This window comes from Nostoc sp. (genome assembly GCF_036917275.1).
Taxonomy (GTDB): Bacteria; Cyanobacteriota; Cyanobacteriia; order Cyanobacteriales; family Nostocaceae; genus Nostoc.
Map to the genome: position 1 here is coordinate 115,344 of NZ_JBALDF010000009.1, position 110,233 is coordinate 225,576.

Here is a 110,233-nt window from a genome sequence, read left to right on the forward strand (position 1 = left end):
TGGCGTGACACCAAAGCGTCCTGATGCGACTTGCTTAATAGCACTAGAGGCGGTGTCGCCATTGTGCAATCCTTTCAAATGCGGTAGGGTTGGCGAGTGACCATCGTTTACATCATCTAGAACTGTATAGCGCACTGGGTCTTCGCCGCCTTCCCCAGAGTTTGATTTACCACCAATGCGGTTCATGGCGATCGCTAAAGTTTCATGGGCTTCTCTTGACAAAGCACCTAAAGACATGCCACCGGTGCAGAAGCGCTTGACAATTTCAGATACCGACTCCACTTCTTCTATTGGAATCGGCGTGCGATCGCCTTGGAAGTCCAGCAAGTCCCGCAAGGCTGTTACTGGTCTGCCTTGAAGATGCTTTTTATAAACTTCGTAGTGGTCGTAGTTTTTGCCATCTACAGCCTTATGCAGCGCCTTAACCATTTCTGGACTATTCATGTGATACTCGCCGCCAGGACGGTATTGCACAAAGCCCAGGTTTTCTAACTTCTTGGTCGTCAGTTCCGGGAAAGCCTTGCTGTGGAAGGAAAGTACTTCATCAGCGAGTTCGCTAACACTCAAACCACCGATGCGGGAAGTTGTACCACGAAATCCTAGTTCTATTAAATCCCCGCCGATGCCAATAGCTTCAAAGATTTGGGCTGCTTGATAGCTGGACAGTAGAGAAATTCCCATTTTGGAGAGAATTTTTAGCAAGCCTGACTCTACCGCTTTGCGATAGTTTCCTAAAGCTTGCTCTACTGTCAGGGTAGGAATTTTCTTCACAGCCATTAACTTTTGGGTTTTGGGATCAATGCACCAATCACGCACTGTATCCAAAGCCATATACGGGCAAACTGCACCTGCACCGTAGCCAATCAAACAAGCAAAGTGATGAGTACTCCAGCATTGGGCAGTATTGACAATCAGGGATGTTTTCATTCGCAACCCTTCCCGAATCAGGTGGTGATGTACAGCACCCACTGCTAACAGGGGAGGAATGTAGGTATATTCTGTAGTGATCCCTTCATTGTCTCCCTTATTATGAGTTGCTGGGATCTGGTCGCTTAATATTAAAATCTTTGCACCTGCCCGGACTGATTCAGCTGCTTGTGCTTGTAAAGACTCGACTGCGGCTTGCAATCCTTCGGGGCCAGGGGCGATCGCAAATAGGGTTGACAACTCGGCTGTGGCAAATCCTGACAGCTTAATCGCCTCTAATTCAGCATCCGTTAACACTGGTGATTCCAGCTTCAATCTTCGAGCATATTCTGGCTTGGGTTCTAATAAGTTACCCCGTTCACCCAGTTCCACTTTCAAAGACATCACTAGCTTTTCCCGTAGGGGATCGATCGCCGGGTTCGTCACCTGAGCAAAACGCTGTTTGAAATAGTCGTAAAGTAGGTGGGGCTTTTGTGACAGCACTGCTAAAGGAATATCATCCCCCATACAGAAAGTCGGCTCGGAACCTGCGATCGCCATTGGATGAATCACCATTTCTACATCTTCTGTGGTGTACCCAAAGGCAGTTTGAAGCTGAAGCAAGGTTTGTTTGTCAATTTTGTCAGTTGTACTATGTCCGTTACCATTTTCAGCAGCCAGATGTCCATTCCCATTTCCATTTGGTGATTGACTACTGACAATTTTTTTGAGTTCTTGACGGTGCTGTTGCAGCCATTCACCATATGGGTGCTGTTTGGCGATGCGCTGCTTAATCTCCCAATTCTTCAGCACTTCATGGTTTTCTAAATCTACGGCAATCATTTGCCCTGGCCCAAGTCTACCTTTCTCGACAATATTGGCTTCTGGAAAGTCAACTACACCAGCTTCCGAAGCTACAACAATATAGTCATCTTTGGTAATCAGGTAGCGAGCTGGTCTTAAGCCATTACGATCTAGTGTTGCACCAACTTTTTTGCCATCGCTGAATACTAAAAGTGCTGGCCCGTCCCACGCTTCTTGCAGACCACTATAATATTCGTAGAAATCGACAATTTCTGGAGAGTCACGTAAAGAAGGCTGATTTTGGTAAGCCTCTGGAACCATAATCATTAAAGCTTCCAAGGGGCTGCGTCCAGAACACACCAGCAATTCCAGTACGTTGTCTAGGGTAGCTGAGTCGCTGTTATCAATATGAACTAATGGCTTGAGTTCATTGATGCGAGTCTCCTGCGGAGAGGCTGCGCCAACGCCCCATACAGGATGATTCAGGCTAGCTTCTCGTGCCATCATCCAGTTGATGTTACCCAACAAAGTATTGATTTCGCCATTGTGACCCAAAAGCCGCATTGGTTGAGCTAGGGGCCACTTGGGCATAGTGTTGGTACTAAAGCGGCGATGATAGACAGCAAAGGCGCTTTTGTAAACCGGATTTTGTAAATCTTGATAAAATTCTCCCAATACAGCAGAACGCACCATGCCTTTGTAGACAATTGTGCGATTTGACAAGGAGCAGATATAAAATTCTTCTGAGATGTTGTTTGCTGCTTTACTAATTCGGCGGCGGCTAATATACAACTGTCGTTCCAATTCATCGCCACTTTTATCAACAGAAGCTAGCAAAACTTGTTCAATCTGGGGTTGATTTTCTCTTGCTTGTACACCGAGTAAATCAGGTTGTACTGGGACTACTCGCCAACCCAGTACAATCAATTTTTCTTCAACAGCTACTTGTTCAACTATCGTCTTCGCTTTTTGTGCTGCTTCTTGGTCTTGTGGTAGAAAGATCATCCCCACAGCTATATTATTAGTGGATGAAAATTCCTTCCCTATTTGGGCAAAGTCTTGTTGCAACAATTCCCAAGGGATAGCTGTCAATACTCCTGCACCATCACCAGAGTCTCGATCAGCGCTACAACCTCCCCGGTGTTCTAAGCAGGTTAAAGCAGCTAAGGCTTTTTCTACAATTTCATGGCTGGTATGATTCTGACGATGAGCAATAAAACCGACACCACAGGCATCTCGTTCCTCTACTAACCACTTTTGCCCCTGATAGGTATCTCTTGAGATTATATCCGCTGTGATTTTCTGGTCTTGATTCATCGGTTTATTATTCATACCCTGTTCCTGAAGTATTGAGTTACCAATTTTGCCACTACTTATCGGAAAAATTTCTAAATTCAGCGATGCAGAAATATATAAGCACCGAAATTTAGGGAAAAAAAATTTTAACTTCGGTTTTACTTTAGTTAGTTCATCCGTGTTAAAATTGTTACTTTTTTTATGTATTTATGCGGTGTTAGACAATTTAATTCCGCCAAGACATTATTTTTGCCCTGACAGTTTCTTTTTTATATTGTGAAGCTAAGTATTTTTTCAATCCCCTTTTTCCAGATGCACGCTACCTACTGATAGAGCCTATTTCGGCTCACCTGAAACAAAATTAAAACTGAACGCTGTCCTATGTTTTAAAGCCAAACTCATCCTGATCCGGCAATAAAATCAGCGTATTACAATATATACCCATTTGACAATTCCCAAATATTTCTGTTGTTGTCTGGAGTTTTGCTGCTTACCAGTTGCCTCATGTCTTATTATTTACTTGGTCTTACTTAAAAATCAACACTAGCAACGTTCAGCGAGGATTGAATATCTTAATCCAGTTTTGATAACCAAGACTACCGTGTATAGTGCGATTATAATCAGTGCTAGTTAAAACACTTGATTGCAATGGCTTTGGCGTCTAAATTGTTTTTTGTCTAAAAGAGATAGCTAGCCAATATATAAAATATCATGTTTTTTAAAAAAGAAAGTCATGTTTTTTTAGAGTTCCAAATAATTAGTTAGTTTATACCTTGGCTGATAGTTTTCAAAAGTACCTAGTAAATTATGGTAAAAATGCCGAATTGTTGGCAATCAGGGATTAGCGATCGCAGATTTTTCCGGGCTACTGTGTCACCAATACTTTTGACAGCACTGTGCTTAACTACTACCTGTGCTACCAACGCCCAGGAGTCCCCAAAAAGCACCAAATCAACACCCAGGTTAATCTCACAGTCACCTGCACCCCCTTTAACAGGTGTAGCATCCTCTGGTAATCAAATTTCCCTCAATGGTCGTACTTTACCAGGAAGTTGGTTGCAGCGACCTGGAAAATCTGGTCAGATCACAACTCATCTCAGTGACGGGGCATTCAGGCAATTAATTGGAGTTAATTTCTTAAACAGTAGTAATTCAGGTAGGCAACCAGTACAGTGGTTTTCGTCAGTGACAACGCCACTGGTTTTAGTTACCAGGCTACTAGGAGCATATCGCTATCTGGATATTACTAATTTTGCTCAAACATCTGGATGGCAAATCCAAGCCAATGGTAACATTTTGGTGATTGCTACTCCAAAGGCGCAAGTGACAAATATTGTTCCGAGTCAGCAATCTTTAGACACGAGTGTAAATCCTTTGCCACAAGTTCGCATTCTTATCGATTTAGATCGTCCAACTCCCTGGCAAGTTACACAAGGGTCAACTATTAAAAAAATTCAACCTCCATCTTCTGATCCAGACACATTAATCCCCAAATCCACTGCACCGCCAAATCGAGAGTGGACAGTTACCCTGGATGGAATAGCCGATCCTGTTTTGATAGAACGCTATACCCCCCAGCCACCAGTACCAACAGCAGCACCACCAACATTGCTGCCAAACCTGCTCAAACAATTATCACCAGCTATACCAACACAACCAATACTACCAGCACCAGCACCAGCCCCTGAACCACTGATTCAACAAGTGAAGGTGGTGAAAAACCAAACCATTATTTCTTTGAGTGTTCCCTTTGGTTTATCGCCTCAACTTAATACTGTCGGTAGCCCCAATCGCCTGATTATCGATATTCGACCCGATCCTTTAGAAGAACGAGATATTACTTGGGCCCCAGGATTGCGCTGGCGACAGCATTATGTCAACTTAGGCACAGAACGCTTTCCGGTGGTCTGGTTAGAAGTTAATCCTCGTAAATTTGGGCTAACGTTGAAACCCATGTGGGCTAGCCCTGATGGGCTTGCGGGTACTGCTCCCTTAATTCAAACAGCACAACGTTACTTAGCAGTAGCTGGAATTAACGGTGGTTATTTTAACCGCAATAACAGATTGCCATTGGGTGCAATTCGTCGGGATGGTCAGTGGTTATCAGGCCCCATTCTTAATCGGGGTGCGATCGCTTGGAATGATTCTGGCCAATTTTACTTCGGTCGTCTCACCTTAGAAGAAACTTTAATCACGGCAAATGACCAGCGTCTACCAATTCTGTTTCTTAACAGCGGCTACGTCCAGAGTGGCATTGCTCGTTACACCCCAGCTTGGGGATCAACTTACACACCCTTGACGGATAACGAAATTATCCTCGTGGTACAAAAAGACCAAATTACTCAACAGCTACCAGGTGGCAAAGTTGGTGAGACGGCGGTTCCGATTCCTCAGGATGGCTACCTACTAATCTTACGCGCCAACGCTGCTACTGCTGCCTCACAGTTACCTATTGGAACCGGAGTAACTATTTCCAGCGCCACTACTCCCACTGATTTTAATCGTTATCCCCACATTATCGGAGCCGGGCCGCTATTAATCCAAAATCGTCAAATCGTCCTCGATGCCAAAGCCGAAAAATTCAGCAATGCCTTTATTGCCGAAAAAGCTATTCGTAGCGGTATTTGCACAACGGCAACAGGCACACTGATGATTACTGCCGTGCATAATCGTGTCGGCGGTTATGGCCCTAATTTGGCAGAACATGCCCAACTGATGCAACTGATGGGCTGTGTCGATGCCCTAAATTTAGACGGTGGTAGTTCAACCAGCCTTTACTTAGGAGGGCAACTACTCGACCGATCGCCTAGTACCGCTGCTCGTGTTCATAATGGAATTGGTATTTTCCTGAAACCACGATAATCAGGGAGTAAAAAATAGGGAAGTGAAGTCTCTTAATCACCAATGTCCCATCTTTTTTTAAAGTTTAGAACAAGCTATCATTTTGCTTGATGAAGACTTGGTGTAGATACAAGAGTTTTAGTAGTGATGATTTACACCATTACGTCTGACTTTGCTATGTTTATCAAGGTGCGACAAAATTGCTGATTTCTAATGTTGCAAGATAGCGCCAGATTTTTTATCAATAGTTAAGAGTACCGACGGTTTGTTATGTCTTCAAATGAGGTAACTATGGCTCGATATCAAGAAACTACACAGACTGACACTCTACACCTACCTTCAACTATCACTTCCAGAGGCGTTGCTGCAACTGAGTTACGTCCTTGGGGTGCTTTTACAGTTTTAGAAGAAGGGCGCGGATACAAAATCAAGCGCATCGAAGTTAAACCCGGACACCGCCTCAGTTTACAAATGCACCACCACCGCAGCGAACACTGGATTGTCGTATCTGGTACAGCTAGGGTAACTTGTGGTGAGTTAGAAGTACTACTGAGCAATAATGAGTCAACTTATGTACCCCAATGTACATCTCATCGTTTAGAGAATCCTGGCGTGATCCCCTTGGTGTTGATTGAAGTGCAAAATGGCGAATATTTGGGAGAGGATGATATTATTCGCTACCAAGATGACTATGCCCGTACTAAGGATTAAAACCAAAAGAATGTTATTAAAGCTCTAATTCAAAAACTGAATAGATTTTTAGGCAAACCGTCTTTGGTAGCTACTACACCCCAGATGTCCCTACCTAGTTAAGGTGGGGACTGAAGCATCTTGTGCTATAAATGTAGTAATAGCGATCGCGCTCATGCCTTCAATGATTTGGAATTTTCGAGAAGTGAGCGATAGTTAACCCATCTGTCTATAAAATGAAGATGGGATATTCTATTGCAAAAAACGAGTTCCATGATTCATCTGAGTCAAGCAGCCGTGAGTGAGATTGGGCGAATCAAGTCCAAGCAGCAGCCAAATGTCTTGTTTCGATTGGCAGTAAAACCAGGTGGTTGTTCCGGGTTTTTTTATGATATGTCCTTCGATGAAGCAATAAAAGTTGGCGACCAGGTTTTCGACTTGGATGAGATTCAAGTAGTTATAGATAAAGCAAGCTTAAATTACCTCAACGGTTTGAGGGTGGATTATTCAGAAGACTTAATGGGTGGTGGTTTTCGCTTCCATAATCCCCAGGCGATCGCTACCTGTGGCTGTGGGAATTCCTTCTCCATAACTAGTTAACAAATAATTACTAATTCGTAATTTGTAATGACGCTCTCTAAGAAACCTCTTGCATTCGCGGACTCTAACGTAATTAAAAAACGGGCCAGAGTCTGAGACTTGGATTCAAGGTTGACAAAGTTATGGTTGGCGTCTAAATCCCCATCCATAACGTAATCACGAATTGTTCATAGTCGTTAATTAGTGATCATTTGCCAATAACAAAAGAAAAATCACAATTGACATAAAACCCTAAAAAACGATATAATTAGGATTTGTTAAAACTTAGACATATAAGCAGCTTTACGCGCTGTAACTCATGCCAACAATACAGCAGCTAATACGTAATGAGCGCGAACAAGCGCGTCAGAAAACCAAGTCCCCGGCTTTGAAGCAATGTCCCCAACGTCGGGGAGTTTGTACCAGAGTATACACGACTACACCAAAAAAGCCTAACTCAGCTCTACGCAAAGTAGCAAGAGTAAGACTTACCTCTGGATTTGAAGTTACAGCTTACATTCCAGGCATTGGTCACAACTTACAAGAACACTCAGTTGTGATGATTCGTGGCGGTCGGGTTAAGGACTTACCAGGCGTGAGATACCACATTATCCGTGGCACCTTAGATACAGCCGGAGTCAAAGACCGCAAGCAAGGCCGTTCCAAGTATGGAACCAAGCGTCCCAAAGAAGCGAAAAAATAAAGATTAGGCGATTAATCGTATCCAACACGATTAATCGTCTAGCTCAGAAGCGCTGAAGGACAAAAAAACTATCAGGGTCTGTGTTCTAACAGCAGTTATGAAAGCTGGTAAAGTCTGTTTCAAAAAATCAAGCAAGCTACACCTACACTAAGCGAGCAAGTGTAGAAGTTCTGAGGAGAAGGCTGTAACTGACAGCAGAATTCTCATCTGGACATTAAGGTTTACAATCTTGTCGCCTTGAGTATTTAGTTGCAGGTAGCAGGTCAAAAAATTTTAGATTTGCGATTTGCGATTTTGGATTGGTCGAACCCACAAGGGGATAAGGCTTACAGACTCTTGATTTTTGATTTGTTCCGACCCTTGTGATCGGAACAAATCAAAAACTTTTAATCCAAAATCATAAATCAAAAATCAAAAATTGGCAGTAGAGAGGTCAACCTCGCTGCAACTGTCGAAAAAAATGAGGAAGTCTGAGGGTTGGGTTGCACCGCTTTTAGTTTCCGGTGTCTGATAGCATATAATTTCGTTGCCAATTCCGAATTAAAGGTGAAGTATGTCACGTCGTGGTGTTATTCAAAGGCGCCCAGTTCCGTCTGACTCCGTATATAACAGTCGCCTTGTGAGCATGATTATCAGGCGGATCATGCGTCATGGCAAGAAATCACTTGCTGCACGGATTGTTTATGAAGCATTGAAAACTATTGAGGAACGCACTGGTAGCGCTGCCTTGGAAACCTTTGAAAGAGCAGTGCGAAATGCCACGCCTTTAGTAGAAGTAAAAGCTCGGCGAGTTGGCGGAGCAACCTACCAAGTACCAATGGAAGTGCGTTCAGAACGGGGCACTACCCTAGCGCTGCGTTGGTTAGTGCAATATTCCCGGTCTAGACCAGGTCGGACAATGGCAAGCAAACTGGCAAATGAGTTAATGGATGCTGCCAACGAAACTGGAAATGCGATTCGGAAACGGGAAGAAACGCACCGGATGGCAGAAGCTAACAAGGCATTTGCACATTATCGTTACTAAGTAGAAAAACGATATATCGCCTTACCGAAGCGTTATATCGTAGATTTACAAAAAAAAGACGGTTTTCCCTAAAAGTATAGAATCTTAACAAAGAGTAATATACAAGATATCATGAGGCAAAAACTATAGGAGGTAGCTGTGGCACGCACGATCCCGCTAGAGAAAGTACGCAACATTGGTATTGCGGCGCATATAGATGCGGGCAAAACAACAACAACAGAGAGAATATTATTTTACTCTGGGATAATTCATAAAATTGGCGAAGTTCATGAAGGAACTGCCGTCACAGACTGGATGGAGCAGGAGCGGGAGCGGGGAATTACCATTACTGCTGCTGCGATCAGTACCAGTTGGAAAGATCATCAAATTAACATTATCGATACTCCGGGTCACGTAGACTTCACAATTGAAGTTGAGCGTTCCATGCGCGTGTTGGATGGTGTAATCGCAGTATTTTGTTCTGTGGGCGGCGTGCAACCGCAGTCCGAGACAGTGTGGCGTCAAGCAGAACGCTACAAAGTTCCTCGGATAGCCTTTATCAACAAGATGGATCGGACTGGAGCGAACTTTTATAAAGTTCACGATCAAATCCGCGATCGCCTGCGGGCGAATGCGATCGCCATTCAATTACCAATTGGTAGTGAAAACGACTTCCAAGGTATCGTTGACCTAGTACGGCAACGTGCGTATATTTACGCCAATGACCAAGGAACTGATATCCAGGAAACAGATATCCCGGAAGAATTGCAAGCGCAGGTAGACGAATTCCGCACCAAGCTCATAGAAGCCGCAGCAGAAACCGATGATGCTCTGATGGCTAAGTACTTCGATGGTGAAGAACTTACAGAACAGGAAGTTCGGACTGCCCTGCGTAAAGGAACAATTGCGGGGACAATTGTGCCAGTACTTTGTGGCTCGGCATTCAAAAACAAAGGCGTGCAATTGATGCTGGATGCCGTTGTCGATTACTTGCCAGCGCCAAGTGAAGTACCGCCAATTCAAGGCTTGCTGCCAAATGGCGATACTATTGAGCGGCGGGCTGATGACAGCGAACCCCTAGCGGCTCTGGCATTCAAGATTATGGCTGATCCTTATGGTCGCCTGACATTTGTTCGTGTTTATTCTGGTGTCCTGAAAAAGGGCAGCTACGTCCTCAACGCTAGTAAGAATAAAAAAGAACGGATTTCCCGCTTAGTTCTCATGAAGGCAGATGACCGACAAGATGTCGATGAACTACGAGCGGGTGATTTGGGAGCAGCTTTAGGATTGAAAGACACCTTGACAGGTGACACGCTCTGTGATGATGGATCGCCAGTAATTCTGGAATCCCTATTCATTCCTGAACCTGTAATCTCGGTAGCGGTTGAACCCAAAACCAAGAACGACATGGATAAACTATCCAAGGCTCTGCAATCTCTCTCAGAAGAAGACCCCACCTTCCGTGTCCGCGTCGATCCGGAAACAAACCAAACCGTGATCGCGGGGATGGGAGAGCTACACCTAGAAATTTTAGTAGACCGGATGTTACGAGAATTCAAGGTGGAAGCGAATGTAGGTGCGCCGCAAGTAGCTTACCGGGAAACAATTCGCAAAGCTGTAAGCAAAATTGAAGGCAAATTCATCCGCCAAAGTGGTGGTAAAGGTCAATATGGTCACGTTGTGATCAATTTGGAGCCTGGAGAACCCGGTACTGGCTTTGAATTCGTCTCCAAAATTGCCGGTGGTACAGTGCCTAAAGAGTATGTTGGTCCCGCAGAACAAGGAATGAAAGAAAGCTGCGAATCCGGTGTTCTAGCTGGATATCCGTTGATTGACGTCAAAGCGACGCTAATTGATGGGTCATACCACGATGTAGACTCATCGGAAATGGCTTTTAAAATCGCTGGCTCAATGGCGATGAAAGAGGCTGTGTTGAAAGCTTCACCTGTCCTTTTAGAGCCTATGATGAAAGTTGAAGTTGAAGTTCCTGAAGACTATATCGGGAACGTCATTGGCGACCTCATCTCCCGGCGAGGGCAGATTGAAAGCCAAAGCACTGAACAGGGACTCGCTAAGGTCGCATCCAAAGTTCCACTGGCGACCATGTTTGGCTACGCCACTGATATCCGGTCGAAGACGCAAGGTCGGGGTATCTTCACGATGGAGTTCAGCCACTACGAAGAGGTGCCTCGCAGCGTAGCTGAAACTATCATTGCTAAAAGCAAAGGGAACGCTTAGTTAAAATAAGGAAATGAGTATTCATGGCACGCGCAAAGTTTGAAAGGAATAAACCCCACATCAATATCGGTACCATTGGCCACGTTGACCACGGTAAAACCACGTTAACAGCAGCCATCACCCTGACCTTGGCAGCTCTTGGTCAGGCTATAGCTAAAGGCTACGACCAAATCGATAACGCGCCAGAAGAAAAGGCACGGGGTATTACTATCAATACCGCTCACGTTGAGTATGAAACCGAAAATCGGCACTATGCTCACGTAGACTGTCCAGGACACGCTGACTATGTGAAGAATATGATCACCGGCGCTGCTCAGATGGATGGTGGCATCCTGGTAGTAGCTGCTACCGATGGTCCAATGCCCCAAACCCGCGAACATATCCTACTAGCAAAACAGGTAGGTGTTCCCAGTCTGGTTGTTTTCTTGAACAAAGAAGACTTAATGGATGACCCAGAACTCTTGGAACTAGTAGAACTAGAACTTCGAGAACTGTTAAGCAGCTATGATTTCCCTGGCGATGATATCCCCATTATCAAAGGCTCTGGTCTGCAAGCTCTCGAAGCAATGACCAAGAATCCTAAGACCAAAAAAGGTGAAAATCCTTGGGTAGATAAAATCTACGAATTAATGGATGCTGTAGATTCTTTCATCCCCACCCCTGAGCGGGATGTTGATAAGCCCTTCTTGATGGCTGTAGAAGACGTATTCTCCATCACAGGTCGTGGTACTGTCGCCACCGGTCGGATTGAGCGGGGTATAGTCAAAGTTGGCGATAACGTTGAACTAGTGGGTATTAGAGATACTCGCGCCACTACCGTAACTGGTATTGAAATGTTCAAGAAGAGTCTTGACCAAGGTATGGCTGGAGATAACGCAGGCGTACTACTCCGGGGTATCCAAAAGGCTGATATTGAACGAGGTATGGTCATCGCCAAACCAGGTTCAATTAAACCTCACCTTCAATTTGAAGGTGAAGTGTACGTCCTAACTGAAAAAGAAGGTGGTCGCAAGACTCCATTTTTTGCTGGCTACCGTCCCCAGTTCTACGTGCGGACAACGGATGTAACGGGCACGATTAAAGCCTTCACTGCTGATGATGGCACTGAGGTGGAAATGGTGATGCCAGGCGATCGCATCAAAGTGACAGTAGAATTGATCAACGCGATCGCTATTGAACAAGGAATGCGCTTCGCTATCCGCGAAGGTGGGCGCACCATCGGTGCTGGTGTCGTCTCCAAAATTCTAAAATAGCACCTTTTCGCTCATAACAAAGGAGCAGAGATGGTATAATTCCTCTCTGCTCCTTTCTCTTCCCTCTATAAATTTAAAGGTAATAGGTTACAGAGGACAGGTGATAGTTTTCTGTAACCTTTACCCTGCAACTACATCCCCTAATTACGCAGAACCTGGACAATTAAAGATGGCAACTCTACAGCAGCAGAAGATTAGAATTCGCTTACAGGCTTTTGACCGACGCTTATTAGACACATCTTGCGAGAAGATTGTAGACACAGCTAACCGCACCAATGCTACAGCCATAGGTCCAATTCCTTTACCAACAAAACGCCGGATCTACTGTGTGCTGCGATCGCCTCACGTAGATAAAGATTCACGAGAACACTTTGAAACCCGTACTCATCGCCGAATTATTGACATTTACCAGCCCTCTTCTAAGACTATTGATGCCCTGATGAAATTGGATCTACCATCGGGTGTGGATATCGAAGTGAAACTTTAATTAGTCATTAGTCATTAGTCATTAGTCATTAGTACTCAGACAAATGATATTAGTATGAATATTTACATAGCCCTGAAGAAATATATCTCAGGGCTTTTATTTAGCTAGGAAACAAATGATAGAATGTAGACAAAGTACGGGAAAAGCAGAGAAAAATAAATTTTAAAGATTAAGTTTATACCAAGGTAACAATGACATCATCTTCTAAAATTGCAGTTCGTGAACTACCTCTGTTCCCGTTACCTGAAGTAGTTCTGTTTCCTACCAGACCATTGCCTCTGCACATCTTTGAATTTCGCTACCGAATCATGATGAACACGATTTTGGAAAGCGATCGCAGGTTCGGTGTTTTAATGGTTGATCCGGTAAAAGGTACAATTGCAAACACTGGTTGCTGTGCGGAAATCGTTCATCATCAACGGCTGCCAGATGACCGAATCAAGATGTTGACTTTAGGGCAGCAAAGATTTCGTGTATTAGAGTATGTTCGTGAAAAGCCATACCGCGTTGGCTTAGTTGAGTGGATTGAAGACGAACCACCAATTAAAGATTTGCGTCCTTTGTCAACTGAAGTAGAACAACTACTGCGAGATGTTGTGCGTCTATCAGCCAAATTAACCGAACAAAATATCGAACTGCCAGAAGATTTGCCTGACCTACCAACAGAGTTATCTTATTGGGTAGCCGGCAACCTTTATGGTGTCGCCGCAGAGCAGCAGTTATTGCTAGAAATGCAAGATACTGCAACTCGTTTAGAGCGGGAAGCAGAAATTTTAACCTCTACTCGGAATCACTTGGCAGCTCGCGCTGTTCTCAAAGACACATTTAATGAAAAGTGATGAGTAGTCCTCAGTCAAAACTTGTGGCAAATGATAAATGATTAAAGAGCGCTGATCGGCAAAACATTGTAAGCGCCAAGAATTTTTAAAATCTCTGTGTGGATAGTTAATTCTGCTAAGGCAGATTGCATTTGTGCTTCTTTGGCATCCGCTTCTAGATCCATGAAAAACAAGTATTCGCCTAGCGATCGCTTCGTCGGACGAGATTCAATCCGGCTGAGGTTAATCCCTAACTGAGCAAAAATTTGCAAAGGTTTGACCAATGCTCCGGGTGTGTTGGCAGGCATACTAAAAGCCAGCGATGTATGACTGGCAGGTGTTGTTGATGCCTGATATATAGCGTCCGCTTCACCCTGACTTACTACCCAAAAACGAGTAAAGTTTTCTGGATAGTCGTTGATGTTACTAGCAAGTATGGGCAGGTTGTAGAGTTGAGCTGCTCTACTAGAAGCGATCGCTGCCGTTGTTATCTCTTGCTCCAATCCCTGTAGCGCTTCGCTTGTGGAATTGCTGGGAATAATTTGTACAGTCGGAAGAAACCGCTCTAACCATCCCTGGCATTGTGCTAAAGCTTGTGGATGAGAGTAAACAGTTTTAATCCTATCTAAGCTAGACGCGCAAGAAATTAACATATGGGCAATGGGTAATACCAAAGCCAACTGAATTTGCAAACTGTCCAAGTGCCATAGTGTATCCAGTGTTGTGGTAACACTCCCTTCAATAGAATTTTCCACTGGCACAACAGCCAACTGGGCTTGACCATCAGCAACGGCGTGCAGTGACTGCGAGATGGTGGGATAGGGACATAACATAGCTTCAATTCCCGTACTTTTACTCAACCAGTTGACATAAAGAACAGATGCTTGTTCTGCGTAAGTGCCGGGAGGCCCTAAATGTGCGATCAATAAAGTCATGCCTTTAGCCTTGAGTTGTGAGTTTAATGTGTAAACAGAGATTATGATATTTTAGGTTTGGCAAATATATCCAACATTTACTCTTAGTGAACACTGTTATCTCTAAAATTTACGCACTGAACGAATAGACCTAAATATGTATCCTGGAAAACAAGTTATGGAAATCAGCCTTCTAGCAGATAGATTTATTGGGAGTTTTTTGCTAGATTCCTCTGAAGATTTTAAGAGCAATTATATTGGTTTCTGACCAAATAGCAGTGCATGTTATTGATTTTGTGTCAATCATTAAATCCTAATATTAGCCCTTTCAAGCTGAGTAAAAATTTGGGTTAAAAAAATTCCTCTTTAATCTCTTAACTCTGTGTTCTCTGCGTATTAAGGGTTAAATAAATTACTTTTAACCCGCTATTGACACAGAGATATCAGAGAGAAAAAATAGATTTTAGGAGTTAGCTTGAAAAGGCTAATCCTAATCTATATTTCATGAACTAAAGATAGTAATGAGCGTAGCAACTTTTTGCTAATAATGTATAGCTGATAAGCAACAATCATTTTTATGCTCAATAAATTTTGTATTTTTATAATAATCAGAACTAATTTATTAAAAAATATTAAAATTAAGAAACAGATATTTTTATCCGCTCATGGCTACCCGGTTTACTGCCTCTCAATCGGTTGAAATCGCTGTTCCAGAGCAGCCTATTCCCATTCAGCACTACTTGCGTCAGCCTCAACGTTTAGTTAAGGCTTTGGCTGACAACACCCGCATTGAGCAGGTTTCTGAGGAAGTATTTCGCTTGAAAATGCGTCCGCTAACTTTTATGTCATTAAGTATTCAACCTACTGTAGACATGAGAGTCTGGGCAGAATCAAATGGAATAATTTATTTGCGATCACTCGGCTGTGAAATTCTGGGTTTCGAGTATATTAACCAGCGCTTTACTCTTAATTTAAAAGGGTATTTATCTCCCAAAGAGTTTAGCACTGGTACTCGCCTGCAAGGAAGGGCTGATTTAGAAGTGCTGGTGGATTTGCCACCGCCATTTTCTTTCACTCCTAAGCCTATTTTAGAAGCTACAGGCAATGGTTTGCTCAAAAGCGTGCTGTTGTCGGTCAAGCAACGGTTATTAAATCAACTTTTGGCGGATTATCGCTACTGGGTGATATTACAAATTAAAGATAGAGGACTTGACAATGACACTACTGAATTGCCAATCCTGAATGCTGAGTAATGATTTAATCACTCAACACTCGGTACTTTGATTTGGCAAGGACGAAAAGACTGACGATGTAGGGGCGAGGGCCCGTATTGTTCCAAAGCCAGCAAATGCCGCTGGCTACCATAACCCTTGTTACGCTCCAGGTTGTACATAGGGTATTTTAATGCTAGACGTATTACCAGTTCGTCACGCCAAACCTTGGCAACAATACTAGCAGAGGCAATAACGAGCGATCGCTCGTCTCCTTTAACTATTGTTTGTTGCGGCAGTAGCAAGTCTTTGATTGACTGATTGCCATCAACTAGGCAGAGTGCAGGCTGTACCTTTAACTTCAGCACAGCCCGCTTCATTGCTAACAGTGTCGCTTGCAAAATATTTATCTTGTCAATTTCAGCAGTAGAAGCAAACCCAATTTTCCAGTCTATAGCCAGCCCACAAATTTGCTGTGCTAGCTGAGTTCTCCGAGAACTAGACAACTTTTTACTGTCTTTAATTTTAGCTGCCATCAGTATTGGCAAAGCATGAACTGGTAGGATCACTGCTGCCGCCACCACAGGGCCAAATAGAGCACCTCGCCCGACTTCATCCACACCTGCAACCAACCCTGGAATCCCTGACAAAGTAGAAAACTCTAGCCAACTGGATTGTTCCAAGGGCGTTGGCGACGTTTCTACCATAAAGCAAATTAATTATCCTCGATCGCTGAGGAACGACGGCGGCGGCGACGGCTGGCAGTGGCGGCGCTGTTCGCATCACTTTCATCTGCGATCTCGTTGGCGGCGGAGGCTTTCGCAGACAAGCGTTCCGTTGGGTTCGCAGTCAACTCCGATGGTTCAGTTGTCTCTTCTATCAAAGATTTTTGTTCTGGCTCAATAACTTTTGGTGTCGGTATCTTGCTTGTGGTTACTTCAGGTGTCGCTTTTTGGGCAATAGTTGATTCTGAGGTTGATTCAGTTGGAGTCGTTGGCAGTTGACCAGGCTGAATCACATTAATAATCACAGACTTGGTATTTTTAACTTCTTGCTCTAACTTCACCAAAGGAGAGATTCCCATCAAGGCAAACATATCTTGTTCTTGGAGGCTCATTTCTACAGTTCTAATCTCCGGTGGTTCTACCACTGGTTTAACTGGTTCTGCCTTGATAATTTTAGTGCGCTCTACTCTTTCACTCCAACCTGGTTTACCAAGGGTGGGTAAGGGGATCTCTGGTGCAATTCCTAGTTCTGGTTCCACATCAAGGTCTAAGTCTGGCTCGTTGACAAAAGCCAGTGGATTGGCAATAACCCGAGCTTCATCTTTCCCGTTTAACCCATTGATACCAATTCGACTGCGGCGAGTGCGGGTACGCCGCTTATTATCATTAAGTTCTTGATAACTAGGATGATTGATCAGATTTAGGTTACTTAATTCCGAGTCACCCTCAAATGCTTCCCCAAATCCATCATAGGTTTCTCGTGGTTCTGGGATGCGGGCAGATGGCTGACGTGGTTCTCTGTGAGGCAGGGATACAAAACGCTCACGCTCTGGTGTTTCTACTGGTATTGGCAATCGGTTTTCAATTTCTCCAGGCAGACGCACAGTATGTCCTAAACCGCCGCAGGTGGGGCAAGTTTCACCAAACAATTCGTAAATATTTTGACCCTGACGCTTGCGGGTCAGTTCTACCAAACCCAGTTCGGTGAGTTGGGCAATCTGGGGACGAGCTTTGTCTGCTTTGAGTGCTTTATTAAAGTGTTCAAGAACTTGCAGTTGATCACGTCGCGATTCCATATCGATAAAATCAACAACGATTACCCCAGCGATATTCCGCAGACGCAACTGGCGAGCAATTTCTGTTGCAGCTTCGCAGTTTGTCCACAAAACTGTTTCTCTAGCTGTTGCCGATCGCGTAAAGGAACCTGAGTTAACATCGATTACGGTTAATGCCTCCGTCGGCTCAATGACGACGTAACCTCCAGAAGGTAGGTCTACTCTTGGTTTGAGGGCTTCTCTAATCGCAGCACTGATGCGGAAGTACTCTAAAATTGGGGAGCGATCGCGATGATGGTCAATTAACAATCCTTGCGGTGTTTGACCTCCACTCCAGTTCTGCAAGTACTGCTTCACACGCTTTAAACCAGTACTAGAATCTACAACAATCCGATTTACATCCGCGCCGTACATATCCCGCAATACGCGCTGGATAAAGTCATCGTCCCGATTGAGCAGTGCTGGAGGCCGGGTGGAATGCGCTTCCTGCTGGATAGCCTCCCATTGCTTTTGCAGCACCTCCAAATCTTCCATAATTGCTTCTTCTGGTTTGCCTTCGGCTTCTGTACGCACGAGCAAACCCATTCCCGCCGGTTTGACCAAAATTGCCAGTGCCCGCAAGCGGTTGCGTTCACTTTCACTTTTTATCCGTCGGGATAAATTTACGCCCCTACCATAGGGCATTAGTACTACATAGCGTCCAGGTAAGGTGATATTACCCGTCAGCCTGGGCCCTTTTGTCCCTGTTGGCTCTTTCATTACTTGCACCAAAACTTTCTGCTGTGGTGTAAGTAGTTCTGTAATTGCCGCAGCGGTACGCTTTAGCTTCAATGGCCCTAAGTCGGTGACGTGAATAAAACCGTTGCGCTCTGGGTCACCAATATTGACAAACGCCGCATCTATCCCAGGCAATACATTTTCTACTACTCCTAAGTAGATATCACCTATTTGGTGATGACCGGTAGCAACAACGAGTTCCTGTATTTGATCTTCAGAAAAGACAGCAGCAATTTGGTGCTGCTCCGCGATGATAATTTGTTTTGGCATTCAATTTCCTCAAAAATTGGCAGCACCAATAGGTCTGGAGGTTTGTTATACCTTTGTTGCCCCTGCAACCCTCAAAAGGCGCTACTGGTAATAAAAATCGTAAACCTGATGTTCTAAGTTAAATAGCTATTGGCGCTCTTAAGAGCGTTTTCACGGCGGATTATTTCAGAACGGATGCATGTTTAAGCAATTAAATCAACTGTCCGTGGTTGATTTATGATGCAATACCCTCAATAAAAAGAGTTCTGAGTTGAAAGTTCTGAATCCTGAGTGAGTTTTTAACTCAGGAAGCTTCATTTGAGAGTAACCTACTGAAGTCGTTAAGAAAAAGAAACTATTTCTATATTCCATTCCCCGGATTTATCCTTAGGGTTATACTTAGCAACGTCAGCTTACCCTACCTTAAGCCGTGCTTTGCGCGTCTGTGATAAATCTGCAAATTCGCATAACCGACGGCAGTTGCTTACCCTACGGGAACGCCAAGGGCGAACAACTCTAGAAGAGTAACCACTGGCTCTTAGGCACTACTGTAGATTAGACATTCAGTAGTTGTTTAAAAAGCATGGATTTAGAGAAGCTAACCGAGCCTGCTGTTAGTTACTGATTCACAAGGTAGCTGTAGAAAGAGTGTGTATTCTTTAATCTGCCTCAGTTTGTCTGGGATAAAATCCTAGAAGTTGCACTCTAATATCTTTGCTTTCGCCCCCTGAACACCAGGGTAATGAACCAGCTAATTCAATGCAGCGCCAGAAAATTTCTCTTCACCCCATTCTAACGCAACCTTACTAAAAATCAATTCCAACGATGTGCCATGTTAGGACAACTACTAGCAAGCTGCCCTACAGGGATTATACCCTTAAAACTAGCCGATTGCGGTGGATGTGCAGGAGTTGAAATTCTCCACTAGCCACTATCCCTAGCATAAACAGGATTTGTTCAGGACGCAATAGAAAACCATCTTGGCGATAGCTACCTAGATAACGGATAACAGATATAGATTCTGCAATGCAATTGTAGTTTTCTACTAATTCCAGTTCAAATAAGCGATCGCGCAGATTTATTAACTGGCTTTTGCCTGACTTAGTTGTATGCTCGAACCAGAGCGCGTCTTTTGCTTTGATGGTATTAATCCATTCTTGCCATTGTATAGGTGTTGTTTTTTCAAGTGCTGCTACGGTAATTAAATATTCTGCGGTCTCTAGCAGTTGGGTAGCTGCTGGAGTTTTTAAATCTATCTGCGCCACATTATATATAGGTATGTCTGTGGGCATTTCCCGAACTAACTGTTCTCGAAAACTATCAACTGCTATTGGCACAGTTAACTCAAAATCCGCAATTTCACCACCACTAGTAGCCCCTAGAGCCAAAGCAGTTGCTAGAGAAATTCGCGGCATTGGATGAAATCCACCAGTGAAAGCGATTGGTAAACCTGCTCGCCGCACAACTCGGTCAAACAAACGGATTAAATCCAGGTGGCTTACCAAAGCCATATTACCCTGTTTCCCAAACCAAACTCGCAGTCGTTGTGCTTTAGTTGTGTTGGGGACAAACTCGCCAGCAAATTTCGGGATAGCAGGTGGTTTAATCACGACGTTATGCCCAAAGTCGGTGCCACAGACGCCACAGTGAGAACAACCTTCAAAAGAGCAGTCGGGTACAATTGCAGCTTCTAAGGCGCGTTGCAAGTCTTCTTTGAGCCACTTTTTGTCAATCCCGGTATCAATATGATCCCAAGGCAGGGGAGTATCGAGGGAGTGGGGAGTGAGGAATTGGGTATTTTCCGCATCTTTTGATCTCGTCTGATCTTGTGCGTGAAACAAATTCCATTCGCCATTTTCTACTTGGCGATATTTCCAGTCTAGACCTGCTTGAGCGATCGCAGACCCCCAAGCACTAAAAGCCTGATCTAAATTTTCATACCAGGAATCCATCCCTGCACCCAATTCCCAGGCACGGCGCACTACTTTGCCCAAACTGCGATCGCCTCGTCCCACAAAATCTTCCATTGCGGAAATGCGGACGTCGGTAAAATTTACCTTTACTCCCTTTATCCGTCGAAATTCTTGCCGCAACAGGTTTTGTTTACGCTTAAATTCAGTGGTAGAAACTGAGTGCCACTGGAATGGTGTATGAGGCTTGGGCGTAAAGTTAGAAATCGTCAGGTTAAAGTTTAGGGGTTTTCTGCCCAAGCCCCGACATTCTCGCTGTAGCCAGCTTACTGTTTCCGCAATGCCCAGAACATCAGCATCCGTCTCACCCGGTAAGCCAATCATAAAATACAACTTGATTTTATCCCAGCCTTGCTCCCAAGCCGTTTTCACCCCCCGCAACAGTTCTTCATTTGTCAAACCCTTATTCACTATGTCTCGCATCCGCTGAGTTCCAGCTTCTGGAGCAAAAGTCAGTCCACCTTGGCGCGTACCTCCAAGGATGTTGGCAATATTTTCATCAAATCTGTCTACCCGTTGGCTTGGTAAAGTCAGAGAAATGTTTTCATTTTTTAAGCGATTTTTGATTTCCATCCCCACTGCTGGTAGGGACAAATAATCGGAACAACTCAAAGATAGTAGGGAAAACTCATTGTAACCAGTTGCCCGCATCCCCTGTTCAATCGCTTCTACAACCTTATCAGGTTCTACATCCCGTGCTGGTCGAGTCAGCATTCCTGGTTGACAGAAGCGACAGCCACGAGTGCAACCACGCCGAATCTCAATGGTCAAGCGGTCATGCACCGTTTCTACGTAGGGAACTAACCCAATGGAATATGCTGGTATGGGAGTTGCAACCCGTCGCAAAATTCGTTTTGGCACGTCCGGGCGACGAGGATGAACCGAGCCATCCTCTGCCATGTCATAAAACTGAGGGACATATACGCCTGGTATCTGTGCCAAATCCAGTAACAGATGTTCCCGACTTAATCCTGCTTGTTTGCCTTCTTCTAACACCAAACCAATTTCTGGCAGCAGTTCTTCTCCATCTCCAAGGGCGAAAAAGTCGAAGAAGTCAGCGTAAGGCTCAGGATTTGATGTCGCTGTTTGCCCACCAGCAAAAATCAACGGAAATGGAGGCTGGAGATTAGTAAATTCTCCTCTGTTCCCCTGCCTCTCTCGCCATGTCAAGGGAATTCCAGCCAAATCCAACATTTCTAAGATATTAGTTGCACCCAGTTCGTAACTGAGGCTAAAGCCTAGAATGTCGAATTCTGTGAGCGATCGCTTTGACTCTACCGCAAATAATGGCGTATTAGTTTCGCGTAGTTTGGCTGCCAGGTCTTGTCCTGGGAGATAAGCGCGATCGCACAATTGACGCGGTTGGGCATTCAAGATGTTATATAAGATAATGTGCCCTAAATTCGATGCACCGACTTCATATACTTCTGGGTACGTTAAAACCCAGCGTATTGCTGTCGTATCCCAAGCTTTGTGTACTGCTAAACGCTCATTACCCAGGTAACGCCCAGGTTTTAAAATATCCGATGTTATTAATTTTTCAACTGCAACAGCCACTGTGCTATCTTCTAGCTACCTTAATTACAGCTACTCAAACCCAACCTTAGCATTGAATTAGGTTTTATAACATAGTTTATCGTTGCAACTTATAACTCCTTCACATAAAGTCCAGACCTAACGCAAACTTTTCTGCTTTTAGATAAAGTTATCTTGCAGCCAACTCGGCTTCACCGTCCAATATTTCAAACACCCTATCGAGTTGCGTCAGTTCAAAAATAATTTTAATTGACGGAGCAACAGTGCAAAGTCGGAAACTCCGTCCTAAACTAAGAGCCAGCTTGTGTGTAGATAACAATGCCATCAACCCCGCACTGTCTAACGATTCTACTGCTGCTAGGTCTACCACCAAGATGGAAATACCATTTTGTGCCAACGCTGTGCTCATATCTCGTTCAAATTCCAAGGCGTTTGCAGCATTCAAACAGCCTTGGGGACTAATAACTGCGACCTTGGGATAGTGAAGCACTGCCTGCATAGTTACATCCTATTGAGAGTTATTAAAGCGTCAAGCTGAGAATTATTTGAACATAAACTTTTTTTTGTTGCATCGACCATACGTCTTAGGTCTCTTTGCTGAATCTTTATTGCTTTAGTATCTCTGTTTAAAGATTGTCATAATTCCAGTTGGAAATGTGTTTATATATACTTTTTTTTTAACCCAGTTCAAAAACAATCAACATAGACAGCCTTAGAACAGAGAAATCATCCGTAACTATGCTGAGAAAACTTACTTAGTCTATAAGACTCATATTTGATTTTGAAATTTACGTAGGGGAGCCAGCGCTCAGAGGGGTTTCTCCAAGTGAAGTAACTGACGTTGCGTTAGCAAAGCGTAACCCACTTCCCGAAGGTTTTAGTGCCGTACTCAAGGGCGATAACACAACGCCAGTCCACTCAAGTTGCGAAAGCCGCCCAGACGGCTGGCTCCCCTACGTCTACTTAAATTTTTTCAGAAATCAAATCCTATTGATATATAACTCAAGCTAATTTAGTCAAGTTTTAACGCTAAGTTAAATCTTTCGCTTTAGCGTTGCTGATGGTATATAGCATAGTCATAGCGAATTATCATCTATCTAACTAATTAAATTGTGATCTAAATCAATAATAAAGTAGTATTTGGATCACTCTTTATACTGAGATGTCTTTGGGATAATTTAGGATCATATACAGTTGGATTATTACTTATGAGGACTAAATACGCTATTCGTAAATTGGTAGAAAAAGCTCTTGACATTAAAAAACTAACTCCTGAGATAGAAAATGAAATCAACTCAGAATTGACGGAACTGGGTTATATTTCTGATGTTGATTACGAAGCTCTAGAATTATTAATGGCAGAGATGGATGCTGGGAGAATTCAGTTAGTTTCTAGCTTCGGATATTCCTAATTGCTTAGGCATAGAGGTTTTTTACTTTTATCAAGTGAATTTGATTAAGACTGAAGCAATAAAACTTTAAAATAGATGAAACAAGTTTTGCCAGGCTGGCAAGTTGGTTGTGTTGTTGGTATTAAAGGCTTGGCACAGCTAAAAACTAACGTTGATTCTGGGGTATTTAAGGTAATTCAAGCATGTGCGATCGCAGCTTATTCTCCTACCACTAAAGCAGAATTCTAAGCCATAATCTCGGTTTACCAAAATCGCCGTGATATTATTGTTAATGGACTGCAATCTCTAGGTTGGCCGATTCAGCCTCCGAAAACTACCCTTTACGTCTGACACCTGTTCCCCCAGGATATTCCTTAGCAGAATTTGCAACGTTGCTACTTGACAAATGTGGTATTATTGTGCATTTAGAGAAGGCTTTTCCGAATTGCTTTAACTATTAGCGATGAGCGGTTGCAAGAAGGAATTCAACGGATGAAAGATGCTGGCATCCGTTATGCCTGATGGAGACAAGGGGGGACAAGGAAGGATAATTAGGGACGTGGATTAAATAAAATGCAAAACTTCATCCTGTATCTAGCTTCCCTCTTCAATATATCGGAGAGGGATTGAGGGTGAGGTAAGCTAGGGACATAAATTGTATGTTATTTAATTCTTGTTCCTTAATACCTAATTTCCTGTTTGACCAATGCTTATTAGACCTCTTGCAAAAATCCTTGAATCACCCCTCCCCAACCCTCCCCGATATATTGGGGAGGGGGCAAGATTTCAAGTTTCCCCCCAATATATCGGGGAGCCACTGCGTTGCGGTGAGGCAGTCCGATCTTGGGGGTTTCCCCCATGAGGAACTGCTGAACCCGAAGGGAGGTTCCCTCCGTTGTAGCAAGTGGCGTGGGATTAAGGGGGGTCTATTCGACTTATGCAAGAGGTCTATTGATATGCTTGCCAAAGTTGGTGAATAAACTGATTGAGTTGTTGCTTGGCACCTAAATCAGGTTCAGTTTTTGGTTCTTTTGCTAAAACTTGGCTCAAGAAGGTAATTACTTCTGTGTCTAGTGCTGGCCGAAATAAATTGGCAGGCCAAAGCAAGTCAGACGCATCTCGCAAATCGGTAATTAGCGGTGATTCTTGAATCAAAGTAACCATTAATAAAGGACGCACCCAGCACAACTGGCGGGTAACTATAAATTGAATGACTTCTGCATACAGATTCCTGTCGCCATGCTCTAAAGACACAATTTGTCCTGGTTGAAGAAAATCTAGGCTAATGTCCATCATTACGCAGTTTGGGCAGGGGCAAGGATTATTTTGCAACTTCCTTAATTTTAAAAGTGAAAATGCGTTACGTTTAAGGAAGCTTATGTAACATTAGGTTAGCACTGTCACGGCAACGATGTCTAAGACATCTGCTTCACTTGTGACTATGCAAAGCTAATACGACCAATCCTTAGCAGTAAAGGGTTTTCCTAGCATAGTATCTGAACAGAAATACTATAGAATAGGTAAATAACTGTTAAGCGATCGCTACACAGACACTTCGTAGTGGTGAATCAACAAGAAAAGAGCAAAGAGCCGTGTCAGTTGAAACTATTGAAAAACCTTCCACAATTCGTAAGCTAGCCCCTCGGTATCGCGTTTTGCTCCATAACGATAACGACAACTCTATGGAGCATGTTGTGCAGTCACTAATAGCCACTGTGCCAAGCCTTACCCAACCCCAGGCTGTTAGCATCATGATGGAAGCCCACACCAACGGGCTAGCTTTAGTCATTACTTGCGCTTTGGAACACGCTGAGTTCTATAGCGAAACATTGAAAAGTCACGGTTTAAGTAGCACGATTGAACCTGACGAATAGTCATTGGTGAATAATCAAAAGTCATAATCTGGAGTATTAACTCCTGATTATTGACCTATTTAGTATGAAAAAAAACCTTGTCCGTCTAGCTGAACGCCCTGCCCCTATTAGGCTGGGTTGTTTTATTTTGACTTTATTGCTGCTATGGTTGCCATTGGCTGCACCAATATATTTACTAGTGCATGATTCAAACTTAGAAAGTATATTGACATTGGTATTGTTATATGCAACATTTATTTTTTTAGTGAGATCATGGGGTAAGTATGTCTACCAGCAGCCTAAAATTATACGGCATTATGGCTTAGAATTCACGCGACAAAACGGTGTGGATTTACTGCGTGGCTTGGCTATGGGCATAATTAATATTCTGATACTTTTTGGGGTAGAAAGTTTATTGGGTTGGTTGGTGTGGCAACAACCGAAAGTTTTCTTGCTGAAAGTTATTTTAGAGGGTTTACTTGTTGGCTTGGGCATCGGATTTGCTGAAGAATTGTTATTCCGAGGCTGGTTACTAGACGAATTACAACGAGATTACAGTCCACGTGTGGCACTGTGGACAGATGCAACTGCGTTTGCTACATTGCACTTTATTAAACCATTGGAGGCAATTATTCATACACTGCCGCAATTTCCAGCTTTAGTATTGCTGGGGTTAACGCAAGTATGGGGAAAGCGTTGGCGGAGGGGACGCTTGGGTTTTCCAATTGGTTTGCATGGTGGTTTAGTTTGGGGTTACTACATTATTAATGTAGGTAAATTAGTGGAATATTCTGGTGAAGTTCCTGATTGGGTAACTGGTGTGAATAATAATCCCCTACAAGGAGTGATGGGGGTGTTGTTGATGAGTGTACTAGCTTTGTGGATACGAGGGCGAACAATAAAAAATTAAAGATGGTAAAGCCTAAGTAGCGTTTTGAATGAATACTAAAACTATTGTTACGCCGACTGACTCGTGAGTATGCAACAACACTAACAATGGCAGAAGTTTAGCTGTTATTGTTGTGAGTACAGGCTTACTAAATTGTTTTTATAATGGGTTATTTTAAGCCCACTATGCTATGAGCTTTAGTTTAGATAGATTTCAGCTCGGCGATATCATCACTGGAAAAATCATTAAGCTGGAGCCTACAGATGTTTTAGTTGATTTTTATACCGATCAACTAGCTTATGTTCCACTCTTAGAGCTATCACTCAATGAGATTCAGTCCCCAGAAGAAGCTGCGGCGAAATAATTATGATTTTAAGGAGATTGCTTGATGCCAAACTCATGCCACGTTTACCTATTACGGGATGGGCAACATCAAGTCCTAACCATTCCTGATGAATTTGCTCTATCCAGCACAGAAGTTTTGTTACGCAAAGAAGGTAATCGATTAATCATCGAACCCATTTCTTCCGGTTCTCTACTTTCACTGCTTGCCACTTTAGAAGATATTACAGAAAATTTTCCTGATATAGATGAAGGGTTATTGCCACTCGATGATATTGTGCTTTAATCCTGCCCAATGACCTATCAATACCTACTAGACACCAACATCATTTCAGATTTGGTAAGACATCCTCAAGGTTTGGTGTTTCAGCGACTCGCAGCCGTAGAGGAAAACTGCATTTGTACCAGCATTATTGTGGTGTGTGAACTGCGATTTGGTGCAGCTAAAAGTGGCTCTCTCCGTCTTCTTCAGCAACTAGAAAGCATCCTCGAAGTCTTACCTATTTTGTCGCTATCACCTCCTGTGGATCAGCACTATGCGGTAATTCGTACACACCTGGAGCAAACAGGAAGACCGATCGGCCCTAACGACTTACTGATTGCTGCCCATGCCCTTGCCCTTAACCTGACGCTTGTTACAGCAAATGTTCGTGAATTTGGCCGCGTACCTGGTTTAAGTGTAGAAAATTGGCTACTTTGAGGGCATACATTAGGATGGTCTAGTATATTCTTATTTAAGATTTGTATAAACTAATACTTATTCAAAACTCGCCTCCACAACTGTCCCCACCACACACGCTTTATTCAAATTAACGCCGCTCAAATTCGCACCTTCTAACTCCGCACACAGCAAATTCGCCCCTGTCAAATTCGCCCCCGCCAAATTTGTCCCCCGCAAGTCAGCTTCTTCCAGGTTTGCTTCACTCAACAATGTCCCTTGCAAATCAGCACGACTCAAATCTGCACCCTTGAGATTTGCCCCTGTCAGGTTTGCACCGCGCAAATCAGCACCGCGCAAATCAACGCCTTGTAAGTTCACATTCATCAAATTGGCACCACTCAAGAAAGCACCCGCCAATGAAACATCACTGAGTCTGGCTCCCATCAAATTAGCGCCACGCAAATTACTACCCCGCAAGTCAGCACCTGTTAAATCTGCTTGCATCAGGTTTGCTCCCATCAAACTCGCTCGCAAGTCAGTTTCTTGAAGGTTGGCTCCCATCAAATTCGCCCCCTCCAAATGCCCACCTTCGAGTTTAGAACCAGCAAAATTAGTGCCGACAAGGGTAGCGCCAGCAAGATTAATCCGGCTTAAATCCAGTCGGGAGAGTTCCTCGTCTTCTAAATTTGCCCCTGGAAGTTGTTTGAGTTTTCCTAATTTAATGGCTTCAATATTCATGTAAAGTAACTACCAATCTCTTCACTTATCTTGCTGTGGCTATCCCATTGGGAATCAAGTATCCAGATGCCGGCGCTGACTTTAGGTGTGATTACAGGTAAGTCTAGTCCCTGTTGTAAACCCATAACTAATAAAGTTAGGGTATCTACAAGTTTAGGGTCAAAGCGGGTAGATTGTTGCTGTCTGCACTCATCTAAAGCTTGAGTAAATATCTGTTCCTGGCTTTGATTTGACAATTTTTGCTGATTGACTCGCCACTGAAAGTCTGCCAATAATGCCAAGATTCTCGACTCTAGCGGTATTTCATCTCCAGCTAAACCTGCTGGTTCCCCTGTACCATTCCACCACTCGGTTTGGTGAGTGATAATTTGGGCAACTGCTCGTAGTCGTGGCATGGTTCGCAATACTTGTGCCCCCGGTACTAAAGGACAAGTTAAGGGAGAACTGGGGGCATCTTCTTGGTAACGTGTAGATATACCGCCAGTGAGAACACTTTCTGCTTTCTGTAATGGATCTATGCGATGCAACAAAGCCGCCAGCCGTAACCTTTTAATTTGCCATGCAGGAAGATCCAAAAGCTGGGCGATCGCTTCAGCAAGTGCCACTACTTCGGCAGCTGCCATTGGATTGTTGACATCTGCCATATCCATCAGTTGCGCCATTCGCAAAAAGGCTTGGATTTCGTTAGAAACCAAGTTACGATCTAGGGTTTGTTTCTGAAGCGCTGTGGGGATGGATAAATTATCTTGCCCAGTCTGGAGATAATCTACTACACGGGAGACAACTGCACCTAAATTTTCTGATCTGGCCATTGACGGTACAATTTGTTGTTTATCGGCTGTGAGTTTATCCGCCAGTTCAGGGTTGTATTTTCTGATATGAGCGATCGCTATTTCTGCTGTCTCTTGCACTAACTCTGGCTCGAATGTCCACAAGCCATAGAATTTACGCTCTAAATCTGATGTCGGTACTCCACTGCTGCCATAATCAGCCTCTGATAATTCTTGACAAATTACCATTGCTGTGTATTTTGGCGATAAAATAATTAAGTGCCACTCCTGTGCTACTGGATCAATTCGATCTAATGCCACTAAGTCTACATTGGGTAAGAGGCTAGTAGGATGTTCAGCAAAGCCGGATTCAGCAGCAGCCATGATGGCAATTTGGCGGCTGCGCTGGGCGATGTCTGCATATCGCCCGGCTTCTTGTAGATACCATTTACCCTGTTGGAAGGCTGTGATAACTAAGGGTGTACCGTCGTCGGTTAAGATATGGTCTTCTAAAGCGTGGCACAAGGCAACAAGGGTATTTTTGTAGTAAACACCGAATCGAATTGGCCTGGTGGTGTGGCGATGAGCTGTTTCTAGCTGTTGTAGGATTGAACCTTCTAACATGGGATTTGGTAAAAATAACCGCAGAGGCGCAGAGGACACAGAAGGGGATAAATTCAGAATTCGTATTTTCTAGGATACACCCGCTAACTGTTTTTCTTTCGTTTCTATTGGTGCAGAAAGTGCTGCTTCTAAGTCGGCACAACCCAGTTTTTCTTCTAAGATTTTCATGACTTCACGTCCGAAATCGTTGGGGTTTTGTTGCCAAGCTTGCAAGCAGACTTCTCCGAAGAATGAACCCAGAGGTTCAGGATTCCAGAGGAGTTTTTTGGCTGTCCACGGCATCAAACTCATTGGATCATACCCTGGTTTGAGGATGCCCTCTTTAAAAGCATATTCTTCTAAATGGGTATGGGGTTGCAGTCCAATAAAGAAAATGGCAGGTTCGACTTTATCAGCACCAAAAATCCGTTCTAGTTCGCGGTGATAGGCGATGGTTTGGCGGATGGTTTCGGGACGTTCATCAATGACGTTAAAGGAGTAGTTGACGGAAACTAAGTCGTTGAAACCAGCTGCTTTTAAATCACGACAGTTTTGCAAGACGTTTCGCAGGTTATACCCCATCCGCATTTTTCGCACGAGTTCTTGAGAACCACTGGTAATCCCTATTTCAAAGTAGTTCATCCCGGTTTTCGCCATCAAGTCGCACAACTGGGGTGTCAAATTGTCAGCTCTAATATATGCTGCCCAGTGGATGTCTGTCATACCAGAATCGACGATTTTTTGCAAGAGTTCTATGGCATCGTCGATAAATTTTTTTGCTGGGATGAATTGGGCATCGGTAAACCAAAAGTTGCGAATGCCGCGATCGTATAATTGGCGCATTTCCGCAACTACTTCATCTGCTGGGTTGATGCGTACTTGTTTGCCTTCGACAACAGTGTAGACGCAATAACAACAGTTGTGAGGACAACCACGCTTAGTTTGTACACCTATATAAAAATCCTGCTCTTGCAGATAATAGTTAAATTCCGGCCAGATACTTTCGATATAGTCGTAGTTACAGGCTGTTTTTTCTAATGGGGTGGGTTGTTCATGAATTAGTCGTTTGCGTGGTTGAGTTTCTCCTGCAATGTAACAGCGTTCATCTCGAAAATCTCTACCACTTAAAAGTTTTTCCAACAGGGTTTCCCCTTCACCCACAGAAATAATTGTCCCTTGGGGTAAGCTTTTACCTAGCTGTTGATAAAATACACTGACTGCACCACCACCTACAACTACACGAGCATTAGAATTATATTTTTGGGCACGCTTTAAACCGCGTTTAATTAAACCCTGATTACGCCATAACTCTAGATAATAAGCGATGAATATTCGTAAACCGCCCAATCCGCCGCGTAGTTTCAAAAGAGGATTTTTAGCATAGTAAAATTCAAAAGCGTTTTGCAGTGGGTTGCCACCACGTCCACCAACTGGAGCATAAATTTGAATATCCCGCCAAGAAAATACTAGCAGTGTCGGTTTAAATTCATCAATACAACGATCCAAGGCAAAAGTGTAATCTAAAGGTGGCACTGTTCCCAAATCAAAAATGCGCTGTTCGATATTAGGAAACTGTTTGTGGACGTGATCGCTCAGGTAGACAACCCCAATGGGAAAGATAGGGTTACAAGGAAGGCGAACGTAAAGAATTCGATTTTCCATCATCAGTGTTTTGACTTCCATCTTGCCAATCTTTGGGGAAAGTGAAATAAATTCCAGTTTTAAGGCGTGTTTTTGTTTTGGCTACTCTCAATCTCTTAAATATTGCTTGACATTGAAGGCAATTACTGATATACAAAACTTTTGTTCACAGATTCAGGAATCAATAAAATTGCTTTGTATACTAAATGCAGGGGATCAAGAGAGGCTTTATGAAGACATTTTTCATATAGCTTTACGATAACATCGAGTTCATTCATTAAGCGATGATCCCAGGATCGAAAGCCTGGGATATATGAAACACAAAAATACACTCTTTAATTAGGCTCAAGCTAAAGGGATCTTTGCCATATCTACCCTGTAATTATCTGCCCTAAAGAAGTTAAAACTTGTTTAGGGCAGATATTAAAAACTTAAAAATGTTCACATAGTGTAAAATTGTAGACAAAGCGTAAATATTTACAAGATTTTAGAACCTACGATATATCTTTAGGTAGAAATTGTCTACAAAAAGTTAAGTTGGTAGTCGGAGCTACAACAACTGGGGATCAGGCAATGCTAGGCTTGGCAAGTGTAATGTAAAATTGTGGCGTAAAGCTCCTCAGCAGTTATGGCTCAAATATTAGATCCTCTACCACCTGAGCAATCGGGAAAAATTCTCTGCTGCTACATTAATGCCACGAGCAAAATACAGGTAGCTCGCATCTCCAATATTCCCAACTGGTACTTTGAAAGGGTTGTTTTCCCTGGACAACGTTTAGTGTTTGAAGCTCCGCGAAAAGGTCAAGTGGAGATTCATACAGGGATGATGGCAAGTGCAATTTTATCCGATAAGATTCCGTGCGATCGCCTGATGCTCGAAGAACCTAATGCTTATGAGTTTCGTACAGACTCATCAGATGGAAAAGACCCTATTAATACCAAACTAATGGTGCAGCAAATTAATACAAAAATTGAAGCTACGACAAAACCCTTGCAAATCCTTGGTTTAGCATCGGTTGATTAAAAAAAAGAATTTTACTTAATTTGAGGGTTGCTAATTCAGCAACCCTTTTTGTTTATTATTTATTATTTATTGTTTATTGGGCATTGGGGCAGAGAAAAAATACTTACTACAACTTCCCCTCTGCTCCCCAACTCTCAACTACAATCAATCTTATGAATCTGCCTTCATTTCTTTGGTTGTGGAAAATAGCCGCCTGGTCGATGGGGTTGTCCCTGCTGGCATATCTGATGTTAACAGTCACCGGCGTTTGGATGTTTCAGACGAGAACTTCGCAGCAATTCCCCTTTATTACCCCATTTATGGGTGGAAATAGAGAGGTGCGATCGCTCCACTATACAATGGGCATCAGCATGGTAAGTTTAGTGCTGCTATTGCTGGTGATTGGTATTGTTGGCACTTGGGGACACTTTGGTTCTTTAGGGCACTCGTCACACTTGGTCGCTGGATTGATAGTGGTAGCATTAGTTTTATTGTCTGCTTTCAGTGCCACGCAAATTAGTACCAGACGGCCTTGGGCTAGACCCTTACACATCGGTGTAAATATTATCCTGTTTGTCGGATTTACTTGGGTGTCCCTGACTGGTTGGATTGTAGTACAAAAGTATTTACCCTAAATCGATTTTAAATTTTAGATTAGGAAGTGGCTTGCATGACAATCTATTGAACCATCAGGACAATTTAAAGAAAGTGTTTCTCTAGAAGCTCTACTGGCATGGAGAAAATACAAGCATCAACAAGTATTCGTGTTTGTCTTACCTGAATGCTTGCCAGGTTCCCAGTTAGTATGAATTTAAAGCCAATAATCGTGATTGAGCCGTGACAGCAAACTCAGCCAATACCTCAGCTTCTGTTTTTCGTCTGTCTCCTTTGATTCGGATAACGCTGCTGAGTTTATATATAGCACTGACAGTCCCATTACCCTTCTTATCACAGGTAACAGATGCACCCGTACCCCCAGGATTATTGTGGATAGGGATTAGCATCGGCTTAGTTGCCTTGTATGCTGTATTGACTGAACAAGTAATAGTAGATGACCAGGGAATTCAGGTTACTTACCCCGCTTGGGTGCCTCGCTTTTTTCGTAAAGGCTGGTTATTACCTTGGTCAGAGGTGAAAGAGTTAAAACCCCGCACCACTGGTCAAGGAGGGCTAGTTTATTACTTCCTCAGCCAGGATGGGAAAGCTTATTTATTACCAATGCGTGTAGCCGGATTTGCCCGTTTCGTCCAAATTGTCCAAGCAAAGACAGGCATTGACACCACAGATGTTCGCCCTTTAGCACAGCTGTGGATGTACTTGATTTTACTGGGATTCACGCTTCTGCTACTATTGGTTGATGGCTGGGCGATCGCTACAGCCTTAACTACTGCACAATTAACTTAAAATTGGGCATGGGGCATTGGTTATTTCTCCCTACTCCCCAATCCCTACTCCCCTTGAATACAGCAAAAGCGACACTCAGTCTAGAGCAAGTTAATCTGTTTACAAAGCTGAAAACCCAACTTGCAGGGAATCAGCAGGGATACCCCATATTACAGGATATTTCATTGGAGGTATTCCAGGGCGATCGCATTGCCATTGTAGGCCCAGTTGGCGCTGGTAAAACTTCGTTACTGCACCTCCTCAACCGCCTAATTGAACCCACGAATGGTAAACTGTATCTAGAAAATCAAGAATATCGCCAAATTCCTGTCATTCAGCTACGCCAAATACTTGTACTTGTATTGCAAGAATCCAAGCTGTTGGGGATGACAGTTCAGGAAGCTTTGGCTTATCCTTTAGTTTTGCGTGGTTTGCCCAAACAGACAATTCAGCAACGAGTCAATCACTGGATAGAACAACTGCACATTCCCAGTGAATGGTTAGGGCGAACAGAGGTACAACTTTCTGCTGGACAACGACAACTAATAGCGATCGCTCGTGCCTTAGTCATCCAGCCTAAAATATTATTATTAGACGAGCCAACCTCTGCCCTAGATGCTGGTACAGCTTCTCATCTAATGCAAGTTTTAACCCAGTTTAGTCAAACTCATCAAACCACGATTCTGATGGTAAATCACCAACTGGAACTAACCCAAATGTTTTGTACTCGGTTATTACACCTGCAACAAGGTTATTTATTCGCAAATCAAAGAGTCTCTGAGATAAACTGGGTTGAATTACGAGAAAGCTTAATTAAAGCAAAAGCTCAAGACGATTTTGGATTTTAAATTTTGGATCAGTCAGGAAACAGGAATCAGGAGTCTTTTCTTGCTCCCCTTCACTCCAATGCCCTGTTTGGCCGATTCACACTTGACTACTAGTAAGTGTTGAACGTTGATTACTAAATCTCTCTCTAACTAACTTTGTTGTTTGTGACTGTGAAATATTGATATTCAAAATTTCCATGTTAAAACGGTATCCTACATTGCGGATAGTTTGAATCAAGTTGGGTTGCCGGGGGTCAAGTTCAACCTTTTTCCGTAGTGACAAAACGTGAGTATCAATGGTACGAGGGTTATCGATAGCGTCAGGCCAAGCACGACGCAGCAATTCTGACCTACTCAGAGGCACTCCCCCAGCTTGTGCCAAAACGTACAGCAAACTGAATTCTTGGGGCGTTAAGTCGATGAACTCCCCCTGGAAGCGGACGCGGCGCTGAACTAAATCGATTTGCAAAGTGCCATAATCCAAATAAGCTGGTGCAGTAGGTGTACGTTTCCGGCGAATCAGTGCCTCTACCCGTGCCAAAAACTCTTGCATCCCAAAAGGTTTGCTCAGATAATCATCCGCACCCGCCTTTAAACCTGCGACGATATCACCTTCACTATTACGGGCAGATAACATTAAAAGAAGAGGTTGCTGCTGACGATGCAACCAACGACAAAACTCAATGCCGTCACCATCAGGCAGGTCTGCATCTAAGACTACCAGTGTTGGTTGATGGCTTAAAAATACTTCCCTTGCTTGATAAATACTGGCAGCTTGATGCACACGGTATTCCAGTTGTTGCAAGTGCCAACCCAACAACGATCTCAGATGGGGATTCCCCTCAATGATTTCTATACAAACCGAACCCACGGTGGCAAGATCCCTTAGCGTCGATGCCTTTCAAAGTAACAAGCCCATCTCTAAGGTTTTGTAGCCTTTGCTACTTCAATTGCTATTAGCTTTACATTTCCTCATAAAAAGCGTGGCAATATCTTTAATTTATGCCTTCTCAAAAGGCAATTAGAAATATTATTAAATTTTTATTAAGTTTATCAAAAGTGTTATTAAATTTATTAAAAGTTCTTTTAGCTTAATATTCTGCTTTCAGGTGGGTGGAATGTGGCAAATATCTAAAACTCAACCAGCTAGCCGTTACTACAACAGCTTTTTAATCTGATGGTGAAAGAAGATTTTTTCGCAAAAATTTAATGCCCATATCCACGAACATAACACCAATATAATTGGGCTGTTAAGTATGAAAATCAGAAAAATAACTTAGCAGATAACCAGAATCGATGTTTTCTGGAATAGGATTAAAGTAGCTTGTAGCTGCTATGAGGGTACTGCCCAAAGTAGATGTGTTGACTTTGAGTTAATGCCAAAGTGAAATTACAGTTCACATTTGAGCGTGAATCATTTACAATTCTCATTCCAAAGAGATTAATACAGCAGTTATGCTCCAAGACACACAAACCATCCGCTATTACCAAAGACTCACCGACGCCTTCGTCGAGTTATGGAATCGCGGTTATCGCACGGATGATATGCGGATGTATTTGGATGGATATCTAGCCGCACTGCGACATGGCAACATCATTGAACCTTTTCTGATTCATCGCTTAGAAGAGGAAGCCAGCCGCTACTTGTACGATGGATCAAATTTTGTAGTGCCGCAACCACAGCCACTACCCGATTACTACTAAGTACCATTTACCTGGCCATTGATAGTAGCGGTTAATTACCGCAGATGATTATAGCATATTATCTGTATTCGTCAATGGATTGCCGTGGTGTGAGATTTTGGAGATATTGTATTGAAAAAAGGCATCCCCTCAGCCCTAAACTTGGTCTTGCCAATTCGACTGAGGGGATTTTTGACCAGAAAGAAAAAGTTACAAGCCCACTTCAGCTACGCTCAGTGCATCGCCTAAATTGATTTTGGTGGTTCTTAATCTTAATTTTGACTTTTGACTTCCCCAAAGGGGCTGACTAGCCCTGAAATAAATTCCAAGATAGATCAAGTATTTTTATGAAAAACCTATTAAAAAACCCTTGAAAGGGGAGATACTATTTATCTCCCCTTTCAAGGACATTAAAAACGGCACATTGCCTTGATTGAGAAGCGCAAATTCAGTAGCATACCCTCTGGTTTGCGTAAAGAGATATTACGAGGCTAGTGCTACTTCTACCTTTTCCTGCAATTCACCTTTTTGGTACAGTTCAATCAAGATGTCAGAACCGCCAAGGAATTCACCATTGATATACACTTGGGGAATTGTCGGCCAGTTAGAGTATTCTTTAATTCCTTGACGGATTTCAGAGTCTGATAGAACATCAACTGTCTCGAAGGGAACTCCCAAGGTATTGAGAATCTGCACAACGTTGTTGGAGAAACCACATTGGGGCATTAACTTGTTTCCCTTCATGAAAACTAAAATCTTGTTCTGTTGTAGCAAGTTATCAATTTTCTCTTTGAGTTCTGGCGTCATGGTATTTGTGTTTCCTATGTTGCATTCAACGATGACGAGTGAGAAGTTAAAAATTTATAACTCCTAACTCCTAATTCCTAACTCTATGTTTACGAAGCTGGTGTTGCTTGCCAAGCTTCAGGAGTAAATGTTTTTACTGCCAAGGCATGAATTGCTTCAGTTGACATAGCTTGCCCCAAAGCACCATAAACTAACTGGTGCTGCTGCACGAGTCCCTTACCTGCAAAGTGCGATGAAACTACTGTTACCTGATAGTGGTCACCGCCACCAGTCAAGTCTTGCACCTGAACCTGGGCGTCTGGCAGTTCCGCCTTGATCATTGCCTCAACCTGCTGCGGACTAATCATCGCTATTCCTGAAAAAACTTACTTTTCTATTATTAACAGATATAGAGCAAATGCCTGTGCCAAGTTCAGGTTTTGGCAAGGCTGGGGATAAACTGCCTCTAAGGTCGATTTTTGAGAACGTTGGGTCGAAGCTAGGGCAGATAATCCTATCCTAGCACTGGGGCGTTCCAAGGTGCTGCTCAGGGAGAGAAGGATATGAAAGATGAGGGAGATGAGGAAAAACAGTCAACGCCAATTTAATTTATTTTTTTGGGGGTGGGGAAGATGAATTACTACCTTCTCTGGGATAGGGAGAATCTACAAAACCTAATTCAAACAACTGTTTATAGGCTTTCTTGCCTAAATCTCGCGTCGGATTTTGACTTTTAATTATTTGAATCAACAACGGTACAGCTAATTCTGGCTGATTTTGTGCCCGATGTACCAATGCTAGCTGAAAGGTCGCTTCATCTCGCTTTTGGGCTGTTACTAGAGCTTTTTGACGCTGAGAATCAGAAACTCTATTGTCAATTCCCGAAAAGCTAGCGTTTAACTCTTGATAAAAATTAGATAGCTGATTATAAACCTGACGTGCTTCTAGCAGTTTCTTAGCAGCTAAGGGGTAGTTTTGAGCAGAAACAGCTTTTTCTGCCTCTTTCACGAGGCGATCGCCCCCTTCAATACTCAAAAGGCTGCTACTTTGGGTTATGGGGCGAAGGTTATTGGGATCATTGGGGTCAATGGGTTGTGGTTGGCTGGTAGTGCCTGGTGACTGTGATACCTGAGCATTCACAGGTGATAGCAGGCTGAGGACTGCTATGACTGATAAAACAGTACGGTGCATCAAGGTAACAGCGGCAGCAGTGTTCATGGGATCAATTAGTGCGACAACTATATAAAAAAGTTATGGAAACTTCGGGTATCTTAACTCTGTTTTGGTCTTGGACAAAGCAAAGATACATCCTAAGTATCTCTGATTTAGGACTGAAAATCGGTTTAATAGAGTTCCCATTAACCTTGTATAGTAATTAACTTAAATCGTCGTAATCAGTGATACCAACAGTGAACTGCGTTAATGTGTTAATTCCTTTGATTTTCCAATTATCGGTTTACTCGCAAGCAGCTTGGGAGTAGTTTCACAAGGCGGTGACGAAGAGTTGATTTGAGAAAAGAATTTAGACTGCTTCAGCATCTGTCTGACTACCGACTTTCCTCGCCAATAATTATCTTAAGTTAACTGGGATATTTGGCAGGAGAATCTTCCTAAAGCACTGCCTGAACTAATTCGCGTAGGCGTAGCCCGGCGTAGGCATCGCACCAAACCACTTAAACATGGCGATGTCCCTAGTACCGCAAGGCGGAAGTCAAAAGTCAAAAGTCACTCATGTTTTAATTTGGGGCTTTCTAGCTTTAATGAAATGGTAGGTTTATTTCCGCCAACCTGTACTAGTCCGGGCTTCCCAAAATTTGTTTTTACCAGTCATGTTTACAAAATCAAGTAAAATCTAAAGACTTTCATTTAACTGTCTGACAAAATAGTAAGAATATTTCTCATCAACTACAGTATGCAGACAATTATTAGCTGTTTGCTCAAAAAAATGCCAATTTGGCTGAATATCCCGTCAAGAAAAGGTAATCTATATATGTATACATCCTCAAAGGTTGCAAAATACCACTAATCTTTTGTGATTTCTTCAGGATGCATATAACAGTTAGCAATTAGTGCCAAATTTTGAAAACGTACAGTTTCTAACTTATGTACGATTAATCTCAATGGTTAAGAGCCAGTCTTGGGACTTTTGACTAGATTAAGAATTAGTAATTTCTGCAAATGCGTGATTAGTAATTTTTGTTTCTTGATGGCTTAATTGTTGCAGTGCCTTTGCTAAATCAGCCGTCATGTTTTTGGCATCTTGTTTTATACAGCCATGCATGTAATCCGTTACTCTGATTGGGGAGCCAATGTGAATACTCACATCTGTACCCCAATTTGGATAAGGTTGGCTGTAATTAATGCCTATAGGTATGATTTTCACTCCCAGCCCGGAATCACTAGATTCAGCACTTAAAGCAAGACGAGCAATTCCCGGCTTCAACTGGTGAACTTGACCATCACGAAAAATGTTACCTTCTGGAAAGATTACCAGGGTTTTTTGCTGCTGAAGTAGTTCTACTCCATGTCGCAGCGTGCGGATTGACGGATGCTTAGAATTTACAGGAAACCCCCCCAAACGTCGGACAAACCAGCCTTGCAAACCTTGGCATTCGTCAATAGTCACCATGAATCGCAAGTCTTGTTTTTTCAGACAATCAGCCGTAGCGTAGGGTACAAGCAACGCATCCCAACGCGCCCGATGGGTAGGCGCGAGGATCACAGGCCCAGTTGTGGGGATATTTTTTTGTCCGGTTATTCTAATTTGCCCAAAGAATAATGGTAATAAACAGTGACGCCCTAATAAATGTGCCAGAGGACTTAACCAAGGAGAAACCCTTGAGGTAGTACCAGCCACCTCAGAATTTGCTGGTGGGCGCTGACAAGTATCAGATGAAGAGTAAGATTCCATGATGACGGATGCAGCTGATTGACGGGTAAAAATTTAACGAAAAATCTGGTTAGTTACACCGTAGATTCTCTTGCGTGAGTTGTGTCCTACTAGATGGACAGTTTTACCTCTGTCCGTAGTTTACCCTACGCCGCCTAGTGGCAAACCAAGCCTGTAATTGCTGACGACAAGCTGACTCTAGAACGCCTCCGATTATTTGAAGACGGTGATTAGAAGCAGCGCTATCGGGTATGTTAATAACTGTACGAATTGCGCCAGTTTTTGTATCGTCTACTCCATATACAAGCAATCCTAGACGTGCTTGCAGAATAGCACCTGCACACATCGGGCAAGGTTCGAGAGTTACGTAGAGGGTGCATTCATTAAGATGCCAATTTTTTAAAGTTATTGCAGCTGTCTTGAGAGCGAGAATTTCCGCATGAGCGGTAGGATCTTTGTCGCGCTCTTTTCTGTTTTCTCCTTCTGCCAGCAATTTGCCAGTTGGATCAATGATAACAGCACCGACAGGGATTTCACCTGCATTTCCTGCTGCTTTTGCTAATTCTAGAGCATAACTCATCCATTGTTGATGTATAAGATATTCCGTATACTTAGTTAGCATATTCTTATTAATCCGCGATGTGCAACTTAATATTCTGACCTCACTTCCATTCCTCTCTCCGTTGGCGTCAGCCTGCCGTTAGGCAAGTAAAGAGAGGCTTTGAATTTTACCCTTCCGTGGTCTCCCCTGTGGGCTATGCCTAATGGTAGGCTAACGCCAGGGTCGAGGGGTTGGGGAAGAGGTTCTTTCGAGATTATTGAATTGGTGTTCTAGAAGTCTGGAGCTAAACAATTCAAAATCCAAAATTGCCCAACATAGGATCACTAAGCCAACCGTTGGAAATTAATTTTATTTCTAAATAGCAGACTGGGCTAAAAGGGGATCGAGTTTGCTTTGTGTGTTTAATTGATAGAGGTCATCGCAGCCGCCAATGTGCTGGTTATTGATAAAAATTTGCGGTACACTACGGCGTCCGTTAGCGCGTTCTGCCATTTTAGCTCTGGCTGCTTCGTCGCCGTCAATTTTATATTCAGTAAAATTTACACCTTTCCACCACAGCAGCATTTTGGCACGAATGCAGTAAGGACAAGTTTGCCATGTGTAAAGTTCGACGTTGGCTTTGACTCGCTCTGGATGGCGATTTAAGAGAGGATTAAGAAAGTCCAGCATATTTTCTTAAGCAAGATTTTAACTATATCTCTAGCCTAGATCATTGCTGGCATTGCCTACTGCCTTGGGGCTGGAACCCACTTTTGAAAACTCTCTAAATGATTCCAGTAAGCCAAATATCCAGTCAATGCCCAAATTAGAGCGGCTACTATCAGCACAGCTACGCCAATTAACCGCCAAGTTCGGTTGGTTTTCCAATAGAGAGTTGGCGCAGCAAAAATACCACCTAATCCAGTTAAAATGAAGCCGATTCCTGACAAAAGCGGTTGCTTTGTCAAATTCAAGTTGAGGATGCGGATACCCACTACGATCGCAACTACACCCGCAAAGAAGCCGTAGATTGCTATTGTCAATAAATCCCAACCTTGAGCAAGAGCGATCGCCGCCGCTACAAACAAGATTCCAAATAAGACACTTGTTTCACCGAAGGCAATGTTAAAGCTACCGATTACTGGCCAGGTGAAGCTCATGTGTAAACCAGTTGTTAGGGCGATCGCACCCGTAATTCCAAACCCAGGAATCCACTGTCTTTGATTAGAACTATCTATACCACGATACACATAGTCAGCCAGTAGAAATAACCCAGCTACCATATTGATCAACATTAGTGTGATGTAGTCGATAAACACGATTCACCTCTTAATTTGACAATTTATTGACTCTGCGCCTCGTTTTTCGCTGATTTTTGAGTTTTTAGTGAATTCACTAGCTTTTTTATTTATTATTTTATACCTAAAGATAAATACTGAAGAAAAGTAATGTTCCAGATATTCACTGCTACAAATTTGTGCTAGTTCTTATTTTAGTTACTTTTGAACCCGCTTTATACTGGAGTAAGATGAGTGAAAAAGCATGATATCTTAAGTGGCACTTTTGTAACCAGTTAGCAGTAAAACTTAACTTTCTTCCACGTGTATCCGCCCTTTGGTAGACTTGAAAACTGAAATAGCTACATAAAACGACGTAAATTCAGGCAGCTGAGAGGGTAAACTTTGTGGAAAATTCACTTGGGTTAGAGATTATTGAAGTAGTGGAGCAAGCCGCGATCGCATCTGCAAAGTGGATGGGTAAAGGCGAAAAAAACATCGCTGACCAAGTAGCTGTGGAAGCTATGCGGGAACGGATGAATAAAATCTATATGCGTGGTCGCATTGTAATTGGGGAAGGTGAACGCGACGACGCGCCCATGCTATACATCGGGGAAGAAGTTGGTATCTGTACCCAACCAAATGCCTCAGCTCTCTGTAATCCTGATGAATTAATCGAAATTGATATCGCCGTTGACCCCTGTGAAGGTACAAACTTGGTAGCTTATGGACAACCTGGCTCGATGGCTGTGTTGGCAATTTCTGAAAAGGGTGGATTGTTTGCTGCTCCTGACTTTTACATGAAGAAGTTAGCAGCACCTGCCGCAGCTAAGGGCAAGGTAGACATCAACAAGTCAGCAACAGAAAACCTCAAGATTCTCGCTGAGTGTCTAGATCGCTCGATTGAAGAACTTGTGATCGTGGTGATGAAGCGCGAACGCCACAACGATTTAATCAAAGAAATCCGTGAGGCTGGAGCGAGAGTCGCCCTAATTTCAGATGGTGATGTGGGTGCAGCCATATCTTGTGGTTTTGCTGGAACTAATATCCACGCGCTGATGGGTATCGGTGCGGCTCCTGAAGGTGTAATCTCGGCAGCAGCAATGCGTGCTTTGGGTGGACACTTCCAAGGTCAACTGATTTACGATCCAGCAGTTGTAAAAACAGGTCTGATTGGAGAAAGCAGAGAAGCCAATATTGATCGCTTAAAGTCTATGAATATCAATGACCCTGATAAGGTCTATGATGCTCATGAACTGGCATCCGGTAAAACTGTTCTGTTCGCTGCTAGCGGCATTACCAGTGGTAATCTCATGGAAGGTGTACGTTTCTTCAACGGTGGAGCCAGAACTCAAAGCTTGGTAATTTCTAACCAATCAAAAACTGCTCGATTTGTTGATACGATTCACATGTTTGGTGAACCCAAGACTCTCCAACTGAATTAATTTTTAGGGAATGGGGAATGGTAAAAGTAGGGGGAAAGCATTTGGAAAGAAATCTTTCTATAAAACGGAAAAATAGTCACCCAAATGCTTTCCCCTTACAGTAGTTAGTAGTTAGTAGTTAGTGATTATTTGTTCGTTGGAAAACTACCAACCAATAAACAAAAATTCCCCATTCCCGATTCTCACTCAATACCTTATTCCCAACTACCAATTAGTAACTACGATTTAGCAAATGAATATAGCAGTGGTGGGGTTAAGCCATAAAACAGCCCCAGTAGAAGTCCGGGAAAAACTGAGCATTCCAGAACCACAAATTGAAAGTGCGATCGCTCATCTGGTCAGCTATCCCCATATTGATGAAGTTGCAATTCTTAGCACTTGTAACCGTTTAGAAATCTACATTGTTACCAGTGAAGCAGACCAAGGTATTCGAGAAATAACTCAGTTTCTTGCAGAATACAGCAAATTGCCCGCGCTTTCTCTGCGACGACACCTGTTTATGCTCCTGCATGGTGATGCAGTAATGCATGTCATGCGAGTAGCGGGTGGTTTAGATAGTCTGGTACTTGGAGAAGGTCAAATTCTGGCTCAGGTGAAAACTACTCACAAACTGGGGCAGCAATATAACGGTATAAAAACCATTTTAAATCGATTATTTAAACAAGCGCTGACAGCTGGTAAGCGGGTTCGCACTGAAACTAGTATTGGTACTGGCGCTGTCTCTATCAGTTCGGCAGCTGTGGAATTAGCGCAGATAAAAGTGGCAAATTTTGCTGCTTGTCGAGTGGTAATTCTGGGTGCTGGTAAAATGTCGCGGCTGCTTGTGCAACACCTACTTTCTAAAGGTGCTGTGCAAATTAGTATTGTAAATCGCTCTCGTGAACGTGCCCAAGAATTAGCGAAGCAGTTCCCTCAACAATCTATCCAAATTCATCCGCTATCGGAAATGATGGCAGTAATTGCCGATAGCGATTTAGTGTTTACAAGTACTTCGGCAACAGAACCGATACTTGACCGGGCCAAATTGGAAATGGTTTTAGAAGTTCAGCGCTCTTTAATGTTATTTGATATTTCTGTGCCGCGTAATGTTCATGTGGATGTGAATGAACTGCCAAATGTGCAGGCGTTTAATGTGGATGATTTGAAGGCAGTAGTAGCACAAAACTACGAAAGCCGTCGGAAGATTGTACAGGAAGCAGAGCGACTTTTAGAAGAAGAAGTGGAAACCTTTGATATTTGGTGGCGTTCTCTTGAAACTGTTACCACTATTAGCTGTCTGCGGAATAAAGTCGAAACCATCCGTGAACAAGAATTAGAAAAAGCTTTGTCGAGATTAGGTTCAGAATTCGCTGAAAAACATCAAGAGGTAATTGAAGCATTAACACGGGGAATTGTCAATAAAATTTTACATGACCCAATGGTGCAATTGCGATCGCAGCAAGATGTTGAAGCTAGACGGCACTGTATGCAAACTCTGCAAATGCTGTTCAACTTGGATGCAGGGGAGCAGTTTAGTTAAACTTAACAACAAGATCCCCGACAACTTTTACGAAGTTGGGGATCTGAGCTTTTTAATTAGCAAATATATTTTTTACCTGGCAAATTATTTTCTAAAATAGGCTTCTAAAACTTTAGGATTGCTCTGAATTTCTGCTGGCGTACCGTCAGCCAAATTCTGCTTTTCGGCAAGTATAGCAAGGGACTGGGGACTAGGGACTGGGGACTGGGTGAAAAGCCTTTTTGTGTCTAAGTTTTATCATCTGTTAATGTCCTAACCACCTTGGCTGTTGCTATAGTCAAATGCGATCGCACTAATTATTTACTCCAATCTCAACACTATTTGTAGTGTTCCCTTTGACTTTGGATTAGTAACAGTATTTATATACAGCATTTTGCATCTAAATGAAGTACATCCTTACCCCCCTTAATCCCACGCCACTTGCTACAACGGAGGGAACCTCCCTTCGGGTTCAGCAGTTCCTCATGGGGGAAACCCCCAAGACTGGACTGCCTCACCGCAACGCAGTGGCTCCCCGATGTATTGGGGGGAAATTCCCAATCTAGTTCCCTCACGCCACATGCTTCAAGTCGGGCATTGCCCGCCCAACGCAGTGGCTCCCCAATCTATCGGGGAGGGGTATTTTTGTACTTCATTAACTTGCAATCTGCTGTACTGTATTTTTATTTGTCCAAAGTCAAATCACTAAATACATTGCATAAACAGAAAACCAAGCGCATTCTATTGTCCCAAATAAGCTTCTAGAACTTTTGGATTAGTTTGAATTTCTGCGGGTGTACCATCAGCCAAATTCTGCCCTTCGGCAAGTACCCAAACGCGATCGCACAATGACATAATCACATCCATATTGTGTTCAATAATCAAAAACGTCATTCCATCTTGACGGTTCCAAGTGAGAATGCGATCGCAAATATCATCAATCAGTTTCGGATTCACCCCAGCAGCTGGTTCATCCAACAAAATTAATTTGGGATTAGTCATCAGCGCCCGTCCCATTTCCAACAACTTGCGTTGTCCACCAGACAAGCTACCAGCATAATCGTGTGCTTTTTTTGCCAAGCCCACTGATTCTAACAAAAACATTGCCCGCTCTTGGAGTTGCTTTTCTTCCTTCGCGACGATGTGTGGCTGCAACTGCACTAGCCAAAAATTTTCACCCGTTTGTTTTTGCGCCGCCAGCAGCATATTTTCTAACACCGACAACCGCGAGAGAGTCCGTGCTACCTGAAAAGTGCGGATTACTCCCTGCTGGGCAATTTGATATGGTTGCAAATTGTGAATAGGTTCACCATCAAAAATCACTCGTCCCTTATCAGGGCGGATGAAGTTTGAGAGGAGGTTAAATAAGGTGGTTTTACCAGCACCATTGGGGCCAATCAAGCCTGTGATGCTGCCTTTGGCAACTTCGATTTTCGCCTCATTAACTGCTTTAATACCACCAAAGCTTTTAGAAAGTCCAGTGGCTACCAAAAGGGGAAGTGAGGATGACTGGTTATTTACCAAGAGTGAGTTCTTCCTTTTTCCCTAAGATACCTTGAGGTCGCCAAATCATCAATACCATCAAAATTAGTCCGATTACCATGATCCGAAATGCACCCAAACGGGCTTCATCAAGGGGAACGATTCTGGGTAATACTTCCCGCGTCAGCGCATCGTAAGCAAAGAAAATTACCGCCCCTAAGATTGTGCCAACATTATTCCCAGAACCACCTAAAATCACCATGATCCAAGTGTCAAAGGTAATCTGCGGTTGAAAATTATCAGGGTAAATCGCGCCCAGTTGCCAAGCGAAAAAAGCACCAGCGATACCCGCGATCGCACCCCCTAACATGAGAGATTGTAATTTATACCAAAAGACATTTTTTCCTAGCGCCTTGGGAATTTCTTCATCTTCGCGGATGGCTTTAAGAATTCTACCCCAAGGCGATCGCACCAAAATTTCTAGCCGCCAGTATACAAATGCTAAAACCAACAGCAGCACCAGCATTAAACCTGCTTTTGGGTTGTAATTATACAGTCCAATCACCCCAGAAATATAAATTGCTGCTGCCAAAACTGCTAATACAATTCCCACACCCAAGCGCGACGCAAATTCTTGCTTACTAGTCGTCCTTTGGCCCAAATCAGTAGTCCGAGACATCTGGGTGATGCGAATCCACCGCCATAACGTAAAAAAAGTTACAGCAGCCAGCAGCGTCAACAACCCAATCATCACAAATCTGACAAACAAATTCGGCTCTGTGGATAAGGGTATGCGATAACTTTGCACACCGAATGCCCCAGAAATCCAGGTGTCACCCACAGGTAAATCCTGATTATTTACCACCAAACGAATTAGTTCGCCCGTACCGATGGTGACAATTGCTAGATAATCTTCCCGCAAGCGTAGAGTTGCAAAACCAATTACTAAACCTAGCAAGGCGGCGACAATTGTCCCAGCTACTGCCGATATTAGTAGGGGAACGCCCTTCAAGCTTAACAATATGGTTGTATATGCTCCCAGAGTCATGAAAGCAATATGACCAAAGTTAATTAGCCCGGTAAAGCCCCATTGCAAATTGAGTCCTAGTGCGAATAGAGCGAAAAGTGCTGTAGAAATTGCTAAGAAAATAAGATATTCAACCATGTTTAAAAGTGGGGAGGTGGCAGTTAGGAATTTCTAACAAATAAATTATCTAATCTTCTAGAGTGGGCATCGGCACTTGCTCAATCTCCCGCCAAGAAATAAATTTCACAGGCTTTTAGCTTAAGTCCACTAAAGTAGACTGCCATCGATACCAGCCATTAATCGAGTTTAGTCCTCTTGAGAGGACTTAAGCTATTAGCGATAGGTTTCTAACCTATGGCGGTTTTTGCGACTGGTGTAATATCTCACTTAGGAGTCAAAAGTCGAGAATCAGGAGACAAGAGTTCGAGTTAAAAGGCTCAACTTTCGAGTTAAAAGGCTCAACGTTCAGGTTAAAAGGCTCAACTTTCGAGTTAAAAGGCTCAACGTTCAAGTTCAAAGGCTCAACGTTCGAGTTCAAAGGCTCAACGTTCAAGTTCAAAGGCTCAACGTTCGAGTTCAAAGGCTCAACTTTCGAGTTAAAAGGCTCAACGTTCGAGTTCAAAGGCTCAACTTTCGAGTTCAAAGGCTCAACGTTCGAGTTCAAAGGCTCAACGTTCAGGTTCAAAGGCTCAACTTTCGAGTTCAAAGGCTCAACTTTTGAGTTCGCGGACGCTCGCCCTCAATCCTTGGCGAATAAATTTTAGCGTAGCTTGAGCATAGTTCTACATTGCCGTTAACCTTTGCTAATTTTGTGGGAATACTATTTATTGTTGGTCTTGGGTTGTAGGGAATAATTGACGTATGAATTTGCTGCGACTGAGAATGCATCACTTAATCGAGCAGTTAGCCGATGAGGATTTGCAAGACATTTGGGACGTTCTCGAAGGTTTACATTGTGACTTTTATATGCTCAAAGCGATACAACAAGTTAAGCGATCGCAGCAACCGTGGGATATCTTAACCCATGAAGAAGCGGTACGACTGTTGATGTTTTTCTGATTCAGTAGCGCTTTTAATAGTGCTGAGTAGTAGCCCATAGTTAAAGCTAAGGGATAAGTTAGGAAAAAATTTGTTTATTATTCAGAGCTAAAGCCAGAGATTTAGATTCAATATGCCCAAGTGTAAGTCTTAGTATTGCTTCTTCACTCAGCACCCACCACTCTCAACTCAGCCCTCTTTTGGTGTCGTCCCTCAAGTTTTGGTTAAGGTAACGCCTAGTGAGTCTGGAAATGCGCTATGCAAGGTCTTTTTTACTAGACCTGAAGAATTTAGAACCTGCCGCCTACGAGCGGGTGCATGATTTTGTCTTTATTGAGTTAGCCCAAAAGTGGCAACTGAGTGATCTAAAAGAACTACGACACCTTGATAGTGAAGGCATTTTTCACCGTTTTACCCTAGATAATTATCTGATTGGTATAGAAATCAGGGGTGAAATTGTGAAATTTCTGCGTGTCATGCCTATGCCAGATGTTTAAGGATAGGAGTCAAGGGAACACTTAAAACTGTAAACTGTATAAGGCTAGGCAGGGATCGCTATAACCTTACATTAAACTGGTTTTGAAATAACACTTTATTTGAGATTTCCCTATGGATGCTAGGGCACTTTGGCAACGATACCAAAACTGGTTATATTTCCACGAGGGATTGGGACTGTACTTAGACGTGAGTCGGATACGGTTCGATGATGCCTTCGTGGATTCGTTGCGTCCGAAGTTTGACAAGGCGTTTGCGGATATGGCTAAACTCGAAAAGGGTGCGATCGCAAATCCTGACGAGAAGCGCATGGTTGGACACTACTGGCTGCGAAATCCTGATTTAGCGCCAACTCCAGAACTTACACAAGAAATTGTCCAAACCCTAGAACAAATCGAAGCCTTTGCGGAAAAAGTCCAAACAGGTGCTATTCATCCTCCCAGAGCAAGCCGCTTCACGGATATTATCTCCATTGGAATTGGTGGTTCCGCTCTCGGTCCCCAATTCGTCGCTGAAGCCCTCGCTTCTGATTTCCCGCCCCTGAAACTTCACTTTATCGATAACAACGATCCGGCAGGTATCGATAGCGTTATCAATCATCTGCGAAATAGCCTTGCCAGCACTTTAGTATTGGTGATCTCCAAATCTGGGGGAACACCGGAACCTCGCAACGGCATGATTGAAGTTAAAAAAGCCTACGCCGGACACAATTTGGAATTTGCTCAATATGCGGTAGCAATTACTAGCGTTGATAGCAACCTCGATAACCTGGCCAAAGACGAAGGCTGGCTGGCCAGATTTCCGATGTATGACTGGGTAGGAGGACGCACCTCAGAAATGTCTGCTGTGGGGTTAGTACCAGCCGCATTGCAGGGGATTGATGTTCGCGCCATACTAGATGGCGCAAAAGAAATGGATGACGCTACCCGCGTCCCAGATGTGAAAAATAACCCAGCAGCCTTGCTTGCTTTGTCTTGGTACTTTGCGGGCAATGGAAAGGGCGAAAAAGATATGGTTGTTCTACCTTACAAGGACAGCTTATTTTTATTCAGTCGCTATTTGCAACAGCTGGTGATGGAATCCTTGGGCAAGGAAAAAGACTTAGATGGCAACGTTGTCCACCAAGGCATCGCCGTTTATGGCAACAAAGGCTCAACAGATCAACACGCTTATGTCCAGCAGTTACGTGAGGGTGTGGCGAATTTCTTTGCTACCTTCATCGAAGTGTTGGAAGATCGTCAAGGGCCATCCACTGAAATAGATCCCGGAGTTACAACAGGCGATTATCTTTCCGGTTTTCTCCAAGGAACCCGACAAGCGCTTTATGAAAATCACCGCGATTCGATTACAGTCACGATTCCCCAAGTTAACCCCCGAACTGTAGGGGCATTAATTGCTTTGTATGAACGTGCTGTTGGTTTATATGCTAGTTTGGTCAACATCAACGCCTACCATCAACCAGGTGTAGAAGCTGGCAAAAAAGCTGCCGCCACCATTCTCGACTTGCAAACACGAGTGGTAGCAGTGCTGCAAAAAGAAAAAACTCCCATTTCTCTTGATGAACTTGCAGAGAAAGCAGGCGCATCAGATCAAGTTGAGGCAATTTACAAGATTTTGCGTCATATCTATGCCAATCAGCGAGGTGTGGTTTTGCAAGGTGATCTTCAGAAACCCGGCAGTTTGACCGTTTCTGCTAGCTGATAGCTCTAGTTCAAATATCAGATTTCGTCCATAATTGTTGTATTAGCAACAATTTTTTATTGTAAAGCATTCTAGATAGAAGATATATCTTCAGTCTAGGATGCTTCACTGTATAATTCGTAATTCGTAATTAACAAAGCAACTAATTGCTTGCCCTAATATAAAGTTAAGGCAACATTAATAATTAGGATTAATACTATGACTGAATCAACAGCAAAACAACCTGCACGTCGGGGTAGAATTTTTCCAGAACGTACTTTACCACCAGAAGAACTTGCTAGACGTAAAGCTGAAGATGAGACATTTTATCATCGCTGTCGGGAAATTTTTAAGCGTGTGCGTCCCGATTTGATTAAGGAACACTACGGCTGGTATATTGCAGTAGAGCCAGATAGTGGTGATTACTTAATTGATGTGGATAAAATGCAAGCTCATAAAAAATCCCTTGAAAAATACTCAAATAGTAGACATTGTGTATTCTGTTTAAATGAAACAGGAACAACTGGCACAATATGATTCAGGGGGACTTTGGAGATAATGGGCAACTATTTTTTGAAATTGATTTGATTACATCTGATGGATTAGATTTGCCTGTAGATGCTATCTTGGATACTGGTTTTACAGGCTTTCTCGCTATTAACAAACAAGATTTAGAGGGTCTAGATTGGTTTTATATCGGAGAAGAATCTTTACGAACTGCTAAGGGAGAATCAAGATTTGATATTTATTTAGGCAAGGTGATATTAAACAAACAAGAGTATGAAATTAACGTTTATGTGGGCAATGAAATTACGGAAGTATTGTTAGGCTCAGAATGGCTAAAGTTTTTGCCGTTGGTGGTGAATTATCAGGCTGGTATATTAACTTTAGGATAACTGCGATGCCTACGGCTAGCTACGCTTACGCACTTCAGTTATTTTTAAACGAACCGCAAAGGATGCAAAGAGCGCGAAGGTAAGAAAAGAGATATATTGTATTATTTTTAGTTAATAGGTAAATCGCGGAGAAAGTAAAAGCGATCGCTCTTCCAATCACTGCTTTTTATTCGTCCTAAATAGCCTGTTAAAGGTGACGAAAGTTCAATCAGTAAATCGTAAACTACTTCATCATTTAGCCTGGGATTATGAGTTGCATTGTAGTGAACACGAGTTTCTGTAACTATGAAACTCTGATGTGTAGCTTTTAAAGTTTCGTTGTCTTGTTCAGAGAGTTCTTTGACTGCGGTGAGAATCTGCGATCGCAATTTAATTTCTCTCTCAGCTTTATCAATATATTCACCAATTTTGTAGTCAATTTGCCCAGGCTCTAGATATTGCTGTAATTCAACTAAGTTAATAGCACCTGGATATTTTGCTTTGAATTCAACAAGTTTTTGTAAAGTCATAGCATTTATGATACTAATTTTAGATATTTCAGCAGATTCTTTCAAGTTTTTAGTCGGTTTACCTGGGCCAATAATCAACTTTACAGCTTGAAGATAATTTTCTTTGAGATGCCTTTTGCCAATCCTATCTAATTCTTCTACTGCACGATCAGGAATACTTTTACCTGCTTTACATTCGCAAACAAGAGGATAAGGTTGTGAGCAAAATAAGTCTAAGCCACCTGCACCGCCTTTGTAGTTTTCTTCAACCTTGAATTCTAAAAAATCAAGGCTACGGCGTGCGATGATTTCAAAATCTGTACCAGCTTGATAGTTATTTTTACCCTCATCTAGCTCGATGCTGCGATCGCCCAATTTTGCAATATCATTTATCCAAGCTAAATTCGGATCGGGTTGCTTAATTAGCTTGTCACTACTCCAACCTAAAAATATTTTGATATCATCGTCAAATTGTTTCGCGGCTGGTTGGCTAATAATTAGGGATGCGATCGCACTCTGTAATTCCTCCAATTCACCATGTAGCGGGGGTTCTAGCTTTTCTAATTGGCGTTTGCGTTGGGTGAAGGTGCGATCGTTTAATACTGGCTTGTCTTCACTAACAGTTAAGGAATTTGGCAAACTAACAAATTTTCCTAGCTTTTCCTGAATGTTCGGATTAGCTACAACTTCAGATAATTCAGGTAAATGATAAACTCGCAAGTAAGCCAAAAACATATACGGTTGTTTCTGTAATATTGCCTCAAATACTTCTGTTTTCCATATAGTTAGCTGAGATAAAATGTCTAAGTTTTTAGTCGGGTCTAGTATTTGGCAACGTTCACATTTAGCCCAAGCTTTAATTGAAACCGTCTCATAAGATACGAGGGGTAATTGTAACTGTTCATCATTTTTAAGTAAGCTAATTTGCTTAGGCTGTAATAAAATACCCTGACTATTAAACTGTGTTAATACACTTTGAGCAATGGGTAAAAAATTTGCGTGATAGTATTGCTCAATTGAAAGCATAGTTGCTGAATAATCAAGGGGGCAAAGAGCAAATTTTTGCCCAGTATTAAGCAATTTCCGGGGCATGGCTGTAATTATTCGCCCTTAAAGCTTCAATATCGGGAGCAGGTAGACACAGGGCGTTGTAAATTAAAATTGATTCACTCATATTTAACTAAACAACTCGTTCAATTCATCTGAGTCATCTGTTTCACTAATATTTGAATAATTGAGGAAGTTATCTATTAGTTGGATATCTTCTTCATCATCAACGGTAGGCATACTACCTGATGGGTTACTTAAAATTTCTCGAAGTAAAAGATTATCAAACGTAATCTTATTTTTGGAAATTATATCAAAAATCTCTTCTTCTTTTAATTGATAATTTAAGCGCTTTTGATAAACAGCTAAAATTGCTATAAGTGGGCGAATCTGATCTTTTATCAAATCGACGTTTTCCCCACCTTTTAAAGATATAAGTTCGTTCAGCAATTTATATGCAGATGAATTATTTTTAATCTGTTTTATCTTGTATTCGGAACGAACTAGACACCCGCGAGTAAGGTCATATTTTTCGTAATCTATTAACCATTTTAATCCTGCTGTTAATGTAGCTTGAGAAGACTGTATTACAGCCACACCTATTTTTACTTCTTTCCCTCTCTCATTACCAATTATTTTGAAATCTATATAATTTATATGGTATGCTTTAGGCTTTATATCGTTTGTAACCTCTTCAATCATTACTCCTTCTAAAGTCTGAAATTTTAAAGTTACAAACCCCAAATAGAGAGCTTCAGCAATTAAGGAACTATCCTCTATATAATCTCCAATATCTTCCTCGCTTTCCTTTTTGAATGCCAGTTCAAACCTCTCAAATGGATCAGATGGAAGCGGTTCTTCATAAATCTTAAAGTTATCTGCACACCATCGCAGAGCTTCCCTAACACTTGGTTTACTTACTTGGCCGTATTCTCTTAGCTTACTTTCTTCAAATGGGTAAAGTGGATGAGGAGGAACTAAATTTTTTCCACTATAAAACTCTTTCAACCAAACAGTGACTAATTCAACCATTGAGTCGCCACTAACGTGTTTTAATTCTAGTGGTTTTCGTTGTGTATATTTTGAAATTCTATCAGGCGTACCACCTGACATAGAATTTACTTTGTCTCTCCACGTTTCAGGCAACATTACTGTGAGAATAACAACACCTTGACTAAGTTCAGAATTTTCGAGAGTATCATGGAGAATTTTGACCAAATTAGCGATTACGCTCTCTGTTGGCAACCCATCATCAGTAGAGTTGTTTTTAACATCTATTTCGTCAAAACAAATAACGACTGGGTTATAGAAACTAACCAAATTCAAAATTTGCTGAATATTTTTGAGAGCTTCAGCTTCTTTATCTTGATTCGTTTTGCTAGGATTAGGTAGTCCCAACTCATCAGCATTAACTTGAGCTAACTCTTCACCAGATAACCATTTGATTGCAAAAGCTGCTTGAGTTTCTGAAAGCGTCCACAAAATAGCCCGAAGAATATAGGGATCTGCATTTGGCTTATTTTTGAAGACTTGCTTTTGCAAAGCATTCATTAAGTTTTTATTTTTAGCCAAACTCTGTGCATAGGCTTGGTCAAATTTTTTGATTAACTCTGCTGGAGTGGGAGCATTTTCACTTCTACCTTCGTTTACTATGGCTGCTGCAACTTCCTGCCACTGCATAACCCACTGACTACCAGTTTTACTCAGACTATCAGCTAGGGTTTGTTGGAATTGGTACTTAACCAAATTTAAGTCTGTATAGTTATTACCACCCGCATAGACGAATAAAGCACCACCTTCTTTTTCGAGATGATGACGAATGCGACTAAGGAGGTGGGTTTTACCAACTCCCTGCTGTGCAGTTATAGCAATTGAAGTCACCTTGTCTTGACTAGATTGACTTGTTCGCACTAATTCAATTGCTTGAAAAACTGCATCAGAAGCATGAGCATTTAAGCTAGGTACATCTAGCGATTTCTTCTTCCAAATATCCTGTTCTTTGACAATGCCAGCATTTATAAATGGATTGTGGCTTTGAATGGCAGCATTCGCGGCTTCTATGGGAGACGTAGGGTTATTCGTCATAGTGATTTTATAAGGTATGAGTTAATGCACGGGGATTATTTAGGGGAATGTGATTAATTCAAACGCTTGGCGTAAGAGCGCAATCCTACTCCAGGTATGGTGATTGAGTCGTCACGTTTATCAGAATTAAAGTCTTGTATCTCTCCAGTCATCAGCTGAAAAATATCATCAGCTTGCATTTCCAGTAGCCACTCGCTGAATTCTGTACGACTCACTTGATCGCCAATCTCTCGCCTAATTCTGTAAATTGGCACTAAATCATCTAAGTTGTAGTTTTGGTTCAACTTGTCGTAAACTTCCAACGCCACTGACTTAAACTTGTCGTAAGAAGCGATCGCACTTTTCCCATTAACTGGTACATCTGCACCACTAACCGCAACATCAATCTGACTAATCCATTTCACCAACGCATTCGCCGCCCAAGTACCGACAATCGTCCCTTCAAATTTAAAATCGCCACTTCTCAAACCCTCACCTAATACCTCTAAACCCTTGCCAGATGTCAGAGAATATCCCTTTTTGGAAATTGCGATCGCACCCTGATTCTGTAATTCCTCGAATATGCCCTGATAATCTGCTACCTTCTTTGTTTTGGATACAATTCGGTCATGAAGTTGACGTTTGTTCACTTCCTGCTGCGTTCCTCCCAAATTCCACAAAGCCAAAAGGAGACGAGTTCTAGTTTGGGCTGTATTTTGTGATGTCATATTGAGTGTATTTGTTGACAATACTTATCGTAATACTGTATCTTTTAATTTATTTACTTTGAAAAAATAACCGAGAAATTGCTGAATATTTCCGTGTTTCCGCTAAATTGATTAATCAAAAATCAACAATATATTTCCTTAGGATGAATGCAGTTTCTCTCAAAGGCAGGATGAAATACTTGAAAAAATCGCTCATCATGACAGGGAAACGCTGTAGCTGTGCAGTTGTACATTGAGTGGTAGATGTTTTTTCAATTCCACGCGAAATAACAGGAATTCCAACTTTGTTTTTGCAACAGTAAGGCTTTTAGCAAATACAGGTGATGATGAAATCCGATGAACACAATATATAAAGAACGTAAAGTAGTTTCGCGTCTATTTGCAGTGCTGCTTTCAGCATTGCTAACAGTGCCCTTGCTGAGTAGCTGCGGAGGCGGTTCCAAAAACGCTTCTGCGCCACCACCTGTTGATGATACCGTTGGTAGAACAGTGAGCAACAATCGAAACCAACCTGAAGCTAAGAAGGGCTTCTCTACAGGGCAGAAAGTGGCGCTTTTGGCAGGAGCAGCAGGACTTTATTACCTCTACAACCAGCATAAGAACGCTTCACAAGAAGGAGCGCAAGGTAAGTACTATCTTTCCAAGAATGGGCGTGTATATTACCGCGATGCTGAACATCGCGCTCACTGGGTAACTGCACCAACAGAAGGAATTCGAGTACCGGAATCTGAGGCACAAAAGTATCGCCAATTCCAAGGCTATAACGGGAATACCACAGGTCGCGATCTAAGTGGCATCACTTCATCCGCAGCTCCGGCTCTCTAGATAGCGAAGCGTGTGTATATCTAAAGCGGGTTTCTCGGAGGATAACGCCGATCGCGCACGTCGGAAACACGAACTAAAATCAGGAGACAGATTATGGTAGATGACTTTTTGCGAAAGGCGAAAGATTTCCTTTTGGGATCGAACGGCGATCAAGTTGACCAAGATGCCGAATTCCGCGATCGCAATGTACGTCCAGCCAGTGAAGACCCCTATGGCGACCCCGCAGATCCGGCATCTTATGGCAACGTGACTCCAGCCAGTCAAGACCCTTATGGCGACCCCGCAGATATCTCGTCTTACGGCAACGTTCGCCCAGCTAGTGAAGACCCTTATGGCGACCCCGCAGACCAAGGCGAGTTTGGTGACGTCCGCCCAGCCAGCGAAGACCCCTATGGCGACCCCGCAGATCAGGATTACCGCCGTTAACGCCAAACCTAACCCCCCAGCCCCAACCCTTGTAGGAAATGGGGAGAATTCAAAGCCTTTTCCCTAAAAGGGAAGAGGAATAGAAGTATGGAAGTCAGGTTTTCCAGATTCGGTAAAAAGTGATAAATTTTGGAATAGCTAACAAATAAGGCAGCGGGATTTGAACCTACTGCCTTTTGTTTTTGCTGTGATTTTGAGGTTGCGAAAAAGTCAAACAATCTCACATTTAGGTTAAGGGGATCTTTATACAACTTGATACTTTACAAACATCCTCTAAGCAAAGATTTCAGTCCGCTTAAATTGGATAGTAGCTATATCCCGCCCTACTTCTGTACAGGGCGGGATATAGCTAACTGTAAAGGTTTCAGTCTCAAGGCGTTTAATTATTTAAACTCTTCGAGTTGATCCACACGTAACCAAATATTAGGTGTTGGCACTTTCCCAAACTTAATCAGGGCGTAATCACCTTTGACATCTACAATTTCGCCCTTGGTTTCAAACAAATAAGAAGGAAACCGAGTATCACTGGCTTTTGCTTCCAGACTGTTTTCCAGTTTCTCGCGGATAGCGCGAACCATATCTCCTTTTTTAATTGCCATGAATTCCCCTCTCAAATTTGTAACTTGTTTCATTTGCATTTTAAGAGAGTTAGGAGTTAGAAGTAAAAACTCCTAACTTCTAATTCTTAACCGGAGGCGGAGCGTCTCCGGCTCCGCTCCTAACTCCCCGTAGTGTTTGACACTGTAGGCAAAAGTGACTAGAACGCCCAGCTAGCCTAATCCGTTGAATTGGTGTGCCACAAACTCGACAGGGTTCTCCAGCGCGGTTATAAACCCAGGCAACACCACCATAGTTACCGTTGACACCCTTAACACTTAAGAAATTACTAAAAGTCGTACCACCAGCTTCAATACTGGTTTCTAAAACTTGAATTATGGCTGTTCGCAAACGTTCAATTTGCTTTAGCTGCAAATCTATACACAAGGTTTCAGGTAAAATTCCACTCTTAAACAATGCTTCATCAGCATAAATGTTACCTAATCCCGCCACCACCGATTGATCGAGTAGCGCAGTCTTAATTGGACGGCGGCGGTTTTTGAGTTTGAGAGCTAGATATTCGCCAGTAAATTCGGGCGAAAATGGGTCTGCTGCCAGTTTTGCCAAACCAGTCATAATACTTTCTACAGCAACACTAGGTGGAACCCACCAAATTTTACCGAAGGTACGCTGATCAACAAAACGCAATTCCTGCTGCTCCCCAAAGAATAATCTTACCCGCGTGTGCTTATGTAATGGTTCATCTCGATGCAGCCATAGTACTTGACCGGTCATTCGCAGATGAACCCCTAGCCAACTGCTTGAGGAAGGGGAAGAGGATGAGGGAGCGAGTTCAGCGAGGAGATATTTACCACGACGATGCCAAGTAATGATGGCATTCTTTTTAATTCCATCAACAAACTCACCAACAGAAAACGGGTAGGCGATGGTGCGATCGAGCAACACATCTCCCCCCGTGATTTCTTGGTTGAGGGTCAATTGATTTAGACCCCTTCGGACTGTTTCAACTTCAGGCAGTTCAGGCATTCAAGCTGAGTTAAGCAAGCAATTTTGATGTACTTAAGAGATCAAGGAAGAAAAGATGGGGTAGTAACTTACACAGCCGTAAGTAGCTCGTAGTACTACCAAAGAGAAACCGAAAATACCCGCAGGGCGGCTTCTCGGAGATTAGGGTAGGCTAGGATGAAGGATGAATAAACTGAAAGTTTCACACTTCAGACTTCATACTTCAGATTTCCCTTCATCATCGCATCAAACAACCCCCTTGTAGCTTTGCTGCTTATTTTTTAGGTGGTTTAGCCTTCGGTGCTTCAACCTCCACTAATTCATCTTGAGCAAAGTTGTTGGTATTGATACCAGAGTAATTGACCTTATCAAAGCGGACAATTACAGGGTATTTGATACCGCTTTGGTCTATGGAAGCCACAGTTCCTAAATCCTGAAACCAGTAGGATTCAGGGCGGAGAATACGTACTTTAGAACCACGTTGAACCATGATTATTTTCCCTTTTAGTTATCAATACGCCAATCTAGAGGGCTAATTGATTTCACTCTACAACCTGAAGGTCGCAGCAAGAGTCTTTGTTAAGTTATTTGTCTGAATTGGGCATTGGGCATGTGGGACAAGAGGCAGAGGGGCAGGGGGTAGGGTGCAAGGGTGAGAATTAAAATTACCTCTTTCCTCTCTGCTCACAGCAAGAACTGCTTCCTCGCTTTCACTCCCTTGGCACATCCCAAATTTCAAATGGTATTATACCCTACTTGACAAGGTACATATTATAGCGTACCTTCGTTCGCAACAGGATCTTTGTACAAACTTATGTTTTACTCAATACGAACACGCTGCCCTCGTTACCTCTGCCGATCCGCAGATCGTTATCTATATAAGTGATATCTAACCAGCCTTGCTGTTGATCACTTTTTATTGCAATATCAATCGCCGGAAATTTTCTACCTGCTTCAATTTGTTGGATAAAAGTTACCGGAGAATTGTATTCTATTAAACGTTGTAAGCCGATAATAGACCGCTCAAATTTCACTTGGACACGCCGATCTGAAACTGGCTCAAATTTAGCAGCTACGCTAACTAATCCTGACAAATAAGGTAAGCCAGAAATCTCAGCTATGTTGTAAACGCTGGCAGTATCTACCCGGATACACTGATAGATTTGACCCAGTTTGCAAAAAGGGAAACGATCTAAGTTTAAAAGAGCCTTGCTAGTGGTGTATAGTAATCGCCAATTGCCATCTAGCAAATTACTAGCTTCCACCGGACGGGGTGTAGGATTAAAGTCTTCTAAATTGGCGATCGCAGCTAGGATAGCCTGTTTCTGTACTTGGGTCGCCAATAAACCGCGATCAGTAAGTGCGATCGCATCTATAAGAGCCGCTTTTGCCATCATCGCCTGTCACCTCTAAAATCACTCAGTTTCCATCAGCATAAACAAGATATTCATGACCTATGTGTAGAGCCATAAAAGTTACTAATAATCGCTTGACCTAAGCCATATGCCTATTAAATAAAAAATTTCTATCGGAATGCGGATTTCTCAACTAAAGGGTTGAAAAGATAACTAAATTAATCCGTGTCAAGTGATAGACTCTAAATGTCAACTTACGTATACCTTTTCTTGTCCTCCTCGATATGTTGAACTCTCCATTACGTGAAGACCCCCGTAACCAACGAGCCAATGTCATCCCCTTAAAGCAAAAGTCCTCTTTGTTGGACTGGTTGCAAACCAATGGTCGGATCATAACGCGTGACGTTCACGAACCGGATTTTCAAGATAACGAAGAAGAAATAGACTCCCTAATGGGTGTAGAAGATGGAATTGGCTACGACCTTGATGATGATGACAATATAGGAATCGCCAAGGATTAGCCTTTTCAGGCTAGGGACTTGGTAGTATCCCTAGTTCCTGATATTCAGTTTTATAAGTGTGGAGTGAAGGGAAACTTCTGTGGACGCTAAATTATCTCCTGAGCAAGGATTAAATATTTCTGGAATCGCTCTAGCCTCTTTATTAGCCGTAGGGCTAGGTACAACAGCATTTTGCTTGGATTCAATGGCCAATCGGCTACCCTGGCAAAGTATGTCGTTGACCTTGCCACTACTCTTGTGTGCGCTGGGTTCAAGTGTCGCAGGCTATTGGGTAATACCCCTGCTTCAAGCCCTCAAAACTGGACAAATAATTCGCGAAGATGGCCCCCAAGCCCATCTAAAAAAGGCAGGCACTCCAACAATGGGCGGTATATTTTTCATACCTGTAAGTGTGATAATTGCCTGCATATTGTCTAACTTTGCTATACATGTGCTTGCAGTTTCGGCATTGACAGTCAGCTACGGATTGATTGGCTGGCTTGACGACTGGCAAATTCTGCGCCGGAAGTCAAATAAAGGTATATCTCCCCAATTGAAACTGGCTTTGCAGGTGGGTTTTGCCGCAGTGTTTTGTCTATGGCTGATGTTTAATCAACCTTCTAATATTACAAATATTGCTTTGCCTTGGGTGAGCTTCACACTACCCTTAGGATTCCTATTTTGGCCATTAGCAGGTTTTGTACTAGTTGCAGAAAGTAATGCGACTAATTTAACAGATGGTATTGATGGCTTGGCGGCAGGAACAGTAGCGATCGCACTTTTGGCATTAGGTGCTTTAATTGCACCTACAGCACCTGGGTTGATGGTTTTCTGTGCTGCTTTAAGTGGTGGGTGTTTAGGTTTCTTAGCCCATAATCGTAACCCAGCCCGCGTTTTCATGGGAGATACTGGTTCTTTAGCACTGGGAGGAGCTTTAGCTGCTGTAGGGCTATTGACAAACACCTTAGTAGCTCTATTCATTCTCAGTGGTATCTTCTTCGTAGAAACTCTTTCTGTGATGGCACAGGTAAGTTATTACAAAGCCACTAAGGGCCCTGATGGCAAAGGTAAGCGCCTTTTCAAAATGGCACCCCTACACCATCATTTAGAACTGACTGGCTGGTCAGAATTGCAAGTGGTTGGAGTATTTTATGTCATCGCTGCTATATTGGCTGCTATCTGCTTGGCGTAGGCGCAGCCCGCCGCAGGCATCGCTCCATTCTGAATCGTTTGAAAAACTGCTCGAATCCAAAATGACAACTCCCACATCTTCAGGGAGTTGTTTTTTTTATACGGTAAATTTATGAGTTTCTAATTTATAGCAACAGCCAAGGTGGTTAGGACATTAACAGATGATAAAACTTAGCCACAAAAAGGCTTTTCACCCAGTCCCCAGTCCCTTGCTATATATGCTGGAAAGTCTGACACTTGATGCCAACTGAAGGGCTACCTATTTCACTGTTTGTGGTGTTATGAATTATTAATTACAGGTATTTACATACTCCATAACCCGATTCTTTCCTGTTCGCTTTGCCTCAAGCATCGCTTGATTTGCCCGATTCAGAAAATCCTTAACTGTAATGCCTGGTTCTGATACAGCTATTCCAAAAGAAGCGGTGATGCTTTTTAGGATCTGATCGCCGTCCTTCAATTGCATTTGTTCAACATCTACCCTTAGTTGTTCTACTCGCTTCTTGAGCGTTTCCAGCGTCATATTTGGCATCACAATTACAAATTCTTCACCACCCCATCTACAAGCAATGTCAAAGGAGCGAATAGATTTTAATAGCAGCTTTGCTAATTCCTGGAGAACAATATTGGCAGTCAAATGCCCATACTGCGAGTTGTAAAATTTGAAGTCATCGATATCAAGGAAAATAACACTAAGAGGTTGTCTCGACCGTTCAGCTTCTGCTAGTCTTTGTTCCGTTATAGTTTGCATATAGCTTTGATTGAATAGTTGGGTCATCCTATCCCGCAAGTTATCATAGGTTAGACGTTGTTTTATCGATAGATTATTTAATGCAAAGGCTAAATATCTAGCAAGAATCTCAGCAATTTGCTGATCTTCTGGGCTGATTTCTTCAAGGGCACAGATGTATAAAATGCCAATTACTTCGCCTTTTGCAAACAATGGAACACATAAATGTATACCGTTAACAGGCGGTATTAAGTGGTTACATATCAATCCTAGATGACAAGACGATGAAAGGTTTAATTTCCCTCTCCGCAATGCCCAACAATCAGATAGTGAAAATACTTCTTTACTGTTTACTTTGCGTCCCCAAGTACTATTCATCTGAACATAATTTTTGGAATCAGCAATTATATTGATACAACCACTCATATTAGGAAACAGCTTGGAACAGGTTAAAGCGACCACTTGATACACCTCATCTTCAGACTCGCAGGAATAAAGTATATCTGCCATATCTGAAAGATATATAAGTTCCCGTTTTTTTACCTCTAATTTCAGTGTTTTTTCTTCTAGCTGCTGATTTAGATCAGTGAGCGATCGCTGTGTTTCTATGGATTCTGTAATATCAATACTAATCCCACCGATGCGCCAAGCGCCCGTTGCGTAATCGTTAAACGGAAACTTAAACGATAGCCAGTAGCACGGCTGATCATTACCAGGCATCTTTACCTCTTCAATCAGCTTCAAGGGGCGTAGAGTCTTCAAAACGATTTGATCGTTTTCCATTATCTGCCGCCCCTCTTCTGGATCTGGGAAAAATTCACTATTTTTTTTCCCCATCCATTCTTGTGGAGCTAGCGAAAATCTAGACTGTAGCTCCTGGTTGTAGTAAAGCACTCTAGATTGCTCATCTTTAATATAGGCTCCAAACGGGCCCTGATCTAGAAATAGCCGTTGTATCTGCTGGCTGCACTGAAGTTCGCAGGTATCTTTTTGATATCTGGCGATCGCCTCTACAATTTTATAAGCGGTTGGTATCAGGTAAAGTAAAGCAGACAAGGAAATAAACGCCATTAGATCAAGTATGCTTAAGTGCAGTAAGGACACTACTTGATGTGGCTCAAAGACCGCCAAAAGGTGATGAAATCCGCAAAATAGTACGAATCCACCTGATAATAAAAAGACTGGCCAAAATTTAGAAGGGATAGTTGCCTTAATTTTGGCAAAGAAAAACCCTATTACTGTAGGGATGCCAAAGTATGAAAATGCAGTGATGCCATGAGCAATTATGCAATTCCAGTAAATAAACTCCATCGCTAACCTGATATCAATATCTTATTGATTTAACTATAATTATCTCTGGGTAGCTTCAAGATCCATGTATACAAGGGATGAGATTAATGCGTCGTTCGTGTGAATTGCTGCTTATTTCAGCCCCTTACAAACCTGACTTACCAAGTGAGTGAGTTCGGGTAAAATGAGTTTTTCCATCGCTAGGCGCACAGCATTGCTGGAACCAGGAAGCGAGAAGATTAATTTATCTTGATAAATACCAGCAACAGCGCGAGAAGCGATCGCCCGCGAACCAATTTCTTGATAACTTAAAAAACGAAATAACTCACCAAATCCCGGTAAGGTTTTCTCTAGTAATTTCTCAATGGCATCGTAGGTGGTATCTCTTGGTGCAATACCTGTACCACCATTGAAAATTACAGCATCCAAATTTGAGCTTTTAGCCAGACTTTCTATCTGCCCTTGAATTTGTGTTGGTTCATCTTTGATAATTGTGTAGGCTCCTACAGCATGGTTAGCATCAAGGAGTAACTGCTGAATTAACTGGCCACTTTTGTCCGTTTCCAAAGTGCGTGTATCGCTGACAGTAACCACAGCACAAGTTACCATAATTCCAAGCGAATCTGGATGGGGTTGTTGTGTCATAGATTAAACTTTTAACTTTTGATAATGGGCAATTTGGGACGGAGAATGGCGCATTGGACATGAAAAAATTACCAATGCCCAATGCCCAATACCCTATTTTTCAGATTTGCTGAGTCCAAGATCGTTTTCCTCAGCATACCGTTCCATGAAGCGCATAAAGCGATCCCATTCTTGGGGAGATTTCATCACGTAAACTGCTTCTAATGCTTCTGGTTTTCCGTTGACAAACTTACCCTTAACTTCACGGGTAATTATCTCCCCTTCTTCGTCAATCAAGTACATTCCGGTAATGTCTTCGGTGCTATTTTGATCTAAAATCTTCGGATTCGTAAAAATAAACGTCGCTGTACCGCTTTCGCCACTGCGCGATCGCGTCAGGCGCACCTCTGGAGTTACTTCTTCGTCAAGACCTTTAGAAAACTGGATTTTCGCCATGATGAGTGAATTTAAACTTTTGTGATGGTTAATTTAATATTCTCTCATCAATTAGAACACCACGGTCTACAGGCTACTGTTATTCTTCTTTTTAGTGTATATACTTAAACCGCTTCTTTTTCAAGTAACAAAGTTACGGGGCCATCATTTTCAATTGTAACTTGTACCCACGAGCAAATTTAGTCCCCGCCCAATTTTGCCGACAATTTCATCATTAACTCTAACTTGAGATGATTTAACTCGCTGGATAACAACGCGCATTTTAATCTAAACGTTGATCAACGTTTCAATTTTAGAGCAATGTCTACGAGGGGCTACGCCTACGCTATTCTCTCATTTTCATTGCCCAAAATCGATGGCGGAGCCATTAAAAATCCATTCCCAGGTGGAACCTGGGAACGAGTACGAGGATTAAACTCTTAACTCCTCACTCCTAACTTTTATTTTCCAAAACCTTTACCGCGAGAGGTTGAAGGTAGACAAATACAGTTTTCGAGTTGAGTAATTAAAGCCTCACGATCCAAATTTTGACCAATCAGCACTAGTTGGTTTTTCAATTTACCTTGCCATTCATCATCATCCAAGGTAAAGCGTTTACCACAAAGGTGGAAAATATGACGCTTCGGACTTTCATCAAACCACATAATCCCCTTTGCTCGGAAGATATTTGAGGGTAGCTGGTTATCTAAGAAATACTGAAACTTTCTAATAGAAAAAGGCTTGTCACTTTGGAAAGATATGGAAGTAAAACCATCATTTTCTAAATGATCAGAATGATGGTGATGTTCGTGATGGTCATGGTCATGATCGTGATGATCGTGACCGCATGTTGAGTGGTCATGATCATCATGGTCGTGATGGTCGTGATGGTCATGGTCGTGTTCATCCACCACTGTGTCAAAATATTTATCAGACTCAAACAGACCAACACTCAGAATTAAAGGAAGTGGCACTTGCGATCGCGTGGAGCGGATAATTCTCGCTCCTTCCTTAACTTCGTTAATTTTTCTTTCTAACTCATTCAAAGTGCCTTCATCAACTAAATCAGTCTTGTTCAGCACAATGACATCGCCATAGGCAATCTGGCTGTATGCCGCCTCAGAGTTAAATAAATCTAGACTGTAATTTGCCGCGTCTACTACGGTAATAATCGAATCCAAGCGGGTTAAATCCCGCAATTCTGTGCCCAAGAATGTTAGAGCTACTGGTAGCGGATCTGCCAATCCAGTTGTTTCTACTACTAGATAATCTAGATTTTCTTGGCGTTCTAAAACTTTGTAAACTGCATCTACCAAATCATTATTAATAGTGCAGCAGATACAACCATTATTTAGCTCCACCATGTTCTCACCAGTGGAAACAATTAGCTCGTTGTCGATGCCAATTTCGCCAAATTCATTCACTAAAACAGCGGTTTTTAAACCCTGTTGGTTGTTGAGGATATGATTAAGTAAAGTCGTCTTGCCACTACCGAGAAAACCCGTAATAATTGTTACTGGCATTCCTTGTTTGGGCGTATCCATTGCGGAAGATTCGGGTGTAACTGCTGATTGCATAGCGCTGTTATCAAATAGTCAAAAGTAGTAATGTAGCGCAGATAGTCCAGAAAACACTAACATAGGGATGCTGGACTGTCATCCCAGCTGCCTTACCCTATTATTACGTATCTTCTTATTTCAGCATTACTCTGTTATGACCCTAACCCTTTACAATACCCTCACCCGTCGTCAAGAACCGTTTGAAACAGTCGAACCAGGCAAGGTTAAGATGTATTACTGCGGCGTGACGGTGTACGACTACTGCCATTTGGGTCATGCGAGAGCTTGCATTGTTTGGGATGTAATCCGCCGATACCTCCAGTTTATCGGCTATGAAGTCCGATATATCCAAAATTTTACTGATATTGATGACAAGATTCTGAATCGAGCCTGTGTTGAACATTCATCAATGGAAGCTGTAGCCGATCGCTTTATCAAAGCATATTTTGAGGATATGGCGCGGTTGGGGATTAAAGAAGCTGATGAGTATCCCCGTGCTACCCACACAATCAATGGCATTTTGCGGTTAATTCATGAGTTGGAAAATAAGGGTTTTGCTTACCCTGCTGACGGTGATGTGTATTATCCAGTACGACAGTTTGCTGAGTATGGCAAGCTTTCTGGACGCAAGTTAGAAGATATGCAAGCCGGGAAAAGCGAGCGCGTCAACGTGGATGATCCAGAATACCAGAAAAAGAAAGACCCCTTTGATTTTGTTTTATGGAAAGCAGCAAAACCGGGAGAACCTGCTTGGGAATCACCTTGGGGCGCAGGTCGTCCTGGGTGGCATATAGAATGCTCGGCAATGGTACGCGATCGCTTGGGTGATACCATAGATATTCATGCTGGTGGTACTGACTTAATTTTTCCCCACCACGAAAATGAAATTGCCCAATCTGAGGTTGTGACAGGAAAACCCCTAGCGCGTTACTGGTTGCATAACGGCATGGTGACAGTAGATGGTGAAAAAATGTCCAAATCTTTGGGCAACTTTATCACTATTCGAGAATTGCTGGATCGAGGAGTTGACCCGATGGCAGTGCGGTTATTTGTGCTGACTGCTCAATATCGCACACCAATTGATTTTAGCGATGAAGCGATCGCCGCAGCAACTAATGGTTGGCACACCATTAAAGAAGGTTTACTCTTCGGCTACCAATACGGCAGACTACTAGGCTGGGAACTGGGAACTGGCTCACTAGTCCCTGAAACTGTTGAACATTTCCAAGAAACTGTGAATAACGACTTTAATTTTCCTGGTGGGTTAACAGTGCTGTTTGAATTAGCCAAAGAACTGCGCCGTGAGGGAAATATTATTGTACATCAAGGGAAAACCGAAACTTCCCCTGATGAGTTAAAGCGTCAATGGCAAACTCTTGTCACGTTGGCTGGAGTTTTAGGTTTAGAAGCCGAGATAGAAGCGGAAACTGACAAGAGTAGTGGTTTAAGCGATGCGGAAATTGAAGCGAAAATTGAGCAAAGGCAACAAGCACGCATTGCCAAAAATTTTGCCGAAAGCGATCGCATTCGTGACGAACTTCAAGTAGAAGGTATTACGCTAATTGATAGTCGTGATGGCACACGCTGGCACCGGAATTAGAGGGTACTGAGAACTGGGGACTAGGAATTGAATTCTTCCAAATGCCCCATGCCCAATGCCCAATTCCCAATTCCCAATTCCCAATTCCCAATTCCTTAAATTATGTGGTCTGAACTCAAAAAAGCGATCGCTAGTTTCGACATTCCCGCTGATTGGATCGGTATTAGAGCCGTAAAGGAGACTTATACTACCCGTTCAGTCCGTGACGGCTTACCTCAGGTAAATGGCAAATCCTTCACTATAGGAGCCATGCTGGAAGTTTTGGTAAATGGCTGTCTGGGTTATGCAGCTACTAACTCTCTGGAACTGTCTTCCCTACAAAATGCTGCCGAAACAGCCTATAAACAGGCACTAGCAGCCAGTGAATGGTGGATACATCCCTTCCGTGAAAGTGAGCGCCCTAAAGTCGTTGGTGAATATAAATCCCCATTTCTTGAGCCATTGGATGCTCTAAGTCCAGGAGAAATCAACGATTTACTGGTTCGGATTTGCCAAAAGTTGAAAGTTGACGACAAGATTGTGCAAACTATAGCCAGTGCTAGCACCATTGAGAGAGAATCTTGGTTTATTAGCAGCAACGGCTCAGAAGTCTATCAAAAAATACTATCTATAAGCACTAATTATGGAGCCACCGCCCAAGATGGAGCGGTTGTACAGCAGCGCAGCAACAACGGCTCACAATCAAATTGTTACCAAGGTGGACTAGAGCTTTTAAAAAAAGAAGACTTATGGCATCGGGTGCGGCAAATTGGCGAACAAGCAGTAGAACTCTTGACAGCAGAAGAATGCCCAACCACCCGTACCAATTTAGTTTTAGCCCCAGACCAAATGATGCTGCAAATCCATGAAAGTGTTGGGCATCCCCTAGAAATTGACCGAATTTTGGGAGATGAGCGTAACTATGCTGGGGGCAGCTTTGTAAACAAAAGTGATTTTGGCAATCTAGTATATGGTTCGCCACTGATGAACATTACCTTCGATCCCACCGTCGCTGGTGAATTTGCTAGCTATGGCTTTGATGATACGGGTGCTGTAGCAACGCGGGAGTATTTGGTAAAAGAAGGTGTACTCCAACGGGGTTTAGGCAGTCTGGAAAGTCAAGCAAGAACAGGTGTACCAGGAGTTGCCTGTGCCCGTGCTTCCTCATGGAATCGACCAGCGATCGATCGCATGGCAAACTTGAATTTAGAGCCTCTAAACACTAGCTTTGAAGACATTATTGCTGGGATAGAACACGGCGTTTACATGGAATCTAACCGATCTTGGTCAATTGACGATCGCCGCTACAAATTTCAATTTGGTTGCGAGTACGCTAAATTAATTGAAAATGGTAAATTTACCAAAACCCTCCGCAATCCTAACTATCGCGCCACAACACCAGAGTTTTGGCACAGCTTAATCCAAGTTGGAAATGCTGACAACTGGGAAATGTATGGTACTCCTTATTGTGGTAAAGGCGAGCCAAATCAGGCCATTTGGGTAGGACATGGCTCACCTGTTTGTGTATTTGCTAATGTCGAAGTTTTTGGTGGAGGAAGTTAAAAGAGTGCATTATAAGTTAGGAGTACAGACGCGATTAATTGCGTCTGTACAGGGGTTAGGAGTTATGAATTATAAAATTATTCAACTTTTAATTCAAACTCATCACTCATAACTCTTAACTTTCTCCCTCTTACTATTACCTATTAATATTTAATATCCATGAAAATTGAGGAATTATCTGCGTTAGAAGTCAGCTTTAATCAACTGATTGGAAATCTCCTGAACAAAAAAGCAGAAAATGAGCAATTTACTGTGAGACTAAGCAGTGAAAGAAGTCAATTTACTCGTTTCAATCATGCGAAAGTGCGACAAACTGGTTGTGTTGCTGATGGTTGGATCGAACTGACTTTGATGGCAGACCAGCGCAGCAGTGTTCGACAGTTTCCCTTTACTGGAAATTGGGACGTAGATTGGCAGTTAACATATACTGCTTTGCAGGAACTACGTGACGAACTTATTCTATTACCCATCGATCCATATCTAGTTTTACCATCAGGAACTAACACCAGCCGGGAAGTTCATTTGGGGCATTTATTGGCATCGGAAGCAGTAGTACCCAATGTGCTGGAACTGGTTACTGAATTGGATTTTACTGGCATATACGCTGGAGGTGTTGTAATTAAAGCTTATGGTGATTCTAACGGACAGAAACACTGGTTTGCTACTGATTCTTTTACCTTAGATTATTCTCTCTTCTCTATATCTGGACAAGCAGTTAAGGGAACATTTGCCGGGAGTAATTGGGATAAATCTGCTTATATAGCCAAAATCAGCGAAGCCAAAAAGCAACTAGAATTGCTTTCTCGTCCAGCTAAAGAATTACCACGGGGACAGTACAAAACTTATTTTGCACCTGCTGCTGTTGGAGATTTATTAATGATGCTTTCTTGGGGATCTATCAGTGAAGCTGATATTCAGCAAGGAAACAGTGCTTTAGCTGCTCTATGGCGTCAAGAAAAACAACTTTCGACTGCATTTAGTTTGAAAGAAAACTTTCAGCGAGGATTAGTACCACGATTTAATGAATTAGGAGAAGTCGCAGCACCGGAGTTACCTGTAATAGAAAAAGGATATTTGGTAAATACTTTAGTGAATTCTCGAACTGCTAAGGAATATCAAAAAATTGCCAACGGTGCTAATGTTTCAGAGACTTTACGAGCGCCAGAAGTGAGTCCGGGAAATTTGGTATTTGAGCAGATTTTACCGAGTTTAGATACCGGATTATATGTATCTAATTTGCATTACTTGAATTGGAGCGATCGCCAAACTGGGAGAATTACAGGTATGACCCGTTATGCTTGTTTTTGGGTAGAAAACGGAGAAATTATTGCCCCCATTGAAAACTTACGTTTTGATGAAAGTCTCTACCGATTTTGGGGAGAAAACTTAGTAGATTTGACCAATTTTCAAGAATTCATTCCCGAAGTGGGAACATACGAAAGTCGCCAACTAGGAGGTAGTTTAGTTCCTGGTATGCTGGTGGAAGATTTTACTTACACGTTGTAGTAACAATGTCGGGCAAAAACATCATATTCTTAGTAGAGATGCGAAATTTCGGATCTCTACAGCAAATTATTAAATCATCTATTTCTGTAAACTGCATTAATTACAATATCATTGTTGGGTTTCGCTATTGCTTAACCCAACCTATAATTTTTCCCCATCTCTTGTTAGAACCCCTATTTTTTCTTACCAGGAGGTGAATTGCGTTGGGTGAGGTTATCAATTTGTAATTGTTGCCGTCCGTTGGTGATAACTCGCAACATCTCTTTGAGATCCTGCTCAATATTTTCCAAGATGCCATCGGCATAAGCATCAGCACCATCTTCAATTTCTTGAGCCTGAGCGATCGCAGTTTGTCGCATTTGCTCTAACTCTTGCTGACAAGCATACCGTTTGCGGTCAATTTCGGCAAGGGTTTCTTGCATCATTGCCTCACACTCTTGTTGCACTTGTCGCCGCAGTTGTTCAGCTTCTTGTTCTGCCTGTTGAATAATATCGCTTTCAGCTAAAATTTGCGCTCTTTTTGCTTGTGCGGACTCAACAACCTGCTGTCCATACTCTTCCGCTTCTAGCAGAACTTCATCCTTTTGATCAAGGATGACTGCTGCTTGTTGAAAAAGTGATGGTAAAGCAAGCCGGATGTAATCAAGCTGATCGAGCAGCTTTTCTTCATCTATGAGAGTGCGTCCTGTCAGCGGAATCCTGAGACTAGAGAGAACCATTTCCTCTAGGCGGTTGAGTTCCTGCTGAATATCTATGCTTCCCTCTCCACTGAGATACTCTTGAGGGGGGGGATTGCTTCCGTTGAGATTGGGTTCAACATTGGAGAGTTGTGATTGTAGCATTGGTATATATCCAGGGCAATGTGTGGGGGAACGAGATGATCGATAGAGCCACCAAACCTTGCAATCTCTTTTACCACACTACTACTTAAAAAACTATACTCATTTGAGGTTGCCAGAAAAACTGTTTCTATTTGGGTAGAAAGAGTTTTATTAGTGTGAGCCATTTGCAGTTCCACTTCAAAATCTGACACAGCCCGTAAACCCCGAAGTAAAACTTGTGCTTGTCGCATTTGAGCATAGTTGACGGTAAGACCGTCGAAGCTGTCTACTTCTACATTAGGTAGATGTTGTGTAGAAAGACTGATCTGATCTAGCCTTTGCTGCACGCTAAAAAGTGGCATTTTATTGGGGTTCCGCAGTACAGCGACAATCACGCGCTCAAACAGCCGACTACCGCGCCCGATGAGGTCAAGGTGTCCCAAGGTGATGGGGTCGAAGCTACCAGGATAAATAGCAATCACAATTTTAGATATGTCAAAGTTGTTTAGGTGATTATATCGAAACTCTTTTGTGTAACTTACTCAAATTTACCATCTTGCGCTCTGAGTAAGAATGCTAAACTCAATTGTTTTAGTAGCACAAGTTATGCTCAACTAGGCGTTAGGAACTATAGCGGTTCTCACTTCGGTGCAATATAGTCGCAACCTCACCCCTTTTGTTTGCTAAAAAGAGGGGTTGGGGGTAAGGTTGAACAACCTATTTCATGCAAACGAGAACCGCTATAAACTCCTAAATATGGATGCTGGATTTTTACCTACGTCCCCATAATGTTGTGGAGGATTTAAGTGTAGTTCCAGTATTCGAGACGTAAGAAACTCCGTACTTAGCAAAGTGCGCGGGTAGTTAACGAACTTTTCTAGGTAATTTTTCATGGCACTGGATTTTTCCATCTTGCCCTTGGCGTTTCAATTTACTTCTCCAGGACCGATTCTGGTGAAATTAGGGCCATTAGCTATCCGCTGGTATGGCTTATTGATTGCCACAGCAGTGTTAATTGGCGTCATCCTTTCCCAGGATTTGGCAAAGCGCCGTAATGTTAATCCGGAGTTGCTAGGCGATTTATTTTTTTGGTTGTTGATTGGGGCAATTCCTGGCGCACGGCTATATTACGTTTTCTTTGAGTGGTCAAAATATGCCCCAACTCCAGGAAAAATCTTTGCGATCTGGGAAGGAGGTATTGCCATTCATGGAGCGATTCTTGGTGGCGTTTTGGCTGCGTTAATCTTTGCCAAAATTAAGCAGGTTTCTTTTTGGCAACTGGCAGATTTAGTAGCGCCTTCGCTGATTTTAGGGCAAGCGATCGGACGTTGGGGCAATTTCTTTAATTCTGAGGCTTTTGGCGATCCTACTGATTTACGTTGGAAGCTGTATATTCCACCAGACCATCGTCCTCTAGAGTATGCTAGTTTCGATTACTTTCATCCCACCTTCCTGTACGAATCTCTGTGGGATTTAATGGTGTTTACGCTATTAATAACCTTGTTTTTCCGGTCTTTATCCGGTAAGCCACGCCTGAAAGTAGGCACACTGTTTCTAGTTTACTGGCCAGCCTATAGTTTAGGACGCTTGTGGATCGAAGGTTTTCGCACTGATAGCTTAATGCTGGGGCCGTTAAAAATGGCACAAGTCGTCAGTAGTCTAGGAATTTTATTGGGATTAGTTGGATTAGCTTGGCTTTACTTACTCAAACGCCCTTTACCCGATGTAGTTCCTACTCCTAAGGGAAATGGGGAGAGTGGAAGATGAAAAAGTAGGGGAGAAAGAATAACTAATGCCCAATACTCAATGTCCAAAAAATAAAAAATGCCCCAGAGTATTCTCTAGGGCTTAACCAGGGTGCATCTACCATTACTCTCTACTAGGCAAAGAGGGTGAATCCGGAAAGATACTGAGAAAATAACAAAAAAGTTTTTTGAGGGATTGCCGTGTGTTCTTCTAAAAGTGGATATACAGAAAACCTGAGCTATAAAAAAACACTATATGCCATAGAACCATCTGTGTACATTGTCGGAGCAGGCCCTGGAGATCCGGATTTATTGACGGTGAAGGCGCAGAAAATACTGGCTGTTGCTGATGTGATTTTATTTGCTGATTCTTTAATACCCGAACAGATTTTAGAACTTTGCCGAAAAGATGCGGAGATAATTAGAACTGCGAATCAGACTTTAGAAGAGATTTTGCCGATTATGATTGATCGGGTGCGATCGCAACACAAATCTCTAGTCCGTCTTCATTCTGGCGATCCTAGTCTCTACAGCGCCATCCACGAGCAAATGCACCTCCTCGCTGAGGCAAATATCCCTTTTGAAGTTATACCTGGTATCAGCGCCTTTCAAGCTGCTGCTGCCAAACTCAAAGTAGAGTTAACTGTCCCTGGTTTAGTCCAAACCATCATTTTGACGCGGATTAGTGGACGTACAGAAGTCCCTGCTACTGAAGAATTAGCCTCTCTGGCGGCACATCAGGCTAGCCTCTGCTTATATCTCAGTGCGCGTCACGTGGAAAATGCTCAAGCTAAACTACTCGAACATTACCCAGCCGAAACCCTGATTGCAATTTGCTTTCGCATCGGATGGCCTGATGAAAAAATCAGGGTTGTCCCTCTAAATCAAATGGCAGACTGCACTCATCAAGAAAAACTAATTCGTACTACACTTTATATCATCAGTCCAGCCCTCTCGACAGCAAAAGGGCGATCGCGTTTATACCATCCCGAACATAGTCATCTATTTCGCTCGTCTCATCACTAAATGCTAGGGCATTGGGCATGGGTAACAGGTCTTTGAGGTGGATGAATGAGTCTTGGAACCAATGCTTCAGGGATTTCCAAGAAATAAATTATCCAAATAAACGTAGACGCTTCGGCTTGCCGCAGGCTACCACAGAGACGCAGAGAACACAGAGAGGAGAAATAAAGAGGATTTTTGCGTCAGTTTTGGAATATTGTTTTATTTGGAAGTCCCTCAACTTCTAACTCTCCCTCATTCCCCTGCTTTCCCACTCCCCATCTCTCTAATATTTGTACTCTGTACTTCTGCGTTTCGATAAACTTAACAATGTGAAGAAAATCAAAATTTCCAATTCGGTACTATGCCATTAATTAAAGTGCAAACTTCTGCATCTGCTCCTCCTCAAGCTGAAATTGAGTCAATGCTTTTAAATCTATCAGCCAAGTTAGCGAAACATTTGGGAAAACCAGAATCTTATGTAATGACTGCTTTTGAACCGGGAATCCCCATGACCTTTGCAGGCAATACAGACCCGGTTTGTTACATTGAAATTAAGAGCATCGGTACAATGAAGCCAGATCAAACCGCAGCAATGAGTCAGGACTTTTGTCAGCAGATTAACCAAACTCTAAATGTGCCTAAAAATCGCATTTACATCGAGTTTGCAGACGCCAAGGGGGCAATGTGGGGCTGGAACGGCACAACCTTTGGATAATTACCCATCTTCTTTGATCAAGACTAAGTTAATCTGGCAGGTGTAGGATAGAGATCCTACATCAATTCGTGATTTTTTTATGTCTGCTACGCCTCTTGTATCTCAAGTTAACTCACACAACCCAGAAAAATCAGAATTAATTCCACCCCTACTAGGTGCCACCGTTGCAGAGTTAAGCACTTGGGTACAGCAGCAGGGACAACCTGCTTATAGAGGAAAGCAACTACATGAATGGATCTATGACAAGGGGGCGCGATCGCTAGCTGATATTTCTGTCTTCTCCAAACAATGGCGCAAAGAAGTAGCAGAAATCCCGATTGGGCGCTCAATTTTACATTACCGCTCTGTGGCACCCGATGGCACAGTCAAATATCTTTTACGATTAGCAGACGATCAAATTATTGAAACTGTCGGCATCCCTACCTTTGCAGAAGCGGGAGATGGGCCAAAATCCCGTTTGACAGTTTGCGTCTCTACTCAGGTGGGTTGCCCAATGGCGTGTGATTTCTGCGCTACTGGTAAGGGAGGCTTCAAGCGCAACCTAGCACGGCACGAAATTGTCGATCAGGTGTTAACTGTACAAGAAGATTTTCAGCAACGAGTTAGCAATGTGGTGTTTATGGGACTGGGTGAACCGTTGTTGAATACTGAGAATGTCCTAGCAGCGCTGAAATGCCTAAATCAAGATGTTGGTATTGGGCAACGATCGCTTACAGTTTCAACTGTTGGGATTCGCGATCGCATCCGTCAGTTCGCGCAAAACAATTTGCAAATTACTCTCGCTGTGAGTCTCCACGCACCTAACCAAGCACTGCGGGAAAAACTCATCCCCAGCGCCCGCGCCTATCCTCTTGAAGATTTGCTGGCTGAATGTCGAGAATATGTAGAAATCACTGGACGCCGCGTTACCTTTGAATATGTTCTCCTTGCTGGTGTCAACGATTTACCAGAACATGCATTACAACTGGCGAAACGCCTGCGAGGATTCCAAAGTCATGTGAATTTGATTCCCTATAACCCTATTCAAGAAGTAGACTACAAACGCCCCAACCGCGATCGCATTCAAGCATTTGTCAACGTCCTTAAGCAACAAAATATTGCTGTTACTGTCCGTTATTCCCGTGGTTTAGAAGCTGATGCTGCTTGTGGACAACTCAGAGCAAGTAAAAATTAAACTTTTTGCAGTCAATTTTATGAATTAATTAAGACTAGTACAGCACGGCGGAAATAAACAACCCATTTCAAATCAACGAAACGTTTACGCTGTATTTCTTTTGACTTTTGACTTCTGACTTTTGACTTCCGCCTTGCGGTACTAGCCCTTTCAAGGTGAGTCATAAAATCTTAGTTCTGGCGATAAAATCTCTACTTTATCTATGTCGCGCCAGTTGCTTTAAGCCGGGAAACCGCAAGGGCGCAGTGGCTTCTCTGTGTCTCTGCGGTTAAAAAGTAATTTATGGAATTACTCCATACGCAGAGAACATAGAGATCAGAAAAATTCTTATCAAAAAATTTTACTCACCTTAGGTACGGTGGATTACGGAAATCCGGCAAACCATGTCAAAAATTTAAATGTATAATTTAATTAAGATGAATATCTTAAAAAGGATATTTTTATGCAAAATCAAGATAATGCACTGGATATAACCTTGATTTAGGAAGCTATTCTCAATGCACTGATATTTAGAGAACGTTATGGACTGAAGACGCCGAAGGAATCGCGCAAGCCCGTAACGGTGAATAAAGCATTAACTTTAGTTAGCTATTTCAAGCCCCTGCATTTATGTATCGGGTAATTATGAATTATTTTGCCATTTTAAGGGTTTAGCGATCGCTCAACCCAACCTATAACAATTGAGGAAATAACTGTATGTTGAATCGCTTATTAATGGTTAAAGCATGGCTACTATTGATTGTGCTTGCAAAAGCCTTATCGATGAATTCTCCTGCATCTGCACAAGTAATTCGGACGAATCTTCAACAAACCGAGTCCTTTCAAGAAAGAATGACACAACAACAAGAGCAGCGAAATCAGCAAACACAACAGCAGTTTAAGGAAACATGGCTACGGCAAAACCTTCAAGATCCACGATCACAACAACAACAACAGATAATACAACAGCAACAACTGATCCGCCAGCAACAATTAAGACTACAACAGGAAGAAACAAGACTACAACAGCAAGATTTTACACAACAGCAACAACTGAGAATACAACAGCAACAATTCAGACAAGATCAACAAATTAGACAACAGCAATTTAGATTACAAGAACAGAGACTACAGCAACAATACAGACAACAGAAGAACAATCTGTAAATTCTTCAAAATTTCTGATATAGCGTTTCCTAAGCAACTGAGGTACACTCAAATCTTTTTCCTAAAAATTAGTAGCTTTAAAAACGTACCTCACCAGGTTGGGAACCGCTATAAGTAGCTTGTATTATTAAAAATTAGAGAAAACATTCTCCAATTTTTATTATTATCTAGCGATGTGCATAAATTCCTGGCGCATAAGCCTCAATGACTTTACCAGTGCGAGTGCAAGTAATCATCAAGTAGTCACAACTAGGGCATTGTGTACGAGTTATTTGACTATCATAAATATAATAGCGTTCTGCTTGGCAACCGCAATTTGGGCAGTAAATCTTTTGTACTGTCTCCATTTGAAAACCCCTGGTTGTAACTATTTTTTATTTGAGAAAACTGCCAGTTAAAGTAGCAAAATTTTTGGTTTTACCCAACTTAACAAACGACTTTAATATTGGCTGATTATTTTAAACAAAATTTCAAGTTTGAAAAAAATTTCGATATCTCTGTATATTATCCTAAATTTTAAGTGATATTACCCTCCTACTTTAGATACATAATTTGTTTTTTAATTAAATACTGCTTAGTGATTTGCTGATCCCTATAACGAATCCCTTGAGAAAACCTTCTTTATAGTCATTTCAGACGAATACAAAAAAGCCGTTCTTGTATTCAAAAATTAAAATCAAGAAAATACTGTATATTTAGCAACAAAATTTTTATCTTAAGATTTAGTTAATATTTTCTGCCAAGATTTATGAGATTAAGTTTTGCTGAGATATAGCAAGGGACTGGGGACTGGGGACTAGGGACTGGGGACTAGGGACTGGGGACTGGGGACTGGGGACTGGGGACTGGGGACTGGGGACTGGGTGAAAAGCCTTTTTGTGTCTAAGTTTTATCATCTGTTAATGTTCTAACCACCTTGGCTGTTGCTATAATTTCATCAAAACTACCGCACTTATGAGAGACCGTAAATTTACGGTTTTTACACAGCTTAAATTGTCGCAGACAATCTTAACTGAATCATCTGTGAAAATGGAACTACTATACTGTGGCGTCAGTTTGCCTACCTTTAACAAGGAGATTTTGCCCCTTGTCTTAAGCTCTTATTGTTACCTACATCCGACGATAAAAGCTTCGTCTATTAGCCTTGGAATAGAATTCCAAGGCTAATATTGCATTGAGTAGACTTGGGCTATCAGTCGGCGGGATGTCGAGTGAACACCATACTTTGACTGTTACAAAAATATGGGTAATCACAAGGGGATTTTGCCCCAAGTTTTGTTAATTGAGATGGTAGCTAGATTTACGCGCCTGCTGTACTACCCTCCTCAAGTGGGATGAAAATAATCGTAAATTTCTTGAGCCAAACGCGGCCCAATTCCTGGAACCTCAGCGAGTTGTGGGGTTGTTGCTTGCCGAATATAATCAACTGAGCGAAAATGCCCTAGTAGCTGCTTTTGTCGATGATGTCCTAAGCCAGGAATTTCATCTAAACGCGATCGCTTCAATTTATCACTGCGCTGCTGCCGATGAAAAGTCACTGCAAACCGATGCGCTTCATCTCGCAACCGTCGCAACAACTGCACCCCTGGTTGTTCTGCATCAGTTGTTAAGGGTTTAGATTCTCCCGGTAAAAAAATCTCTTCTCGCTGCTTTGCTAAACTCACAACTCGCAAGTCTTCTAATAAATTCATCTCTTGTAAAACAGCAATAACTGATGATAACTGACCTTTACCACCATCGATCATGATTAAATCAGGCCAATCTGGATTACCCAAACGTGACAACTGAGGATCGTCGCCATACTTACGGAACCGTCGCCCAATAACTTCAGCAAGACTAGCAAAATCATCTGAATGTCCCGCCGTCACCGTGGGATTTTTAATTTTGTAGTGGCGATAATGCTGTTTGGCGGGTAATCCGTCGATAAACACGACTTGCGAAGCTACAGCATTTGACCCTTGAATATGAGAAATGTCATAACCTTCGATGCGGTGGGGTACATCTGGTAAATCGAGAATGGCTGCTAAATCTTGCATTGCTTGGTGATTGCGATCGCCAAATTTCTGCATTCTTTGCAATTCATACTGAGCATTTCGCTCTACCATCTCAATTAATTCTGCCTTAGTTTGCCGCAAAGGAGTCAAGATTGTGACTTTTTTACCTTTGCGTTGAGTTAAGACATCCGCCAATATCTCGCTATCTGGTAAATCATGCTGTACCAAAATTTCTAAAGGTATTTCCACTGAGTCAGCAGTTTGGTAATGTTCCTCTAAAGCTCGTTGTAAGATAGCTCCTGGTTCTGCGTGAGCATCCGCCACAAAGGCCAAACGTCCTACCAATTGTCCAGCGCGAATCTGGAATAGTTGAATGCAGGCGTATTCTTCGCTGGCTGCCAGTGCGATCGCATCCCGTGAAACTGTATCATCTGGTAAGGAAACTTTTTGATTGGCTGTCAGCGACTTTAACCCAGAAATTTGGTCACGAATCCGTGCTGCTGACTCAAAATTTAAGTTTTCCGATGCTGCGTTCATCTGTTGAGTCAAAATATCAATCAGTTCCTGAGTTCGCCCTTGAAAGACCATCGCTATTTTTTGGACAATTTTGCGATATTCTTCTGATGGCATCATCTGTTGACACACACCCGGACAACGCCCTAAATCATAATTTAAGCAAGGACGGTCTTTAAAAAGTGGTTGAGGTCGTTGTCGTTGTGGGAAAATACGCTTACACAGGCGGACAATTTCTCGCAATAAACCAGCATCAGTATAAGGGCCGTAAAATTTATCCTTTTCTTTGCCAAATTGGCGTTTACGGGTAATAAAAATTCGCGGATAATCTTCTGACCAAGTAATGCAGAGATAGGGATATTTTTTATCATCTTTGAGCAGCACGTTAAAGTATGGCTGGTGCTGCTTGATCAAATTCGCTTCTAGCGCTAGCGCTTCGGCTTCAGTATCAGTGACGATGAATTCAATTTCTGTCACCAACTTGACCATCGTGACGATGCGTTCAGTCTTGTTATAGCCATCCCGGAAATAGGAACGGACACGCGATCGCAACTTACGCGATTTACCTATATATATAATGCGATCGCTTTTGTCCCGCATGAAATAAACCCCCGGTTCCGGTGGAATTTCGGCTAGACGGTTTTCCAATCTTTCTGGCTCTTTAACCAGTGGTAGTATTTGAGTAGATATTGCCACAACCAAAATTAGGTAATCTTTCTCTATTTTAAGAAAAATTATTTTTTCGTGCCGATTTAACAGAGTAATTATCAAGTAAATATAAAGTAGGTAGGCTTTTAGGCGGCATACAGATAAGTCTGAGAATCGGTTTCTAATCTAGTACAGCACGGCCTCTACCATCTCAATTAACAAAACTTGGGGCTTACAGCTATTTTCAGGTCAATAGACCACGCGGTAGGGGCGCAAGGAATTGCGCCTTTACGACAGATGTGGTTTAAATACATGAAAACTGCTGTAACAAGGGATTTTGCCCCTTATTAAACTTTGGACATAGTGTACTAAACGCCCTGCTGCAAGCATCAGAACTTTGGAGCAGACGAGAGTTTGTCTAGCTGTCGGCTGCTACTGTCAGAATAAAAACTTGGTTTTTTAAATCTATCATTAACATTTTCAAATCGATAATGATTTCTTCTTTAAAAATTCATTTATTTATAAAATTATTTTGTTTTCTTAATTTAGCTAAGTTTATATTTTTATTATTAAATATAATTAAATTTTTCAATATTACTTAGATAAAATTTAGATAATAAATTATGATAAAACAATACTTTTGGGGTTGATTTTAACTTATAACATTAAGCGATTTAACGGATTTAGGAAGTTAAATTTACGAATATCATTAGGAATATAGCTACTACAAGAATTTCAGGCACGAGTTGAACTATGAATCTGCAAGACTTTGAAGCCCAATACCGGGAAGCTATGGCTGAAACCCTCAATGATCTGCAAACAGCAGTTTTATTGTTAGCGCAAGTACAACATAAAATTTTAAAAATTGGCAGTTCTGTGCAACATATTAGTGAGCGAGTTGAAGAGTTCATTGCAGACCAAAAAGCGGAATAAATGCACATTCAGTAGAAAAGTTTATCTGTGGCGACAAGTCAACTCTTCTTCAATTGTAAGTATAAGATCCTTGAGTTTTAAAGGTTTGACAAAATAGCGACGTGCGCCCAAACTCATAGCTAGTTCTTGATCTGCTTTAAAAGCAAAGGCTGAAATTACAATAATCGGTATTTTTGACAAATCAGGTTTTTGCTGGACTTGTTTTAAGAGCGAATAACCGTCAATATCTGGCAATTTCAAGTCTAATAACATTAAATCTGGTTCAAACTTCTCTATAGTTGAGAAAAAAGTAGAGCCTTCTGATAAGCTTTGGATATCGTAACCATAATAACTTAGATAGTCACTCAATAACATTCTATTGAGTTCATGGTCTTCAACTAGCAAAATTCGTCTAACTGTGTGTGACCGTAATGGCTGATCTATATTGAATAATTGTACTGTCATTGCTACCTATTATCTTAAGTAAAAGCCAATAATTCTGACCATAAACTAGAACAGGAGTATATTTAAACTGTAAAATCTATAAAAACTTGACTTTTGTAATTCAGTTAAAAATATTAATAAATTAAATTTAGCAGTACTCCAATATTTAATAATAGTATGATTGAAATAATCCTAATTAAATTTTAATTGTTTCTTAACGAGTTTTTGATAATTTATAGTAATAAATAAACGACTCATTTAAAAAACTGAAGTTGCCAATTTGTATTAGTAAAACTACTTAAGTAATACTGAAACTAACGTAGACTAATTGCCCTTCCTAGAAAAGTTTTCATTTGGATGTTAGGGTAAGTAATACCATTTTCCGAAATCGCTGTTACAAATATGTTGGTAGGGGCGTAGATATATAGACCCTTCCAAACGATTCATTTGTTGCAAATATTTTTATAAATAGTATAATCTAGAAGATTAAATCACCTTATAGCTGGAAAGAAGTATTCATAAAAAAAGGGAGCTATTAGCTTCCTTACTTATTTGTAGTTTTGAACCTGCAATTTTAAATGGATGCTTTTTTAAATTTGCGTTGCGTCACAAAGACCCCAGCAACACCCAACAGACCAATTATTATTGATGGTTCTGGCACTCTCTTTGGAGGAGCGGTGTATCCAGGTGTGTGCCAAGTGTAATACTGGGTGCCGGATATGCCGTCATCAGAGGCTGTAATTTCAGATCCAGTGGGGTTGAAGCTATAAGCGTAGTAAGTGTTATTGCCATTAACTACCTTGGCAATTTCACTAGCTCCGATTCCACCTTGGTAGGCGTTTAATGCAGCTTGCACGCCAAGGAGGTCTTTGAATGATGTCAGTTGATCTATTTGAGCTTGCAGCGTTAGCTTCGTAGGAAGAGAGGTTAGAGGCGAGTTCAGCGTTAGTTGAAGTAATGAAATCTGAGTTTGAACTTCTGAAGCGCTTGGTAAAATTGTTTTTCCTGGAAATAGTGATGTCAATGTTTGGGTAAGTTTAGTAGAAACTGTATCTAAGAGTTTAGTCCTTACATCAACTTGACCAACCAATTTCAGTTCCACACCCCCATTTTCTCCGAATTGGAAACTGCCAATGTTAGGGTCTCCTATTCCCAATAAAGGGAAAAAGCTCGTTACTAATGATTGGGTACTCGGTGAAAACCCATTCCACACTGACTTAAATGGAGTATAAGTAGCCAACAAATCACTCAGCCATTGCGAACCAAAAGTATTCCAGTCACTAGCAGTGACACTACTAACGGTGGCACTGTAGTTTCCTTGTGTGGCGGTGAAACCAACGTTAGAAGTTGGGTTTTCGGTAGTATACCAAAGCTCCACGTTAGAGGAGACATTATCATCACTCAAGGCTTTGGACGCAGCTATAGGATCATTTGCAATAAACTTGCCATTTAACCCACCAGTATAAGTTCTAATTTCATTTGGATTATTGAAACTAAAAGATGTAGCGTGTGCTGGAGCAGTGCCAAGAGCGCTTATACCAATAGCCATTGAGACACCAATTACAAGTTTGTGAAAAGTCATTTTCATTGTTTTCAAGTCTCTGTTTAGTTTGGAAGTTAAGTTTTAAACTACTGCTGTTTTTAGGCTTGGGCTGTACTGAATACGGGCTTTTTGGCAATACGGCTGCTTAAAAGTTTTCTCCGTATTTTGTGATTTTTTAGTATCTTAGCTGACACCAACAAGCTTAATAAACGCGGAGACCTGATTGGGTAAAGTTCCTGTTAATTATCAATAAAAAAATGAAGAATATTTTGAGATTTATATACGTTTAATTACTTATTTCTTTATAAAATGATAGTTGCAAAAATTACGTAAAATGGATTTTGATTTGAGTATAATATAGTCATTCACAGGGGCGTATATCTGTCATGGGTGTCAACTTACAGCTATTTTCAGGTAAATAGACTACGCGGTAGGGGTGCAAGGCCTTGCGCCCCTACGACAGATGTAGTTCAAATACTTGAATTCTGCTGTAAGCCTTGGTGAATGGAATTCGTACGCCAGTTGCTCATAGGGAAAACCCCCAGACGCTCTCTACCAAACCAGAGGCAAACGCAGACTCGTTGGCGCAGCTCTGGTAAAGTTTTTTAACCAATACAGGCGGGTAAAGCCCAATACGCTTGGGTTAAGGACAGGACTTACCCAAAATTAAGAAAGAACGAACTACAAAGGGCGCATAGACACGTTCGCGTTGGCAAAGCCTCTCGTAGAGAAGCGTCTCCTAGAGTTGTGGCTTCCCGCAGCGTCTCGCAGAGAAGAAATAAGAGTTTCAGAGAGTTTTTGCGTAAGTCCTTAAAGGTTTTTGGCGCTAACTGAATGGGGTAAAGCCTCGTGTAGACGAGCCAGTGCGTTGGGCGGGCAATGCCCGACTTGTACCCCTATGGGGTTCTTGCTAGCAAGAACGTCTCCCAATGTAATAAGCAACTGGCGTGCGGTTTCTAACCACCCTTTTCGCGTTAAGTTGACACCAATGCACAGCTGTGCGCCGCTATAGCGTGTTCCATTCGTAGACTTTGCCGCCAAAAATCCTTGGCGTTCAGCTTGAAAAGAAATTTAATCAAGAAACTCAGCCATTCTTTCCACAGCAGTTTCTAACAAAGCTGGCTCATGCACCAAAGCAAAGCGGACATACCCTTCGCCGGATTTGCCAAAACCAGCACCTGGGGAAGCGGCTACACCAGTTTGTTTGACTAGCTGGGTACAAAATTCTATAGAGTTTTGACTCCAAGGTGAGGGCAATTTTGCCCAGATATACATTGTGGCTTTAGGAGTAGGAACATTCCAGCCAATGCGGTGTAAAGCAGTGATGAAAGCATCACGGCGCTGCTGGAAAGTAGCAATCGCAGATTTTACGCCAACTTGAGGGCCGGTTAGGGCAGCGATCGCACCATTCAAAATCCCCCGATACTGATTAAAATCAACAGCGGCTTTTACTTGGCGTAAGGCGTTAATTAACTGGGCATTACCGATGGCGTAGCCAATGCGGAAGCCGCCCATATTGTAGGACTTGGAAAGGGTGAAAAATTCAATCGAGACGCTTTTCTCTGGATCAGCTTGCAGAATCGAGGGAACGAGGGATTTTGGATTGGGAAGATTCTTCTCCCAGTGCCCATTCGCCTCAAATACCAAATCTACGTAGGGGAAATCGTGAACCAAGGCAAGATTGTGTTGTTGACAAAAGGCGACAGCTTCTTGGAAGAATGATATTGGAGCGATCGCAGCGGTGGGATTATGAGGATAACTTAATACCATCATCCGCGACTGAGCCAAGACTGGGGCAGGAATATCAGCAAACACTGGTAAAAAAGCGTTTTCTTCCCGTACTGGCATTGGGTAGATTTGACCACTGGCTAGGTAGACTCCCCCAGCATGAGAGGGGTAACCTGGATCGAGCAACAGGGCAAAATCTCCTGGATTGAGTAAAGCTAGGGGTAAATGGGCTGTGCCTTCTTGAGAACCAATCAGAGGTAGTACCTCAGTTTGGGGATCGACTTTGATACCAAATTTTTGTTCGTACCAGTTGGCTGCGGCTTGGCGAAACTCAAAGGTGCCGTTAAACAGCAGATAGCCGTGGGTACTGCGATCGTGGAGAGATTGAGCGATCGCCTCAATGACGTGTGCCTCGGCTGGTAAATCAGAAGACCCCAACGACAAATCAATTACTTGTTGTCCAGCTACCAAAGCGACTGCCTTGGCTCTGTCCATATCAGCAAATACATTAGATTGCAGGGGTTGTAAACGCTTTGCAAATTGCATATTAGTCAAGAGTCAAGGGTGAAAAACTCTTAGTATTTTGACTGTGGACTTTAATATTCACTAATGACTAATTACTATTTAAGTGCGGATCTAGGAGGCTAAGTAATTTTTCTTTGCTGATGACTCCCTCAGTAGATTCTAATAGTTTGTCGCCTTGAAATAGTCTCAGGGCTGGCACGCCTTCCACTTGGTACTGCTTAACAGTAACTGGGTTGGGGTCAATTTCCATCTTAACGATTTTGAGGCGATCGCTATATTTGGTAGCAGCTGAGTTAATTACGGGCGGCATCAATTGACAAGGCCCACACCAGGAAGCCCAAAAGTAAACTAATACAGGCTGTTCAGCTTTTAACACTTCTGTTTCAAACTCAGCATCAGTTATGGTGGTGATTACAGCCTTACTCATTGCAGTCTCCATCAGGTGGCGATCAAAGTTGACACACACAATACTTTATCCCAAAGTAGTCAATAGTTATTAAGACTGTTAACTATTGACTACGAATTTTATATTTTAGATTTTTTGGTTCATACCCTGCCCCAAACAACTCTTAAAGACGCTGACGCGTAGCAAGATCCCCGTAGGGGTACGTTCCACAAAGCTTTCGTAGGTGAAACATAATCCAAAATCCGAAATTGTTCGACTGAGCGACTTGTACCGAGGTAAGTCGAGGTAAGCCGTTCGCGTAGCGTTCCGCAGGAAAGTCCAAAATCCAAAATTGGTTGATTAATGACGTAAAATCCCACAGCCAACAGGCGTGGGATTGGCTCAAAATTTGTTTTCTGCCAATTTTACAGCTGATCCAATTGCTTGCGTAGGGAATCCAACTCGGCATCAACTGCCTCATTAGACTTAGCAGCAGTGGTTTGTTGTTGCGGTGGCAGTTGGGGTTGACTTACTGGAGTAGCGGGTGGTAACATTTGCGCTTTCAAAGCTGCCAACTCATCATCAACATCGCTACTACCTTCCAACTGGGCAAATTGGGTTTCTAAATCTGCACCTGCTAACTCTCCTTGTGCCTGGGCCCGGGCTTCTTGCATCAAGACTTTTTCTTCCATCCGCTCGAAGGCAGACATTGCACTGCTGGTATTCATCCCACGCACCATGCCTTGGAGTTGCTCTTGGGCTTTGGCAGTAGTGATTCTAGCTCTGAGCATTTCTTTTTTGGTCTTAGCCTCAGAAATTTTGCTTTCCAGCTGAATTAAATTGCGCTTGAGGGTTTCAACTTGAGTGCTTTGGGTATCCAAACTAGCTTTGAGGGCGGCGCTGGTGTCAGTATAAGTCTTCTTGCGCTCTAGAGCTTGTCGGGCTAAATTTTCATCACCTTTTTGCACCGCCAGTTGGGCATTGCGTTGCCACTTATTGATTTCATTTTGGGCATCATTGTACTGTTTCTCGCTGCGTTTTTGGGCGGCGATCGTCTGAGCTACTCCCTGACGCAGCTGAACCAAGTCTTCCTGCATTTCCAGGATGGCTTGTTCTAGCATTTTTTCAGGGTCTTCGGCTTTGTTAACCAGGTCGTTGAGGTTAGAACTAACTACTCGCTTAATCCGGTCAAATAATCCCATAACTTTGTTTTTCCTTGTGTGGTTTACGCTTTTAGTTGGACAGTTAGCTTTTTTACTTTTTAATAGCCACCTATTTCAATGTAATCTTTCCAGTTTGGATCGGTACCTCCCAACAACTCTTAATTCTTAACTTAGAACTTGCACCAGTCTCCACAACAGCTTTGGAATTAATTCTGAGGTTATAGCTAAACTCTTCTAAAGAAGACTGAGTGAGGGTTGCAGTCCAGCAAGCGTAGACTTGCACTATTAGCTAGAGATTATTTATTCTCTGGCGGGATATGGGGCAGGCGCAAGATAAAAGTTAAGATATTTCCTGCGGCAATTAGCCAAACTTCAAGAGTCCTGAGTTTTGGGTAACTCCTGTTGGGGAGGCTGCCCTATCTTCTGGTCCTCATGGGTAAGAAGACTGTTGTGCTGTGTATTTTCTGCCTGGTTTAAAACCTGTACCTTCATCGTTGCCAATTCGGCATCCACATTATTAGTAGATTCCAAGGAAGTAAATTGTGTTTCCAAGTCGTCGCTACCGAGTTGAGCTATTGCAACGGATTTAGCTTCTATCTGCAAAACTTTTTCTTCCATGCGCTCAAAGGCATTCAGACTGCTGGTGGCAGAAACTGTGCCAAGCATTTCCTGGAGGCGATAAGACGCTTCAGCAGAACGGGCGCGAGCAATATACATATCTTTTTTAGTTTTCGCCTCGGCAATTTTTAACTCTAGCGATCGCATATCCTTTTTTAGCCTAGCTACTATATCGTTTTGCTGCTCTATCTGGGAAAAGAGGGCTGAAAGCAATTCTTTATAAGCTTGGCGCTTAGTCAAAGCTTCGCGTGCTAAAGGTTCGTTGCCTTGTTGCAGCGCCAATTGGGCGCGGCGATACCATTCTTCTGTTTGAGAGTTGGCAGCGGCTGCCTGTCGTTCGGTGCGTTTCTGGGTAGCGATCGCTTGTGCTACACCCTGCCGCAACCGCACCAGATTTTCCTGCATCTCTAGGACAGTTTGCTCCAGAATCTTTTCTGGATCTTCTGTACTGCCGATCAAACTATTGAGATTAGCGCGAATCACCCGCAGGATACGCTTGATTAATTCCATGTCGGCTCTCCATTCACGAAATTCAGTGCTGAGTAATGAGCTTTGATAATTACTGATCACCGCATATGTGGATGCCACATCCCAACTAACTTTGTGCTGAGTATTAAGACTCCTGACTTAACCAAGAGGATGCCAAAAGTGGTAGATACGGCAACACAGATAATTAAAATGTCCTCGTGTCCCCGTATCCTGTTTACGCAAGACTCAGCACTTATGACTCAGGACTGTTATCTCATGGTATCGTAGATTTTTGCAACTCATGGCTGCTGAACCCGTGGCTTAATTCCCTTTGCCTGTAACAATTGCATCTGTTTTTTTACTTGCTCTTTGGTCTTAAAAGCACCGAGATAAATCAATTCTTTGTTGGCTGATAAATAAGCATCGGGAACTGCTTGCCGGGCTGAGGCAAAAGCCGCGCCTTTATTATCTATCACTACATGATAGAACCCATCTGTTCCTGGTTTGATTTCTGCATTCGGCTTTGGTGAGGTTTTTGTCGGTGAAGTGGGAGGTAAACTACGGAGGGGCAAGGGCTGTAGCGTCGGTACTGGTGTTAAGGCGATTGGATTTGTCGGTTTTAGGGCTGTGTTGGGGTTAGGCAATGCCGCTTGAGGATTTGCGGAGTTTTGGGGAATGACTGGATTAGGCACTACTGCGAGGGTTGGTTGGACTTTGGGTTTTAAACCAACTACATCATTGGGGTCTTTCACCTCAGGAAACTCTTCAGCAGCTAGATTGGGATATTTGGGTATAGATGTGCTTGGTGGCTGGATCTGAGGTTGGACATTACTCCCAACTTCCTCAGTATTTTCTGTTGCGGGAGACGAGTTGCCGTTAAACAAGTTGCCTAAATTCCACTGTGACAAACTTTTGGGATTGAATAATACATAACTCAAGGTAAGACTCGCTACCAATAGCAGCAACATCGAGCCGATACCCAAAGGTGATAGCAGACTATCGCTATAATTGCTTGGTTTTTTGGTTTCTGGTTGTTCTTCTGTCAGACTTCGCAGCAGTGCTTCACTAGATTCTAAATAGTCATCTGGGTGCTTAGGGGTGTCATCTGGCTGCAAAAGATTTTTGCTCTTGGTATCTTTAACGACTGCTGGCACGATGCTGCTACTAAAGTTGGGCGGTGGTGGTGGAAGTTGAGTTTGTGTTTTAGGAGAATCGGAGGCGGAGGAAACATTAAGATTATTTAGTTCCTCAGTCTTTGCCGTAGCTGGCACTGGGTTCTTTTGAGGATTTACAGCTAGAGAAGATGCGGGGGATTCATCAATTTTTGCCGTAGCTGGCGTTGAGGTTCCCTGAGGATTCACGGGTACAGATGCAGGTGGCACGTTGGTTTTAATTTGCGTTGCTGATGAGTCAGTTGTGCCCGATGTTGTCGGAATGGCAGTCAACGGGTGGGGTTGGCTGCTCATGTAACTTACAACACGGGGCTGATTTGATGACACCAAACCAGTTCGTGTGCGTCGATATCGAGCTAACTCTTGATCTAGCGGCACCTCTAAACTCGCTAGTGCTGCTGCTAGTGCTGGTTTCAACCCAGGTTTTTTAGACGATTGAGTACTGGAATTGTTTAGGGGGTTTTGAGTCATTGCCTCTGTGCCTCAAACGGAGATTGCTGAAATTAATTTGAGATATATTTGTGACAATAGTAGCGAAAATTATTTAAATAGATAGACTGAAAATTGGGCATTGGGGATTACAAAAGAGAGATTTTTAGGCTTTGTTGTGAACGATAGTTCAAGGAAGTCTATCTTGGAAATAGGGTATGGGGCAGTGAGGGGAGTAGTGGGATAACTCCTCACGGGCTAAACCATAGCTATCCGCTTACAGCACTTTTAATGATGTCGTTGAAATCAATTAATGATATTTTAGGCGTTCTGGAAAAACAGGCTAAATGGCAGGAACAACCATTTCAACGCTTGCTCAAGTGTTGGGCAGAAGTTGTTGGGCCAGTGGTTGCCGCCCATACTCGACCATTGTCGATTCAGCGCGATGTTTTGTGGGTAGCAACTTCTAGTGCTGCTTGGGCGCAAAACATGACTTTTGGTCGCACGTCTGTGCTTTTAAAGTTGAATAAAAAGTTGCCAACGCCTTTGGTTGATATTCGCTTCTCTACTGCTGGCTGGCAGAATCCATCTGTGGAGAGAAAACAGCAACAAACGGTTTCGCCCCATGAGCATCCCAGTTACCTTGGTGATGAGATTAGCTGCCCTGATGTTACACCCACCAATGATGTAAATGCTGCTTTTGGGCATTGGGGTAAGATCATGCGATCGCGATCGCATGGCTTACCCCTTTGTCCCCAGTGTGAATCTCCCACCCCACCCGGTGAACTCCAGCGCTGGGCAGTCTGTTCTGTCTGTGCTGCTAAACAGTTTTGAAGAGAGTCAATCCTGACCTAAATTAAAAGCAAAATAGTTTAGCGATTATTCCTTAAGCAGAATTTATTCTGAAGTAATTTGCTGCTGCCACATGGAAAAGTTCTGATTACTCATCAAAAATATATTTAACTGCTAAAGTATGCCGAATGTGGTATACAAAACGGACTATTTATCTAAAATTCTATCCGTGAAGCCATCCTTAAGGAGGAAGTTAAAAGGCTGGATAAATCAAAACTTTTAGTTTTAGTCTTGATCCCTAATAACTTTTCGCGAAAATCCATAGCTAACCACTCTTGTAATTATTTAAATATATAACAAGAATCTAAAAACATCATGAAGTTTATTTTTTCCTTGTGATCGCTGAAACCTAGATAAAATAAGGGCTTTTTGGCTCTTATCCGTATTTATATATAGAAGCAAAATGGAAGAATGAAATTCAGCCAGAAACGGCACTAAAGATCAATCCAAATGAAACCCATTAAATTTTTAGCATCTGCCTGTAAATATTGCCGTCATTACCAGCCAGAAGGTCGCCGTGGCGGAACCTGCCAGCAGTTGGGAGCACCAGTTCAAGCTAGTTGGAAGGCTTGTCCTTTGGCGCTGGCAGCTTTTGCACCTTCTTGGGAAACCTTGGAAGATGCTTGGGGTTTGCCAGATGCAGCCCCAGTTTTAACATCTTCTCAATCCTTAGCCTCAGATTTAGACAATGCTGTTCTTACCCCTGTAGAGGAAATAGCTGCCTCTATATCTGAACAGGTAAAGACTAAAGCAGTGGTTATTTAGTTATCCATTATTACTGAATTGAGTTTGTAGTTTTCTATAAGATTTGTTTTTAAGATTTTTAGTGCTGTAAAAGTTGACATATACAAAAATCGCACCCTTTAGTGAGGTGCGATTTTTGCAATTTTAAGGTAACCAAGGAAAAGAGCGGAAATCTGGTGGACGCTTTTCAAGAAAGGCTTGTTTGCCCTCAGACCCCTCTTCTGTCATGTAATAGAGTAGGGTGGCATTGCCAGCGAGTTCTTGTAAACCAGCTTGTCCGTCACAATCAGCATTGAAGGCAGCTTTGAGACACCGAATTGCGATCGGACTTTTTTCTAAAATCTCTTGCGCCCATTGAATACCTTCCGTTTCTAGTTGTTCCACTGGGACGACGCTATTAATTAAGCCCATTTCTAGAGCTTGTTGGGCATCATATTGGCGGCAGAGAAACCAAATTTCTCTAGCTTTTTTTTGTCCCACAATGCGGGCGAGATAGCTGGCTCCAAAACCACCGTCGAAACTGCCGACTTTGGGGCCAGTCTGTCCAAAAATGGCGTTATCGGCGGCGATCGTAAGGTCGCAAATCAAGTGTAGAACATGTCCACCACCGATCGCATATCCAGCTACTAAAGCAATCACCACTTTCGGCATGGAACGAATCAGGCGTTGTAAGTCCAGCACATTCAAGCGGGGAATGCCAGTTTCGTCCACATAACCCGCGTGTCCCCGCACACTTTGATCGCCACCAGAACAGAAGGCATATTTGCCATCAGTGTGTGGGCCATATCCAGTAAATAAGACAACACCTATAGTGGTATCTTCACGAGCATCAGAGAAAGCGTCGTACAGTTCAAAGATAGTTTTAGGACGGAAAGCATTACGTTTGTGGGGGCGGTTGATGGTGATTTTAGCGATGCCATCGTTTTTTTGATACAGAATATCTTCGTAGGTTTTGGCAGTTTCCCAGTTAATTTGCATTGGTATGGAGTGCGCTGTTGCTTCAAGAATTTTATCGCGGTCTTAGGGACAAGCGATACCTACGGTGGGCTACGCCTACGCTAAAATTGGTGTCTCAACCGTTTACAATCTGGTAATTGTCTGGGTGTTGAGGAATAAAAATGCGGCGTGACACCATCTTCTACAAATTATTTAAGCAATTTCCAGGATTGCTATTTGAATTAGTAGATGAACCACCCCCAAAAGCGGAAAACTACCAGTTTGAATCAGTTGAAGTGAAAGAAACAGCGTTTCGGATTGATGGAGTATTTTTACCTCCGGCGAATGCAGTTTCCAAAACCGTCTTTTTTGCAGAAGTGCAGTTTCAGAAGGACGAAGACTTATATCACCACTTCTTTAGTGAATTGTTTTTGTTTCTCTACCGCCACTCTATCCGTTACGATGACTGGTTTGGGGTAATAATTTTTGGTTCTCGCAGTCTGGAACCTTCTAAATCAACGGTTCACCGCGCTTTGTTAGAAAGTGGTCAAATCAGGCGGGTTTATCTGGATGAGTTGGGGGATTTGCGACAACAACCTTTGGGATTGGGTTTGATGTTGCTGACAAATATTACCTCTGAAACTGAAGCAGTGGAAGAGGCGCGGTTTTTGCTGGAACAAGCACGGCAACAATCGGAGCAAGCGATAATTGATTTAATAACGACGATTATCGTCTACAAGTTTTCTACCCTAAGTCGAGAGGAGATTGCAGCAATGTTGGGACTGAATTTGGAAGAACCACGGGCGATTCTAGAAGCGAAGGAAGAAGGACGAGAGGAAGGAAAGGTTGAAGGACGAGAGGAAGGAAAAGTTGAAGGAGAAAGAGCGATCGTTTTACGACTATTAAATCGCCGTGTGGGTAATATTCCTGATGTGCTTCTGTCCCAGATTCAAGGGTTATCGGTGGAACAGTTGGAAGCTTTAGGTGATGCTTTGCTGGATTTCTCTACTCTTGCTGATTTGTCAGGATGGTTACAAGGTGAAATAAGGGGGTAAGTTTCACCGAGAGACGCACAAAAGAAGGGCGATACCTGCGGTGGGCTACGCCTACGCACTCCGTAAAATAATGATGGCTACAAATAAAGTTTCTCGTAGTGAAGAAGCATTTACAGACAGGCTGGTATATCAGAAGCAGTGCGATCGCTCATCCTCCGACTATTTGGCAAAATTGCTGAGGGACGTTGGAAGCATTAGCTTTGGCGTTGTTGGAATTGAGATTGCGATCGCTGACTTAAGTATTGACATCAGCACTCGTTACATGAGAAAAAAAGAGGCGAAAAAATATGAAGAAAGTATTTCCTAAAATCAAAACTGATGAAGAATTAGAAAATTTACTAAATGAAGATTTGTCAGATTATCTTCATACTGATAACTTTAAGCCCGTTACTTTTGAATTTCAACTTAAAGATAAAACTGTTGCTTAGTAGCATATATTGCTCGCGTTTACAGCTTCTGTAATGATACGCCAGCTATTGATCTAAAGGACTTGGTAATTCTTGAAGAATTTCTGTTAAATCAGCATTTTTAAGAAAGAAATAAAAAGTCGAATCTACTATTTGAAGATATTTTGTATTACGATCATAATCAATAATTGGTGGGGATATAGTCTTATGATTTTGGAGCTTGGCAAGGCTATAAAGTAAATTACTCATGTCGGAAGCTCGAACGTCATTTGCTCTATGATGTATATCTTGAATTTTAGCTTGTAAAACTGAACGCTTCATTCCATTAGCTAAACCTTCATATCCTGACTCTAAGATAACTTTGATTAGATAATAAGGAAGGAAAAGAGGAGGTAATCCTTGTTGAGACGATGTAGAAGAATTAGAATTGCCTGATGCAATTGCCTCAAGCGCTCTCTGATGTCGTACTAAATAATCTTCTGCTTTTTTCGTGACAGCATTTAGAAGATGAGGATTGCGAGATATGTGAGTTAAAACTTTTTGTTTTTCTAAAATTCCTGCACTAATACAGATTTCTTTTAAAATTTCTTGAAGGACTCCTATACTTTTAAAAGAAATATCATAACATTCATTTAATAATTCTTGAGGAAAAACAATTGAAAGTTGTTCTGCTCCTTTTTGTGCTACTCTGATAAAATCTTCTTCAAGCCAAGGTTCAACCGGAATTTCTTCAATTCTGTCCAGTAAGTCTCCATTAAATTGAACCATCTTATTTTTCTCTCTCCACACGCCTAAAATTATAAAGCGAATCCCCATTTCTTGAAATGATCTTAGGTCATAAGCAAATTCTTTTTGAATATCATCATCAAGATAATGAAAATTTTCAAGAATAATAATTTGACGAAATTTTACCTTTTTCAATATTTCCGAGATATCTTGAGGAAGAGAAAGATTGAAAGGAACTTCCTCATATTCATAATCTTTACTAACATTAGATTTTAGCTCGTTTTTTCCTTCAACTTCGGTACTTCCGAACAAAGGGAACATAGCTTTAAATTTCCCAACTACTCCAAAAGTTGCTTCTCTTGCTGTAGATTCACTATAGTTATTTTGAATAGTTACACCGGCTTGTCTAAGAATACTTGAGTAAATATCTAGTATTTTACTTTTAGGACTAAGACTAACAACTACATTTTTTTCATATTTAACATATTTAGAAACTAATGCCGTTTTGCCCTGCTTTGAAGACCCATAAACAATAATTTGTTTTTCAGACTTCAGTGCTTCAATGAAGCTTTTATCAACTGTGTCTCTTTCTACATATGAGAGAACTGCCTTACTACTAACTCCAAAAATATCTTCTAGTTTGGTGTTCATTAAATTAACTACCTACTTCAGTTTTATGTACTAGACGTATCTATAAATGAGCATTAACCCCTTGTATTCTAAGGGATGATATCTAATTTAGCCACAGCCGAGCAATATTGGTGATCAGCATTAGCACTTAAAACACTTGTGGCAAAGCAGTTTTAACTTTAATACCATAAGGGTTTTACCTAATCTCTAATTTCATCCCGCTTTTCAGCAACACCAAATGGGATAGTTAAATTTCAATATCGGCGGTAAACTTCCTTAAATTATCTTGTCGCCACTTAGCATCTTTTTTGCGATTTGTCTGCAATTCTAAAACCCGAATTCCTGTATTTGGAAGTAGGTTTAATCTCTGCTGCAACTGCTGCCAAGAAGTAATCAATTCATGTTGCACATTATAAGTAGCGCACAACTGAGCAAAATCAATATCCTGGGGAGTACCAAAAAATTCTTCAAATGGTGGGTCAAACTTGGCAATGGGTAACATTTCAAAAATACCACCACCATTGTTGTTGATTAACAAAATTGTCAGATGTCCGACAAATTTATTGCGGATTAAAAAACCATTGGTGTCATGCAACAGCGCTAAATCTCCCGTTAACATCACACTACTTTGCTGGCGATGGGCAATTCCTAAAGCTGTGGATAATGTACCATCGATGCCATTTGCACCCCGGTTAAAATGCGCTCGCACTCCTAAATTATTGGGTTTCCAGAAATATTCCACATCCCGCACAGGCATACTATTGGCAATAAACAAAGGCGTTTCTGGCGGTAAAATCTGAGAAATTAACCAAGCTGCTTTACTCTCAATGATTTCATCTATTTTCCCCATCGTCTGGTCAACAACTAACCTAACCTTAGTTTCTGCATCACACCATTTATTCACGTAGTCTGAGGAGAAAGATAAATTTATCTCCTCTGCCTTTATCTCTTCTACAGATATCCGTAAATGCGTCGTCCTCCCGTGCAAAGGGTCGAGATTTTGGTCACTCTTATCAATTACCCAGCGTCGCGGTTGGGTTGCATCTATCCAGTTACGCAGTTCTTTACTCGTAGGCATTTCACCCACCTGAATCACCATTTCGGGCGCTAACTGCTTTGCTAGTTGCTGATTTCGCAAAATCAGGTCATAGGTGGAAATCAAATAAGGGTTAAGTTCGGCATAATTTCTCACTGGGGAGAGTCCCTCAGCTAGCACGGGCCATTTGAGAGTTTGGGAAAGTTGGGCGATCGCTCTACAATATTGCTGTGGTTGCTGTGGTTGGGCAACACCTGCGATAATAATGCCGCGATCGCATTCCTTCCATTCTTTGGGAATCGAGAATCGAGAATCGGGAATTGCAAATGGGGTGGTGTTTACTATTCCTGCGAAGAAGTCTTCTGGTTGAAACTGTGATTGCAAATAACTCAAGTCAGTTCCATCAGGAAGAGGCGCTAAGGGATCGCGAAAGGGAATATTCAAATGTACTGGCCCCTTTGTAGGAGTTTGCGCCCTTTCCCAGCTATGAATTACTGTTTGTCGCAGATAAGCTAGCATTCCCATATCAGCAGAGGGTAAGGCTAACTCTGTTTGCCAATTTGGGTAGTTTCCATATAATCTCAATTGAGCTACAGTTTGCCCAGAGTGACAATCTCGCAATTCTGGCGGTCTATCGGTGGTTAATATCAATAGTGGTACACGACTATATGAGGCTTCAATTACTGCTGAATAAAAATTTGCTCCTGCTGTACCAGAGGTGCAAACTAGTACCACGGGGCGTCCGGTTGCTTGAGCTTGTCCCAAAGCAAAAAAGGCGGCGGAACGTTCATCGAGAATGGAAATCGCTTCAATCTCAGGTACTTGTTGAGCAAAGGCCACTGCTAAGGGTGTAGAGCGTGATCCAGGACAAATGATGGCACAACTCAATCCCAACCGCTTTAGCGTCTCTGTTAAGATATAAGCCCAAAGTTGATTAACATTCCTATAAGCGATCGGCATTAAATCAGACATAGCTATAAAACAATCTTAAATTTTAGATTTTTTCTAGGGAAATTCAATTTAAAATCCATCTGGGAAAGTTGAGCAAACAGAAGACCGAACGAGGGAAGCCGAACCTCGGAACTTCCAAAGCAGCTTCACCTAAAGATGGATTACAAGCCTGACAATTCAGTTCATCTGGAAAAGCCAACACGAAACCTAACCCCCCAGCCCCCAATCCTTGTAGGGTTGGGAGAGGAATGGAAGTAAGGTTTTCCGACACTGCTACGCGAGTTTGTGAGAAAGAAAATCTCCAAGCAAACTTGCTCCACTTTCTACAAAATGCACAATTTGCTCTCAAACTTTTATGGACTGCATTCATTTAACGGGAATTCGCTGCTATGGCTACACTGGGTATCTGCCAGAAGAAAAGGTGCTAGGACAATGGTTTGAGGTGGATGTAAAGTTATGGTTGGATATCTCCACAGCAGCCAAGACTGACGCGATCGAAGACACTTTAGATTATCGCAGCGTCATTAGCTTGATCCAACATTTGGTCAAAACGTCTAAATTTGCTTTGATAGAGAAATTAGTAACAACGATCGCAGATTCTATTCTCCAAGAGTGCGATCGTGTAACCCAAGTCCAAGTCACTCTCAGCAAACCTGCCGCACCTATTCCAGACTTTAGTGGCAAAATTAGCATTGAACTGACTAAAAGTAAGTCCAATCTCTAAAGCACAAAACGTGTTTTTTTCAATATCTATAAGTTAGCAAAGAAAGGGAGTTTAAGTAAGTCAGCACGATAAAAACCATGTATATTTAATTTCTGATTGATTTATGGTAGTTATACACTAACTTATACGTAAGTTCAATCTCTGAAGCACAAAACGTGTTTTTTAAACATTTATAAGCCAGCAAAGAAAGGGGGTTTAAGTCGGCACGATAAAACCATGTATATTTAGTTTTTGATTAATTTCTGATAGTTATACACTAACTCATACAGGATGTTAATAACACAACATTAGCCGTATTTATTGAGCAGAATTAGCTGTTACAAGCACAGAAATATGGTAGGTTAATAATATGTTATTTGCTTCTTGTCCAGTATTTATATGAAGACAGGTAGTTACAGATTGTTTATGATAAAATAATAACTTTCAGAGCGAGTTTAGACTGATAACACAAATCTGAACCTTAGCAAACAGGTTATTGTAACATGTTCGCCCATAAAATCCTAGTTGTTGAGGATGAAAAAATTACTGCCTCAAATATTAGAAAAAGTTTACAAAAACTAGGTTATTCTGTTTTAGAAATAAATAAGTCTGGTGAAGATGCAATAAAAAAGGTAGCAGAAACTGATCCCAATTTAGTATTAATTGATATCTGTTTAGCTGGGGAAGTTGACGGTGTACACGTAGCGGATATTATCCAGAATCACTTTCATGTGCCTGTAGTGTATCTAACAGAGGATCTGGAATATAAAACATTACAGAAAAATCAGCTAAGTGAGTCTTTTAGCTACATAGTTAAACCATTTCTTGAAAGTGATTTACATTTTGCGATTGAAACGGCTCTGCACAAACATCAGAGTAAAAACATATTATACGAAGAAAAACAGAGGCTGGCGGCAATTATTAACAGTATGGGCTGTGCAGTGATTGTGACAGATGCAAATGGTTGTATTCAAATGATGAATCCCATAGCAGAACTAATCACTGGCTGGAAGCAAAGTGAAGTATTCGGTAAAGATTTAGTAGAAGTCGTTAACTTAATTGACAAAGATGTAGGAAAAACAATTGAAAATTTAGCGAGATATGTAATCGAAGCGGGTGAAGTTTTGAATCTCCGAGAAAACTTTACACTGATTACCAAAGATGGCAAAGAAATAGCGATTGGAGATAATGTTTCACTCATCCGTGATCATAATGGCAATATTACTGGCTCGGTTTTAGTTTTTCAAGACATTACCAAACGCAAGCAGACAGAGGCGCAACTGATCCGCAATGCGTTTTATGATGGGCTGACAGCATTACCGAATCGTGTTTTATTCGTAGATAGGCTCAGACAAGCAATTGAACGTAGCAAACGCAGAAGCGATTATTATTTTGCAGTTTTATTTTTGGATTTAGATGGCTTCAAGGAGATTAATGATCGCTTTGGGCATGGAATAGGGGATGATTTTTTAGTAGCGATCGCTCGACGCTTAGAGTCGTGTTTACGCGGTGGTGATACTGTAGCACGATTTGGTGGTGACGAGTTTACTGTTCTTTTGGAGAATATTAAAGACATTACCGACGCCACCAATGCTGCCAAACGTATTCAAGACTCCTTACGATTGCCACTTAACCTGAATGGATATCAATTATCTACTACAGCTAGCATTGGTATTGCTTGGAATTTTAGTAATTATGAGGAACCTGCAAATATCTTACGGGATGCTGATATTGCTATGTACCAAGCTAAACGGCAGGGAAAAGCTACTTATGCCATATTTTAGTTAAAACTTATAACCTCTGGCAATCCAATAGAGCCAGTCTGCGATCGCTTCTTGAGTTTCGCTGTCAGCATCAATGGCTGCTATTTCAGATAACTTTGCAGAATATACATCATCATCCTTACCGTTAATGTAAGCCACTTCTACAAACATATCTTTTAAGCACTCATCGTCTGGGGCCATTCCCAGCACTTCGACTTGTTTCTCCTCGGTAGCAGCTGATTTGCGTCCCTTCTTAGCCCATTTAGCCATAAAGGGAAAATTCAGAACCTCTTCCAGATAATAGTACCAACCCATTGCCCGATCTTCTTTATCTTCAGCATCTACAATGATCTCTGTTTTAATGCGATGCTCTCGGTTTTCGTCGGCTTCAACACTAGGCATAAGATAACACTCTACGTATAACGGTTCCCATTCAGATTGCAGTCCAACGTTACATCACGAGGTGTAGGGGCACGGCATTGCCGTGCCCCTACGGGTGTACCTCACGTAAACGATAACTGCTGTATAATGCATTTTGATAATATTACCAAAGTCTAGCCTGGGAATAATTTTTCTACAAAATATTAAGTATATGGGACTTACGTAAAAGAGATACTCCAAACCCATAAGAAAGAGGCTTTTAGAGCTATCCCCTTTTTTAGCGGCATTAGGGGGATCTAGGTTTCAATTTTCAATGCGTAAGTCCTGCTATATCTAAGTTATACAAAAAACCGCTTGTCATTGACAAACGGTTTCTTAGTTATTGCCCTCAAAGGGTAACTTGTTTGTTGCGCCAACATGCCAAGTTCTTTCTTAGCACTAAAGCACGAAACTTTTTAGAGATTAAACAAGTCTCAAATCAGGATAATTTGCCAACACATCATCAGATGTCAGCGTATCATTTTCAGCTTGCGGAGTCCAAAGAACTTCAATTGCCAGAAGTTTCTCACTGGGGATACTACCAATTTGGCGCAAAGCTTGACGCAAATCATCAGCACTGTTAATCGCTGTGGGAATTTCAAACTTGCCTAATGTCGCCGCCAGCAAGGTGACGATAATGTATTCTCCAGCACCTTCGGTAAATAGACGGGTGGGGTTGTCGAGTTCACCAGCCGGGGGTAAAGCATCTTTGGCTGAGGCTGCTTTTAGCTGGTTATTAACATTAGAAAGTGTTTCTTCGCTAAACTTGCTGCGTTCTGCCAGTGACAGCCGATTAAACTGACCTTCAGCTGAATTTAAACTGGCTTGTTGAGTCCCACCACCTGCATATACAAAGTATTCGGGATGGCGGAGTAAAGCTAGGCTGGCTTCTTGCAGAACTTCTGTTCTCCCCTCTGGGGTGTTAGTATCAGCAGTTTCAGCAATGTGGTTGAGTTCATTTTGCAATTCACGGGCTTGAGCTAACAAACCTACTTGCAAACGAGTTACAGAAACAGGAGAGTTACTGCTGTAATCTGCTTCTGGAGTTTCACCGCTAGAGACGCGGCGGAAAGTTTGCAATAAGAAATTAGCGATCGCAAAGAAAATTAAGATGCCAAATAGACCACCAAATCCTCCCCCAATACCCCAGAAGGGAAGTAGGAAGGGAAAGCCAAAACCACCACCAAAACCACCACCAGGATAGTATCCGCCCCCGCCAGGAGGTGCATAGGTGCGCGGTGTGTAGCTGCGGCTAGAAGGCGCTCTAAAGGAGCCACCACCGATCCGACCCCCACTACGGGCCGCTAATGCGCCATCAGCGTGACTAAGAGCCAAACCTAACACCAGCACTAGGGCTAAGAAGGTTTTTAACAGCGGTTTGATGGTTTGTTGTAGTTTTTTACGCATAATACAATCGCTTGGAAAACGGAATTTTTTATGATTTATCCCCATGCTCTTAGGAGTGTTGCGGTATCTCGCTTACGCCAGTCCGTAACAAGCAAGCTTTGTAGCATTCACTTTTAGAGGCTACATATTCAATTTACCGCGTCTTATTTTGGGTAGGCAGCGATCGCAGGGGGGATTTCTCCATTGGGGAACCGTACCTTAAGACTTCTTCATCATCACATAAATTTGCGATGTCTACGACGGGCTACTCTTGCTACGTCTTGGACTAGCACTTTCAGACTACAGTCTTAGATTATACTGATTATTTTGAATGATTTTTTTAATATTTCACGCTGCTTATTTTCTCACAAGGCGGGAGAATATTTTGAAATTATCAAAAGTATTTACTACATCTGGCGGCTTTTAATTTACGTATACGCCGTAGGCTAGCAAGTGTCCGTGATGCTTATCAGTAAGCGCAGCCAGATCCTAAATAGCTATCAAATACTGATCCCATCTTTTGGCATTTTGGCACAACACTCCAAAGGATTTAGGATATTGCATTGAACGGAGCTAAATTTCAGAATTTTCGCAACAGTTGTTCACTGAGCAATTTGGCTATGAGTGCTAGTTTCTATTTATTGTTCATTATGCACAGAATTCTCAAGAATTGAGAAATTTGCAGCAAAAATAAAATCAACACAATAAAAAAATAATTTTCCTGGCTAATCTTGTAAAATCGGCTTCAAATTTGCCCACCACATTCGTTTTAAAAGAAATAAAATAGTAATTAAGGCTTTGAAAATAATCCTAATTGTAAATAAATTAAAAATTATTTGAAATATAGTCATCAACTTTGTTATGGAACATATTTCTCAACTTACAGCCGAAAGCAGAGACAAAGCTGCATACCCAGATATCCTAGTTATATCCAGGATCTTCCTCCCAAAAGAAGCTGTAATTGGGGAATATATCTACAATCGCTGTCTCCAAGATCCAGAACGAGTTATTGTGCTGGCGGCTAGTTGCTCAGGAGATCAAGTATTTGACGAAAGTCAACAGTTTCCCGTGTATCGCTGGTTTTACCCTAGATACTGGCGTAGTGGCTTTGTGGGAAGTATCTTGAAGCCTTTGGTCAATATCCTCTGCTCATTTGTACTAGCAATCAAACTTTATTTTCGCTATCACTACCGTTATATAGAGTGGGGTCACGGCTATGACTTTCCTTCACTGTTGCTATTGAGCTATTTGCTACCTATTCGCTTTTTTATCTATCTGCACGGTAATGATCTTCTTTATGTATTACACAATCCCGTGCTGCGATCGCTCTTTAAATTAACACTCAAACGAGCCGAAGGCATTGTTTGTAACAGTTCTTATACAAGAGACTACCTTAGAACTGCTTTCCGATTAGATACTCCTACCCACGTGATTAACCCAATAATCAGACCAGAAAAATTTGGTAATAATGTAGCGAGTCCCAGCAGCCTTGATGATTTACGTGTTCGCGTGCGTCAAGCGTACAACATTCCTGAATCATCAATAGTTATTCTCTCCATCGGCAGACTAGTAAAACATAAAGGTTTCGACCGAGTGATTGATAACATCCCACTATTGTTAACTTTTGGGGTCGATGTTCACTACATAATCTGCGGTGAAGGGTCAAGTGAATCGGAACTGAAATCTCTGGCGCATCGGTTGCGGGTAGATAAGCGCGTCCACTTTGCCGGATATGTGCCAGAACGAGAGTTAGCAGGTTATTATGCAGCTTGCGAGATATTTGCGATGCTGACTTTATCGGATACTAAAGCTAATAGTATGGAGGGTTTTGGTATGGTTTATTTAGAAGCAAGTTACTTCGGTAAACCTGTAATTGCCCCTCGGTTAGGCGGTGTTCTAGACATAGTTCAGCATGAGGAGAATGGAATACTGGTTAATCCCAATTCTGGTTATGAAGTGTTTCAAGCTTTCAATCGGTTGTGCAAAGACCAGCAACTACGTGAGCAACTCGGTCGCAAAGGTAAAGAATTAGCCAAGCGGAGAATCCTTCATAGATCGCTTTACAAATCAGAGGGGAGAAACACGATTTTGTAAGATGAATACACATTGAGTACATTTGTAGGGACGCAAGGTCTTACGCCCCTAAGATGGGATGTTTTTTTAACTGGAAGTTCCTTAGTCAATTATTGAATTTCATTATTAGTTTTTCATGGTAGCAATTTCTAAAATGGATTGCCGCTCCGATTAGATTTCAGCCAAAATATTTTTAATAAATAGTGCCCACCATCTACATCTAGGATTATCTCGGCAACTTCTAATGTTTCTCTAATGTTGCTTTCAGAAATTAATCTTATGGTGATGACTACACTAAGAAAGAATCAGCTATTTTATGTCAACTCGTAGTTTTACCCTCAAGGGATACTTACTAGTTAGTTTGTCCATTATTTTACTGATATCGGTTGTACTCGTGCGTGGTGCGTCGCAAGCAGTCCTTCCTAATCCCGCCACCGATATCTCAAATTCTACAGCGAAGGGAAAACAGACGGCAGTTTTCGCAGGAGGATGCTTTTGGGGAATGTCAGCAGTTTTTGAGCATCTCAAAGGTGTTTCTGATGTTGTCTCTGGTTTTTCTGGTGGGAGTGCAGCAACAGCAGACTACGAACTTGTCAGTTCTGGGTTGACAGGTCATGCTGAGTCAGTAAAAATCACCTATGACCCATCACAAATATCATATGGTCAATTGCTGAAAATTTACTTTTCTGTGGCACATGACCCAACACAGTTGAATAGACAAGGTCCTGATTCAGGGAGGCAATATCGTTCAGTCATATTTTTTGCCAACAATGAGCAGAATCAGGTTGCGCTTAATTATATTAATCAACTCAACAAAGCACATATTTTTCATCAGCAGATAGTTACTCAACTACTCCCTTTGAACGGTTTTTATAAAGCCCAGGAGTACCATCAGCACTTTATTGACCGCAATCCGAATTATCCTTACGTGGTGGTAAATGATTTGCCGAAGTTAGCTCAACTAAAATCACAGTTCCCCAATCTGTATAAGTAGGTGTGGCTTTCTAGCAAAGATACTTTTGCTATTGTTCAATACCGATCACCTTGACTTGAAAAATTCTCTTCACTCATGTTAGGGATTCAAGTAATTAAATCAGCTACTGAATTATGAAAAAACGATATTTTTTACAAGCTGGCGCAGCACTTGTTGGTACAGGATGGTTATCACGGTATTTAACTGGGAGGTCACAAGTTATGGCAATTACAAAAGAGGAGTTTGAAATCACTAAAACTGAGGAAGAATGGCATCGGATTTTAACGCCCCAACAGTTCGATGTGCTGCGGAAACATGATACTGAACTAGCTAACACCAGCCCACTTGATAAACAATATGCAAAAGGGACTTATGAGTGTGCTGCCTGTGACTTACCATTGTTTACATCTGAAACTAAATTCAACAGTGGCACAGGCTGGCCTAGTTTTTATGCACCTATTGATGGGGCAGTTAGTACATCAGTAGATAACTCCTTTTTGACGACCCGAACTGAAGTACATTGCCATCGTTGTGGTGGGCATTTAGGTCATGTCTTCGATGATGGACCTGCGCCTACTGGCAAACGTTACTGTATGAATGGGGTGGCGATGAAGTTTGTTTAAGATTAAGTCTTACCAATTCTACTGTGGAAATTTTAATTGAGAATTTGAAAATAATGGCCAAACTCATACTTTACCGCATCAAGATTACACGATGCAGCCTCAATAATTTGGGCTTGCTGGCTCAAATTAACTAACCACCACCGACAATAGTTACCACTTCTAAGCGATCGCCTGCTTGCACTTTTGTTTGCGGCCAAAACTGGCGGTGTAAAATTTCGCCATTATATTCTAAAGCCACTAAGCGGGGGTTAAAACCCAACTGTTGGAGCAAATCGGGTAAAGAAGTTTGAAACGAGCAGCTATGGGTTTCCCCATTTACCTGAATGGTAATCTCATTAGACATAAATGTGGGGAGTGGGGACTAGGGAACGGGGTATTAGGTATTGGTTACTTACTTTGGACGAATGACTAATGACTAATGACTAATCACTAATGACTCTTTTAAGGTTCTGGTTTAATGCGATTGAGTTGGGAGAGGAAATATTGTGTTACTAGGGTAGGCTGTTCGGCTTGCATGAGCGATCGCACCACTGCTACACGTTCGGCTCCGGCATCGATCACATCATTGATATTATTGGCATCTATTCCCCCAATAGCAAACCAGGGAATTGAGCAATTTTTGGCAGCATAGCTAACATATTCTAAACCTGTTGCGACCTTACCTACTTTCGTGGGAGTTTCATAAACTGGCCCTACCCCGATGTAATCTACACCTTCAGCAATTGCTCCTTGCATTTCTTCCTTATTTGTGGTAGAAAGACCTATCAGACGCTGCGAACCGAGTAATTGCCGAGCAACAGCAATGGGCATATCTTGTTGTCCCAGATGCACCCCATCTGCATCGACTGCCAAAGCCAGATCCACGCGATCGTTAACAATGAACAAAGCACCATAAATATGGCATAACTGCCGGAGTTTTCTAGCTTGTTCCAAACGCAAAGAATCATCGGTGGTTTTGTCGCGGTATTGTAAAAGGGTTAATCCACCTTTAAGTGCAGCTTCAACGTTGTTCAACAAAGTTTCATGTGGGGAAGTAACAAGATACAAACGCGATCGCCACAACAATTGATGGCGCTGATGACCCATTAAACTGCTTTCTAGGGTATAAACCTGATAGCGCATTTGCTTACAAGCTTTAGCCATAGTTGGGTGGTAAAGTTTGCCATATTCTTCCAGTACCCGCAATGCTTCTTCTATGCGGCAAAAGTTAGCTTGCAATACTGATTTTATACTAGCTCGTTGTTCTTCCTGAGGATGGGTTAACTCAGTTCCAGGATCGCCTGGTGTATCTCGCGCCGCCCGCAATTCCGGGGTATGTAACTTGGCTACCTCTTGTCGCAAGCGCTTGCATTCAAGAGCCAACTGGGCATTATTCAATCCAAAGCGACACCATTCCTCAATAATTCGCAAGCCTTCACGAGCGCGGTCTAAATTGGCATCTAAAATGCGGTAGACAACCTGCTGTATTTGCTCTTTTTGGCTGTATGGCTCGACCATTACAACAACCCCGTTAGTGCTTTCATCGAAGTGTGAATTATCATATATCCTAGTAACCATAATTAATTAATTTGCTTTTTTTTACTCAATTCTTGCGTAATTTACGCAAAATAACGTAGCGGTGAGGGTTACGGTAAATTATCCCATGTTCCTATAGGCAGTGATCAGGTAGTTTGAGGCTACAATTTCGCACTAAGGTTAGTCAAGTATTTTCCGGTAAACGACAAGTTTACAAAGGATTGGGAAGAGCGGATACACCATAAAATCGGCAGTGGGCAAAAGAAAAGGAATAGGACGGCAATATCAGCTGATCTTGATTACCCAGATGCAGGATTACTTGACTCTAGCCTAGCTCAGTCTTTTAATATTAAGCAATTAGCTGCAATTACTCAACTGTTTACAACTAAACCATTCTCTCAGTTAGGATACTTATAGGAAGAGTTTGGAGGTTGGAAAATTCCAGCAAAGCAAATGTAAAAAACAACTTCCAAGAAAAAGTTTGTATGTCAAAAATTGATTAAATATTTTTTATAAAATGAACTAACATATTTTGTGAATTATTAACCTATGAATATCAAATTAAAAAGTATTTTTGATGATTAAATAACATTTGGTCAAAAAGCAATAAATAAAAAAAATTAATAGAAGATTATTTTCAATAAATTAAAAAAACTGAGATTATACCAATTCTTGGCCAGGTTTGGGGCTTAAGTCCCTTGTTCTATGTATAGCAATTATCGTTTACGTGAGGTACACCCGTAGGGGCACGGCATTGCCGTGCCCCTACACCTCGTGATGTAACGTTGTACTGCATCTGAATGGGAACCGCTATAACCTCACAAATAATCGGTATTATCTCGTTCCTATGCTCTATATAAAAATGCCCATTTAGAGGCAGCAGCCCTCCAAGCACATCTTTAGTCTTGCATAAATCAAAAATAAGAACCCCACCCCGCCAAAGCTACGCTTTGTCTCCCCTTCCCTTAGCAACTACCTTGTATACACAAGTTAAATTACCCCCCTTAATCCCCCCTTAGAAAGGGGGAAAAAAAGGAATCTAGTTCCCTCCCCTTTATAAGGGGAGGGTTAGGGTGGGGTATTAGGGATTTTCGCAAGAGGTCTTTTGACTTTGGCAAAGAATGAGATGTTAAAAATTTTTGGGTGGTAGAAAACTAATACATAGGCGATGCCTACGGCAAGGGCAAAGCCCAACGCCAAAATCAAATCGAAGTAAAATCCTTGAATCACCCCTCCTCAACACATCGGGAAGGGTTGGGGAGGGGGCAAGATTTCAAGTTTCCCCAACAACAAGATCCCCGACTTCGTAAAAGTTGTCGGGGATCTGAGTCTAGCGATTTGAACGAAATCAAATAGGATTGCTATATGTATTAAATATCGCCAATCGGTCAATATGTGAGTAATATTATCGACATAATACTCTCTAAGAGTATAAGAATTTATGGTTACTTATAAGGAGTTGTGTTAAATATGATTCTCACTGGTGTGTTTACTGAGTACCGTAGAGTAGATGTTTTGTTTGCAAAGCTGAAGTTTCTGAAATCAGCAAGGCTTTTATTTTTTAGTTTTTCTGTATTATCTTTTACCGTAGGCATCGTAGCGGTAAGTATAGCGTTCTTGGGTACAAGCCTGGGTAGTGCGTCAGCGAAGCTCGCCGAAGGCATCGTTCAGATTCCATTGACACCAGATTCAGCACCTCTGGGTGAAAAAATAAATTCTCAGGTTAACGTGCTATTTGTCAACCCAAGTGGCGGAGATGACAGCAGAGGTAATGGCAGCGAATCCGCTCCGGTGAAAACAATTACCCAAGCGTTGCGATTAGCTAATACCAATACTGTAATTATGCTCTCCACGGGCACTTATAGCGCCGAGACAGGGGAGATTTTCCCCTTAATACTGAAACCGGGTGTTTCAATTCAAGGTAACCCTAGCAATCAAGGAAAGGATATTATCATTCAGGGAGGTGGTGATTACCTGAGCCGGAGTTTTGCCGGTCAAAATGTCGCAATTGTCGGAGCAAACCAAGCCTTGCTGACTGGGGTGACGGTAACAAACTCCAATCGCCGTGGTTACGGTTTATGGATTGAATCTAGCAATCCGGTAGTCGCAGAAAATACATTTATTGGTAGTACCCAGGATGGAATTTCCGTCAGTGGTAATGCTGCACCTACCATTAGTAAGAATTATTTCGATCGCAATGGAGCCAATGGCATCACAATTGCCGGTAACTCCAGTCCCCAAGTGAAGGAAAATGTTTTTCACCAAACAGGTTATGGCATCAATATTGCCCAAAATGCCGCTCCTATAGTCATAGGCAATCACATTCAGAATAATAGATCGGGAATTGTGGTACAAGCAAATGCCCGCCCGATTTTACGGAATAATTCTATTCAAGATAATAAAGAAGATGGTTTAGTTGCGATCGCTCAAGCAATGCCAGATTTAGGCAACGCATCCGAACCTGGGGGTAATGCATTTCAAAATAATGCTCGTTACGATATTAACGCCAGCGCTGCTAAACAGGTGATTTCTGCTGCTGGTAACAATCTTGTGAGCGATCGCATCACCGGTAAGGTAGATATTAACGGTACAACAGCACTAGCAACCCCAACTTCTCAACCTGCTCCCAACAATGTGTTACGAGAAATACCAGCAAACGGTGAAATCACCTTCTCGGCTCCCGAAATCTCTGAAACTACCAATAGGCAAACCAGCAACAGCATTTCAGCAAATAATCCTGTTCCTGGACAATTAAACAGTCAACTGCTGCCATTAGTGCCAGCCAATAATGTACCGCTTTCCACACCTATATCCAAACAACCACCCACTTCCAGCGTCGCCGGATTTCCTACTCCTAGCAGCTTGTCAGGTAGACAAGTATTAACTAACACTTCAAGAGTTACAACTTCCAGTCCAGCACAGCCGCGTGAGACACCACAGTTAAATTATGTGCGGATCGATTCTAATACCATTGAGTTTACTGCCCCTGAGTCACCATCCAATTCAGTAGCACAGCCACCAGTTCCAAGCATCAGGAATCAAACACAGCAGCCGTTACCAATACCAGAAGCTGCTACTCGAAATGCTTCAGAACTTTTACCACTTCCTGATCGCAATATCCCCATTGTTAATACTCGCAATCTGCAAACAAGTTCTGCAAGCATTCCTTATAATGGTAACTCTGCAAGACAATTTGGTGTGCGTTATCGCGTAGTAGTGCCACTAGCAACCGATAAGGATAAAGATTTAGTGCGATCGCTTGCTCCTGATGCGTTTATCACAGTTTGGGATGGTCAAAGAGTTATGCAAGCAGGAGTATTTAGCAGTGAATATAACGCTAAAGAAATGCTCAAAACACTCTCTAACAAAGGTTTAAGAGCCATTATGGAGCCATTGAATTGAGTAGGGAATTGGGCATTGGGCAAAAGATATAGAATAGCGAGAAAAGCACCTCAAAATGAATATTGATCTATTTGAAAGAGCGATCGCTTTCCGACTGTGGGGAGACATCGCTCTTTTAGTCAAGGAGGCGATCGTATTTTGGCAAGTCGGTCAAAAGGCGATCGCGGTTAGGCATAAGTTAATACAGTTCAGTTAAGCATATCTTCCTTCTCTTTGCGTCCTTTGCGTCCTTGGCGGTTCGTTAAAAAAATTGACTTTGACAAAGAGTTTTAGCCTTAACCCAAGCGTATTGAGGCATAAGTTGAATTAGCGATCGCTTTTCTAATGTGGAGGAGGCAATCCCGGTTTCATCAAAGGAGCGATCGCCTTCGCCGTAAATCGGGTTAAGGCAAGAAAACTAATCATTTAGTACCTCAAAACGACTTTGAAGTACCTCAAAACGACTTTGAAGTACCTCAAAACGACTTTGGAGTACCTCAAAACGACTTTGGAGTACCTCAAAACGACTTTGAAGTACCTCAAA

Annotated in this window: 103 protein-coding genes and 3 pseudogenes (1 of these 106 running past the window's edge); 54 read left to right on the forward strand and 52 right to left on the reverse strand. The window is 42.2% G+C overall.

All coding sequences use genetic code 11. The annotated features are described in order from the left end of the window. On the reverse strand, positions 1 to 3,042 hold the 5' portion of the coding sequence (gene gltB / locus V7K35_RS03990) for a glutamate synthase large subunit (RefSeq protein WP_335076564.1). It extends 1,698 nt beyond the left edge of the window; the window shows 3,042 of its 4,740 coding nt (coding positions 1–3,042); it begins with the start codon at positions 3,040 to 3,042; the stop codon falls past the left edge of the window. Between the two features lie 780 nt (positions 3,043 to 3,822). Between gltB and V7K35_RS03995 the strand changes: the two genes are divergently transcribed. The 9 genes from V7K35_RS03995 (at position 3,823) to V7K35_RS04035 (ending at position 13,639) form a co-directional block, all read left to right on the forward strand. After that, positions 3,823 to 5,868, forward strand: coding sequence for a phosphodiester glycosidase family protein (locus V7K35_RS03995; RefSeq protein ID WP_335076566.1), 2,046 nt, complete (start codon positions 3,823 to 3,825; stop codon positions 5,866 to 5,868). Positions 5,869 to 6,138: 270 nt separating this feature from the next. Then, a complete protein-coding gene (locus tag V7K35_RS04000; protein ID WP_273763827.1) occupies positions 6,139 to 6,558 on the forward strand; it encodes a cupin domain-containing protein in 420 nt (139 codons plus the stop codon). Positions 6,559 to 6,810: 252 nt separating this feature from the next. Beyond that, positions 6,811 to 7,137, forward strand: coding sequence for a HesB/IscA family protein (locus tag V7K35_RS04005; protein WP_273763825.1), 327 nt, complete (start codon positions 6,811 to 6,813; stop codon positions 7,135 to 7,137). A gap of 298 nt (positions 7,138 to 7,435) precedes the next feature. Next, complete coding sequence (rpsL, locus tag V7K35_RS04010) at positions 7,436 to 7,819, forward strand: 30S ribosomal protein S12 (protein WP_012410236.1); 384 nt, start codon at positions 7,436 to 7,438, stop codon at positions 7,817 to 7,819. Between the two features lie 553 nt (positions 7,820 to 8,372). Then, positions 8,373 to 8,843, forward strand: coding sequence for a 30S ribosomal protein S7 (gene rpsG, locus V7K35_RS04015; RefSeq protein ID WP_273763823.1), 471 nt, complete (start codon positions 8,373 to 8,375; stop codon positions 8,841 to 8,843). A gap of 138 nt (positions 8,844 to 8,981) precedes the next feature. After that, positions 8,982 to 11,060 carry an elongation factor G gene (gene fusA, locus V7K35_RS04020; protein ID WP_335076568.1) on the forward strand — a complete coding sequence of 693 codons (2,079 nt, stop codon included), beginning with the start codon at positions 8,982 to 8,984 and terminating at the stop codon, positions 11,058 to 11,060. A gap of 23 nt (positions 11,061 to 11,083) precedes the next feature. Next, positions 11,084 to 12,313, forward strand: a complete 1,230-nt coding sequence (gene tuf, locus V7K35_RS04025) for an elongation factor Tu (RefSeq protein WP_335076570.1) — start codon at positions 11,084 to 11,086, stop codon at positions 12,311 to 12,313. Between the two features lie 169 nt (positions 12,314 to 12,482). Further along, positions 12,483 to 12,800, forward strand: a complete 318-nt coding sequence (gene rpsJ / locus V7K35_RS04030) for a 30S ribosomal protein S10 (protein ID WP_008232935.1) — start codon at positions 12,483 to 12,485, stop codon at positions 12,798 to 12,800. A gap of 191 nt (positions 12,801 to 12,991) precedes the next feature. Continuing rightward, on the forward strand, positions 12,992 to 13,639 hold the full coding sequence (locus V7K35_RS04035; protein WP_335076572.1) for an LON peptidase substrate-binding domain-containing protein: 648 nt from the start codon (positions 12,992 to 12,994) through the stop codon (positions 13,637 to 13,639). Between the two features lie 41 nt (positions 13,640 to 13,680). On the opposite strand, the gene pheA is transcribed toward V7K35_RS04035, so the two are convergent. Beyond that, positions 13,681 to 14,553 carry a prephenate dehydratase gene (gene pheA / locus V7K35_RS04040; RefSeq protein WP_335076574.1) on the reverse strand — a complete coding sequence of 291 codons (873 nt, stop codon included), beginning with the start codon at positions 14,551 to 14,553 and terminating at the stop codon, positions 13,681 to 13,683. A 644-nt stretch (positions 14,554 to 15,197) separates the two neighbouring features. Between pheA and V7K35_RS04045 the strand changes: the two genes are divergently transcribed. After that, positions 15,198 to 15,785: a DUF1997 domain-containing protein gene (locus V7K35_RS04045; RefSeq protein ID WP_335076576.1), complete on the forward strand. Its 588-nt coding sequence runs from the start codon at positions 15,198 to 15,200 to the stop codon at positions 15,783 to 15,785. 8 nt (positions 15,786 to 15,793) lie between these two features. On the opposite strand, the gene V7K35_RS04050 is transcribed toward V7K35_RS04045, so the two are convergent. From V7K35_RS04050 to V7K35_RS04065, 4 genes are all read right to left on the reverse strand, one after another. After that, a complete protein-coding gene (locus V7K35_RS04050; RefSeq protein ID WP_335076578.1) occupies positions 15,794 to 16,450 on the reverse strand; it encodes a ribonuclease HII in 657 nt (218 codons plus the stop codon). Positions 16,451 to 16,458: 8 nt separating this feature from the next. Further along, a complete protein-coding gene (locus V7K35_RS04055; RefSeq protein WP_335076580.1) occupies positions 16,459 to 18,570 on the reverse strand; it encodes an Rne/Rng family ribonuclease in 2,112 nt (703 codons plus the stop codon). Positions 18,571 to 19,418: 848 nt separating this feature from the next. Continuing rightward, the gene (locus tag V7K35_RS04060; RefSeq protein ID WP_335076581.1) at positions 19,419 to 22,076 is read right to left on the reverse strand and encodes a TIGR03960 family B12-binding radical SAM protein; all 2,658 of its coding nucleotides are present in this window, start codon (positions 22,074 to 22,076) and stop codon (positions 19,419 to 19,421) included. A gap of 148 nt (positions 22,077 to 22,224) precedes the next feature. Next, on the reverse strand, positions 22,225 to 22,554 hold the full coding sequence (locus tag V7K35_RS04065) for an STAS domain-containing protein (RefSeq protein WP_334798253.1): 330 nt from the start codon (positions 22,552 to 22,554) through the stop codon (positions 22,225 to 22,227). Positions 22,555 to 23,263: 709 nt separating this feature from the next. Between V7K35_RS04065 and V7K35_RS04070 the strand changes: the two genes are divergently transcribed. Both V7K35_RS04070 and V7K35_RS29600 read left to right on the forward strand, forming a co-directional pair. Then, positions 23,264 to 23,467, forward strand: a complete 204-nt coding sequence (locus V7K35_RS04070; RefSeq protein ID WP_335076583.1) for a hypothetical protein — start codon at positions 23,264 to 23,266, stop codon at positions 23,465 to 23,467. Positions 23,468 to 23,554: 87 nt separating this feature from the next. Further along, positions 23,555 to 23,968 (forward strand): annotated as a pseudogene (locus tag V7K35_RS29600) (aminotransferase class I/II-fold pyridoxal phosphate-dependent enzyme); the annotation flags it as partial. A 426-nt stretch (positions 23,969 to 24,394) separates the two neighbouring features. Here V7K35_RS29600 and V7K35_RS04080 read toward each other — a convergent pair. After that, entirely contained in the window at positions 24,395 to 24,739 is a 345-nt protein-coding gene (locus tag V7K35_RS04080; protein ID WP_334798303.1) for a hypothetical protein, read from the reverse strand. Between the two features lie 299 nt (positions 24,740 to 25,038). On the opposite strand from V7K35_RS04080, the gene clpS reads away from it, so the two are divergent. From clpS to V7K35_RS04105, 5 genes are all read left to right on the forward strand, one after another. Continuing rightward, positions 25,039 to 25,320 (forward strand): ATP-dependent Clp protease adapter ClpS, encoded by a 282-nt coding sequence (gene clpS, locus V7K35_RS04085; RefSeq protein WP_334811580.1) that lies wholly within the window; start codon positions 25,039 to 25,041, stop codon positions 25,318 to 25,320. A gap of 64 nt (positions 25,321 to 25,384) precedes the next feature. After that, on the forward strand, positions 25,385 to 26,209 hold the full coding sequence (locus V7K35_RS04090; protein ID WP_335076587.1) for a CPBP family intramembrane glutamic endopeptidase: 825 nt from the start codon (positions 25,385 to 25,387) through the stop codon (positions 26,207 to 26,209). Positions 26,210 to 26,378: 169 nt separating this feature from the next. After that, positions 26,379 to 26,552: a hypothetical protein gene (locus tag V7K35_RS04095; protein WP_335076589.1), complete on the forward strand. Its 174-nt coding sequence runs from the start codon at positions 26,379 to 26,381 to the stop codon at positions 26,550 to 26,552. 24 nt (positions 26,553 to 26,576) lie between these two features. Further along, on the forward strand, positions 26,577 to 26,816 hold the full coding sequence (locus tag V7K35_RS04100; RefSeq protein ID WP_334770658.1) for an antitoxin: 240 nt from the start codon (positions 26,577 to 26,579) through the stop codon (positions 26,814 to 26,816). A gap of 9 nt (positions 26,817 to 26,825) precedes the next feature. Continuing rightward, positions 26,826 to 27,230: a type II toxin-antitoxin system VapC family toxin gene (locus V7K35_RS04105; RefSeq protein ID WP_334798261.1), complete on the forward strand. Its 405-nt coding sequence runs from the start codon at positions 26,826 to 26,828 to the stop codon at positions 27,228 to 27,230. A gap of 57 nt (positions 27,231 to 27,287) precedes the next feature. Here V7K35_RS04105 and V7K35_RS04110 read toward each other — a convergent pair whose 3' ends face one another. From V7K35_RS04110 to V7K35_RS04120, 3 genes are all read right to left on the reverse strand, one after another. After that, the gene (locus V7K35_RS04110; RefSeq protein ID WP_335076591.1) at positions 27,288 to 27,929 is read right to left on the reverse strand and encodes a pentapeptide repeat-containing protein; all 642 of its coding nucleotides are present in this window, start codon (positions 27,927 to 27,929) and stop codon (positions 27,288 to 27,290) included. Beyond that, positions 27,926 to 29,323: a DICT sensory domain-containing protein gene (locus tag V7K35_RS04115; RefSeq protein ID WP_334798304.1), complete on the reverse strand. Its 1,398-nt coding sequence runs from the start codon at positions 29,321 to 29,323 to the stop codon at positions 27,926 to 27,928. The genes V7K35_RS04110 and V7K35_RS04115 overlap by 4 nt, the downstream gene beginning before the upstream one ends. A gap of 69 nt (positions 29,324 to 29,392) precedes the next feature. Further along, entirely contained in the window at positions 29,393 to 30,985 is a 1,593-nt protein-coding gene (locus V7K35_RS04120) for a photosystem II high light acclimation radical SAM protein (RefSeq protein WP_335076593.1), read from the reverse strand. Positions 30,986 to 31,571: 586 nt separating this feature from the next. On the opposite strand from V7K35_RS04120, the gene V7K35_RS04125 reads away from it, so the two are divergent. The 4 genes from V7K35_RS04125 to V7K35_RS04140 all read left to right on the forward strand — a co-directional run bounded on the left by V7K35_RS04125 (position 31,572) and on the right by V7K35_RS04140 (position 34,177). Beyond that, positions 31,572 to 31,967, forward strand: coding sequence for a DUF1830 domain-containing protein (locus V7K35_RS04125; RefSeq protein WP_335076595.1), 396 nt, complete (start codon positions 31,572 to 31,574; stop codon positions 31,965 to 31,967). A 152-nt stretch (positions 31,968 to 32,119) separates the two neighbouring features. Beyond that, positions 32,120 to 32,581, forward strand: coding sequence for a DUF4079 domain-containing protein (locus V7K35_RS04130; RefSeq protein ID WP_335076597.1), 462 nt, complete (start codon positions 32,120 to 32,122; stop codon positions 32,579 to 32,581). A gap of 202 nt (positions 32,582 to 32,783) precedes the next feature. Further along, complete coding sequence (locus tag V7K35_RS04135; protein WP_335076599.1) at positions 32,784 to 33,350, forward strand: hypothetical protein; 567 nt, start codon at positions 32,784 to 32,786, stop codon at positions 33,348 to 33,350. Between the two features lie 8 nt (positions 33,351 to 33,358). Beyond that, positions 33,359 to 34,177 carry an ABC transporter ATP-binding protein gene (locus tag V7K35_RS04140; protein ID WP_335076601.1) on the forward strand — a complete coding sequence of 273 codons (819 nt, stop codon included), beginning with the start codon at positions 33,359 to 33,361 and terminating at the stop codon, positions 34,175 to 34,177. 76 nt (positions 34,178 to 34,253) lie between these two features. Here the strand turns inward: V7K35_RS04140 and V7K35_RS04145 are convergent, their stop codons facing one another. Then, positions 34,254 to 35,027 (reverse strand): response regulator transcription factor, encoded by a 774-nt coding sequence (locus V7K35_RS04145; RefSeq protein ID WP_335076603.1) that lies wholly within the window; start codon positions 35,025 to 35,027, stop codon positions 34,254 to 34,256. A 584-nt stretch (positions 35,028 to 35,611) separates the two neighbouring features. Here V7K35_RS04145 and V7K35_RS04150 point away from each other — a divergent pair. Next, positions 35,612 to 35,860, forward strand: coding sequence for a DUF6761 family protein (locus tag V7K35_RS04150; RefSeq protein ID WP_298918830.1), 249 nt, complete (start codon positions 35,612 to 35,614; stop codon positions 35,858 to 35,860). 462 nt (positions 35,861 to 36,322) lie between these two features. Here V7K35_RS04150 and grxD read toward each other — a convergent pair whose 3' ends face one another. From grxD to V7K35_RS04185, 7 genes are all read right to left on the reverse strand, one after another. After that, on the reverse strand, positions 36,323 to 36,646 hold the full coding sequence (gene grxD, locus V7K35_RS04155) for a Grx4 family monothiol glutaredoxin (protein WP_298918833.1): 324 nt from the start codon (positions 36,644 to 36,646) through the stop codon (positions 36,323 to 36,325). An 89-nt stretch (positions 36,647 to 36,735) separates the two neighbouring features. After that, positions 36,736 to 36,993, reverse strand: a complete 258-nt coding sequence (locus tag V7K35_RS04160) for a BolA family protein (protein ID WP_334798270.1) — start codon at positions 36,991 to 36,993, stop codon at positions 36,736 to 36,738. A gap of 241 nt (positions 36,994 to 37,234) precedes the next feature. Further along, positions 37,235 to 37,843 (reverse strand): hypothetical protein, encoded by a 609-nt coding sequence (locus V7K35_RS04165; RefSeq protein WP_334798271.1) that lies wholly within the window; start codon positions 37,841 to 37,843, stop codon positions 37,235 to 37,237. A 937-nt stretch (positions 37,844 to 38,780) separates the two neighbouring features. Next, entirely contained in the window at positions 38,781 to 39,536 is a 756-nt protein-coding gene (locus tag V7K35_RS04170; protein WP_335076605.1) for a lysophospholipid acyltransferase family protein, read from the reverse strand. Positions 39,537 to 39,639: 103 nt separating this feature from the next. After that, positions 39,640 to 40,137 carry a tRNA adenosine(34) deaminase TadA gene (gene tadA, locus V7K35_RS04175; protein WP_334798273.1) on the reverse strand — a complete coding sequence of 166 codons (498 nt, stop codon included), beginning with the start codon at positions 40,135 to 40,137 and terminating at the stop codon, positions 39,640 to 39,642. 294 nt (positions 40,138 to 40,431) lie between these two features. Beyond that, entirely contained in the window at positions 40,432 to 40,746 is a 315-nt protein-coding gene (grxC, locus tag V7K35_RS04180) for a glutaredoxin 3 (protein ID WP_335076607.1), read from the reverse strand. A gap of 56 nt (positions 40,747 to 40,802) precedes the next feature. Then, positions 40,803 to 41,375, reverse strand: coding sequence for a DUF981 family protein (locus V7K35_RS04185; RefSeq protein WP_335076609.1), 573 nt, complete (start codon positions 41,373 to 41,375; stop codon positions 40,803 to 40,805). A gap of 365 nt (positions 41,376 to 41,740) precedes the next feature. On the opposite strand from V7K35_RS04185, the gene glpX reads away from it, so the two are divergent. Together glpX and V7K35_RS04195 are read left to right on the forward strand one after the other, a co-directional pair. Beyond that, entirely contained in the window at positions 41,741 to 42,778 is a 1,038-nt protein-coding gene (glpX, locus tag V7K35_RS04190; protein ID WP_335076610.1) for a class II fructose-bisphosphatase, read from the forward strand. 232 nt (positions 42,779 to 43,010) lie between these two features. Then, complete coding sequence (locus V7K35_RS04195; protein WP_335076612.1) at positions 43,011 to 44,297, forward strand: glutamyl-tRNA reductase; 1,287 nt, start codon at positions 43,011 to 43,013, stop codon at positions 44,295 to 44,297. A gap of 84 nt (positions 44,298 to 44,381) precedes the next feature. On the opposite strand, the pseudogene V7K35_RS04200 reads toward V7K35_RS04195, so the two are convergent. The 4 genes and pseudogenes from V7K35_RS04200 to V7K35_RS04215 form a co-directional block, all read right to left on the reverse strand. After that, positions 44,382 to 44,471, reverse strand: a pseudogene (locus tag V7K35_RS04200) (ABC transporter ATP-binding protein); the annotation flags it as partial. A 546-nt stretch (positions 44,472 to 45,017) separates the two neighbouring features. After that, entirely contained in the window at positions 45,018 to 45,800 is a 783-nt protein-coding gene (locus V7K35_RS04205; protein WP_334798276.1) for an ABC transporter ATP-binding protein, read from the reverse strand. Beyond that, positions 45,790 to 46,923 (reverse strand): branched-chain amino acid ABC transporter permease, encoded by a 1,134-nt coding sequence (locus V7K35_RS04210; RefSeq protein WP_335076614.1) that lies wholly within the window; start codon positions 46,921 to 46,923, stop codon positions 45,790 to 45,792. Before V7K35_RS04210 ends, V7K35_RS04205 begins: the two co-directional genes overlap by 11 nt. A gap of 256 nt (positions 46,924 to 47,179) precedes the next feature. After that, complete coding sequence (locus V7K35_RS04215) at positions 47,180 to 47,491, reverse strand: hypothetical protein (RefSeq protein WP_335076616.1); 312 nt, start codon at positions 47,489 to 47,491, stop codon at positions 47,180 to 47,182. A gap of 155 nt (positions 47,492 to 47,646) precedes the next feature. Here V7K35_RS04215 and V7K35_RS04220 point away from each other — a divergent pair, with 155 nt between their 5' ends. From V7K35_RS04220 to V7K35_RS04240, 5 genes are all read left to right on the forward strand, one after another. After that, a complete protein-coding gene (locus V7K35_RS04220; RefSeq protein ID WP_273763769.1) occupies positions 47,647 to 47,844 on the forward strand; it encodes a hypothetical protein in 198 nt (65 codons plus the stop codon). Between the two features lie 218 nt (positions 47,845 to 48,062). Continuing rightward, positions 48,063 to 48,320: a cytotoxic translational repressor of toxin-antitoxin stability system gene (locus V7K35_RS04225; protein ID WP_273763768.1), complete on the forward strand. Its 258-nt coding sequence runs from the start codon at positions 48,063 to 48,065 to the stop codon at positions 48,318 to 48,320. Between the two features lie 112 nt (positions 48,321 to 48,432). Continuing rightward, positions 48,433 to 50,019: a glucose-6-phosphate isomerase gene (locus V7K35_RS04230; protein WP_335076618.1), complete on the forward strand. Its 1,587-nt coding sequence runs from the start codon at positions 48,433 to 48,435 to the stop codon at positions 50,017 to 50,019. Positions 50,020 to 50,217: 198 nt separating this feature from the next. After that, the gene (locus tag V7K35_RS04235) at positions 50,218 to 50,535 is read left to right on the forward strand and encodes a hypothetical protein (protein WP_335076620.1); all 318 of its coding nucleotides are present in this window, start codon (positions 50,218 to 50,220) and stop codon (positions 50,533 to 50,535) included. Beyond that, positions 50,532 to 50,894 carry an aspartyl protease gene (locus V7K35_RS04240; protein WP_335076622.1) on the forward strand — a complete coding sequence of 121 codons (363 nt, stop codon included), beginning with the start codon at positions 50,532 to 50,534 and terminating at the stop codon, positions 50,892 to 50,894. Before V7K35_RS04235 ends, V7K35_RS04240 begins: the two co-directional genes overlap by 4 nt. A gap of 107 nt (positions 50,895 to 51,001) precedes the next feature. Here V7K35_RS04240 and V7K35_RS04245 read toward each other — a convergent pair whose 3' ends face one another. The 3 genes from V7K35_RS04245 to V7K35_RS04255 all read right to left on the reverse strand — a co-directional run bounded on the left by V7K35_RS04245 (position 51,002) and on the right by V7K35_RS04255 (position 55,221). Further along, positions 51,002 to 52,408, reverse strand: coding sequence for a DUF1802 family protein (locus tag V7K35_RS04245; RefSeq protein WP_335076624.1), 1,407 nt, complete (start codon positions 52,406 to 52,408; stop codon positions 51,002 to 51,004). 150 nt (positions 52,409 to 52,558) lie between these two features. Beyond that, positions 52,559 to 54,514 (reverse strand): P-loop NTPase fold protein, encoded by a 1,956-nt coding sequence (locus V7K35_RS04250; protein ID WP_335076626.1) that lies wholly within the window; start codon positions 54,512 to 54,514, stop codon positions 52,559 to 52,561. A gap of 53 nt (positions 54,515 to 54,567) precedes the next feature. Further along, a complete protein-coding gene (locus V7K35_RS04255) occupies positions 54,568 to 55,221 on the reverse strand; it encodes a hypothetical protein (protein ID WP_335076628.1) in 654 nt (217 codons plus the stop codon). A gap of 336 nt (positions 55,222 to 55,557) precedes the next feature. Between V7K35_RS04255 and V7K35_RS04260 the strand changes: the two genes are divergently transcribed. Beyond that, positions 55,558 to 56,046, forward strand: a complete 489-nt coding sequence (locus V7K35_RS04260) for a hypothetical protein (RefSeq protein ID WP_335076630.1) — start codon at positions 55,558 to 55,560, stop codon at positions 56,044 to 56,046. A 93-nt stretch (positions 56,047 to 56,139) separates the two neighbouring features. Further along, positions 56,140 to 56,472, forward strand: coding sequence for a translation initiation factor (locus V7K35_RS04265; protein ID WP_335076632.1), 333 nt, complete (start codon positions 56,140 to 56,142; stop codon positions 56,470 to 56,472). A 383-nt stretch (positions 56,473 to 56,855) separates the two neighbouring features. Here V7K35_RS04265 and V7K35_RS04270 read toward each other — a convergent pair whose 3' ends face one another. The 4 genes from V7K35_RS04270 to V7K35_RS04285 all read right to left on the reverse strand — a co-directional run bounded on the left by V7K35_RS04270 (position 56,856) and on the right by V7K35_RS04285 (position 59,432). Continuing rightward, a complete protein-coding gene (locus V7K35_RS04270; RefSeq protein WP_298918180.1) occupies positions 56,856 to 57,071 on the reverse strand; it encodes an NAD(P)H-quinone oxidoreductase subunit O in 216 nt (71 codons plus the stop codon). 79 nt (positions 57,072 to 57,150) lie between these two features. Then, complete coding sequence (locus tag V7K35_RS04275) at positions 57,151 to 58,056, reverse strand: DNA-formamidopyrimidine glycosylase (protein WP_335076634.1); 906 nt, start codon at positions 58,054 to 58,056, stop codon at positions 57,151 to 57,153. A gap of 253 nt (positions 58,057 to 58,309) precedes the next feature. Further along, complete coding sequence (locus V7K35_RS04280) at positions 58,310 to 58,525, reverse strand: photosystem I reaction center subunit IV (protein ID WP_094332781.1); 216 nt, start codon at positions 58,523 to 58,525, stop codon at positions 58,310 to 58,312. Positions 58,526 to 58,847: 322 nt separating this feature from the next. Further along, complete coding sequence (locus V7K35_RS04285) at positions 58,848 to 59,432, reverse strand: PAP/fibrillin family protein (protein ID WP_335076636.1); 585 nt, start codon at positions 59,430 to 59,432, stop codon at positions 58,848 to 58,850. 242 nt (positions 59,433 to 59,674) lie between these two features. Between V7K35_RS04285 and V7K35_RS04290 the strand changes: the two genes are divergently transcribed. Beyond that, positions 59,675 to 59,911 carry a DUF3134 domain-containing protein gene (locus V7K35_RS04290; protein ID WP_334798294.1) on the forward strand — a complete coding sequence of 79 codons (237 nt, stop codon included), beginning with the start codon at positions 59,675 to 59,677 and terminating at the stop codon, positions 59,909 to 59,911. Between the two features lie 79 nt (positions 59,912 to 59,990). Next, a complete protein-coding gene (gene mraY, locus V7K35_RS04295; protein WP_335076638.1) occupies positions 59,991 to 61,082 on the forward strand; it encodes a phospho-N-acetylmuramoyl-pentapeptide-transferase in 1,092 nt (363 codons plus the stop codon). A 288-nt stretch (positions 61,083 to 61,370) separates the two neighbouring features. On the opposite strand, the gene V7K35_RS04300 is transcribed toward mraY, so the two are convergent. From V7K35_RS04300 to V7K35_RS04320, 5 genes and pseudogenes are all read right to left on the reverse strand, one after another. Next, positions 61,371 to 63,122: a diguanylate cyclase domain-containing protein gene (locus V7K35_RS04300; RefSeq protein WP_442939683.1), complete on the reverse strand. Its 1,752-nt coding sequence runs from the start codon at positions 63,120 to 63,122 to the stop codon at positions 61,371 to 61,373. Positions 63,123 to 63,233: 111 nt separating this feature from the next. Further along, positions 63,234 to 63,746, reverse strand: a complete 513-nt coding sequence (locus V7K35_RS04305; protein WP_335076642.1) for a MogA/MoaB family molybdenum cofactor biosynthesis protein — start codon at positions 63,744 to 63,746, stop codon at positions 63,234 to 63,236. A 93-nt stretch (positions 63,747 to 63,839) separates the two neighbouring features. Further along, the gene (psb28, locus tag V7K35_RS04310) at positions 63,840 to 64,181 is read right to left on the reverse strand and encodes a photosystem II reaction center protein Psb28 (protein WP_334797572.1); all 342 of its coding nucleotides are present in this window, start codon (positions 64,179 to 64,181) and stop codon (positions 63,840 to 63,842) included. Between the two features lie 165 nt (positions 64,182 to 64,346). Then, positions 64,347 to 64,442 (reverse strand): annotated as a pseudogene (locus V7K35_RS04315) (D-aminoacyl-tRNA deacylase); the annotation flags it as partial. Between the two features lie 179 nt (positions 64,443 to 64,621). Then, on the reverse strand, positions 64,622 to 65,737 hold the full coding sequence (locus V7K35_RS04320; RefSeq protein ID WP_335076645.1) for a CobW family GTP-binding protein: 1,116 nt from the start codon (positions 65,735 to 65,737) through the stop codon (positions 64,622 to 64,624). Positions 65,738 to 65,873: 136 nt separating this feature from the next. Between V7K35_RS04320 and cysS the strand changes: the two genes are divergently transcribed. From cysS to V7K35_RS04335, 3 genes are all read left to right on the forward strand, one after another. Continuing rightward, complete coding sequence (cysS, locus tag V7K35_RS04325; RefSeq protein ID WP_335076647.1) at positions 65,874 to 67,319, forward strand: cysteine--tRNA ligase; 1,446 nt, start codon at positions 65,874 to 65,876, stop codon at positions 67,317 to 67,319. Between the two features lie 102 nt (positions 67,320 to 67,421). Next, on the forward strand, positions 67,422 to 68,861 hold the full coding sequence (locus V7K35_RS04330) for a TldD/PmbA family protein (protein ID WP_335076649.1): 1,440 nt from the start codon (positions 67,422 to 67,424) through the stop codon (positions 68,859 to 68,861). A gap of 159 nt (positions 68,862 to 69,020) precedes the next feature. After that, positions 69,021 to 70,367 (forward strand): TldD/PmbA family protein, encoded by a 1,347-nt coding sequence (locus tag V7K35_RS04335; protein ID WP_335076650.1) that lies wholly within the window; start codon positions 69,021 to 69,023, stop codon positions 70,365 to 70,367. 173 nt (positions 70,368 to 70,540) lie between these two features. Here the strand turns inward: V7K35_RS04335 and V7K35_RS04340 are convergent, their stop codons facing one another. Together V7K35_RS04340 and coaD are read right to left on the reverse strand one after the other, a co-directional pair. Further along, positions 70,541 to 71,209, reverse strand: coding sequence for a DivIVA domain-containing protein (locus tag V7K35_RS04340; RefSeq protein WP_335076652.1), 669 nt, complete (start codon positions 71,207 to 71,209; stop codon positions 70,541 to 70,543). After that, a complete protein-coding gene (coaD, locus tag V7K35_RS04345) occupies positions 71,119 to 71,670 on the reverse strand; it encodes a pantetheine-phosphate adenylyltransferase (protein WP_335076655.1) in 552 nt (183 codons plus the stop codon). Before coaD ends, V7K35_RS04340 begins: the two co-directional genes overlap by 91 nt. Before the next feature lie 409 nt (positions 71,671 to 72,079). Between coaD and lgt the strand changes: the two genes are divergently transcribed. The 5 genes from lgt to V7K35_RS04370 all read left to right on the forward strand — a co-directional run bounded on the left by lgt (position 72,080) and on the right by V7K35_RS04370 (position 76,973). Further along, positions 72,080 to 72,955, forward strand: coding sequence for a prolipoprotein diacylglyceryl transferase (gene lgt, locus V7K35_RS04350; protein WP_335076657.1), 876 nt, complete (start codon positions 72,080 to 72,082; stop codon positions 72,953 to 72,955). Positions 72,956 to 73,134: 179 nt separating this feature from the next. Further along, a complete protein-coding gene (gene cobM / locus V7K35_RS04355) occupies positions 73,135 to 73,959 on the forward strand; it encodes a precorrin-4 C(11)-methyltransferase (protein WP_335076659.1) in 825 nt (274 codons plus the stop codon). Between the two features lie 340 nt (positions 73,960 to 74,299). Next, complete coding sequence (locus tag V7K35_RS04360; RefSeq protein WP_335076661.1) at positions 74,300 to 74,653, forward strand: phenylpyruvate tautomerase MIF-related protein; 354 nt, start codon at positions 74,300 to 74,302, stop codon at positions 74,651 to 74,653. Between the two features lie 79 nt (positions 74,654 to 74,732). After that, positions 74,733 to 75,827 (forward strand): 23S rRNA (adenine(2503)-C(2))-methyltransferase RlmN, encoded by a 1,095-nt coding sequence (gene rlmN, locus V7K35_RS04365; RefSeq protein WP_335076663.1) that lies wholly within the window; start codon positions 74,733 to 74,735, stop codon positions 75,825 to 75,827. Between the two features lie 696 nt (positions 75,828 to 76,523). Further along, positions 76,524 to 76,973: a hypothetical protein gene (locus V7K35_RS04370; protein ID WP_335076665.1), complete on the forward strand. Its 450-nt coding sequence runs from the start codon at positions 76,524 to 76,526 to the stop codon at positions 76,971 to 76,973. A gap of 167 nt (positions 76,974 to 77,140) precedes the next feature. Here V7K35_RS04370 and V7K35_RS04375 read toward each other — a convergent pair whose 3' ends face one another. Continuing rightward, positions 77,141 to 77,320 (reverse strand): replication restart DNA helicase PriA, encoded by a 180-nt coding sequence (locus V7K35_RS04375; RefSeq protein ID WP_335076667.1) that lies wholly within the window; start codon positions 77,318 to 77,320, stop codon positions 77,141 to 77,143. Between the two features lie 978 nt (positions 77,321 to 78,298). Next, on the reverse strand, positions 78,299 to 80,176 hold the full coding sequence (uvrC, locus tag V7K35_RS04380) for an excinuclease ABC subunit UvrC (protein ID WP_335076669.1): 1,878 nt from the start codon (positions 80,174 to 80,176) through the stop codon (positions 78,299 to 78,301). 705 nt (positions 80,177 to 80,881) lie between these two features. On the opposite strand from uvrC, the gene V7K35_RS04385 reads away from it, so the two are divergent. Beyond that, entirely contained in the window at positions 80,882 to 81,061 is a 180-nt protein-coding gene (locus V7K35_RS04385) for a hypothetical protein (protein ID WP_335076671.1), read from the forward strand. A 21-nt stretch (positions 81,062 to 81,082) separates the two neighbouring features. On the opposite strand, the gene V7K35_RS04390 is transcribed toward V7K35_RS04385, so the two are convergent. The 7 genes from V7K35_RS04390 to V7K35_RS04420 all read right to left on the reverse strand — a co-directional run bounded on the left by V7K35_RS04390 (position 81,083) and on the right by V7K35_RS04420 (position 89,557). Then, positions 81,083 to 81,505, reverse strand: coding sequence for a response regulator (locus tag V7K35_RS04390; protein WP_335076673.1), 423 nt, complete (start codon positions 81,503 to 81,505; stop codon positions 81,083 to 81,085). A 553-nt stretch (positions 81,506 to 82,058) separates the two neighbouring features. Continuing rightward, on the reverse strand, positions 82,059 to 83,066 hold the full coding sequence (locus V7K35_RS04395; RefSeq protein ID WP_335076675.1) for an NF038130 family PEP-CTERM protein: 1,008 nt from the start codon (positions 83,064 to 83,066) through the stop codon (positions 82,059 to 82,061). Positions 83,067 to 84,098: 1,032 nt separating this feature from the next. After that, a complete protein-coding gene (locus V7K35_RS04400) occupies positions 84,099 to 85,301 on the reverse strand; it encodes an LL-diaminopimelate aminotransferase (protein ID WP_335076677.1) in 1,203 nt (400 codons plus the stop codon). A 67-nt stretch (positions 85,302 to 85,368) separates the two neighbouring features. After that, positions 85,369 to 85,707 (reverse strand): thioredoxin family protein, encoded by a 339-nt coding sequence (locus V7K35_RS04405; protein ID WP_335076679.1) that lies wholly within the window; start codon positions 85,705 to 85,707, stop codon positions 85,369 to 85,371. Between the two features lie 383 nt (positions 85,708 to 86,090). Continuing rightward, entirely contained in the window at positions 86,091 to 86,867 is a 777-nt protein-coding gene (locus tag V7K35_RS04410) for a PspA/IM30 family protein (RefSeq protein WP_334795009.1), read from the reverse strand. A 333-nt stretch (positions 86,868 to 87,200) separates the two neighbouring features. Further along, a complete protein-coding gene (locus tag V7K35_RS04415) occupies positions 87,201 to 87,956 on the reverse strand; it encodes a PspA/IM30 family protein (protein ID WP_335076729.1) in 756 nt (251 codons plus the stop codon). 257 nt (positions 87,957 to 88,213) lie between these two features. Then, a complete protein-coding gene (locus V7K35_RS04420) occupies positions 88,214 to 89,557 on the reverse strand; it encodes a hypothetical protein (RefSeq protein ID WP_335076681.1) in 1,344 nt (447 codons plus the stop codon). Positions 89,558 to 89,809: 252 nt separating this feature from the next. On the opposite strand from V7K35_RS04420, the gene V7K35_RS04425 reads away from it, so the two are divergent. After that, positions 89,810 to 90,349: a DUF721 domain-containing protein gene (locus V7K35_RS04425; RefSeq protein WP_335076731.1), complete on the forward strand. Its 540-nt coding sequence runs from the start codon at positions 89,810 to 89,812 to the stop codon at positions 90,347 to 90,349. Between the two features lie 468 nt (positions 90,350 to 90,817). After that, positions 90,818 to 91,132, forward strand: coding sequence for a hypothetical protein (locus tag V7K35_RS04430; protein WP_335076683.1), 315 nt, complete (start codon positions 90,818 to 90,820; stop codon positions 91,130 to 91,132). Positions 91,133 to 91,255: 123 nt separating this feature from the next. Here the strand turns inward: V7K35_RS04430 and menB are convergent, their stop codons facing one another. Then, positions 91,256 to 92,089 carry a 1,4-dihydroxy-2-naphthoyl-CoA synthase gene (menB, locus tag V7K35_RS04435; RefSeq protein WP_335076685.1) on the reverse strand — a complete coding sequence of 278 codons (834 nt, stop codon included), beginning with the start codon at positions 92,087 to 92,089 and terminating at the stop codon, positions 91,256 to 91,258. A gap of 140 nt (positions 92,090 to 92,229) precedes the next feature. On the opposite strand from menB, the gene V7K35_RS04440 reads away from it, so the two are divergent. The 3 genes from V7K35_RS04440 (at position 92,230) to V7K35_RS04450 (ending at position 93,530) form a co-directional block, all read left to right on the forward strand. Next, complete coding sequence (locus V7K35_RS04440; RefSeq protein ID WP_335076688.1) at positions 92,230 to 93,102, forward strand: Rpn family recombination-promoting nuclease/putative transposase; 873 nt, start codon at positions 92,230 to 92,232, stop codon at positions 93,100 to 93,102. Positions 93,103 to 93,172: 70 nt separating this feature from the next. Further along, positions 93,173 to 93,409 (forward strand): hypothetical protein, encoded by a 237-nt coding sequence (locus V7K35_RS04445; RefSeq protein WP_335076690.1) that lies wholly within the window; start codon positions 93,173 to 93,175, stop codon positions 93,407 to 93,409. Continuing rightward, entirely contained in the window at positions 93,390 to 93,530 is a 141-nt protein-coding gene (locus tag V7K35_RS04450) for a CopG family antitoxin (RefSeq protein WP_335076692.1), read from the forward strand. The genes V7K35_RS04445 and V7K35_RS04450 overlap by 20 nt, the downstream gene beginning before the upstream one ends. Before the next feature lie 45 nt (positions 93,531 to 93,575). Here the strand turns inward: V7K35_RS04450 and V7K35_RS04455 are convergent, their stop codons facing one another. After that, complete coding sequence (locus tag V7K35_RS04455; RefSeq protein ID WP_335076694.1) at positions 93,576 to 94,886, reverse strand: hypothetical protein; 1,311 nt, start codon at positions 94,884 to 94,886, stop codon at positions 93,576 to 93,578. A gap of 226 nt (positions 94,887 to 95,112) precedes the next feature. Continuing rightward, complete coding sequence (menD, locus tag V7K35_RS04460) at positions 95,113 to 96,873, reverse strand: 2-succinyl-5-enolpyruvyl-6-hydroxy-3-cyclohexene-1-carboxylic-acid synthase (RefSeq protein ID WP_335076696.1); 1,761 nt, start codon at positions 96,871 to 96,873, stop codon at positions 95,113 to 95,115. Between the two features lie 334 nt (positions 96,874 to 97,207). Here menD and folB point away from each other — a divergent pair, with 334 nt between their 5' ends. Both folB and V7K35_RS04470 read left to right on the forward strand, forming a co-directional pair. Further along, positions 97,208 to 97,576 (forward strand): dihydroneopterin aldolase, encoded by a 369-nt coding sequence (gene folB / locus V7K35_RS04465; protein ID WP_298905146.1) that lies wholly within the window; start codon positions 97,208 to 97,210, stop codon positions 97,574 to 97,576. Positions 97,577 to 98,058: 482 nt separating this feature from the next. Continuing rightward, positions 98,059 to 99,339: a GGDEF domain-containing response regulator gene (locus V7K35_RS04470; RefSeq protein WP_335076698.1), complete on the forward strand. Its 1,281-nt coding sequence runs from the start codon at positions 98,059 to 98,061 to the stop codon at positions 99,337 to 99,339. Here V7K35_RS04470 and V7K35_RS04475 read toward each other — a convergent pair whose 3' ends face one another. Continuing rightward, positions 99,340 to 99,720: a calcium-binding protein gene (locus V7K35_RS04475; protein WP_335076700.1), complete on the reverse strand. Its 381-nt coding sequence runs from the start codon at positions 99,718 to 99,720 to the stop codon at positions 99,340 to 99,342. A 441-nt stretch (positions 99,721 to 100,161) separates the two neighbouring features. After that, positions 100,162 to 101,145, reverse strand: a complete 984-nt coding sequence (locus V7K35_RS04480; RefSeq protein ID WP_335076702.1) for a DUF1517 domain-containing protein — start codon at positions 101,143 to 101,145, stop codon at positions 100,162 to 100,164. 840 nt (positions 101,146 to 101,985) lie between these two features. Between V7K35_RS04480 and V7K35_RS04485 the strand changes: the two genes are divergently transcribed. The 3 genes from V7K35_RS04485 (at position 101,986) to msrB (ending at position 104,793) form a co-directional block, all read left to right on the forward strand. Further along, entirely contained in the window at positions 101,986 to 103,218 is a 1,233-nt protein-coding gene (locus V7K35_RS04485; protein ID WP_335076704.1) for a glycosyltransferase family 4 protein, read from the forward strand. Between the two features lie 295 nt (positions 103,219 to 103,513). Continuing rightward, complete coding sequence (gene msrA, locus V7K35_RS04490) at positions 103,514 to 104,191, forward strand: peptide-methionine (S)-S-oxide reductase MsrA (RefSeq protein WP_335076706.1); 678 nt, start codon at positions 103,514 to 103,516, stop codon at positions 104,189 to 104,191. Between the two features lie 113 nt (positions 104,192 to 104,304). Beyond that, positions 104,305 to 104,793, forward strand: coding sequence for a peptide-methionine (R)-S-oxide reductase MsrB (gene msrB / locus V7K35_RS04495; RefSeq protein WP_335076707.1), 489 nt, complete (start codon positions 104,305 to 104,307; stop codon positions 104,791 to 104,793). Positions 104,794 to 104,923: 130 nt separating this feature from the next. On the opposite strand, the gene thiS is transcribed toward msrB, so the two are convergent. Next, a complete protein-coding gene (gene thiS, locus V7K35_RS04500; RefSeq protein WP_335076709.1) occupies positions 104,924 to 105,136 on the reverse strand; it encodes a sulfur carrier protein ThiS in 213 nt (70 codons plus the stop codon). Between the two features lie 98 nt (positions 105,137 to 105,234). Continuing rightward, on the reverse strand, positions 105,235 to 106,350 hold the full coding sequence (locus V7K35_RS04505) for a thiamine phosphate synthase (RefSeq protein ID WP_335076712.1): 1,116 nt from the start codon (positions 106,348 to 106,350) through the stop codon (positions 105,235 to 105,237). A 1,428-nt stretch (positions 106,351 to 107,778) separates the two neighbouring features. Here V7K35_RS04505 and V7K35_RS04510 point away from each other — a divergent pair. Together V7K35_RS04510 and V7K35_RS04515 are read left to right on the forward strand one after the other, a co-directional pair. Next, the gene (locus V7K35_RS04510; protein WP_335076714.1) at positions 107,779 to 109,710 is read left to right on the forward strand and encodes a DUF1565 domain-containing protein; all 1,932 of its coding nucleotides are present in this window, start codon (positions 107,779 to 107,781) and stop codon (positions 109,708 to 109,710) included. 55 nt (positions 109,711 to 109,765) lie between these two features. Then, positions 109,766 to 109,906, forward strand: coding sequence for a hypothetical protein (locus V7K35_RS04515; RefSeq protein WP_335076716.1), 141 nt, complete (start codon positions 109,766 to 109,768; stop codon positions 109,904 to 109,906). Positions 109,907 to 110,233: the final 327 nt, after the last annotated feature.

What these genes read in the sequence shown, in the direction of transcription:
- V7K35_RS03995 (WP_335076566.1), top strand. Translation starts at nt 3,823, where the DNA reads ATGCCGAATTGTTGGCAATCAGGGATTAGCGATCGCAGATTTTTCCGG.
- V7K35_RS04000 (WP_273763827.1), top strand. Translation starts at nt 6,139, where the DNA reads ATGGCTCGATATCAAGAAACTACACAGACTGACACTCTACACCTACCT.
- V7K35_RS04005 (WP_273763825.1), top strand. Translation starts at nt 6,811, where the DNA reads ATGATTCATCTGAGTCAAGCAGCCGTGAGTGAGATTGGGCGAATCAAG.
- rpsL (WP_012410236.1), top strand. Translation starts at nt 7,436, where the DNA reads ATGCCAACAATACAGCAGCTAATACGTAATGAGCGCGAACAAGCGCGT.
- rpsG (WP_273763823.1), top strand. Translation starts at nt 8,373, where the DNA reads ATGTCACGTCGTGGTGTTATTCAAAGGCGCCCAGTTCCGTCTGACTCC.
- tuf (WP_335076570.1), top strand. Translation starts at nt 11,084, where the DNA reads ATGGCACGCGCAAAGTTTGAAAGGAATAAACCCCACATCAATATCGGT.
- rpsJ (WP_008232935.1), top strand. Translation starts at nt 12,483, where the DNA reads ATGGCAACTCTACAGCAGCAGAAGATTAGAATTCGCTTACAGGCTTTT.
- V7K35_RS04035 (WP_335076572.1), top strand. Translation starts at nt 12,992, where the DNA reads ATGACATCATCTTCTAAAATTGCAGTTCGTGAACTACCTCTGTTCCCG.
- pheA (WP_335076574.1), bottom strand. Translation starts at nt 14,553, where the DNA reads ATGACTTTATTGATCGCACATTTAGGGCCTCCCGGCACTTACGCAGAA.
- V7K35_RS04045 (WP_335076576.1), top strand. Translation starts at nt 15,198, where the DNA reads ATGGCTACCCGGTTTACTGCCTCTCAATCGGTTGAAATCGCTGTTCCA.
- V7K35_RS04050 (WP_335076578.1), bottom strand. Translation starts at nt 16,450, where the DNA reads ATGGTAGAAACGTCGCCAACGCCCTTGGAACAATCCAGTTGGCTAGAG.
- V7K35_RS04055 (WP_335076580.1), bottom strand. Translation starts at nt 18,570, where the DNA reads ATGCCAAAACAAATTATCATCGCGGAGCAGCACCAAATTGCTGCTGTC.
- V7K35_RS04065 (WP_334798253.1), bottom strand. Translation starts at nt 22,554, where the DNA reads ATGCAGGCAGTGCTTCACTATCCCAAGGTCGCAGTTATTAGTCCCCAA.
- V7K35_RS04070 (WP_335076583.1), top strand. Translation starts at nt 23,264, where the DNA reads ATGAGGACTAAATACGCTATTCGTAAATTGGTAGAAAAAGCTCTTGAC.
- V7K35_RS04080 (WP_334798303.1), bottom strand. Translation starts at nt 24,739, where the DNA reads ATGGACATTAGCCTAGATTTTCTTCAACCAGGACAAATTGTGTCTTTA.
- V7K35_RS04090 (WP_335076587.1), top strand. Translation starts at nt 25,385, where the DNA reads ATGAAAAAAAACCTTGTCCGTCTAGCTGAACGCCCTGCCCCTATTAGG.
- V7K35_RS04095 (WP_335076589.1), top strand. Translation starts at nt 26,379, where the DNA reads ATGAGCTTTAGTTTAGATAGATTTCAGCTCGGCGATATCATCACTGGA.
- V7K35_RS04100 (WP_334770658.1), top strand. Translation starts at nt 26,577, where the DNA reads ATGCCAAACTCATGCCACGTTTACCTATTACGGGATGGGCAACATCAA.
- V7K35_RS04105 (WP_334798261.1), top strand. Translation starts at nt 26,826, where the DNA reads ATGACCTATCAATACCTACTAGACACCAACATCATTTCAGATTTGGTA.
- V7K35_RS04110 (WP_335076591.1), bottom strand. Translation starts at nt 27,929, where the DNA reads ATGAATATTGAAGCCATTAAATTAGGAAAACTCAAACAACTTCCAGGG.
- V7K35_RS04115 (WP_334798304.1), bottom strand. Translation starts at nt 29,323, where the DNA reads ATGTTAGAAGGTTCAATCCTACAACAGCTAGAAACAGCTCATCGCCAC.
- V7K35_RS04120 (WP_335076593.1), bottom strand. Translation starts at nt 30,985, where the DNA reads ATGGAAGTCAAAACACTGATGATGGAAAATCGAATTCTTTACGTTCGC.
- V7K35_RS04125 (WP_335076595.1), top strand. Translation starts at nt 31,572, where the DNA reads ATGGCTCAAATATTAGATCCTCTACCACCTGAGCAATCGGGAAAAATT.
- V7K35_RS04130 (WP_335076597.1), top strand. Translation starts at nt 32,120, where the DNA reads ATGAATCTGCCTTCATTTCTTTGGTTGTGGAAAATAGCCGCCTGGTCG.
- V7K35_RS04140 (WP_335076601.1), top strand. Translation starts at nt 33,359, where the DNA reads ATGGGGCATTGGTTATTTCTCCCTACTCCCCAATCCCTACTCCCCTTG.
- V7K35_RS04150 (WP_298918830.1), top strand. Translation starts at nt 35,612, where the DNA reads ATGCTCCAAGACACACAAACCATCCGCTATTACCAAAGACTCACCGAC.
- grxD (WP_298918833.1), bottom strand. Translation starts at nt 36,646, where the DNA reads ATGACGCCAGAACTCAAAGAGAAAATTGATAACTTGCTACAACAGAAC.
- V7K35_RS04160 (WP_334798270.1), bottom strand. Translation starts at nt 36,993, where the DNA reads ATGATTAGTCCGCAGCAGGTTGAGGCAATGATCAAGGCGGAACTGCCA.
- V7K35_RS04165 (WP_334798271.1), bottom strand. Translation starts at nt 37,843, where the DNA reads ATGAACACTGCTGCCGCTGTTACCTTGATGCACCGTACTGTTTTATCA.
- V7K35_RS04170 (WP_335076605.1), bottom strand. Translation starts at nt 39,536, where the DNA reads ATGGAATCTTACTCTTCATCTGATACTTGTCAGCGCCCACCAGCAAAT.
- tadA (WP_334798273.1), bottom strand. Translation starts at nt 40,137, where the DNA reads ATGCTAACTAAGTATACGGAATATCTTATACATCAACAATGGATGAGT.
- grxC (WP_335076607.1), bottom strand. Translation starts at nt 40,746, where the DNA reads ATGCTGGACTTTCTTAATCCTCTCTTAAATCGCCATCCAGAGCGAGTC.
- V7K35_RS04195 (WP_335076612.1), top strand. Translation starts at nt 43,011, where the DNA reads ATGAATATAGCAGTGGTGGGGTTAAGCCATAAAACAGCCCCAGTAGAA.
- V7K35_RS04210 (WP_335076614.1), bottom strand. Translation starts at nt 46,923, where the DNA reads ATGGTTGAATATCTTATTTTCTTAGCAATTTCTACAGCACTTTTCGCT.
- V7K35_RS04220 (WP_273763769.1), top strand. Translation starts at nt 47,647, where the DNA reads ATGAATTTGCTGCGACTGAGAATGCATCACTTAATCGAGCAGTTAGCC.
- V7K35_RS04230 (WP_335076618.1), top strand. Translation starts at nt 48,433, where the DNA reads ATGGATGCTAGGGCACTTTGGCAACGATACCAAAACTGGTTATATTTC.
- V7K35_RS04235 (WP_335076620.1), top strand. Translation starts at nt 50,218, where the DNA reads ATGACTGAATCAACAGCAAAACAACCTGCACGTCGGGGTAGAATTTTT.
- V7K35_RS04240 (WP_335076622.1), top strand. Translation starts at nt 50,532, where the DNA reads ATGATTCAGGGGGACTTTGGAGATAATGGGCAACTATTTTTTGAAATT.
- V7K35_RS04245 (WP_335076624.1), bottom strand. Translation starts at nt 52,408, where the DNA reads ATGCTTTCAATTGAGCAATACTATCACGCAAATTTTTTACCCATTGCT.
- V7K35_RS04250 (WP_335076626.1), bottom strand. Translation starts at nt 54,514, where the DNA reads ATGACGAATAACCCTACGTCTCCCATAGAAGCCGCGAATGCTGCCATT.
- V7K35_RS04255 (WP_335076628.1), bottom strand. Translation starts at nt 55,221, where the DNA reads ATGACATCACAAAATACAGCCCAAACTAGAACTCGTCTCCTTTTGGCT.
- V7K35_RS04260 (WP_335076630.1), top strand. Translation starts at nt 55,558, where the DNA reads ATGAACACAATATATAAAGAACGTAAAGTAGTTTCGCGTCTATTTGCA.
- V7K35_RS04265 (WP_335076632.1), top strand. Translation starts at nt 56,140, where the DNA reads ATGGTAGATGACTTTTTGCGAAAGGCGAAAGATTTCCTTTTGGGATCG.
- V7K35_RS04270 (WP_298918180.1), bottom strand. Translation starts at nt 57,071, where the DNA reads ATGGCAATTAAAAAAGGAGATATGGTTCGCGCTATCCGCGAGAAACTG.
- V7K35_RS04275 (WP_335076634.1), bottom strand. Translation starts at nt 58,056, where the DNA reads ATGCCTGAACTGCCTGAAGTTGAAACAGTCCGAAGGGGTCTAAATCAA.
- V7K35_RS04280 (WP_094332781.1), bottom strand. Translation starts at nt 58,525, where the DNA reads ATGGTTCAACGTGGTTCTAAAGTACGTATTCTCCGCCCTGAATCCTAC.
- V7K35_RS04285 (WP_335076636.1), bottom strand. Translation starts at nt 59,432, where the DNA reads ATGATGGCAAAAGCGGCTCTTATAGATGCGATCGCACTTACTGATCGC.
- V7K35_RS04290 (WP_334798294.1), top strand. Translation starts at nt 59,675, where the DNA reads ATGTTGAACTCTCCATTACGTGAAGACCCCCGTAACCAACGAGCCAAT.
- V7K35_RS04300 (WP_442939683.1), bottom strand. Translation starts at nt 63,122, where the DNA reads ATGGAGTTTATTTACTGGAATTGCATAATTGCTCATGGCATCACTGCA.
- V7K35_RS04305 (WP_335076642.1), bottom strand. Translation starts at nt 63,746, where the DNA reads ATGACACAACAACCCCATCCAGATTCGCTTGGAATTATGGTAACTTGT.
- psb28 (WP_334797572.1), bottom strand. Translation starts at nt 64,181, where the DNA reads ATGGCGAAAATCCAGTTTTCTAAAGGTCTTGACGAAGAAGTAACTCCA.
- V7K35_RS04320 (WP_335076645.1), bottom strand. Translation starts at nt 65,737, where the DNA reads ATGCAATCAGCAGTTACACCCGAATCTTCCGCAATGGATACGCCCAAA.
- cysS (WP_335076647.1), top strand. Translation starts at nt 65,874, where the DNA reads ATGACCCTAACCCTTTACAATACCCTCACCCGTCGTCAAGAACCGTTT.
- V7K35_RS04330 (WP_335076649.1), top strand. Translation starts at nt 67,422, where the DNA reads ATGTGGTCTGAACTCAAAAAAGCGATCGCTAGTTTCGACATTCCCGCT.
- V7K35_RS04335 (WP_335076650.1), top strand. Translation starts at nt 69,021, where the DNA reads ATGAAAATTGAGGAATTATCTGCGTTAGAAGTCAGCTTTAATCAACTG.
- V7K35_RS04340 (WP_335076652.1), bottom strand. Translation starts at nt 71,209, where the DNA reads ATGCTACAATCACAACTCTCCAATGTTGAACCCAATCTCAACGGAAGC.
- lgt (WP_335076657.1), top strand. Translation starts at nt 72,080, where the DNA reads ATGGCACTGGATTTTTCCATCTTGCCCTTGGCGTTTCAATTTACTTCT.
- V7K35_RS04360 (WP_335076661.1), top strand. Translation starts at nt 74,300, where the DNA reads ATGCCATTAATTAAAGTGCAAACTTCTGCATCTGCTCCTCCTCAAGCT.
- rlmN (WP_335076663.1), top strand. Translation starts at nt 74,733, where the DNA reads ATGTCTGCTACGCCTCTTGTATCTCAAGTTAACTCACACAACCCAGAA.
- V7K35_RS04370 (WP_335076665.1), top strand. Translation starts at nt 76,524, where the DNA reads ATGTTGAATCGCTTATTAATGGTTAAAGCATGGCTACTATTGATTGTG.
- V7K35_RS04375 (WP_335076667.1), bottom strand. Translation starts at nt 77,320, where the DNA reads ATGGAGACAGTACAAAAGATTTACTGCCCAAATTGCGGTTGCCAAGCA.
- V7K35_RS04385 (WP_335076671.1), top strand. Translation starts at nt 80,882, where the DNA reads ATGAATCTGCAAGACTTTGAAGCCCAATACCGGGAAGCTATGGCTGAA.
- V7K35_RS04390 (WP_335076673.1), bottom strand. Translation starts at nt 81,505, where the DNA reads ATGACAGTACAATTATTCAATATAGATCAGCCATTACGGTCACACACA.
- V7K35_RS04395 (WP_335076675.1), bottom strand. Translation starts at nt 83,066, where the DNA reads ATGACTTTTCACAAACTTGTAATTGGTGTCTCAATGGCTATTGGTATA.
- V7K35_RS04400 (WP_335076677.1), bottom strand. Translation starts at nt 85,301, where the DNA reads ATGCAATTTGCAAAGCGTTTACAACCCCTGCAATCTAATGTATTTGCT.
- V7K35_RS04405 (WP_335076679.1), bottom strand. Translation starts at nt 85,707, where the DNA reads ATGAGTAAGGCTGTAATCACCACCATAACTGATGCTGAGTTTGAAACA.
- V7K35_RS04410 (WP_334795009.1), bottom strand. Translation starts at nt 86,867, where the DNA reads ATGGGATTATTTGACCGGATTAAGCGAGTAGTTAGTTCTAACCTCAAC.
- V7K35_RS04415 (WP_335076729.1), bottom strand. Translation starts at nt 87,956, where the DNA reads ATGGAATTAATCAAGCGTATCCTGCGGGTGATTCGCGCTAATCTCAAT.
- V7K35_RS04420 (WP_335076681.1), bottom strand. Translation starts at nt 89,557, where the DNA reads ATGACTCAAAACCCCCTAAACAATTCCAGTACTCAATCGTCTAAAAAA.
- V7K35_RS04425 (WP_335076731.1), top strand. Translation starts at nt 89,810, where the DNA reads ATGTCGTTGAAATCAATTAATGATATTTTAGGCGTTCTGGAAAAACAG.
- V7K35_RS04430 (WP_335076683.1), top strand. Translation starts at nt 90,818, where the DNA reads ATGAAACCCATTAAATTTTTAGCATCTGCCTGTAAATATTGCCGTCAT.
- menB (WP_335076685.1), bottom strand. Translation starts at nt 92,089, where the DNA reads ATGCAAATTAACTGGGAAACTGCCAAAACCTACGAAGATATTCTGTAT.
- V7K35_RS04440 (WP_335076688.1), top strand. Translation starts at nt 92,230, where the DNA reads ATGCGGCGTGACACCATCTTCTACAAATTATTTAAGCAATTTCCAGGA.
- V7K35_RS04445 (WP_335076690.1), top strand. Translation starts at nt 93,173, where the DNA reads ATGATGGCTACAAATAAAGTTTCTCGTAGTGAAGAAGCATTTACAGAC.
- V7K35_RS04450 (WP_335076692.1), top strand. Translation starts at nt 93,390, where the DNA reads ATGAAGAAAGTATTTCCTAAAATCAAAACTGATGAAGAATTAGAAAAT.
- V7K35_RS04455 (WP_335076694.1), bottom strand. Translation starts at nt 94,886, where the DNA reads ATGAACACCAAACTAGAAGATATTTTTGGAGTTAGTAGTAAGGCAGTT.
- menD (WP_335076696.1), bottom strand. Translation starts at nt 96,873, where the DNA reads ATGTCTGATTTAATGCCGATCGCTTATAGGAATGTTAATCAACTTTGG.
- folB (WP_298905146.1), top strand. Translation starts at nt 97,208, where the DNA reads ATGGACTGCATTCATTTAACGGGAATTCGCTGCTATGGCTACACTGGG.
- V7K35_RS04470 (WP_335076698.1), top strand. Translation starts at nt 98,059, where the DNA reads ATGTTCGCCCATAAAATCCTAGTTGTTGAGGATGAAAAAATTACTGCC.
- V7K35_RS04475 (WP_335076700.1), bottom strand. Translation starts at nt 99,720, where the DNA reads ATGCCTAGTGTTGAAGCCGACGAAAACCGAGAGCATCGCATTAAAACA.
- V7K35_RS04480 (WP_335076702.1), bottom strand. Translation starts at nt 101,145, where the DNA reads ATGCGTAAAAAACTACAACAAACCATCAAACCGCTGTTAAAAACCTTC.
- V7K35_RS04485 (WP_335076704.1), top strand. Translation starts at nt 101,986, where the DNA reads ATGGAACATATTTCTCAACTTACAGCCGAAAGCAGAGACAAAGCTGCA.
- msrA (WP_335076706.1), top strand. Translation starts at nt 103,514, where the DNA reads ATGTCAACTCGTAGTTTTACCCTCAAGGGATACTTACTAGTTAGTTTG.
- msrB (WP_335076707.1), top strand. Translation starts at nt 104,305, where the DNA reads ATGAAAAAACGATATTTTTTACAAGCTGGCGCAGCACTTGTTGGTACA.
- thiS (WP_335076709.1), bottom strand. Translation starts at nt 105,136, where the DNA reads ATGTCTAATGAGATTACCATTCAGGTAAATGGGGAAACCCATAGCTGC.
- V7K35_RS04505 (WP_335076712.1), bottom strand. Translation starts at nt 106,350, where the DNA reads ATGGTTACTAGGATATATGATAATTCACACTTCGATGAAAGCACTAAC.
- V7K35_RS04510 (WP_335076714.1), top strand. Translation starts at nt 107,779, where the DNA reads ATGATTCTCACTGGTGTGTTTACTGAGTACCGTAGAGTAGATGTTTTG.
- V7K35_RS04515 (WP_335076716.1), top strand. Translation starts at nt 109,766, where the DNA reads ATGAATATTGATCTATTTGAAAGAGCGATCGCTTTCCGACTGTGGGGA.